Source organism: Rahnella sp. GSA61A, from assembly GCF_019969905.1.
In the GTDB taxonomy this organism is placed as follows: domain Bacteria; phylum Pseudomonadota; class Gammaproteobacteria; order Enterobacterales; family Enterobacteriaceae; genus Rahnella; species Rahnella aceris.
In genome coordinates this window covers 230,529-345,871 of the sequence record NZ_JAHXYO010000001.1, presented here as the reverse complement: position 1 = coordinate 345,871, position 115,343 = coordinate 230,529, and the positions used below count along the sequence as shown (strand labels likewise).

Genomic DNA, 115,343 nt, shown 5'->3' with positions numbered 1-115,343 from the left:
CGTCAGCGTAGGCTTCGATGTTCTGGGCGCGGCCGTGTCTCCGGTGGATGGCACGCTGCTGGGCGACTGTGTTTCCGTTGAGGCGGCCACAGTGTTCAGTCTGAAAAACGAAGGCAAGTTTGTGTCTAAACTGCCGGATCGCATGGAAGACAATATCGTTTATCAGTGCTGGCAGCGTTTCTGTCAGGAAATCGGCAAAGAAGTGCCGGTGGCGATGACGCTGGAAAAAAACATGCCGATCGGCTCAGGTCTGGGCTCCAGCGCCTGTTCGGTGGTCGCCGGTCTGATGGCGATGAATGAGTTTTGCGGTAAGCCGCTGAATGAAAACCAGATGCTGTTGCTGATGGGCGAGCTGGAAGGGCGGATTTCCGGTAGCGTACATTTCGATAATGTGGCGCCATGCTATTTAGGCGGCATTCAGCTGATGCTGGAAGAACTCGATATCATCAGCCAGGACGTGCCAGGCTTTGATGACTGGCTGTGGGTGATGGCGTATCCGGGGATTAAAGTCTCGACGGCCGAGGCGCGTGCCATTTTACCTGCGCAGTATCGCCGTCAGGATTGCATCAGCCACGGACGTTATCTGGCGGGCTTTATTCATGCCTGCCACACTCAGCAACCTGCGCTGGCCGCAAAACTGATGAAAGATGTGATTGCTGAACCTTACCGCACCCGTCTGCTGCCGGGCTTTGCCGAAGCCCGCAGCGCCGCAGAAGAAATTGGTGCGCTGGCTTGCGGGATTTCCGGTTCCGGCCCGACGTTGTTCGCGGTGTGCAACGACAGTGCGACAGCGAAACGTATGGCTGACTGGTTGCAGACGCATTATCTGCAAAATGACGAAGGCTTTGTTCATATTTGTCGTCTTGATACCGCGGGCGCGCGGGTATTGGGATAACTCGATAATTTATTGGGATAACTAATGAAACTGTACAACCTGAAGGATCACAACGAGCAGGTCAGCTTTGCTCAGGCCGTCAAACAAGGTCTTGGAAAACAGCAGGGATTATTCTTCCCGCTGGAATTGCCTGAGTTTGAACTGACCGAAATTGATCGCTTGCTGGAACTGGATTTCGTCACCCGCAGCAGCCGAATTCTTTCTGCTTTCATCGGCGATGAAATTCCGGAAGAAGAATTATATCAGCGTGTAAAAAATGCGTTTGCCTTCCCGGCACCCGTTGCCAAAGTAGAAGACGACATTGCCTGTCTGGAACTGTTCCACGGCCCGACCCTGGCCTTTAAAGATTTCGGTGGCCGTTTCATGGCGCAGATCCTGACTCAGGTATCTGGCGATCAGCCGGTGACTATTCTGACCGCGACCTCCGGTGATACCGGTGCGGCAGTGGCACATGCGTTCCACGGTCTGAAAAATGTTCGTGTGGTGATTCTGTATCCGCGCGGCAAAATCAGCCCGTTGCAGGAAAAACTGTTCTGTACGCTTGGCGGAAATATTCATACCGTCGCCATCGACGGCGACTTTGATGCCTGTCAGGCGCTGGTGAAACAGGCGTTTGATGATGAAGAACTGAAACACGCGCTGAAACTGAACTCAGCTAACTCCATCAATATCAGCCGACTGCTGGCGCAGATTTGCTACTACTTTGAAGCGGTTGCCCAACTGCCTCAGGAAGCGCGCAATCAGCTGGTGGTTTCCGTACCAAGCGGTAACTTCGGTGATCTGACCGCTGGTCTGCTGGCGAAATCCCTCGGCCTGCCGGTGAAACGCTTTATTGCGGCGACCAACGCCAATGATACGGTGCCGCGTTTCCTGTCTAACGGCGAGTGGGAACCGAAGAAAACCGTTGCCACTCTGTCGAACGCTATGGATGTCAGCCAGCCAAACAACTGGCCGCGTGTGGAAGAGTTGTATCGTCGTAAAACCTGGCAGCTGAAAGATCTGGGCTTCGGTGCGGTCAGCGATGACACCACCGAAGACGCGATGCGCGAGCTGGCCAATATCGGTTATATCTCTGAACCTCACGCGGCAATTGCTTACCGTGTGCTGCGTGACCAGCTGCAACCGGGCGAGTTCGGTCTGTTCATCGGGACGGCGCATCCGGCAAAATTCAAGGAAAGCGTGGAAGCGATTCTGGATCAGGACATCGGTTTACCGAAAGAACTGGCGGATCGCGCTGACCTGCCATTGTTGTCGCATAATCTTCCGGCTGATTTCAGCGAGATGCGTGCATTCCTGATGGCGCTGCCTGAATAAATATTGTGTTTCAGACAGGCAAAAGCCCTCTTCGTGAGGGCTTTTTTGTATCCGCAGATCAGGTCAATCAGCGCTCAGGACGGGTAAACACCAGTTCATTGCCCTGCGAACGTGATTCATCAAATTCATAACCTTCCAGATTGAAATCCTGAAGCTGTTTCGGCTTATCCAGACGCTCTTTAATAATAAAGCGGCTCATCAGGCCGCGCGCTTTTTTGGCGTAGAAGCTGATGACTTTGTATTTGCCGTTCTTCTCGTCGAGGAATACCGGCTTGATGATTTCGCCATCCAGCAGTTTGGGTTTCACCGCTTTGAAGTATTCATCAGACGCCAGATTCACCAGCACTTTGCTTTTTTGTTCACTGAGCAGTTGGTTGAGTTTTTCGGTCAGCAAATTTCCCCAGAAGGCATACAGATTCGCGCCCTGGGGATTTTCCAGACGGATACCCATTTCCAGACGGTAAGGCATCATCAGATCCAGCGGACGCAGCAGGCCGTATAAACCTGACAACATCCGCAGATGTTTCTGTGCAAAATCAAAATCCTTCTCACTGAAATCTTCTGCCTGCAGACCGGTATACACATCGCCTTTAAAGGCCAGCAAGGCCTGACGGGCGTTATCCGGCGTGAAATCCGGCTGCCAGTCATTAAAACGTTCGGCGTTCAGATGGGCCAGTTTGTCGCTGATCCCCATCAGTGAAGAAATCTGCGCAGGGGACATTTTGCGCGCCACAGTGATTAGCTGGCTGGATTTATCCAGCAGCTCCGGTTGGGTATAGCGCGTTGTCGCAAGCGGGCTTTCGTAATCGAGCGTTTTGGCAGGTGAAATAATGGTCAGCATAGTCTCGTCCGTTGGTCAGTGACGGTTCACATTCAGGATTTTTGTTGCCTTACTGTAGCAAAAAAGTCACTGCGATGGAGGCATGATATCGATAGGTAAAAGCGCAGGAAATCAGCGCGGAGGCATTTTTTTATCCCAGACGCCGGGCTGGAGCTGACCGCGTAATTCAGGGTAGTGATCAGGATTAAACACCGGCGTTTTCCCCATCCGTCGCTGGCGTTCATAATCTTTCACCACGCTGACCGCGATGCCCGAAAGCAACAACAGTGCGGTGAGATTGAGTATTGCCATCAGCGCCATGACGATATCGGCCAGTTTCCACAGGACTTGTAATTCCATCAGGCATCCGCAGAACACCATGCTGATGACCATCAACCGGAAAATCAGTAATTTAACGGGCGAAGAACCGTGAAAGAAATTCAGATTGTTTTCGGCATAGGCATAGTTTCCGGCAATCGACGTGAACGCAAAAGAGAAGACCAGAATGGCCAGAACCACATGGCTCCAGCCTGCGGTCACCGGCATAATCGATTGCTGTATCAGCCGGATGCCAACCGGGGCGTCAGGTTGATCAAGGGCTCCTGACGTCAGGATGATCAGCGCGGTTGCGGTACAAATCACCATGGTATCGATGAAGACGGCAAACATCTGACTGAACCCCACCATAGCCGGGTGGCTTACGCCCGCCATCGCCGCCGCATTGGGTGAAGAGCCGACACCGGCTTCGCTGGCAAAGGCGCCGCGTTGCATGCCCTGCGTAATGGCCTGTGTCACGCCATACGCCAGTGCGCCGGAAGCGGCCTGCTGTAAGCCGAAGGCGCTTTTGAATACCAGCACCAGCACCTGTGGCAACTTTTCAATGTGATGACCAATAACCCAGATGGCCAGCAACAAGTAGGCGCAGGCCATCAGCGGTACAAGCCATTTCGAAAGCCAGGTGATTGCGCGTATACCGCCAAAAATCAGTATCGCGACCAGCACGGATAAAATGCAGGCGGTGGACAGCGCCGGTACATGCAGAAGATGGAAAGAAGCCTGAGCAATGGAATTGGCCTGTAAGGCGCTGAAAATAAAGCCGCAGGAAATCACCATCAGCAAGGAAAACAAGATACCCATCCAGCGCATTCCAAGCCCTTTTTCCATGTAATCAGCCGGCCCGCCGCGAAATTTTTCATGGGCTACATTGCCTTTGTAAATCTGCGCCAGCGTGTTTTCTATCATTGCCGTCGCCATGTTGAAAACTGCAATAATCCACATCCAGAAAATAGCGCCAGGGCCGCCGAGCGTAATGGCGATGGCGACACCGGTGAGATTACCGGTACCAATACGCGATGCAAGGCTGAGACACAGCGTCCGCCACGGGGAAATACCTCGTGTGATGTGTTTTCGCTTATAAAGAGTGGGGGAGAAAAGGTGGCCAAAGTGACGAAACTGAATGAAACCAAGACGAAACGTAAGATAAATGCCGGTGCCGCATAGCAGGTAAATCAGGATTGAACTCCAGAGAATAGTATCGAAAAAATCCAGCAGGTCGTTCATAAATTGTCCTTGGTTGATTTGCCCTTCATCATTTTTATTTGTTTGCTTGCGGGCAATGACCACTTTGGGTGGCTAACATACCTGTTTTATCGAACGGGTAACATGTGCATTTTGGCTAATTTTGTGTGTTTTGGAAGGTGAGAAATCCATAGATGTTCGTAGCCGAGCATGCCGTGATATGCGCCTTGCGCCTGGCTTTTTGCATGTTATCATCAGCCAAAGGCAAGGCATGAAAATGCCTATACGAAAACGTCCAAACGATGAGATATGCCAAAATGACCGATAAACTGACTTCCCTACGCCAAATGACTCAGGTTGTTGCTGACACCGGAGATATCGCGGCAATGAAGTTGTACCAGCCGCAGGATGCGACCACGAACCCGTCACTGATCCTCAGCGCTGCGCAAATTCCTGAATACCGTAAACTGATCGACGAAGCAATCGCCTGGGCACGTGACCAGAGCAGCGATCACGATCAGCAGATTACTGATGCCGCTGACAAACTGGCAGTGAACATCGGTCTGGAAATTCTGAAACTGGTACCGGGCCGCATTTCAACAGAAGTTGATGCACGTCTGTCTTACGACACTGACGCGAGCGTGGCCAAAGCCAAACGCCTGATCAAACTGTATAACGATGCGGGTATCAGCAACGACCGTATTTTGATCAAACTGGCTTCTACCTGGCAGGGCATCCGCGCTGCAGAGAAACTGGAAAAAGAAGGCATCAACTGTAACCTGACCCTTCTGTTCTCCTTCGCACAGGCGCGTGCTTGTGCTGAAGCGGGCGTGTTCCTGATTTCTCCGTTCGTTGGTCGTATCCTTGACTGGTACAAAGCCAATGGTGACAAAAAAGAGTTCGCACCGCATGAAGATCCGGGCGTTGTGTCCGTAACCGAAATCTACGAATACTACAAACAACACGGCTACGAAACTGTCGTGATGGGCGCAAGCTTCCGTAACATCGGTGAAATCATCGAACTGGCTGGCTGTGACCGTCTGACCATCGCCCCTGCACTGCTGAAAGAACTGGCAGAAAGCGAAGGTCCGCTGGAACGTAAACTGTCCTTCTCCGGCGAAACCAAGCCACGTCCTGCGCCACTGACTGAATCTCAGTTCTACTGGGAGCACAACCAGGATCCCATGGCGATCGATAAACTGGCTGACGGCATCCGTAAGTTTGCAATCGACCAGGGTAAACTGGAAAAAATGATTTCTGACCTGCTGTAATCAGCATTCAGTTCCAGCATAAAGCGGCTAATCAGCCGCTTTTTTTGTGCCTGCGATAAAACCACCGGCCGGTTACCGATATACTGAGTGCTGTGACTACGAAGAAAAATGCTGTGGAGAAATAGCATGGATACATTACGGATTGGTCTGGTATCAGTGTCGGACCGCGCCTCAAGCGGTGTTTATCAGGACAAAGGTATTCCGGCACTGGAAGAATGGCTGGAAAAAGCGCTTATTACGCCTTTTAAGCTGGAGAAAAAGCTGATCCCGGACGAGCAGCCTTTGATTGAACAGGCTATCAGTGAACTGGTTGATGAAAGCGGCTGCCATCTGGTGTTAACCACCGGGGGAACCGGGCCTGCGCGCCGGGATGTCACACCGGATGCCACGCTGGCTGTTGCCGATCGTGAAATGCCCGGTTTCGGCGAACAGATGCGTCAGATCAGCCTGCACTTTGTACCGACGGCAATTTTGTCACGTCAGGTTGGGGTGATCCGCAAACAGGCTTTAATCCTGAATTTACCTGGCCAGCCGAAATCTATTCAGGAAACGCTGGAAGGACTGAAAGATGCCGACGGTAAAGTGATTGTTTCCGGCATTTTTGCCAGTGTGCCCTATTGCATCCAGTTGCTCGACGGACCTTACGTTGAAACGCATGATGAGGTGGTAGCAGCTTTCCGTCCGAAAAGTGCCCGCCGCGAGATAAAAAACTGAATACAGTTCCTTTTTGAAATTTAGCGACGTTAAGCGTCAGGCACCACTGGTGTGAAAAATATTTGCCGCTATAGTAAGGATTACTTTACATAAGGTGGCAAAACCTTTTTCCATTTTTTACTCTGGTGTCTGACGGTATCCTATGCAACACACACAATCGCGCCGGTTGAACCGGCAGGACTTCAAAACGCTTTCCCTGGCGGCACTGGGTGGCGCCCTCGAATTCTACGATTTCATCATTTTCGTCTTTTTCGCTGCGGTAATTGGCGATCTCTTCTTCCCGGCCAATATGCCCGACTGGCTGCGTCAGGTTCAGACTTTTGGTATTTTCGCTGCCGGTTATCTGGCGCGCCCGTTGGGCGGTATCATCATGGCGCACTTCGGTGATTTGGTTGGCCGTAAGCGCATGTTCAGCCTGAGTATTTTATTAATGGCTTTACCGACACTGGCAATGGGGCTGTTGCCAACCTACGCCTCGATTGGCATGGCAGCACCGCTGTTGCTGCTGCTGATGCGTCTGTTACAGGGCGCGGCGATCGGCGGCGAAGTGCCGGGCGCGTGGGTGTTTGTCGCTGAACATGTGCCACGTAACCGCATTGGTTTCGCCTGCGGCACCCTCACCGCCGGTTTAACGTTGGGGATTCTGCTGGGTTCTCTGGTGGCAACTTTACTGAACACCAGCTTGACGCCAGCGACCATCAGTCAGTACGGCTGGCGTATTCCGTTTTTCATCGGCGGCATTTTTGGTCTGATCGCGATGTATCTGCGCCGATGGTTACAGGAAACGCCTGTCTTTATGGAAATGAAAGCGCATAAGGCGCTGGCGGAAGAATTGCCGTTGAAATCTGTCGTGGCCAATCATAAAAAAGAAATCGTGGTATCGATGCTGATGACCTGGCTGTTATCCGCCGGTATCGTGGTGGTGATCCTGATGACGCCAACCTGGTTGCAGAAGCAATTCGGCATTCCGGCGGCAGCCGCATTACAGGCCAACTGTCTGGCTACAGTAGCGCTGATGTTTGGATGCATTATCTCGGGAAGCATTGTTGATCGCCTCGGTGCCAGCAAAACCTTTATTTTCGGCAGCCTCTTCCTCGGGATTTGCAGCTGGTCTTTCTATCATATGGTCGCGGCTGATGCCTCGGTGCTGATGGGCATGTATGCGCTGGCGGGGTTGAGCGTAGGTGTGGTCGGCGCAGTACCTTATGTGATGGTGCGGGCCTTCCCGGCGGAAGTGCGTTTTACCGGCATCTCTTTCTCATACAACATGGCCTACGCGATTTTCGGCGGCCTGACTCCGGTCTTCGTCACGCTGATTATGCGTCTGACGCCGATGGCTCCAGCTTATTATGTGCTGGCCTTGTCGGTGATTGGCTTGCTGACCGGTATTTACCTCAGCCGTGATTTGAACAGCGAAACGATCCGTACAGAGAAATTTGCCGAAGGCGCAACTTCCGGCCAGTGATTTCGTTTTATGCATAAAAAGGCCCTGCGATGCAGGGCTTTTTACGTCTGGCTGAGGGGGCTTATGCCACAACCGCGTCAACCTGGGGAGCGTGGTTTTTCGGCTCACCGACCGGCAAAACGGTACGGCCATATTGCTCGTTCAGCACTTCGGCCATCGCCAGATAAATCGCGCTGGCGCCACAGAAGATCCCTTCGAAACCGGCAAAATGCAGTACCGCCGTGTTTCCGGTCATATTACCGAAGCACAACAGCGCGAACAGAATAACCAGACTGCCGAAAACGATCTGTAAACCACGGTTTGCTTTCAGGGTGCCAAAGAACATGAATAAGGTGAACACGCCCCAGATGCCGAGGTAAGCGCCAAGGAAGCTTTCGCTGCTGGCTTCAGCCATGCCCATGCGCGGCAGCATCAGGATGCCAACCAGGCTTAACCAGAATGCGCCATAAGAAGTGAATGCGGTCGTGCCGAACGTATTCCCTTTTTTAAATTCCATCATCCCGGCAAGAATCTGAATCAAACCACCATAAAAAATCCCCATACTGACAATCACTGCTGTCAGGGGAAAAAAGCCTGCATTGTGTAAATTCAATAAGATAGTGGTCATACCAAATCCCATCAACCCGAGCGGGCCTGGATTTGCCAACGTTTTGCTGTGCATAGATCCTCTGTATCGGAATTATTATTAATTGATAATCGGGGGAAGAAACGCTTGGGAAATGAGTAAAAAACCCACATATCTTTAGAAGCGCGCGGCATCATAAGGAGGGTTGCGTCAGCAAACATTGATCTGGCGTAACAGCAATTGAAGATTTTTTTTCACTTTGCCCCTTGATGCTGAGCTGCATGGCCCCATCTTATTCCCAACCGCAGTTGTTACCGTCGGGAAATCCGTTAAATGGGGCTGTTGAAATCGAAAAGATCGGCCACATATACAGTAGCAACCTGAACGAATATGAATTTAAGTGGAGACGTTTTAGATGGGTAAAATTATTGGGATCGACCTGGGCACCACCAACTCTTGTGTAGCTATCATGGATGGCACGACTGCTCGTGTACTGGAGAATGCTGAAGGCGACCGCACCACTCCTTCCATCATCGCTTATGCGGCAGATGGCGAGACTCTGGTAGGTTCTCCGGCTAAACGTCAGGCTGTGACTAACCCGCAGAACACCCTGTTCGCGATCAAGCGCCTGATTGGCCGTCGCTTCCAGGATGAAGAAGTACAACGTGATAAAGGCATCATGCCTTACCAGATCGTAAGCGCTGACAATGGCGACGCCTGGATCGACGTTAAAGGTCAGAAAATCGCACCTCCGCAGATCTCTGCAGAAGTGTTGAAGAAAATGAAGAAAACCGCTGAAGATTATCTGGGTGAACCTGTAACTGAAGCTGTTATCACCGTACCTGCTTACTTCAACGATGCTCAGCGTCAGGCAACGAAAGACGCTGGCCGTATCGCAGGTCTGGAAGTCAAACGTATCATCAACGAACCGACTGCTGCGGCACTGGCTTATGGTCTGGATCGTGAAATCGGCAACCGTACTATCGCGGTATACGACCTCGGTGGTGGTACTTTCGATATCTCTATTATCGAAATTGATGAAGTTGACGGCGAAAAAACCTTTGAAGTACTGGCGACCAACGGTGACACTCACCTTGGTGGTGAAGACTTCGACAGCCGTATGATCAACTATCTGGTTGAAGAATTTAAGAAAGAGCAAGGCATGGATCTGCGTAACGATCCACTGGCGATGCAACGTCTGAAAGAAGCCGCTGAAAAAGCGAAGATCGAATTGTCTTCTGCTCAGCAAACTGACGTGAACCTGCCGTACATCACTGCTGATGCGTCAGGTCCAAAACACATGAACATCAAAGTGACCCGTGCAAAACTGGAATCTTTGGTTGAAGACCTGGTTAACCGTTCTATCGAACCACTGAAAGTGGCGCTGAAAGACGCAGGCCTGTCAGTTTCTGACATTCAGGACGTTATCCTGGTGGGTGGTCAGACCCGTATGCCAATGGTTCAGAAGAAAGTTGCTGATTTCTTCGGTAAAGAACCACGTAAAGACGTGAACCCGGATGAAGCTGTGGCAATCGGTGCAGCAGTTCAGGGTGGTGTCCTGGCAGGTGACGTGAAAGACGTTCTGCTGCTGGATGTGACTCCGTTGTCTCTGGGTATCGAAACCATGGGCAGCGTGATGACTCCGCTTATCACTAAAAACACCACCATCCCGACTAAACACAGTCAGGTGTTCTCTACTGCGGAAGACAACCAGTCTGCAGTCACCATCCATGTGTTGCAGGGTGAACGTAAGCGTTCAAGTGATAACAAATCTCTGGGTCAGTTCAACCTGGACGGTATTCAGGCAGCACCACGCGGTCAGGCTCAGATCGAAGTCACCTTCGACCTTGATGCCGATGGTATCCTGCACGTGTCTGCGAAAGACAAAAATACCGGCCGTGAGCAGAAGATCACCATCAAGGCATCTTCTGGTCTGAGCGAAGAAGAAATCCAGAAAATGGTTAACGATGCTGAAGCCAATGCTGAATCTGACCGTAAGTTTGAAGAACTGGTTCAGACCCGCAATCAGGCGGACCATCTGATCCACGGTACCCGTAAGCAACTGGAAGAAGCCGGCGACAAACTGCCAGCTGAAGACAAAACCGCAGTAGAAGAAGCCCTGAAAGCACTGGAAGTGTCTGCTAAAGGTGAAGATAAGGCTGATATCGAAGCGAAAATCCAGGCGCTGGTACAGGTTTCCGGCAAACTGATGGAAATGGCTCAGCAACAAGGTCAGGCTGAAGGCGGCGATACCAGCGCGCAGAAAGATGACGACGTTGTTGACGCTGAATTCGAAGAAGTTAAAGACAAAAAATAATCGCCCTTAAGCGGGCACAGTAAGAAGCTTTACTGATAACCAGCACGGGCGTCGAGGAAACTCTACGCCCGTGCACGCATGTTGAGGGTAGGTTAAAGCATGGCGAAGCAAGATTATTATGAGATTTTAGGCGTATCCAAAACAGCGGATGAGCGTGAAATCAAAAAGGCTTATAAGCGTCTGGCGATGAAACATCACCCTGACCGAAATCAGGGCGATAAAGAATCTGAAAGCAAATTCAAAGAAATTAAAGAAGCTTATGAAATTCTGACCGATGCGCAAAAGCGTGCGGCCTACGACCAGTATGGTCATGCAGCCTTTGAACAAGGTGGCATGGGCGGCGGTGGTGGCTACGGCGGCGGCGGTGCAGATTTCAGCGACATCTTTGGTGACGTCTTTGGCGACATCTTTGGCGGCGGGCGCCGTCAGCGTGCCAGCCGGGGCTCAGACCTGCGTTACAACATGGATCTGACTCTGGAAGAGGCCGTTCGTGGTGTCACCAAAGAAATCCGCATCCCGACACTGGATGAATGTGACGTTTGCCACGGCAGCGGCGCGAAAGCGGGTAGCTCTCCGACCACCTGTCCGACCTGTCATGGTGCAGGTCAGGTTCAGATGCGTCAGGGCTTCTTCACAGTCCAGCAGGCGTGTCCGACCTGTCAGGGTCGCGGTAAAGTGATTAAAGATCCGTGCACCAAATGTCATGGTCATGGTCGCGTAGAACGTTCAAAAACGCTGTCAGTGAAGATTCCTGCGGGTGTGGATACCGGAGACCGTATTCGTCTGGAGGGTGAAGGCGAAGCCGGTGAGCATGGTGCTCCGTCAGGTGATCTGTACGTTCAGGTTCAGGTTAAAGCGCATAAAATCTTTGAGCGCGAAGGTAATAACCTGTACTGCGAAGTGCCAATCAATTTTGCCATGGCAGCACTGGGTGGCGAAATTGAAGTGCCAACGCTTGATGGCCGCGTGAGCCTGAAAATTCCTGCTGAAACGCAAACGGGCAAAATGTTCCGTATGCGCGGGCGCGGTGTGAAATCTGTCCGTGGTGGCGTTCAGGGCGACCTGATGTGCCGGGTGGTAGTGGAAACTCCGGTCAGCCTGAACGAGAAGCAGAAGCAGTTGCTGCGTGATCTGGAAGAAAGCTTTGGTGGCGTTTCGGGTGAGAAAAACAGCCCGCGCTCTAAAAGCTTCCTGGACGGCGTGAAAAAGTTCTTTGATGATCTGACCCGCTAAGCTTTCGCGAATCGAGCGACGGAAAGCCAGATAACATCCCCGGCAGCGGTTGACGCGCCGGGGATTTTTTATGGATTTTTATTCAACAATGTGAAAACCAATGATTCGTAAAAAGCGAAGTATAATCCAGAAATAATCGACTTTTTACGAAGTGATAGTTTGCGTACAATTCAGACATACCCTTGTGGTGAGCTTTTTTTTTGCCACGTTTTTTCTACAGGAGAGTCAGAATGTCAAATATCATTCGTCAGTTTTTACGGATGGAAGCCGCCGGTGGTGTGATATTAATCATCGCAGCCATTGTGGCATTAATCATGGCGAATAGTCCGTTGCAGGGGATTTATCAGGCATTTCTGGATATTCCCGTCACCCTGCGTTTTTCCGAGCTGTTGATCGACAAGCCACTTTTGCTGTGGATTAACGATGGCCTGATGGCAGTGTTTTTCCTGATGATTGGTCTGGAAGTAAAGCGTGAGATGTGCGAAGGCGCGCTGGCCAACCGCGAGCAGGCGATGTTTCCTGCCATTGCCGCGCTCGGGGGTATGGTTGTTCCTGCATTAATCTATTTACTGTTTAACGGCAGCGATGAAATAGCCCGTCAGGGTTGGGCTATTCCGGCGGCAACGGACATTGCGTTTGCGCTGGGGGTGATGGCACTGCTGGGGTCACGAGTGCCGACCGGGTTAAAAGTGTTCCTGCTGGCACTGGCCATTATTGATGACTTGGGTGCCATCGTGATCATCGCACTGTTTTATAGTCACGATGTGTCGATGATGGCACTGGGGTTATCGGCGGTGTGCATCGCTGTACTGGCTCTACTGAACTGGCGGGGGGTAACGAAGCTGACGCCGTACCTGCTGATTGGTGCTGTGTTCTGGGTGTGTGTGCTGAAATCAGGTATCCACGCGACGCTGGCGGGTGTCATTCTTGGCTTCTTAATTCCGCTGAGAACCAAAGAGAATAAAAGGTCACCTGCTCGCCGCCTGGAGCATGGGATCCACCCCTATGTTTCCTGGTTTATTTTGCCGCTGTTTGCGTTCGCCAATGCGGGTATCTCTTTGCAGGGCGTGACAGTTGCGGGTTCATTCTCGACATTACCCATGGGTATTGCTGCCGGGCTTCTTCTCGGTAAGCCGCTGGGTATCATTCTGTTCGGCGGGATCGCCTTGAAATCAGGGATTACACGGCTGTCATCCGGCATAACTTTTAGCCAAATTTCGGCAGTCTCTGTGCTGTGCGGTATCGGTTTTACGATGTCGATTTTCATTGGTTCTCTGGCCTTTGCGACGCTGGAGCCTGCGTTGCTGACGTACGCAAAAATGGGCATCCTGATGGGATCAGTCGCATCAGCGGTTCTGGGATACCTGCTCCTGAGCCGGGCCTTGCCTAAGAAACGTGCAAACTAATAATGATGCTGACTTCATACTTCCGGAAAGGGTGAAACCATGCCTCATATCAATTACAACCACTTGTATTATTTTTGGCACGTGTGTAAATCAGGTTCTGTTGTGGGAGCTGCGGAAGTGTTGCACCTTACTCCGCAAACGATCACCGGGCAGATTAAATCCCTGGAAGAAAGATTGGATGGGAAACTCTTCAAACGGCAGGGGCGTGGGCTGGTGCCTTCTGAGTTAGGGCAACTGGTTTACCGCTATGCGGATAAAATGTTCACCCTTAGTCAGGAAATGCTGGATATCGTGAATTACCGCAAAGAGGCGAGCCTGCTGTTTGATGTGGGTGTGGCGGATGCGTTATCCAAACGACTGGTCAGTCGCGTATTGGAAGCTGCCGTGCCGGACAACGCGCAAATTCACCTGCGCTGTTTTGAATCGACTCACGAAATGCTGCTCGAACAACTGAGCCAGCATAAACTGGACATGATTTTGTCTGATTGCCCGGTGGATTCCACGCAGCAGGCAGGGCTGTTCTCGGTCAAACTGGGTGAAAGCCCGATCAGCTTCTTCTGTTGTAATCCACCGGCAGACATGAATTTCCCGGCTTGTCTGGAGCGTCGTTCATTACTCATCCCCGGCAGGCGTTCAATGCTGGGGCGCAAACTGCTGAACTGGTTTAATACGCAAGGGCTGAAGGTCAATATTCTCGGTGAGTTTGATGATGCCGCGCTGATGAAAGCGTTTGGAATGAACAACGACGCGATATTTGTCGCCCCGGCTATTTATTCATCAACTGAATTTCAGGATGAAAAAATAGAGGAAGTCGGACGGGTGGAAGGGATTATGGAAGAGTACTACGTAATATTTGCCGAAAGAATGATTCAGCATCCTTCGGTACAGCGGATTTGCCATACGGACTTTTCAGCGTTGTTTGAATAGCTTTTAGTGTTGAACTCAAATTTCAGATATAAAAAAACCGGCGTGAGCCGGTTTTTTTATCAAGCATTTCAGCGTAATGCGATTATTGCATTGCGTTGATTTGCGCAGTCAGGTTTGACTTATGACGCGCTGCTTTGTTTTTGTGGATCAGGCCTTTGCAAGACTGACGGTCCACGATTGGTTGCATTTCGTTAAATGCGTTTTGTGCAGCAGCTTTGTCGCCTGCTGCAATAGCCGCGTATACCTTCTTGATAAAGGTACGCATCATAGAACGACGGCTCGCGTTGTGCTTACGGCGTTTTTCTGACTGTACGGCGCGTTTCTTAGCTGATTTGATATTAGCCAAGGCCAACTCCCAAATATTTTTCTATTGATGAACAATTCAAAGGCCGAGGAATATGCCTTTTCGGTCTTCTTTTGTCAACGGATTTGTGCAAATAAGCGGCGTTTTAAAGAGTGAACTTTACTCGTCGCTTGTTACGTTGTGATGGCGCAGGATTTTAACAGCTTCCGGCATCGGAATACAGTCTTTCGCGAGAAAAATCGACAGGAGAGTGTACAAACTGCCCACTACGGCCATTAACGCTTTGTTTATGCGAAAAGTCACGCATTCCCTGTATGCAACGAAAGATTTTCATCGCCACGCCGCCATTTGAACCGCAATATCTGCCGTATGCAAGAGAGAATGGTGTGATCCTGCTAATCGCTGGTTAACCTTGGAGGCTGTACAAGGTATAATCCGCCGATTTCCATCGTTATGAGTCAGCATTGGATTTGAGCCAGCTATGGAGCTAATTCGCGGAATACACAATATTCGAGCACGTCATCATGGATGTGTGCTGACTATTGGCAATTTTGATGGTGTACACCGTGGTCATCAGGCCCTGATTGAACAGCTTAAGCTGGAAGGTCAACGTCTGGGGCTGCCGGTGATGGTAATGATTTTCGAGCCACAGCCTCTGGAATTGTTTGCCGGTGATAAAGCACCTGCACGCCTGACCAGTTTGCGTGACAAAGCCAAGTATCTGGCGGAGTGCGGGGTTGATTACCTTTTATGTGTGCGTTTCGAACCCCGGTTTGCAGCGCATATGGCGCAGGCCTTTATCTCACAACTGCTGGTAGAGAAGCTGGGTGTTAAATTCCTGACTGTCGGGGATGATTTCCGCTTTGGTGCCAGCCGTCTGGGGGATTTTGAGCTATTGCAGAAAGCCGGTGAAGAATACGGTTTTGAAGTGATCAGCACGCAAACGTTCCGTGAAGGCGAGAACCGCATCAGCAGCACGGCGATCCGTAATGCGTTGCGCGACGATGACTTGGCGCTGGCCGAGAATTTACTGGGCCATCCGTTCAGTATCTCGGGCCGGGTCGTACACGGCGATAAACTGGGACGCACCATTGGCTTCCCGACGGCAAACGTGCCGTTGAAGCGGGTCGTGTCTCCGGTGCGCGGCGTGTATGCGGTTGAAGTCTTAGGACTCGGGCCTGAACCTCTGCCGGGTGTGGCGAACATTGGAATACGTCCTACAGTCGGAGGCGTGCGCAAGCAGTTGGAAGTGCACCTTCTCGACACCACATTAGATTTATACGGGCGCCACATTGATGTGGTGCTCCGCGCGAAATTGCGCAACGAACAGCGTTTCTCCTCGCTTGATGCTTTAAAGCAACAAATTGCGAACGATGAAGTGACGGCCCGTGAATTCTTTGGGTTAAAGACACTGCGCTAAACATGTACTGACAGGCGTGTAACAAAGCCTGGAATCCAGCCGAAAACGGAACCGAGAATCTATGAGTGACTACAAGAACACCCTGAATTTGCCGGAAACAGGGTTCCCGATGCGTGGCGATCTGGCCAAGCGTGAACCTGACATGCTGAAAAATTGGTATGAACAGGATCTGTACGGGATTATTCGTGCTGCCAAGAAAGGCAAGAAAACCTTTATTTTGCATGACGGCCCTCCGTATGCGAACGGCAGCATTCATATTGGTCACTCAGTAAACAAAATTCTTAAAGACATGATCGTTAAGTCCAAAGGACTGGCGGGCTTTGATGCGCCGTATGTGCCGGGCTGGGACTGTCATGGTCTGCCAATCGAGCTTAAAGTCGAACAACTGATCGGCAAGCCCGGCGAGAAAGTCACGGCAGCAGAATTCCGTGAAGCTTGCCGTAAATACGCAGCAGAGCAGGTTGAAGGCCAGAAGAAAGACTTCATCCGTCTGGGTGTGTTGGGCGACTGGGATCATCCGTACCTGACCATGGACTTCAAAACTGAAGCTAACATCATTCGTGCACTGGGCAAAATCATCGGTAACGGCCATCTGCACAAAGGGGCTAAGCCGGTTCACTGGTGTACAGATTGCGGTTCATCACTGGCAGAAGCCGAAGTTGAGTATTACGACAAAGCGTCTCCTTCTATTGATGTGGCGTTCAACGCGACTGACGCTGCAGCAGTGGCTGCGAAGTTTGGCGTATCTTCCTTTAACGGCCCGATTTCTCTGGTGATCTGGACCACAACGCCGTGGACCATGCCAGCCAACCGCGCTATTTCACTGAACCCTGAGTTTTCTTATCAACTGATTCAGGCAGAAGGTCAGTGTCTGATCCTGGCAACCGATCTGGTTGAAAGCGTCATGAAACGCGCTGGTATCGCAGAATGGACTGTACTGGGCGAATGTAAAGGCGCGGACCTCGAACTGCTGCGCTTCAAACATCCATTCCTCGGTTTCGATGTTCCGGCGATCATGGGCGATCACGTGACGCTCGATGCCGGTACTGGTGCCGTGCATACCGCACCGGGTCATGGCCCGGACGACTTTGTTATCGGCCAGAAATACAGTCTGGAAGTGGCGAACCCGGTAGGGCCGAACGGCTGCTATCTGCCAGGCACTTACCCGACGCTGGACGGTAAATTCGTCTTTAAAGCCAACGATCTGATCGTTGAGTTGCTGCGTGAGAAAGGCGCATTGCTGCACGTTGAGAAAATAACGCACAGCTATCCGTGCTGCTGGCGTCATAAAACGCCAATCATCTTCCGCGCGACGCCACAATGGTTCATCAGCATGGATCAGAAAGGCCTGCGTCAGCAGTCTCTGGAAGAGATCAAAGGCGTGCAGTGGATCCCGGACTGGGGCCAGGCGCGCATCGAAAACATGGTCGCTAACCGGCCTGACTGGTGTATCTCCCGTCAGCGTACCTGGGGCGTACCGATGTCTCTGTTCGTTCACAAAGACACTGAGCAACTGCATCCGCGCAGCCTTGAGCTGATGGAAGAAGTGGCGAAACGTGTTGAAGTGGATGGCATTCAGGCGTGGTGGGATCTGAATCCGGAAGACATTCTGGGTGCGGACGCTGCCGATTACGTCAAAGTGCCGGATACGCTGGACGTGTGGTTTGACTCCGGTTCAACGCATTCTTCTGTGGTGGATGTGCGTCCTGAGTTTAATGGTCATTCTCCTGATTTGTATCTGGAAGGGTCTGACCAGCATCGCGGCTGGTTCATGTCTTCCCTGATGATTTCGACTGCTATGAAAGGCAAAGCGCCTTACAAGCAAGTGCTGACGCACGGTTTCACCGTGGATGGTCAGGGCCGCAAAATGTCTAAATCCATCGGCAACACTATCGCGCCGCAAGACGTGATGAACAAGCTGGGTGGCGACATCCTGCGTCTGTGGGTGGCATCTACGGATTACACCGGCGAAATCGCCGTGTCCGACGAAATCCTTAAACGTGCTGCGGATTCTTACCGCCGTATCCGTAACACCGCGCGCTTCCTGCTGGCGAACCTTAACGGTTTCGATCCGGCGCTGCACAGCGTGGCACCGGAAGACATGGTTGTTCTGGATCGCTGGGCTGTTGGCCGTGCGAAAGCCGCACAGGACGAAATCATTGCCGCGTACGAAGCCTATGATTTCCATGGCGTCGTTCAACGCCTGATGCAGTTCTGCTCGATCGAAATGGGATCCTTCTACCTGGATATTATCAAAGATCGCCAGTACACCGCGAAAAGCGACAGCGTTGCACGTCGCAGCTGTCAGACCGCGCTGTATCACATCAGCGAAGCACTGGTTCGCTGGATGGCACCGATCATGTCGTTCACTGCCGATGAAATTTGGGCAGAACTGCCGGGAAGTCGTGAGAAATTCGTCTTTACCGAAGAATGGTATGACGGTTTGTTCGGTCTGGCGGGCAACGAATCCATGAACGATGCGTTCTGGGATGAACTGCTGAAAGTCCGTGGCGAAGTGAACAAAGTGATCGAACAGGCGCGTGCTGATAAACGTCTGGGCGGTTCTCTGGAAGCGGCGGTCACGCTGTTTGCTGATGATGCGCTGGCAACGGACCTGCGTTCTCTGGGCAACGAACTGCGCTTTGTCCTGCTGACGTCAGGCGCGAAAGTCGCCGCTTTGTCTGAAGCTGACGATGCCGCTGTGCCGAGTGAATTGCTCAAAGGCCTGAAAATCGGTCTGGCGAAAGCGGAAGGTGACAAATGTCCGCGTTGCTGGCATTACACAACTGACGTTGGTCAGAACGCGGAACACAGCGACATCTGTGGCCGTTGTGTCACTAACATCGCCGGTGACGGCGAAGAGCGTAAGTTTGCATAATGAGTAAATCGATTTGTTCCACCGGACTCCGCTGGCTCTGGCTGGCGGTCGTGGTCATCATCGTGGATCTGGGCAGTAAGTTTCTCATTATGGGAAACTTCCAGCTCGGTGAATCCATGCCGTTGATCCCGTATTTAAATCTGTTCTACGCGCAAAATCATGGCGCTGCGTTCAGCTTCCTGGCTGATAAAGGCGGCTGGCAGCGCTGGTTCTTTGCGTTAATCGCGCTGGTGATTGTTGTGGCGCTGGTCGTGCTGATGTACCGCGGCACCGCGAAGCAAAAGCTGAACAATATCGCTTTTGCGATGATTATCGGCGGGGCGCTGGGCAACTTGTTTGATCGCCTCTATCACGGCTTTGTGGTCGATTTTATCGATTTTTACGTCGGTAACTGGCATTTTGCTACGTTCAATCTGGCTGACAGCTTTATCTGTGTCGGCGCAGCCATGGTGGTGCTGGAAGGTTTTCTGGCAAAGCCATCAGAAGCTACAAAGAGTAAAGGATAAGGTCTATGTCTCAACAGGTGAAACATGACAGCGCTGTACTGGTGCATTTTACGTTGAAGCTGGAAGATGGCTCTACGGCGGAATCAACCCGCGCCAATGGCAAACCTGCACTGTTTCGCCTTGGCGACAGCAGCTTGTCTGACGCGCTGGAAAATCAGCTGTTAGGGTTGAACGTAGGGGATAAACGGGCGTTCACGTTAGCCCCTGAATCGGCATTCGGTAGCAAAAGTCCGGATCTGGTTCAGTTCTTCTCCCGCCGTGACTTTCAGGAAACTGGGGTGCCGGATGTCGGCACCATCATGTTGTTCAGTGGTCGTGATGGCAGCGAAATGCCGGGCGTTGTCCGTGAAGTGACAGAAGATTCAATCACTGTAGATTTCAACCATCCGCTGGCAGGGCAACATATCGATTTCGATATTGAAGTGCTGGAAATTGACCCGGAGCTTGAGGGGAAACATGCAGATATTGCTGGCTAATCCGCGAGGATTTTGTGCGGGTGTTGACCGCGCAATCAGTATTGTAGAACGTGCGCTGGAAATTTATGGCGCACCTATCTATGTCCGCCATGAAGTGGTGCATAACCGCTACGTGGTCGACAGCCTGCGTCAGCGCGGTGCTGTTTTTATCGAGCAAATCAGCGAAGTACCTGATGGGTCTATTCTGATTTTCTCTGCCCACGGTGTTTCTCAGGCGGTACGTGCAGAAGCGAAAGCGCGTGATCTGACGATGCTGTTTGACGCGACTTGTCCGCTGGTGACCAAAGTTCATATGGAAGTTGCGCGCGCCAGCCGTAAAGGCACTGAAGCCATTTTGATTGGTCACGCCGGGCATCCGGAAGTGGAAGGCACCATGGGGCAGTACAGCAATCCGAACGGGGGAATGTATCTGGTCGAGGCGCCGGAAGATGTTTATAAATTGCAGGTGAAAGACGAAAACAACCTGTGCTTTATGACGCAAACCACGCTGTCGGTTGACGACACTTCTGCGGTGATTGATGCGCTTCGCGATCGCTTCCCGAAAATCATCGGGCCGCGTAAAGATGATATTTGCTATGCCACAACTAACCGTCAGGAAGCCGTGCGTACGCTGGCTGACGGAGCAGATGTTGTGCTGGTGGTGGGTTCAAAGAACTCGTCGAACTCCAACCGTCTGGCCGAACTGGCGCAACGTGTCGGTGTACCTTCTTATCTGATCGACTCTGCGGCAGATATTCAGGAAAACTGGCTGAAAGATGCGAAAAGCATTGGCGTTACGGCAGGCGCATCCGCACCGGATATTCTGGTGCAGGACGTGATCAGCAAGCTGAAAACCTTTGGCGGGCTTGATGTGATCAACATCGAAGGGCGCGAGGAAAATATCGTGTTCGAAGTGCCAAAAGAGCTGCGTGTTGATGTGCGTCAGATCGACTGATCTCAGACCCTAAATGAAAACCGGCTCAAAGTGGCCGGTTTTTTTATGTCTGCACTCCTGCGGCATCAATGAGGCGGGAGTTTAAACAAATTCTGCGGTGCACCCACGGTGGTGGTTTCAACGTGCAGCAACGCACCCTCCAGCGCATGTGGCGCATCGAGGTTTTTTCGCGCCGAGGTGATAAACAGCTCAGTCATATCCGGCCCGCCAAACGTGCAACAACTCGGTTGTGTGACCGGCACTGGCTGGGTATCCAGTGTCAGTAATTCGCCCTGATTGATCTGCTGGCGCAGCAGGCATTTTGAACCCCAGCAGGCAGTGATCAGCCAGCCATTCTGTGCCAGCGCAGAGCCATCGGGGATCTTATCGCCCGAAGAAAAACAGGATATTTTCAGTGGATTGATGCGGCGGGCGTTGGCGGAGAAAAAGCGTTTTTTCTTACTGTCTGCAAACCAGACTTTGCCTTCATACCAGACCAGTGTGTTGGTACAACCGACGCCATCGAGCATCATTTCCGGCTTTTCTGCGCCCGCTTCATAGCGGAACCATTCGCCGTTATCTTTTTCTTCCTTTATATCCAGCGTACCAAACCACAGAGAACCATCGGGCGCGATGGCTGCTTCATTCGGGCGGGTGCCTTCTGCGCCGGGATAATCACAAAGCTTCTGGCGGGTTTTCTGTTCGTACTCGTAAAGATGGATCCCGTCGACGGAAACCAGCAAAAATTGATTTCTTTTTTCGGTCAGCAACACGGCGCTGGTCAGCGAGGGGAGTTCATGAATTTCAGTTTGCCCGTCGTCGGGCCAGTAGCGCAAAACACACTGAGCCAGAATATCGACCCAAAGCAAAGATTGTGTACGCTGGCACCAGACGGGAGTTTCACCCAATTCGGCTCGGTAGTCGCCAATGGCAGTCACGTCGGACCGGAAAAATGCTGACATCGCAAAGCTCTCCTGCAGGTTACATAGTGGATATAGCGACAGCTGTCTCTATGAGTTTAGTCTGGCTTTGCGTACGTGGGATAGATGAAATGGTGTAAAAAGAAAGGGCCAGCCCGTCAATAAGACGTAAAGCTGGCCCCAAAAGTTCAGTCGTTAAGATTTAGAAATCGTAACGCAGACGGATCAGATTCATATCACCGAGATTATCGGTAGAGGACGTGAACACGTGCTCGTAATCAACACGGAAGCCGTAATCGAGCTGGAAGGACACACCCAACCCGTTATCAATACGCTGGTAATTACGGCCGGTTACATAGGTCAGACGGTCACCCATGAAGTACGGCTGAATGGTTTTGACCGCCAGCTGATTGATTGGGAAAGCATACCCCAGGAAGTATTCCAGACCATAAGCATCGCCCGCGAAGAAGCGATCTTCAGTTTTCACACCAGTCGTCAGGAAGTCATGGTAGTAACCGCCACCGAAGGACGCTGTCCAGTTGCCGGGTTTCCAGCTCAGCGCAGTACCAACAATGCTCTGGTTGTAATCTTTAGAGGTGTTGTCGCCCGGGTTTCTCATTTCTGCGTCGGTGTAGTTGTACGCCGTACCCCAGGTCAGATCTTTGGTGATGTGGTAATCCACACCGACAGAACCGCCGCCGTTACGTTTGTAACGCAGCCCGTTTTTGCCGGTGAGCAACTCATTGTCTTCGAACAGGTAAGAGGCATACACATCTGCATCGCCGAAGGTGTTTTTGTATTTCAGCATCTTACGGGAACGGTAAGAACCATCGTAATCGCCGTTCACACCATTACCCGGTGCCTGGGCGAGCATGTCGTAATCCCAGATATCGGTTTTCGCACCGACCACATCGTAATAAACGCTGTTTTGCTGACCGAAGGTCAACTGGCCGTAAGTTTTGCTTTTCAGACCGGTGTAGAGCATGCGACGGCTGGTGTTATGCGCGCCATCTGCGTGGTGATTATCCCAGCCAGTCAGGGCAGGAATATTCACACCCAGCTCGTAGTAGTTAATCCAGCTGATGTCATCAAACAGATAATAATCAGCAGAAAAACGGAAACGTGTACCGCCATCAAAACCATTGGTCTTGTAGTTTTTCACCCCGTTCTGGAACTGGAACTGCGGACGAATACTGCCGCCAACCTGGAAGTTCAGGCGGCTCAGCGGATCGTTCGGCTGTGGGTCTTGTTTAATCAGAGTGATTTCTGCGTGTGCAGCAAAAGAAGCTAAACCAAATAAAAGACCTGCAGTCGCCACTTGTGTGACTTTGTTCAGTTTGAATTTCATGTTAAGTCCCTGTGCCAATATACTGATCTGAAAAATCAGCAACAAAATTGGCAGTGTGTATTTTTTATATTCCCCTTACTGATGACTGTCTGGTAAGGGTGAAGACGCGCCTTATGAAGCCAGGCTACTTATTTTGACTGTCGTTTAAATCAAATTTCGGCAGTTAAAATTAGGTTGCTATTTATTATCATAATCATTGATTTTATCAATATTATTTCGCCATATATAATAAAAATTTAATGTTTCAGATCTAAGAAATGTTTTGTTTGCTGCTTATCTGTCTCACGCAAGGATGTGAATACGCGTTTTCAGAAATCACCGTCATATTCTTCTTTCTCCTTTAATACATATTGTCAGACGGTGCCCTGGGGGAGAGTGATAAAATCAGTGTCGCGAAAGATGCAGGGAGAAGGGCGGACGAAAGCTGAAACTTATGCACTACATTGCATGGTTATGCGAGCCGCATTAAGGCGGGCTTTTTGGTGTTTTTTTGTCCGTTAGTTCCAGTTTTGCCAGTCGTTTAACACAAAATCACAGATTGCGTAACCTGAAACCAGATGGCTTTTACTGATATTAACGGGGCTGTATCATAATTTTCTAATTATGAGGCAATTTTGCTGGCTCCCAGATCGCGGGGTCGATAACCTGATTCTGTTTCACGGCAGAACCACAAAAAGAAGAGAGTAATTATGAGTAACGCTGATATTCGCATGGCTGTTGTTGGCGCGGGTGGCCGTATGGGCCGGCAGCTGATTCAGGCCATCTCTGACGCCGAAGGCGTGGTGTTGGGCGCAGCGCTGGAACGTACCGGTTCTTCCTTAGTGGGCACCGATGCGGGTGAACTGGCTGGCGTGGGTACTGCTGGCATTAAAGTGCATGACAATCTGGATGCCGTGAAGAATGACTTCGATATTTTGATCGACTTCACCCGTCCGGAAGGCACCCTGGCTCATCTGGAATTTTGCCAGAAACACCATAAAGGTATGATTATCGGCACTACGGGCTTTGACGATGCCGGTAAGGCTGCAATTAAGCAGGCTTCTGAGGTCATTCCGGTGGTTTTTGCGGCCAACTTCAGCGTGGGCGTGAATGTTGTCCTCAAGCTGCTGGAAAAAGCGGCCAAAGTCATGGGCGATTACACGGATATTGAAATCGTAGAAGCGCACCACCGTCATAAAGTTGATGCACCATCAGGTACAGCACTGGCAATGGGTGAAGCGATTGCTGATGCGTTAGGGCGTGATCTGAAAGATTGTGCGGTGTATGCCCGTGAAGGTCATACCGGTGAACGTGATCCAAAAAGTATTGGTTTTGCCACCATTCGTGCCGGCGATATCGTCGGTGAACATACCGCGATGTTTGCCGATATCGGGGAGCGTGTTGAGATTACCCATAAGGCTTCCAGCCGTATGACCTTCGCAAATGGCGCAGTTCGTGCAGGAAAATGGCTTTTCTCGCATAAAAGTGGTTTTTATGACATGCGGGATGTCCTTGGTTTAGAAGATTTGTAGTCAACGTTTTAGATGTGATGTGGTTGTTTTGGTCATAATCTTTTGATAAAAGGGCAGTTCCTTGATTGCCCTTCTCTTTTTTGTTTAAAATGGCTATTTGGGTTTGTTTTAATTTTGAATCCTGTGTTTTACTGACTTTATCCCGATTTCTCTTGCTGTATTGTTTGTTTTTTGTACTCCCTTGTTTCCCTGAGCTGTAACAAAACTCCTTTCTTCGTCATTTTTCAGACATCCTCTTCCGCAAACGGTTACTATACTGACTTAGGCTGTGTTTTTATGGCAGTGAGAGTCTGTTTTCACTGAGTTGTGCGAAAAACAGAGAAATATTGGCGCTTTTGGTAGACAAACCGAACTGCCATCATTAGAATGCGCGCAATTTGCCAAAAATTGGCTTCGGGAGCGATTTTTGCATTGATTTAGATCGGGTTATCTGAATTAATATGCAGATATTGTGATTTATTATTCTTGGAGGATGCTTTGATAAAGTCAGCGCTATTGGTTCTGGAAGACGGAACCCAATTCCACGGTCGGGCCATCGGGGCAGAAGGGTCGGCAGTGGGGGAAGTGGTCTTCAATACGTCGATGACCGGTTATCAAGAAATCCTCACTGATCCTTCCTATTCCCGCCAGATTGTCACTCTCACTTATCCCCATATCGGTAATGTCGGCACCAATGCCGCTGATGAAGAATCCTCCGCAGTACATGCTCAAGGCCTGGTCATCCGCGATTTACCCCTGATAGCCAGCAACTACCGCAGTGAAGAAAATCTTTCTGATTACCTCAAGCGCAACAATATCGTTGCCATCGCCGATATTGATACCCGCAAACTGACCCGTCTGTTACGCGAAAAAGGCGCACAGAACGGCTGTATTATCGCGGGCGATTCACCGGATGCTGAACTGGCGCTGCAAAAAGCCAAAGCATTCCCGGGCCTGAAAGGCATGGATCTGGCGAAAGAAGTGACCACGACGGAATCTTACCGCTGGCAACAAGGTAGCTGGACTCTGGAAGGCGAACTGCCTGAAGCAAAAAAAGCCGAAGACTTGCCATTCCACGTGGTGGCTTATGACTACGGCGCGAAACGCAATATCCTGCGCATGCTGGTGGATCGCGGATGCCGCCTGACGGTCGTTCCTGCACAGACTCCGGCAGAAGACGTCCTGAAAATGAATCCGGACGGCATCTTCCTGTCCAATGGCCCGGGCGATCCGGAGCCTTGTGATTACGCCATCGCCGCCATCAAAACCTTCCTGGAAACCGACATACCGGTCTTCGGCATCTGCCTCGGCCATCAGTTACTGGCACTCGCCAGCGGCGCGAAGACCGTGAAAATGAAACTCGGCCACCACGGCGGTAACCATCCGGTAAAAGATCTCGATAAAAATATCGTGATGATCACCGCACAGAACCACGGCTTTGCGGTTGATGAATCCGGCCTGCCAGCCAATCTGCGCGTGACGCACAAATCATTGTTTGACCATACGGTGCAGGGTATCCACCGTACCGATAAAGCGGCGTTCAGCTTCCAGGGCCACCCTGAAGCGAGCCCAGGCCCGCACGATGCGGCACCGCTGTTTGACCACTTTATCGAACTGATTGAAGCTTTTCGCACAAACAACGCCAGATAACAGGAGCGAATAAAAAATGCCAAAACGTACAGACATAAAAAGCATCCTGATTCTGGGCGCCGGCCCGATTGTTATCGGCCAGGCTTGTGAATTTGACTACTCCGGCGCACAGGCGTGTAAAGCGCTGCGTGAAGAGGGTTACCGCGTCATTCTGGTGAACTCCAACCCGGCAACGATCATGACTGACCCTGAAATGGCGGATGCGACTTACATCGAGCCGATCCACTGGGAAGTTGTGCGCAAAATTATCGAAAAAGAACGTCCCGATGCCGTGCTGCCAACGATGGGCGGCCAGACCGCACTGAACTGTGCACTGGAACTGGAACGTCAGGGCGTGCTGGAAGAATTCGGTGTGACCATGATTGGCGCGACCGCAGACGCCATTGATAAAGCTGAAGATCGTCGCCGTTTCGACGTGGCGATGAAAAAAATCGGCCTCGACACCGCACGTTCCGGTATTGCACACACGATGGAAGAAGCGCTGGCGGTTGCCGCTGACGTTGGCTTTCCGTGCATCATCCGTCCGTCATTCACTATGGGCGGCACCGGTGGCGGTATTGCGTACAACCGTGAAGAGTTCGAAGAGATTTGCGAACGCGGGCTGGATCTTTCCCCGACCAAAGAGCTGCTGATTGATGAGTCGCTGATTGGCTGGAAAGAGTACGAGATGGAAGTGGTGCGTGATAAAAACGACAACTGCATCATCGTCTGCTCCATTGAAAACTTCGATGCGATGGGCATCCACACCGGTGACTCCATCACCGTGGCGCCAGCGCAGACCCTGACCGACAAAGAATACCAAATCATGCGTAACGCCTCGATGGCGGTGCTGCGTGAAATCGGCGTAGAAACCGGTGGCTCCAACGTTCAGTTCTCGGTGAACCCGAAAAATGGTCGTCTGATTGTTATCGAAATGAACCCGCGTGTCTCCCGTTCCTCAGCCCTGGCCTCCAAAGCGACCGGTTTCCCGATTGCTAAAGTGGCGGCGAAACTGGCGGTGGGTTACACCCTCGATGAGTTGATGAACGATATCACCGGCGGCAAAACGCCAGCGTCGTTTGAACCGTCTATCGACTACGTTGTGACTAAAATTCCTCGCTTCAACTTCGAGAAATTTGCCGGTGCCAACGACCGTCTGACCACGCAGATGAAATCTGTCGGCGAAGTGATGGCGATTGGTCGTACACAGCAGGAATCTCTGCAAAAAGCCTTGCGCGGCCTGGAAGTCGGCGCGAGCGGTTTCGACCCGAAAGTGAGTCTGGATGATCCGGAAGCGCTGACCAAAATTCGTCGTGAACTGAAAGAAGCCGGTGCCGAGCGTATCTGGTATATCGCTGATGCCTTCCGTGCCGGGATGTCTGTTGACGGCATCTTCAACCTGACCAACGTGGACCGCTGGTTCCTGGTGCAGATTGAAGAGCTGGTGAAACTGGAAAATGAAGTGGCCGAGGGCGGCTTCAACATTCTGACCCACGACTACCTGCGCATGCTCAAGCGTAAAGGCTTTGCGGATCTGCGTCTGGCTAAACTGGTCGGCGTGTCAGAAAGCGAAGTGCGCAAACTGCGTCACAAATACAACCTGCACCCGGTCTACAAACGTGTTGATACCTGTGCGGCGGAATTCTCTACCGATACCGCCTACATGTACTCCACGTATGAAGAAGAGTGTGAATCTAACCCGACCAATGATAAGCCAAAAATCATGGTGCTGGGCGGTGGTCCAAACCGTATCGGTCAGGGTATCGAGTTCGATTATTGCTGCGTACACGCCTCGCTGGCGCTGCGTGAGGACGGTTACGAAACCATCATGGTTAACTGTAACCCGGAAACTGTGTCTACCGATTATGATACCTCTGACCGCCTGTACTTCGAATCCGTCACTCTGGAAGACGTGCTGGAAATCGTGCGTATCGAACAGCCGAAAGGCGTGATTGTTCAGTACGGCGGCCAGACTCCGCTGAAACTGGCGCGTGAACTGGAAGCCGCTGGCGTGCCAATTATTGGCACCAGCCCGGATGCAATCGACCGCGCCGAAGACCGTGAACGTTTCCAGCAGGCGGTTAACCGTCTGGGCCTGAAACAACCGGCAAACGCCACAGTCGCGACTATCGAACAGGCTGTTGAGAAAGCTGCGGGTATCGGTTATCCGCTGGTGGTACGTCCGTCTTATGTTCTGGGTGGCCGCGCGATGGAAATCGTATACGACGAAATCGACCTGCGCCGTTACTTCCAGAACGCCGTCAGCGTGTCGAACGACGCACCGGTTCTGCTGGACCGCTTCCTTGACGACGCCGTAGAAGTTGACGTTGATGCTATCTGCGACGGTGAGCGCGTGCTGATTGGCGGTATCATGGAGCACATCGAACAGGCGGGCGTTCACTCCGGTGACTCTGCATGTTCGCTGCCGTGCTACACGCTGAGCAAAGAGATTCAGGATGTGATGCGTCAGCAGGTCGAGAAACTGGCCTTCGAGCTGAGCGTTCGCGGCCTGATGAACGTCCAGTTCGCCGTGAAGAACAACGAAGTCTACCTGATTGAAGTCAACCCGCGTGCTGCACGTACCGTTCCGTTCGTGTCCAAAGCGACCGGTGTGGCGCTGGCAAAAGTCGCCGCGCGCGTGATGGCAGGTCAGACTCTGGCAGAGCAGGGCATTACCGAAGAAGTCATCCCGCCTTACTACTCCGTGAAAGAAGTGGTGTTGCCGTTCAACAAATTCCCTGGCGTTGACCCGATTCTTGGGCCGGAAATGCGTTCTACCGGTGAAGTGATGGGCGTTGGCCGTACCTTCGCAGAAGCCTTTGCCAAAGCGCAGTTGGGCAGCAACTCCGGCATGAAGAAAGCCGGACGCGCACTGTTGTCGGTTCGTGAAGGCGACAAAGGCCGTGTGGTGGATCTGGCTGCGAAACTGCTGAAACGCGGTTTCGAGCTGGATGCGACTCACGGTACTGCGGTAGTGCTGGGCGAAGCCGGGATTAACCCGCGTCTGGTCAACAAGGTGCATGAAGGCCGTCCGCATATTCAGGACCGTATCAAGAACGGCGAATATGTGTATATCGTGAACACCACGGCGGGTCGTCAGGCGATTGAAGACTCCAAGCTTATCCGTCGCAGTGCGCTGCAATACAAAGTGCATTACGACACTACGCTGAACGGTGGTTTCGCGACGGCAATGGCATTATCTTCTGACCCGACTGAACAGGTAATTTCAGTGCAGGAAATGCACGCCAAAATCAGCAAATAAGTCTCCGCTGTTTCCATCCGGTCGTTAAGACGCCCGTTCCCGAAAGGGGCGGGCGTCTTTTTATATGTGTTTGGCTAGAATGTTAAATATAATCATTAAATATGTTTATCATTAAAATTATATTTTTTATGTATGAAAGTCTTCATATGAAAGTGAATTTATCATAAGTTATTATTTTAGATCGATATTTTGTGTTAATGTGATGGGTGTCATGATGTTTTAATGTTTAATTATTGTTATGTTTTTGTTCCTGATTTTATACTCGGAGCTTGGGTTAGTTCACATCGAGAATTAACCCTTCTTGCAGCGCTTTCAGTCAAAATGAGGAATTTCACATGTACAAAACACCTGTCACCCTTCTGGCTTTACTCATCGGCGCGGTTCTTGCGCCGGTCTCACAGGCGGCACTTCCCGGAAAGCCGACACTCGGTGCGGATGAAACCACCTTTGCCATCATTGATATCAATCAGTCCGCCTCGGCCTACAATCAACTGGTCACTGTAAAGAATGCGGCGGATGTCACCGTCACCTGGAATTTGTGGACCGGCGATGCAGGGCAGACGGCCAAAGTGTTACTGAACGGTGCGCAGGTCTGGAGCGGCCCTTCCGGCGCAACGGGCAGCGCCACGTTTGCTGTCAATAAAGGCGGGCGCTATCAGTTGCAGGTTGCGTTATGTAACAGCGAAGGCTGTACCACCAGTGACGCCAAACAAATTGTAGTGGCGGATACCGATGGCAGCCATTTGCTACCATTGACCAGCACGCTGAAGGAAAACAACCAGCCTTATAACAATAAATCCGGCAAGGTCGTAGGCGCTTATTTTGTCGAGTGGGGCGTGTACGGTCGCGGGTTCCCGGTGGATAAAATCCCTGCGCAGAACCTGACTCATATCCTGTACGGCTTTACGCCGATTTGCGGCGGGGATGGGATTAACGACAGCTTAAAAAGCATTGAGGGCAGTTTTCAGGCCTTGCAACGCGCCTGTGCAGGGCGTCAGGATTTTAAAGTCGCGATCCATGATCCCTGGGCTGCAGTGCAAATGCCTCAGCAAGGTGTCAGTGAATATTCTGCGCCTTACAAAGGCAATTTCGGCCAGCTGATGGCGCTGAAGAAAGCCTACCCGAATCTGAAAATTGTCCCTTCCATCGGTGGCTGGACGCTATCCGACCCGTTCTATTTCATGAAAGACAAAGCGAAGCGGGATGTTTTTGTGGCCTCGGTGAAGGAGTTTCTGCAAACCTGGAAATTCTTCGACGGTGTGGATATCGACTGGGAATTTCCGGGCGGTGGCGGTGAAAATCCTGCACTGGGCAGCACGGCGGATGGAGATACCTATGTGCAGCTGATGAAAGAGCTGCGGACTATGCTCAATGAATTATCCGCCCAAACCGGAAAAACCTATGAACTGAGTTCGGCGATCAGTGCAGGCCGGGACAAAATTGATAACGTGGATTACAGCGCCGCGCAGCAGTATATGGATCATATTTTCCTGATGAGCTATGACTTCTATGGCGCTTTCTCACTGACGACGCTGGGACACCAAACTGCGTTGTACGGCTCCGCCTCGAAACCCGATACCGATTACACCACCGATCATGGCGTGCAGGCGTTGCTTTCACAGGGCGTGACGCCGGGCAAAATTGTAGTGGGTGCGGCCATGTATGGGCGCGGCTGGACGGGGGTGAAGAATTTCCAGAATAACGATCCTTTCACCGGGACCGCGACCGGCCCGACCGCCGGTACCTGGGAAAATGGCATTCTTGATTACCGTCAGGTGGCGAAACTTAAAGCCAACAGTGACTGGCAGTACAAGTATGATGCCGCAGCTGAAGCACCGTATTTGTGGAAGCCTTCCACCGGCGATTTGATCACTTACGACGACAACCGTTCAGTGGTCGCGAAAGGTAAATATGTTTTGGCTAATCAGCTGGGTGGCCTGTTTGCATGGGAAATTGATGCGGATAATGGCGATATTTTAAATGCCATGCATGAAGGCTTAGGGAATGGCACCGGCGGCGGCACGACGAACCTTGCGCCGCTGGCCAGTGCCGGGACAAATCAGAACGTGACCGGTCCGTTGACAGTGACGCTCGATGGTTCTGCTTCCCGTGATCCGGAAAATGCAGCCCTGACGTATTTGTGGACCAAAGTCTCCGGGCCTGCGGTGACGCTGACCAATGCAGACAAAGCCAAAGCGCAGTTTAACGTCCTTACTACCGCGCAAGATCAGGTGTGGGTATTCCAGCTGAAAGTGACCGATCCACAAGGGCTGAGCGCCACGGCGCAGGTTCAGGTGACAAACTCGGCGGTTCAGGCGAACCAGCCGCCGGTAGTGACGTTGCCAGCGACCATGGCTGTAACGGCAGGTAATACCTTCGCGCTGGTGGCACAGGCGACGGATGCCAATAACGATCCGCTCACGTATCAGTGGACGTTGCCCGCCGGTCTGAGCGCCAGCTCGCTGACCACCAGCTCCATCAACGTTACCGCTCCGGCGGTCACCAGCAGCACAGTGTATCCGGTCAGTGTGATGGTCAGCGATGGAAAATCATCCACGTCTGCCAGCTTACAACTGACGGTTAACCCGGCGAGCACGGGCGGGTGTGGTGTGACAACGGATCCTGCGGCGGCGCAAGTGCCTGCCTGGGACAGCAGCAAAATCTACAATACCGGCGATGCCGTCAGCTACAACCAGCTGATATGGAAGGCGAAATACTGGACACAAAACAACCCGCCATCGCGCAGCAGCGATCAGTGGCAACTCGTCAGCAATATCACATTGCCTTACGACAATGCGGCCACCTATGTTCAGGGGGAAATGGCCACTTACGGCGGCCATAACTGGAAAGCGAAGGTCTGGACTCGGGGTGTCACGCCGGTTGCAGGTGACAACTGGCTGGATCTCGGGGCAGTCAGTTGTCCGTGAATCCTTTCATGTAAATCGACAGGGCCTGAGGGCCCTGTTTTTCATCGTATTTACGGCAGTTAATAAATGTTAAAAATACTTTATGATGAATGCATATTTTGTCGATATGAGTTCACAGATGATTTTAATAATTTACGCCCATCCCTATCCGCGCCATTCAAGAGCCAATCAGGGGCTGCTGTCGGCAGTCAGTGATTTGCCCAACGTCGAAGTGCGTTCGCTCTACGACCTCTATCCCGATTTCAATATCGACATTGCCGCTGAACAGAAAGCCGTTGAACGTGCAGATCTGGTGGTCTTCCAGCATCCGCTCCAATGGTACAGCTTGCCGCCACTGATGAAACTGTGGATCGACAAAGTGCTCGAGCACGGCTGGGCGTACGGCCATGAAGGCAATGCCTTAAATGGCAAACATTGCTTGTGGGCGGTAACGACCGGCGGTAACGAGCACCATTTCGAGCTGGGTGATCACCCCGATTTTGACGTGCTGGCGCAGCCGTTACAGGCGACAGCCATTTATTGCGGCATGCACTGGCTGCCGTATTTCGCCGTGCACAACACCTTCATTTGCGATGAAGTGGCGCTGAAAGCGGCGGGAGAAGAATATCGTCGCCGTTTAACCGCCTGCCTGAGTCTGAAAGAAGGCTGCCCGCCGGAGGTGAGCCTTGGATAACCATAACCTGATGATTGAAGGCCTGATTTATCTCGGCTCGGCGGCGCTGTTTGTGCCGATTGCGGTACGTCTGGGTCTGGGTTCTGTGCTCGGTTACCTGATTGCGGGCTGCATTATCGGCCCGTGGGGGCTGAAACTGGTCTCTGATGCCGAATCAATTCTGACCTTTGCGGAGATCGGCGTGGTGCTGATGCTGTTTGTCATCGGACTTGAGCTGGATCCCAAACGGTTGTGGACGATGCGTGCCTCGGTTTTCGGCGGCGGCAGCATTCAGATGGTGGGCTGCGGCGCAGTGCTCAGCGCATTCTGTTATTTCCTCGGACTGGACTGGAAAATCGCCCTGTTGATCGGCCTGACGCTGGCGCTTTCTTCAACGGCCATTGCCATGCAGGCGATGAGTGAGCGCAGCCTGACGGCTTCACCCATTGGCCGCAGCGCTTTTGCGGTGTTGCTGTTCCAGGATATCGCCGCCATCCCGCTGGTGGCGATGATCCCCTTACTGGCGAGCACCGGCGAAGCCACAACGCTGATGAGTTTTGGTTTGTCAGCGGCAAAAGTGGTCGGTGCGTTGGTGCTGGTGGTGTTGCTCGGGCGCTATGTTACGCGGCCCTTGCTGCACTTCGTGGCACGCTCCGGCATGCGTGAAGTGTTCAGTGCCGTTGCGCTGTTTCTGGTATTCGGCTTCGGTATTCTGCTGGAAATGGCCGGTATGTCGATGGCGATGGGCGCGTTTCTGGCGGGTGTCTTGCTGGCAAGTTCTGAATACCGTCACGCGCTGGAAAGTGATATTCAGCCGTTCAAGGGGCTGCTTCTCGGGCTGTTCTTTATCGGCGTCGGCATGTCTATCGACTTCGGCACGCTGGTCCATCAGCCGCTGCTTATTGCCACATTGCTGGTCGGTTTTATGGCGCTGAAAGCCGCCTTGTTGTGGCTGGTTGCGCCGTGGCTGGGTGTGCCGAAAAAGCAGCGCGGCCTGTTTGCCATCTTAATCGGGCAGGGCAGTGAGTTCGCGTTTGTGATTTTCAGCACCGCTCAAATGGCAGGTGTGTTGCCGGTAGAATGGTCGAAAGCCCTGACGCTGGCCGTGGCGCTTTCCATGGCGGTGACGCCATTGCTGCTGGTACTGTCCGCGCGCCTTGAGCGCAATGCGCCGAAGGATGACCGTCCGCATGACACCATTGATGATGAGAACGCGCAGGTAATTATTGCCGGTTTCGGGCGCTTTGGTCAGATTGCCGGTCGTTTACTGCTGGCAAATAACGTCCACACGGTGGTCCTGGATCACGATCCGGATCACATCGAAACGCTGCGTAAATTTGGCACCAAAGTGTTTTACGGCGACGCCACACGCGTTGATTTGCTGGAGTCCGCCGGTGCCGCGCAGGCGAAGGTTCTGATTAATGCCATCGACGATGTGGAAGCCAACCTTCAGCTGACGGCGCTGGCGAAAGAGCATTTCCCGAATCTGAAAGTGATTGCCCGCGCCCGTGATGTCGATCACTGGTATCAGTTGCGTCAGTTGGGTGTCGAAGCGCCGGAACGTGAACTGTTTGAAGGCTCCTTGCGCGTCGGCCGCGATGTGCTGGAGGCGCTGGGGCTGGATGCGTATGAAGCCCGCGAGAAGGCAGATCTGTTCCGCCGCTATAACCTGAAAATGCTGGAGGCTACTATCGAGAATTACGAAGATACTGAGTTCCGTATCGCCAGCATGCAGCGTGCGAAAGATATGCTGACAGCCGCTATCGAGCAGGATCAGGAGCGTCTGGCTTCTGGTCAGCAACAGGGCTGGCGTGGCAGTATTGACGGAAAAGCGCCTGAGAAAGAGGTGATTGAAGCGAAGGGCTAAGCCGCCGTTAAAACAGAAAACCGGTGCCTGATGCACCGGTTTTTTCTTTCTGAACTCAGCTCAGTGCGACTTTAATGCCCAAACCGATCAGTACACCGCCCAGCAGTTTATCGATAAGTTTCTGCGCTTTCGCCAGACCACGACGCACCGGCGGGCTCTGGATAAGTAACGCCAGCGAAGGCCACCAAATGGCCGACAAACCGACGATTATAGAGGCGTACCACAGCTTTTCACCGAAGGTGGAGTTAATCTGCAAGACCTGCGTAAACATCGCCAGGAAGAAAAGTGTCGCTTTTGGATTGAGCAGGTTACACAGATAACCCTGCACGAACGCGGTGCGTAGTTTTACCTGCTGTGGCTCCAGTCCGTCGAGGTTCATTTTGCTGTTGCTGCGCGAAAACAACGCCTGAATACCGACCCAGATCAGATAAGCCGCACCGACGTATTTCAGTAAATCAAATAACCACGGCGTGGTGGTGATCACCACTGCCAGACCGGCCACGCAGTAAGACATATGCGTAATCACACCACAAATAACACCCAGTGACGTCATGAGTGCCGCGATGCGCGGATAGCGGGCCGCATTTTTGATGACCAGAAAGAAATCGGGACCGGGAGAAAGCATGCCGAGGAAGGCGATACTGGCAACAAAAAGGGTGGTTTCAAGCATGAAAATAACCGTCGTCAATGTTCGGAACAAAAGAAGGCGGCATGATACGCCAATCCTCAGTAAGTTAAATCACTCTTATTGCTTTTTTTGCGGGCGGTGAATGGTATGCAGGATCCGGTCATAGAATACCCGGTGCGTGAAAGCCCCGAGGCGCATCATCAACGTGAAATTACCCGTTTGTGCATCGAATGTGCCCTGATGCTGTTGCAGCATGGTGCCGAAAGTATGCTGGTCGAACAGCTGTCGGCGAGGCTTGGCGTCGCGCTGGGAATGGACCGGGTGGAAAGCTCGATTTCCGCCAATGCCATTGTGCTCAGCACCTTAAGCGGCGGTTATTGTCTGACCTCGACGCGTAAAAATGTTGACCGCGGGATCAACATGCAGGTTGTGACACAAGTCCAACATACGGTGATCCTGGCCGAGCATAAACTGCTCGACAGTCAACTGGTGGCAAAACGCCTGCAAAAAATCAAACCGCTGCGGTATCCGCGCTGGCTGATGATCCTGATGGTGGCGCTCTCCTGCGGGTGTTTCAGCAAACTTAATGGTGGCGGCTGGGATGCATTCATTGTCACTTTTTTTGCCAGCGGCGTCGCCATGGCCGTACGCCAGAGCCTTACTGCACGGCATATGAATCCGCTCATCAACTTTTGCTGCACGGCATTCGTGGCGACTTCCATTTCAGGGTTGCTGTTGCGGCTGGGCATTTTTCAGCAGTCATCAAACGTCGCAATGGCTGCCAGCGTGTTATTGCTGGTGCCGGGTTTTCCGCTGATTAATGCCGTGGCGGACATGTTCAAAGGGCATGTGAACACCGGACTGGCGCGCTGGACTATGGCCAGCCTGCTGACACTGGCGACCTGCATTGGTGTGGTCATGGCAATGGCATTGTGGGGTTTACGGGGGTGGTCATGAGCCTTTTATGGGCACTGATTCAGGATATGCTTTTCGCTGCCGTGCCCGCACTGGGCTTTGCGATGGTGTTTAATGTGCCGCCGCGGGCATTACGTTATTGCGCACTGCTCGGCGCAGTTGGCCATGGCACGCGGATGTTGCTGATCCACGGCGGGATAAACATCGAATGGGCCTCCCTGCTGGCAGCTATACTGATTGGCATTATGGGCATTCGATGGTCACGCTGGTTACTGGCACATCCTAAAGTTTTCACCGTTGCCGCTGTTATACCGATGTTCCCCGGCATTTCTGCCTACACGGCGATGATCTCAGTCGTGGAGATTTCGCATCTGGGCTACAGCGAAGCATTGCTATCGACGGCACTCACCAATTTTCTGAAAGCCAGTTTTATCGTCGGGGCATTATCTATCGGATTATCGTTACCGGGATTGTGGCTGTACCGTAAACGCCCCGGTGTGTAAGCGTTGTTGTACAACGTGGAGCTACCATGCAAAAAAGCAGGTGAGCGCTTCAGCATTTTCGACTGGATTACGGCGGTACCTTCCTGCTTTTGAGCGTCCTTTACCGCCGGAACCGCTACTTTTGGCGGGGAATATCCCGGCAGGGTAAGAGCTCTCTTATATCTTTGTAAAGCGTGGGTCTCCCTATCGACGGCTGATGGGGCTTTCCGTATAGTGGCAGCTCTTTTTTGGGGTCACGCACAAATCCTTTTTCTACACAGGGCTTCACAATGATTATTAGCCTGATCGCCGCACTGGCGACCGATCGCGTTATTGGCATGGAAAACGCTATGCCTTGGCATTTACCTGGTGATCTGGCCTGGTTTAAGCGTAATACGCTCAACAAACCCGTCATCATGGGGCGAAAGACGTTTGAGTCAATCGGACGCCCGTTGCCTGGCCGGCTGAATATTGTCATCAGCTCTAAACCGGGCGAGCATGAAGGTGTGACCTGGGTAACGTCTGTTGACGCTGCGCTGGCGGCTGCCGGCGATGTGGAAGAAGTGATGGTGATGGGGGGCGGCCGCGTGTATGAGCAACTGCTGCCGAAGGCCAATCGTTTATATCTGACTCACATTGATGCCGAAGTCGAAGGGGATACACATTTCCCTGATTATGAGCCGGATGACTGGGAAAGCACATTCAGCGAATTCCACGATGCGGATGAGCAGAACTCTCATGGTTATTGCTTCGAAATCCTTGATCGCCGCGCCTGATCCTACGGCTGCGCGAGCCGTGTGACAATAAAAAGGCACCCTTTGCAGGTGCCTTTTTGCTGTCTGAATGTCCGCTGTTTGATCAAACGGCTTTCGGGATTTCAGAGTGCTGTTTTTCGCTCTGGCGGTTTGAAGGCTGGGCGAAGTAGGTTTTGTCTTCCCAACGCAGCATGGTCAGGTCACCGCCCCAGCAGCAGCCGGTATCCAGCGCATAAATGCCTTCCGGCGTGCCTTTCCCTTCCAGTGATGCCCAGTGTCCGAACGCAATACTGTAGCCTGCTTCCTGTAAAGGCCCCGGAATATCAAACCAGGGTTTCAGCGGCTTCGGCGCGTTTTCCGGGATATCTTTGCAGATCATATCCAGTTGTCCGTTCGGGAAGCAATAACGCATGCGGGTGAAAGCATTGGTGCTGAAACGCAAACGCGCCAGACCCGTCAGTTCAGGATGCCAGTTGTTCGGCATATCGCCATACATCGCATCCAGAAACAGCGGATAAGTATCGCTGCTCAGGACGGCTTCCACTTCACGGGCGCACATTTGAGCGGTGTCGAGATCCCATTGCGGCGTGATCCCTGCGTGGGCCATGACCAGCTTCAGATCTTCATCAACCTGCAGTACCGGCTGGCGGCGCAACCAGTTGATCAGTTCGTCAGCGTCTTCGGCTTCAAGCAAGGGCGTGATGCGGTCTTTCGGTTTGTTGAAACTGATCCCCGCGTAAACCGCCAGCAGATGCAGATCGTGGTTACCGAGCACCATCCGGACACAATCCCCCAAACCGCTGACAAAACGCAGCACTTCGAGCGAGGACGGACCGCGGGCGACTAAATCACCCGTCAGCCACAGGACATCGTTTTGCGGATTAAAATCCACCTGCGCCAATAGCGCCTTGAGTTCATCGATGCAGCCGTGAACATCACCAATAAGATATGTCGACATGAGGATTAATTTATCAGCGTAGGGATGGCGAGGCGGAAGACCGGAACAGGCACACGGAAGGTTTCACCGTCTTGTGCGACCATTTCATAATGGCCTTCCATCGTGCCCAGTGGCGTTTCTAAAATAGCGCCGCTGGTATAGTAAAATTCATTGCCTGGCAGGATCAGCGGTTGTTCACCGATGACCCCTTCACCCTGGACTTCAGTCTGGCGACCGTTACTGTTGGTTATCAGCCAGTAACGGCGAAGCAGTTGCACATTAAAACGCCCCAGATTGCGGATGGTGATGGTGTAAGCGAAGACAAAACGTTCTTCTTCGGGTATCGACTGTGACTCAACGTAGATACTTTGCACCTGAACACAAACGCGGGGCGAATTAAGCATAACGCTACTCCTGAAGTTCCGGGGTTTTAGGTCGTGTGGACAACCAGTTAGCCAGTTTACAGAATTGCTCTACAGAAATATTTTCAGCACGCATGCTGAGATCTAAACCCAGTTCGGTCATTTGTTCAGGAGTGAACAGGTGGCCGAGGCTGTTGCGCACTGTTTTACGACGCTGGTTGAAAGCATCCGTTGTCAGACGGCTCAGAATGCGAATATCAGGCACCGGATACGGGATCACTTCATGCGGCACTAAACGTACCACAGCGGATTCCACTTTAGGCGCCGGTGTGAAGGATTCTGGTGGAACTTCCAGAACCGGGATCACGTTGCAATAATATTGCGCCATCACCGTTAAACGACCATACGCTTTGCTGTTCGGGCCTGCAACCAGACGGTTTACCACTTCCTTCTGCAACATAAAATGCATGTCTTTGATGGCGTTGGTATAAGTGAACAAATGGAACATCAGCGGCGTAGAAATGTTGTACGGCAGGTTACCAAAGACACGCAGTGGCTGACCAAGTTCTTCAGACAGTTCGCCGAAATTGATTTTCATCGCATCAGACTGGATGACCCGGAGTTTGCCCTGAAACTTAGGGTTATTTTCCAGACGTGTTGCCAGATCGCGGTCGAGTTCGATGACCGTCATGCTGTCCAGGCGCGAAGCAACAGGCTCAGTTAACGCCGCCAGACCGGGACCGATTTCAACGACAGCCTCGCCCGGCATAGGGTGAATGGCCGACACGATGCTATCGATAACAAACTGATCGGTTAAGAAGTTTTGCCCAAAACGTTTACGGGCAAAGTGACCTTGGTGGACTCTACTATTCATTGTTGTTATTTATCGTTGCTGTTATTTGCCATGTGAATGGCGAGATTTATTGCTGTCTTGAAACTGCCCGCATCGGCGGTGCCGGTGGCGGCGAGTTCAAGGGCGGTACCGTGATCAACGGAAGTCCGGATAAAAGGCAGGCCGAGTGTGATATTCACTGCGCGACCAAATCCCTGATATTTTAGCACCGGAAGGCCCTGATCGTGATACATCGATAAAACAGCATCGGCATGTTGCAGATATTTAGGCTGGAATAACGTATCAGCGGGCAGCGGGCCGATGAGATTCATCCCTTGCTGGCGCAGTTCGTCCAGGGCAGGAATGATAATGTCGATCTCTTCGTGCCCCATGTGGCCACCTTCGCCGGCATGTGGATTCAGGCCACACACATAAATTTGCGGCTCGGTAATACCAAATTTGGTTTTCAGATCATGATGCAAAATGGTGATGACTTCATGCAGACACTGGCGGGTAATCGCGCCAGGCACTGCCAGCAAAGGCAAATGCGTGGTCGCCAGCGCAACGCGCAACTCTTCGGTTGCCAGCATCATCACAACACGGTCGCAATGGCTGCGGTCAGCAAAGAATTCGGTATGGCCGATGAAGGGAATTCCGGCATCGTTGATAATGCTTTTTTGAACCGGGCCGGTGATCAGTGCAGCGAATTCACCGCTGATAGCACCGTCGCAGGCACGTGCCAGCGTTTCCACCACGTAGGGCGCATTAGCCACATCAAGTTTACCTGCGGTCACCGGGACGGCGAGTTTAACAGGCAAAATGGTCAATGTGCCCGCAGCCTGAGGCTCTGGCGGACGCGCTCTCTGATAATCGCGTAAGCGGATATTCAGGCCGAGTTTCTCAGCACGTTCAAGCAGTAAGGCCGGATCGGCACAGACCACTAACTCAACAGGCCATGCCTGCTGAGCCAGCGCCAGTACCAGATCCGGCCCAACCCCGGCCGGTTCGCCGGGGGTAATGACCACAGATTTTGTCACGGAAGTATTATTTTCCATTCCCATCCATAATTTTCACATACGCTTCAGCACGTTGTTCCTGCATCCACGTCTGGGCTTCTTCCGCAAATTTGCGGTTGAACAGCATGCGGTAAGCACGTTCTTTCTGTGCCGCATCTGTTTTATCAACCTGACGGGTGTCGATAAGTTGGATCAAGTGCCAGCCAAACGAAGAGTGAACCGGTGCACTGATTTCACCTTTTTTCAGGTTCATCAACGCATCACGGAACGCAGGATCGTACATGTCTGGTGACGCCCAACCTAAATCGCCGCCCTGATTAGCAGAGCCAGGATCCTGAGAAAGCTGTTTGGCTTCATCAGCGAATGTGGCTTTACCGCTCTTAATATCAGCCGCAACCTGTTCCAGCTTCGCACGCGCCTGCGCATCCGTCATTACGACAGAAGGTTTCAGCAGGATATGACGGGCGTGAACCTCGGTGACAGAAACCGTTTTATTGTCGCCACGGATATCGTTCACTTTCAGAATGTGGAAACCAACACCAGAACGAATCGGGCCAATGACCTGGCCTTTCTGAGCGGTGCTTAACGCCTGAGCAAACAGGGAAGGCAGTTCCTGCAATTTGCCCCAGCCCATGTTGCCGCCTTTCAGTGCCTGGGAATCAGCCGAGTAGGTGATAGCCAGTTTGCCAAAGTCCGCACCATTGTTCAGATCAGCAACAATTTTCTTCGCCAGCTGTTCTGCAGAATCAACCTGATCCTGAGTTGGGTTTTCTGGCAGTGGCAACAGGATATGGCTGAGGTTGAATTCAGCACCGCTGCCGTTTTGCGCCGCAACCTGTTTGGCAAGCTGATCCACTTCCTGAGGCAGTATGGTGACACGGCGACGCACTTCACTGTTACGTACTTCGCTGATGATCATTTCCTTGCGAATCTGCGTACGGTAAGTGCTGTAGTTCATTCCGTCATAAGCCAGACGGCTGCGCAGTTGATCAACAGAAATGTTGTTTTGCTGTGCAATACCTGCAATGGCTTTATCCACGTCCTGATCGGTTGGCGTGATGCCCATTCGGGTCGCCATTTGTAACTGGATCTGATCCATGATCAAACGGTCGAGGATCTGGTGACGCAGAGTCGCATCATCCGGCAACTGCTGTTTAGCCTGCTGTGCCTGCTGTTTTACAGAATTAAACAAGCTATCAACGTCACTTTGCAATACCACGCCGTTGTTAACGACGGCGGCAACTTTATCAACTTCCTGAGGGGCAGCAAACGCAGTGCTGGCACAAAGCGTCACGCCGAGGAGAAGTGTTCTCCAGTTCTTCATACTTTTTCCATTTGTCTAATCCGCAAGCGCGGGTTTCAAGTTCACTGAATTCGTCGTGTCTTCACGAAATGAATCGTGTTTCGGGCTTAGAAAGCGCGTTGATAAGGCAGTATGCCGCTGGCCAACATTTCTTTCGTTCCGAGGGTTTGATTGTTACCCAGGCCTCTAAGTTCAATATTGAAACCAATCTTATTGTCATATTTACTTTCTGACTTAACCGTATCGTAGCTGGTGATCTTACGTTCATAACCCACATTGATAGCCCAGCAGCATGTGTTGTATTGCAAACCAATAAGCTGATCGGCTGGCTGCTGTGCTTTGGTGTCGTAATAATACGCCCCCACGATTGCCCAACGGTCAGCAATCGGCCAACTGGCGATGCCGCCAACCTGCGAAATACCGTCCTGATAACCCGGGTTGGTAACGTTAGGTAACGTTGCCTGAATATATTCCGGGCTGGCGTAACGGTAACTCAGCTGAATCATTCTTTCTGAGTCTGCGCGGTACTCAAGCACGGCATCGCCTAAAGCCAGCGCATCCAGACGGGTGTCATACTGCACGCCGCCACGGATACCCCAGAAATTGTTGATTTTGTAGTAGCTGTCACCGGCCCACACCAGGCTGCCCGTATCATCATTTTTATCCAGGACGCTATCAACGTCACCGGTACGTGGCGGCTGGAAGTAATAAATCTGACCGGCAGAGGCATTAAAGCGCTCTTCCAGATTTTCGTCATAGATACGGGTCGTTAAACCGCTCGCCACCTGGTTTGCAGAGGCAATACGGTCCAGACCACTGTAGCTTTTATCGCGGAACAGGCCGGTGTAGTCGGACTGTAACAGCGTCGAGTCATAGGTATTGATCGAGCTCTGATTGCGGTAAGGGATATACAGGTACTGCACGCGCGGTTCGAGGGTCTGGGTGTAGTCACTGTTCCAGTCCATCGTGCGGTCGAACACCATTTTGCCGTCGCTTTTAAACTCAGGCATCGTACGGTTCACGGATGAACGCAGTTTGGTATTCGGATTGCTATCGTAATACGCGTCCGGAATATCCTGCTGATAGTGGGTTGTCATCAGCTTCACTTCGTTATCCAGACTTCCCCAGCCATTACTGAGTGGCAGGCTGATAGTCGGTTCGAAGTGTGTACGCACTGCTTCCGGGTTGTCAGGGTTCACGCTGGTGAATTTCACCGCCTGACCGTACAGATGCAGGTCAAACGGGCCCACATCATTTTTGTAATAGTTAATATCCAGCTGTGGCTGTGCACGGTAAGCGTTGGCGTTCCCGAAATCTGAGAACACCTGGAACTGCTTACTGGCCAGTGTGACATCCCAGTTTTGGTTCGCGTAACCTACGCTGAATTTCTGCGTGGAATAGCCGTCAGTACTGGAACCGTATTTCGAATCGAAATCGGTGAAGTAATAAGGGTCACTGACCTTGGTATAGTCGACGTTGAAGCGCCAAACCTGATCGTATACACCGGCATGACGCCAGTAATACATCCAGCGCTTGGTTTTATCGCTGGTACGGTTTTCATCTTCGACATACTGCTGATCGATTTTCTTATCGTTACCCAGATAATCGAATTCCATCAGACCCGCACCGGCAACGGTCAGGTAGCGGAATTCATTTTGCAGTTGCAGACCACGGTTGCTCATGTAATTGGGCGTAATCGTGGCATCGTAGTTTGGCGCAATGTTCCAGTAGTAAGGAACGGTGACACCAACGCCATTATTGCTGCTGTAGTTAGCATTAGGGATAAGGAAACCGGAACGACGCTTATTGCCAATCGGCAACTGCATGTACGGGCTGTAGAACACCGGCACCGGACCGATATGGAAGCGGGCATTCCAGATTTCAGCCACTTCTTCCTGACGATCCTGAATCACTTCGGAACCGACGACGCTCCAGCTGTTATCGCCAGGCAGACAGGTGGTAAATGTACCGTTATCCATGATGGTGTAACGGTTGTTGTCACGCTGCTTCATTTTGTCAGCCTGACCACGTCCCTGACGGCCGACCATCTGGTAGTCGCCATCCTGAACATCAGTATCTTTGGTGGTCAGGTTCGCAAAGCCTTTCGGGCCATTCAGCTTGATTTGGTTATCGTTATAACGCACGTTGCCGGTCGCAGTAGCGGTTCGGGTCGGGGTCGGCTGATTGGGATTGGCAATTTGATTAAGCTGAACCTGATCAGCATCCAGTGTGCTGTTGCCCTGAACAACGTTAACGTTGCCGCTAAACAGCGCACTGTCAGGATAATTGCCGGTCGCCTTATCGGCGTTGATGGTCACAGGCAGTGAATTAGGATCACCCTGCACCAAAGGTTTGTCATAGGTCGGAACGCCGAGCATACATTGTGCTGCGAGATCGGCCATTGCGCCGTGACTGTACAATACTGACCAGATTGTGGCGGCCAGCATTGTCGGTAAGCGTGTTTTCAGACGTCTGTTTTTCATACGTAAAATGGTGTTCCGTCATCAGAGGCATCATGCCGGCAAACGGTCAGAGACTATCTCACTCATCATGGTTGCGCTAGTGTTAAATCCCACCTGTTACGTTGCTGCCGTTAGGCACAACGATAAATGCCGGTTATGATAAAGCAATTTTTAAGCGACGGCATGGCGAATTGAGGAGTATATGCAGTATTGGGGAAAACTGCTCGGACTTATCCTGGGCTTATGGTCCGGTTTAGGCTTCTGGGGAATTGTAGCAGGGCTGCTGATAGGGCATATGTTTGATACCGCGCGTTCAGCGAAACGCAGAGGGTATTTTGCCGATCAGCAGACACGTCAAACCATCTTTTTCCGCACCACGTTTGAGGTGATGGGAAATCTGACTAAATCAAAAGGCAGAGTTACCGAGGCGGATATTCAGATCGCCAGTCTTTACATGGAACGTATGCAGTTGCACGGCGAGCAGCGCGAAGCCGCACAACGCGCTTTTCGCGACGGGAAAGAAGCTGACTATCCCTTGCGTGAGAAAATGCGCGAACTGCGCACTGCGTGTTTTGGTCGTTTTGACCTGATACGGACTTTTCTGGAAATCCAGATCCAGGCCGCGTACGCCGACGGTTCATTGCATCCCAATGAACGCGAAGTGTTGTACGTGATTGCTGAAGAGCTTGGGATTTCACGGATGCAGTTCGATCAGTTCCTGCGCATGATGGAAGGCGGCCAGCAGTTTGGCGGTCACCAGCAGGGGGGGCGCTCGTATGGCGGCGGTTATCACCAGACGCAGCAAGGCCCGACGCTGGCAGATGCCTGCAAAGTGCTGGGCGTGAATGCCACCGACGACGCAACGACCATTAAACGTGCCTACCGCAAACTGATGGGCGAGCATCATCCTGACAAACTGGTGGCGAAAGGTTTACCGCCTGAAATGATGGAAATGGCGAAGGAAAAAGCACAGGCGATTCAGGCGGCGTATGACCTGATCAAACGTGAAAAAGGCTTTAAATAACGTCATCATTAAAAAGGCGCTCTTTCAGAGCGCCTTTTGCTTTGTGGGACACAGCCTTGTGTCAGGTGTCAGAACTTAAACGTCACCCCTGCCACAGCCTGCCAATAATCTACCCCTTCATCTTCCAGCCTGTGCTGATACTGTACACCGGTATTCAGTGACACATTCGGCATCGGATTGCTGATAATCCCCAGGTCTAGCATCCCGGAACTGCCTGCAGCACCGCTGTGGAAGCTGTTGCTGACGTCGCTGTAGGTGACTCCGATGTCCACTGACGCATCGTCTCTGAGATCTGTAATGAACAATGTATTCGCCGTAATCGCCCATTTACCAGCATTTGCGGTATCCCAGTCGTAGCGGTAACGCATCCCTAAGCGGGCAGTCTGACGGGTGATATCGTCATAATGAACCTTCGTATTATCAATATCCGTAAAATCATCGACTTGCAGGCGCTGAATACCAAATCCAACTAATGGTGTCAGCACATGATTGCCCGCCTGGATTTTATATCCCACATCCACAGAGCCACCGAAGGAGGTCGCACTGATATCCGCCACGTCACTGCCGCGTAGGTCAGTCGATACATTGCCGTCATAGATGGCGACGTCCGAAGCTACATCCACCGTTAAACCGCTGACATACTGATACGACAGCAGTGAAGAGAGTCCCCAGGTGGTGTATTGCGTTTTGCTGTTGCCGTCGGCGGCATCCGGCGTGACATCCAGATTAGCGCTGGAAAGGCCAAGGCTGAGTGCCAGCGAGTGGGTGTCGTTACCCAGTTGCATCACTTTGGCACCCAATAGCCAGCCTTCTTCTTTCTGCGTGTAGTCGTAGCCATAATCCATAAAGCCGAGTGCTGAATGATAGTTGTCTTCTCCGTTGAGATACTGGAAGAAGAGATTCTGTTTCTTATCATCCTGTGCCAGAACCTGATTGCGGAAGGTTTCACTCACGCGACTGTTGTAGCTCAGCAGGGCGGAAGGTAAAGACAGATAAGAAGGCACCTGCGGCGTAACGGCCGGACGCGTATTTTTTCCGCTATCATCGTCATCTGGCGTCGGTGCCGGCGGGACCGGCGTGTCATCACCTTCATCCGGCGTTGGTTCAGGAACCGGTGTATCGTCGTCCTCGCCATCGTCTTCATCATCCGGCGTCGGTACTGGCGGAACCGGCGTGTTATCGACCGGTACCGTATTGTCGCCTTCGGTCAGCATGTTGTTTTGCAGACGGTAATCCCAGAACTGATCGCCGCTGCCTGCCACTTCACGCTGTTCTTCAGAGCTGCGGCCCGGTGCGAAGGCATACAGGTTATAGGCGTAAGCGCCGCGCGCCACGTATTCCCCCGCCAGTCTGAAGCTGTCTTTGGTTGCCTTACCGGCCACCTGGATCAGCGACACGCCTTCCTGATTATCCGCCGCGCCATCATTATCCGTATCGGTGAAGAAACCCGCCCCTGACGGTGTGACTTGAACACTCACCGGTGCAGAGGAAACCATGTCGCCGTTGATCAGCAGCTTGTCGGTTTGTGTGAAAGCCGGATCGAAATGCGTGCGCAGGCTGAGCAGATTATTGCTGCCCGCCGCCATTGTGCCGTTAACGGTTTGCGTGGCCGCGACAAATGTATCGCTCTCGCTTTCGTTTTCGGCTGGCCAGTGTGGCAGAAGCTGCACATCATCTTTCAGGATCAGATCGGCGACGGTGTTGTTACCGGCCAGCACCGTGTTTTTCTCCATCGTGACGGTGGACGCAAGGGAGCCGTTGAGGATCAGCGCGCCGCTGTAAATATTGGTGGCACCGGTGAACGTATTCTCGCTGTTGATGTACAGCGCGCCCGGCGCCATTTTCTTCAGGGTTCCGTTACCGGAAATAGTGGCGTCAATCACCACGTCATTATTGCCGTCGGTGCTGGTGGTTTTACTGTCTGTCTGATCAACAGAAATCATACTGCCGGAAGCCAGTTCCACCTTGCCGCTCAGATGCGATTTACTGTTCAGCATCATGTTTGCCAGCTCGTTGAGCTTCACGTTGGCATCCAGTGTGGCGTGCTCGTTAACGCGCAGGGTGGCACGGCTGGCCACATCCACATTGTTTATCGTATAGGTTTCATCAATCCAGTCGTCACTGAACACTACATTACCGGCGTGCGGAGTCGGGCGACCCGCCAGTCTCAGAATGCCATTTTGCACGGAGAGCTGATTCAGGTCAGCACCGCCCGCCAGTTCCCAGAAGCCTGCGGAAGAGTCCGCTGCATAATCGACGTTTAAATTCGACGCCGTTTCCTGACTGCCGAGATGGCCGACGAAGGTCTGGTTACTGCTGTTGTTCAGCGTCAGGGTGCTGAGCTGGTCTGCATTGCCGTTAATAATGGCCGCACCGGAATCACTGTGATTGATGCTGCTGAAAGCCATGTCATAGCCATTGAGATCAAGATTGCCGCCGCGATAACCAAAGTAAATGTCGCTGCCGGTAATCTGGTTTTCGCCGCCGATCTGCACGGTCGGTCGACCGCTGACAATGGTGACTTTGGAGAAGGCTTTTTGCTCCCCGGCTTCATTGGCCTGCTGGGCTAACACCACCAGCCCGTCGCCGACATTCAGCGCGCCGCCATTATTCCCCACGGCATTGACGTACAGCGTACCTTCGCCGATTTTATGTAAAGTATCTCCGGCTAAACCGTTCACTTCCCAGTCAACGGTTTTATCCGCATCGACTTCGATCCCGCCGCCCACCCAGGTGCTGTTCGCACCTTCAGCCGACACCACCCGGTAATCGTTCGAGAATTGCAGTTTTGCGGCACCATGATTGACGGCGCTATCAAGTACGATCAGGCCGCCATCACCGGCAAAGCGCAGATCTTTTGAGGCATCGAGTTCTTCATTGCTGGCCTGCGAAGGGAGTTGCTTATCAACACCGTGCCACTGCCAGCTGTTTTCGCCTTGCGTAATATTGGCCGCAGTCCAATGAATATCGCCATCTGCTGCCACGTCGGTCACATCAGGATCGGTATTAGCAGCAATCACTTTGTTCATAAAATTGAGCTGCATATCCAGCGTATAACTGGTGTATTCATATCCTGTTTTTCCTGTGCCTCCCCATGGGGAAACACCGAAGATTTTCCATTCTTTATCTACGTTATCATAAACATACAACGGACTTCCGCTGTCGCCTGCTTGTATCGCTGAACTGAATGGCTGAGCACGTGCATCAGGCGGCCCGTAGTTAACCCAGCGTAATCTTGACGGTTCAAAGATTGGGTTGACCACGGTGCCGCCGCTTTTCCATTCGTAAGCGCCGGTAATATAAACGGGTTTTTTAGTGACGGGGTCGACCTGATATTGTGTTCCGGCACCGGCTCGCGCGAAATAAACATAGCGTTCTCGGTTCTTACGCACATCCTGAGTATCCACGGTGGGTACCGGCGCGGCATCGGTCACGACTTTATTTAAACGTGGAACATGGAAATCTTTATTCCAGGTGAGATATTGAGGGTCAATATTTCGGTTAATTAATTTATAGGAAGTTTTATATTTTGCTTTATTACCGAAATCGACAGCGGTATAACCGCCATTGTGAGCAACGCTGACGACATAAGAGGGGGCGATGACTGTCGCAAAACCTAAGCTGTTAATTGCGCCGAAATCGGGCATAGGGAAATTCAGGATGCCTGCGGACGTACCATCCATCTTAAAGACTTCGATGTTTTCTTCACCGACGGTGTATTTGCCCAGATTCTCTGCGAAGTCGCGGTAGTCCTGAACCGCAACATCTTCACGCATGATACCGGCATCGGCATCAAAAAGCGCCAATGCAATCAGGCTGCTGAGCAGCTTTGGTTTCCATTTCATGTCGTCTTCCCTGAAGGGTGAATAATTAAATTTGAATAAATAGGGCGGGATGTTATCAGGCGTGCGGGGCGAATTAACAGGGAAGGGAATAGGTGAGGAAGCCGATATTATATTTTTTGGCAAGGTAAATTCTGATAAAACAACACGATGGTAATGTAATACATATTACTTAATAGTGATTGAAGAAAAATGTATTATTTGAATGGTTAAAAATCCGGCTCGCAGTTAAATACCAGCGGCGCATCGGTTATCGGATGATAAAACGATAATTCCTGTGCGTGCAGTTGCAAACGACCGGCCGCTGCCAGCGCCTGCGGATGGGCATAGAATTTATCGCCCAGAATCGGATGCCCGAGCGCCAGAAGGTGCACGCGCAACTGGTGCGAACGTCCGGTAATCGGCCGCAGTTTCACCCGCGTTGTGCCGTCATCATCCCATGACATCACTTCATACTGCGTCAGCGCTTTCTTGCCGGTCTCGTGACAGACCTTCTGTTTCGGCCGGTTAGGATAATCGCAAATCAGCGGCAAATCGATAATGCCGTAATCTTCTTCAACCCGTCCCCAGACCCGCGCGATATACACTTTCTTGGTTTCGCGTTCGCGGAACTGGCGTTTAAGTTCACGCTCAGCGTCTTTAGTCAGCGCCACCACGATCACGCCGCTGGTGGACATATCCAGACGATGGACGGACTCAGCCTCAGGAAATTCCTGCTGAATACGCGTCATCAGGCTGTCCTGATGCTCGGCAAGCTTGCCCGGCACGGAAAGCAGCCCGCTCGGCTTATTGACCACCATGATGTGTTCATCCTGAAAAATCACCTGTAACCAGGGATCGGTCGGCGGATTGTAATTCTCCAGCGGCCGGGTTTTCGACGGTTCAGGGATAGTCGGTTGATGTTCGCTCATAGCGGTTTCAGTCTGCATTCAGGTTGAAATAAATAAGGGATGCAGACCGGCTGCATCCCGTCGGGCTTACTGATGGCTGACCACCACCAGGCGGATCGCATCCAGACGCCAGCTGGCATCGTTCAGATTCGCCAGCACCTGCTTACGGTTAGAGTCTACCGATTCCAGTTCGTCATCGCGAATGTTCGGGTTCACTTCTTTCAGCGCTTTCAGACGATCCAGTTCTTTGGTCAGTTGCTCGTCAGCTTCCACTTTCGCTGCTTCAATCAGGGCGCGCGCCTGATCGGCAATTTCCGCTTCTGCCTGTTGCAGCATGGCGTGAACATCCTGCTGCACGGCATTCACCAGTTTACTGGAGTTGTGACGGTTGATGGCATTCAACTGACGGTTAAAACTCTCAAATTCAACCTGAGCCGCCAGATTGGTGCCTTTACGATCCATCAGCATACGCACCGGTGTCGGTGGCAGGAAACGGGTCAGTTGCAGATGCTTCGGCGCCTGACATTCCACCACGTAAACCAGTTCCGCCAGCAAGGTACCGACCGGCAGCGCTTTGTTTTTCAGGATCGATACCGCACAACTGCCGGTATCACCGGAAAGGATCAGATCCAGACCGTTACGCACGATCGGATGTTCCCAGCTGATAAACTGTGCATCTTCACGCGAGAGCGCCTGTTCACGATCGAAGGTCACGGTGCAACCGTCTTCCGGCAGACCCGGGAAATCCGGCACCAGCATGTGATCAGACGGCGTCAGGACGATCAGGTTATCGCTGCGATCTTCCTGATTGATGCCGACGATATCGAACAGGTTCAGCGCAAAGTTGACCAGGTTAACGTCGTTATCCTGCTCGCCGATTTCCTTCGCCAGTTGTTGAGCACGTTCGCCACCGTTGGAATGCATCTCCAGCAGGCGGTCACGGCCATTTTCCAGCTTCTCTTTCAGCGCGTCATGTTCGGCGCGACATGTAAGAATGAACTCGTCCAGACCTTCCTGCGCGGCAGGTGCCGCCAGGAACGCAATCAGTTGCTCATAAGCGCTGTCGTAAATGGTGCGGCCAGTCGGACAGGTATGTTCGAATGCGTCCAGACCTTCATGGAACCAGCGAACCAGTACCGACTGCGCGGTCTGCTCGAGGTATGGCACCATGATGTCGATATTGTTTTGCTGGCCGATACGATCCAGACGCCCGATACGCTGTTCCAGCAGATCCGGGTTGAACGGCAGGTCGAACATCACCATCTTGCTGGCAAACTGGAAGTTACGGCCTTCGGAGCCGATTTCAGAACACAGCAGAACCTGCGCGCCTTCTTCCTGGGAAGCAAAGTAAGCGGCGGCGCGGTCACGTTCGATGATCGACAAACCTTCGTGGAACACAGCAGCACGGATCGCTTCACGCTCCCGCAGAACCTGTTCCAGTTGCAATGCAGTGGCGGCTTTAGCGCAGATCACCAGTACTTTTTCGTCGCGGTTGGCGGTCAGATAACCGAGCAGCCATTCGACGCGCGGATCAAAGTTCCACCAGGTGGCGTTCTCGCCTTCAAATTCCTGATAAATCTGTTCCGGATACAGCATGTCGTGCGCACGGGCTTCGGCGGTTTTCTTCGCGCCCATAATGCCCGAGACTTTTATCGCGGTCTGATACTGCGTCGGCAGCGGCAGTTTCACTGCATGCAGATGACGTTCAGGGAAACCTTTCACGCCATTACGGGTGTTACGGAAGAGTACGCGGCTGGTACCGTGACGGTCCATCAGCATGGAAACCAGCTGTTTCGCTGCGGCTTCGTCGCCTTTATTGGCGGCGGTCAGCAGGGCATCGGTATCGGCATTGCCGACACTTTCACCCAGCAACGCCAGCGCTTCCGGCGTCAGCGGTTCTTTGTTGAGTAACAGGGTCACGGCATCAGCCACCGGCTGATATTGCTGTTGTTCTTCGATGAATTCTTCGTAATCGTGGAAACGGTCCGGATCCAGCAGGCGCAGGCGCGCAAAGTGGCTTTCCTGTCCCAGTTGCTCCGGCGTAGCGGTCAGCAGCAGAACACTCGGGATTTGCAGGGAAAGCTGTTCGATAACCTGATATTCGCGGCTCGGCGCGTCTTCGCTCCACACCAGATGGTGGGCCTCGTCGACCACCAGCATATCCCAGGCCGCATCGGATAACTGCTCGAGACGGGATTTATTGCGGCGCACGAAATCAAGGGAACAGATCACCAGTTGTTCAGTTTCAAACGGGTTCGTTGCTTCGTGGATGGATTCAGCGTAGCGATCGTCGTCAAACAAAGAGAAGCGCAGATTGAAGCGGCGCAGCATTTCTACCAGCCACTGGTGTTGCAGGGTTTCTGGCACCACGATCAGTATGCGTTCGGCACGGCCGGACAACAGTTGCTGATGAATAATCATGCCCGCTTCGATAGTTTTGCCCAGACCCACTTCATCGGCGAGTAAAACGCGCGGCGCATGGCGCTGACCGACTTCATAAGCGATGTGCAACTGATGTGGGATCAGGCTGGCACGCATACCGCGCAGACCGCCGAATTCCAGACGGAACTGTTCACGCTGATATTTACGGGCGCGGAAACGCAGGGCAAAACGGTCCATACGGTCAATCTGACCGGCGAACAGACGATCCTGCGGTTTGCTGAAGGTCAGTTTGCTGTCGAGCAGCACTTCGCGCATGGCAACGCCGGTTTCTTCTGTGTCCAGACGGGTGCCGATATAGGTCAACAGACCTTTGTCTTCAACAACTTCTTCGACCTGCAACTGCCAGCCTTCGTGACAGCTGATGGTATCACCGGGGTTGAACATCACGCGGGTGATCGGGGAATCATTTCGGGCATACAAACGGTTTTCACCGGTGGCGGGGAAAAGCAGGGTGACCATGCGCACATCCAGCGCGACTACGGTTCCTAATCCTAATTCGCTTTCCGTATCGCTTATCCAGCGTTGACCTAATGTAAACGGCATAATTTCTCTCTGTGTTGTGTGCTCTGTATACGGCGACTGCGCAATGCTTGTTCAGCCCGAGAGGTTTCACGGGCAATAGTTTTCTTTCCCCGCCCGGAGGCGCGGAGTAATTCACTGTGTGAGGATGATTCAGAAATGGGAAAGGGCGCTATGGTAATGGAAGGTAAGCGTTTCGTCACCTGTGAATCACAAGAGCTGCGCCTTCTTTTGTTTAAAATAAGCCCATCTGACCTGTAATCAGTGTAGCAAAGTCATCGTGAAGGAAAGGTAAAATGCCATCGGCGACCGGCTCGAGCTGACGCTCGATGTAGTGATCGTAATCGACAGGTGACTGACGGTTTTCCAGCGGCTCCGGGCCGGAAGTGGTCATCACGTAGCTTATCCAGCCACCATTCTGATACTGTTTTGCCCGGCCATGCAGCGCGTTATAGTCATCGGCCAGCCGCGCGGCGCGAACATGCGGCGGCACGTTTTTTTCATAATCACTCAGTTTGCGCCGCAGGCGTTTGCGGTACACCAGTTTGTCATCAAACTCGCCACTGAGCGTGCGTGCGACATATTCGCGCACGTAATCCTGATATGGCTGGCGGTGGAATATGCGTTGATACAGCTCCTGCTGAAATTCCTGCGCCAGCTTCGTCCAGTCGGTGCGTACAGTTTCCAGCCCTTTATAAACGATGTGCTCACCGTCGGCGTCATTCACCAGCCCGGCATAGCGCTTTTTGCTGCCGGTTTCCGAGCCACGAATGGTCGGCATCAGGAAACGCTGATAATGGGTTTCGAATTCCAGCTCGAGTGCGCTTTCCAGCCCGTATTCCTGTTGCAGATGGGCTTTCCACCAGGCATTAACCCGCTCCACAAGATGGCGGCCGATAACGTCGGCGTCTTCCTGCGAATGGGCTTTATTCAGCCAGACAAAGGTGGAATCAGTGTCACCGTAAATCACCTGATAACCTTCGGCTTCAATCAGTTCGCGGGTCTGACGCATAATGTCGTGCCCGCGCAGGGTAATAGAAGAAGCCAGACGCGGATCAAAGAAGCGGCAGCCGCTCGAACCGAGCACACCGTAAAACGCGTTCATGATGATTTTCAGTGCCTGCGAGAGCGGTTTGTTTTTCTGCTTCTTGGCTTCTTCGCGCCCCATCCAGATCTGGCGGACAATTTCCGGCAGGCAATGTGTTTCCCGCGAGAAGCGGGCGTTGCGATAACCCGGCACCGAATGTTCATCGTCCGGTTGTTGCAGCCCGGCGACCAGTCCGACCGGGTCGATCAGGAAGGTGCGGATAATCGACGGGTACAGACTTTTATAATCGAGCACCAGCACCGAATCGTACAAACCGGGACGCGAATCCATCACAAAACCGCCGGGACTCATTTCGCCCTGCAATTCGCCCATATTGGGCGCGACGTAACCGGCTCGGTGCATGCGCGGTAAATAAAGATGGGTAAAGGCCGCCACTGAACCGCCGCTGCGATCCACGGCCAGACCGGTGACCGAGGCGCGTTCCAGCAAAAACGGCATCAGTTCAGTTTTGGCAAAAATACGCGTCACCAGTTCGCAGTCTTTCAGGTTATAGCGTGCCAGCGCCGGTTTATCTTCCCGAAAACGTTGTTCGATTTCGGCCAGCCGCTGATAAGGATTATCGCTGGCTTTGCCTTCGCCTAATAAACTTTGCGAGACGAATTCCAGGCTGAACGAGTTGAAGTTCCAGAACGCCGATTTCAGTGCTTCAATGCCGTCGATGATCAGACGACCCGCAGCGGCAGCAAAAAAGTGCCCCTGTTTGAAACCGTGTTCACGCCATTCCAGTTCACCGCCGCCGCGCCCGAATTTCAGCGGGATTTTGTAGCGGTCAGCGTGTTTTTGTAAAACCCGCAGGTCAAACTGCACTACGCTCCAGCCGATAATGGCGTCGGGATCATAGATTTCCAGCCACTCATTGAGTTTTTCCAGCAACTGCGGGCGGCTGTCGACGTAAACCATGTTGAAATCAAATTGAGCATTAGGATCGCCGTTCGGCGGGCCGAGCATATACACGTGGCGCTGCCCGCAGCCTTCCAGCCCGATGCAGTACAACTCGCCGTTGCCGCTGGTTTCGATATCCAGAGAACACAGTTTCAGCGGCGGGCGGTAGTCCTCCGCCGGTTTCATTTTGGTGTCCATCAGCAGCTTGTCCGGCCCCGGTTTACCGCTGAACCACACCGGTGCGGTGATATAGCGTTCCATCAGGAAGCGTTCCGGCGGGCGGATATCCGCTTCGAAAACACTGACGCCATTTTCTTTCAGCAATTTTTCAATCCGCATTAACTGCCGGTGTTGCGGGCAGTAAAGCCCAAGAACGGCGCGGGAATGGAAATCCTGCAACGGCAACGGACGCAGACTGATATTTTTTTCATCAATGAGAATGCGCTCCGCCGCCGCGCGTTGTTCGGCCGGAATAAACGCCACCGATTCCTGTAAAGGCAGGCGCACTTTCTGCGGACCTTCGTCGGTCGCCAGCCACAATTCCACCTCGGTACCGCGCGGCGCGTCGCGCCAGTGGCGGGTCAGCACAAATCCCTGACGCGGCGGGGTGTCAGTGGCAGCAGAAGCGGGACGGACAAAGGTGGAAGTGATAAGCGCCTCGGAACGGTAAAGATGAACAGATAAGGAATCAGAACAGAGTATGGTTATTTATACAGTCTTTGTCTATGGCTCAGGTTTCTGCCAAATACGCATACAATTACCCGGTTGACTGTGATAGTTCATGCGCTGACAATTCAGCCGATTGATGTATTTACTACAATGAGAATGCAGAAAACTCACACTTGTCTCATTTATCTGCGCAATTGGCGCAACTGAATTCTGGGAAGATATGGAAGCCTATCTACAACATCTGGTCGCTCAGTCGGTGGGCTTGGCATTAATTATCGTCGCGGTGGTGGCTTTCTTCGAGTCGCTGGCGCTGGTGGGCCTGATCCTGCCGGGTACCGTCATGATGGCGACGCTCGGGACGTTGATCGGCAGCGGTCAGGTGGGGTTGTACGAAGCCTGGCTGGCGGCGGGGCTGGGATGTTTCTTCGGCGACTGGGCCTCGTATTTCATTGGCCGCGGTTTCAAGGAGCCGCTGCATCGCTGGCGCTTCCTCAAACGTTACCAGTTATTACTGGATAAAACCGGTTATGCGCTGGATCGCCATAGTTTTGCGACGGTGATTATCGGGCGTTTCATCGGACCAACACGCCCGCTGGTGCCGATGGTTGCCGGTATGCTGAACCTTCCGCCTTACAAATTTGCACCGCCGAATATTATTGGCTGCATCACCTGGCCACCGGTGTATTTCCTGCCGGGCATTCTGGCGGGCGTGGCCATTGATATTCCGGCCAGTCACAACAGCTCGGTCTTCAAATGGATGCTGTTTGCCGCCGTGGTGCTGATCTGGCTGAGTGCCTGGTTGCTGTGGCGCTGGTTCCGTTCGGGCAAAGCTTCACCTGATGCGATGACAAAATGGTTGCCCTTAGCGCGTCTGCGCATCGTCTGTGTGCTAAGTCTGGTCGCAACCGCAGTGAGTCTGGTGATGTTAAGCGAACAGCCGATGATGCCGGTTTATGGTCATTTGCTGTGGCAAGTGATCACCCGCTGATCCCCGGCATTATCCCCAACACGCTGGCCTGCGGCGCACTGCCGTCGGTCAGTGCCTGCGTCGGCCCGTCGTAAAAAATCCGGCCATCGACGATCAGCAACGTGCGCGGCGCGATCCGTGCCGCATCATCCAGATTGTGCGACACCATCAGCAGCGTGAGATGGCGTTGCTCACATACCTTATCCAGCAACGTCAGCATCTCACTGCGCAGTGCCGGATCGAGTGCTGAAAAGGGCTCATCGAGCAATAAAACCGGCTGACTGCGCAGCAGGCAACGGGCGAGCGCGACACGCTGACGCTGGCCACCGGAAAGTTGCGATGGCAGCCGGTCCAGACATTCAGTCAGCCCGACCTGTCGGGCAATTTCTTCCAGTTCCTGCTTCTGCTGCGCGGTAAGTTTCAGCCCCGGATGCAATCCCAGCCCCATGTTCTGACGCACCGTCAGATGCGAGAACAGATTATTTTCCTGAAACAACATCGACACCGGACGTTTTGCCGGTGGCGTCACGCTGTGATCTGCGCCGTTGAGCAGGATCTGCCCGCTGACCGGTGCCAGAAAACCGGCGACCAGACTCAGCAGGGTACTTTTCCCGGCGCCGCTCGGGCCGAGGATTGCCACACGTTCACCGGCGTCGATCTGTAAATCGAAGCGCATCGGCAGATGTTCGTACAAATACGTCAGTTTATTCAGCGTCAGCATGGCGGCCCGGCAGTTTCTCAATCAGGGTGAATAACAGGAAGCATAGCAGCAGTAATAACAGCGCCGTCACCGCGCCGTCCTGGCTGCGGTAGGAACCAATCTGCTGATACAGATAAAACGGCAGGGTGCGGAAATTCTCGTTGCCGAACAAGGCAATCACACCGAAATCCCCCAGAGAAAGTACACAGGCGAAAGCCAGTGCCTGTGCAATCGGGCGTTTCAGTGCGCTGAGTTCAACCCGGCGCAGCCGCTGCCAGCCATGCATATCCAGCGAAAGACACAGCAGCGTGTAGCGTTCTGCCACGTCGCGCATCGGGTTATCCAGCACTTTTAATGCATAAGGTACGGCCATCAGCGCATTCGTGAGGATCACCAGCGGCCACGGCGATTGTGGTAAACCGGTGGTATCGCCGAGCAACAGGAAGAAACCGGTCGCCAGCACAATACCCGGCATCGCGAGGATCAGCATGCCGCTCAGATCCATCGCCTGCGCCCAGCTATTTCTCTTGCGTAACCGCAGTTCGCGGCTGCTCCACAGCAGCATCATGGTCAGCAGCACACACAATAATCCGCTGCCGAGCGCGATACACACGGATGTCCATAATGCCTGCCAGAGCGCGGGTTGTTGCAAAACACCGACCGCTGCCCGGTTTATGCCATCGGTAATGACGGCGAGTAACGGCGGCAGGATCAGCAACAACGCCAGGCCAATCAGTACGGCATCGGCGATGCGCCGCAGCCAGGAATCATCAGGATTACGCCAGCGCTGAGAATGCGTTTGGCCCACAGGCAACGCCTGACTGAGTTTCTGACTGAGCAACACCAGCGCCAGGCAACAAAACAGCTGGATCAGGGCCAGCGTGGCGGCGCGGCTTAAATCGTAGTCGTAACTTAGCGCCTGATAAATGGCGAGTTCAATGGTCGTTGCCTGCGGACCGCCACCCAGTGAAAGCACCGTGGCGAAGCTGGCGAAACACAGCATAAAGATTAAGGCGGCGGCGGGGAATATCTGCCGGCGAATGGCAGGCCATTCCACAAAGCGGAATTGCTGCCAGATATTCATGCCGAGTTGTGCGGCGAGCTGGCGCTGCTCAACGGCGATATTTTCCAGTGCCTGCACTAAGAGCCGCGCTGCCAGCGGCAGATTGAAAAAGACGTGCGCCAGCAAAATGCCCTGTAAACCATACGGCGAGAAACGGTAATCCATGCCCAGCCAGCCGCAAATTTGCGCCAGCCAGCCCTGTCTTCCGTAGACACTGAGAATGCCAAACACCGCCACCAAAACCGGCAAGACCAGCGTCATCGCACATAAACGTAATAACAGCTGACGGCCGGGGAAACGGCGGCGGAACAGCGCACGTGCCAGCAAAATTGCGGGCAGCACCGAGCAAAGCGCTGAAAGCAGCGCCTGCCAGAAAGTAAAGCGGATCACATGCCAGAGATAAGGATCGTGCCAGAGCGATGCGCCGCTTATCTGTGGCGCATGACGCCACAGAGAGCCTAAAGCCAGTACTGCCACCAGCAACATAGCCAGTGACGCGATGACGCCCGGCAACAGCCAGCGAGGGATCAATGGCTGACGGCGTTCTGCCATGCCTGGATCCATTGTGAACGATGAGTAGCGACATCCTGTGCGCTGTATTGCAGAGATTTGGCCGGAATCGTCAGTTGTTTAAAAGCGTCAGGCAGCGGGGTATTCACCACCGGATACATCCAGTTGCCGGTCGGGATCACTTTCTGGAAATCTTCCGTGGTGACGAACTTCATGAACTGTTCAGCAAGTTTCGGTTGCTTGCTGTTTGCCAGCTGGCCCGCCACTTCGACCTGCATGTAATGCCCTTCGGTAAAATCGGCTGCGGCGTAGTTATCTTTCTTCTCTTCGACAATATGGTATGCCGGAGAGGTGGTGTAGCTCAGCACCAGGTCGCTTTCACCTTTGAGGAATAAACCGTAAGCCTCGCTCCAGCCTTTAGTGACGGTGACAGTTTTCTTCGCCAGTTTTTCCCACGCTTGCGGCGCTTTATCGCCGTAGACTTTTTGCATCCACAGCATCAGGCCCAGACCCGGTGTACTGGTGCGTGGATCCTCATAAATCACTTTCCATTTCTGGTCGCTGTTGATCAGCTCATCGAGGCTTTTTGGCGGATTCTTCAGTTTATTTTTGTCGTAGACGAAGGCGAAATACCCGTAATCGTAAGGCACGAAAGTGCGGTCATTCCAGCCGCCCGGCACCGTCAGTCTGGCGTTGGTTTTCGGTGCTTTGGCGAATAAACCGGTTTGTTCAGCGGCCTGCAACAGGTTGTTATCCAGCCCCAGCACGATGTCGGCTTTGCTGTTTTTACCTTCCATCCGCAGACGGTTGAGCAAAGACACGCCATCTTCCAGCGCCACGTATTTCAGTTCGCAGCCGCATTGGGCTTCAAAGGCTTTTTTAATGGCGGGACCGGGGCCCCAGTCAGCAGAGAAAGAATCGTAGGTATAAACCGTCAAAACAGGTTTTGACGCAAATGCAGGTGCAGAAAGTAACAGCAGGCAGGACAGTAATTTTTTCAACTTTGCGCTCCAAAAAAATGAAAGGGCAAAGGATTTTGAGTAAGCATCGCGCAGTCTCAAATCCCTCCGCCGGGATTAACCGGATCAGGTTCGACGGGTTTCAAATCTCAGCCAAACTTGCTCACGGCGTTTACATCGCAGCTTTAACAAGTCGGGCACCCCGTTGAGAACGGATGTCATTCTAGTGATTAACGGCGCGATGCGATAGTCCGATTAACTGTCCGGTGGGGCAAACCAGGCGGATTTAAAGTCGAACCAGCCGAGGGTGTTCATACGCACACCGCGCATACTGCGTTGCCCCTGTAGCACCAGCCAGTGATGGAACAGGGGATGGATCTGATGGCTGACCGTCTGTTTCTGGCTCCATTTCGCCATCGATAAATTCCCGGCGTGCCACAGGGCGGCATCGTCGTTCATCTCTTCGCTAAAGCAATGCTTTGCCAGCGGCAATTCGTAGAAATGCGCGAACAGTGAAAACTCCAGCGGCAGGGTGAAGTTGGCACTGCCGAGCCACAGATCACTTTTGGCATCGCCGCGGTGCCAGACTGCGTAATCCACTATCTGAATAATCAGTTCGATACCTTCTTCCGCCAGCAACGGGCGCAGGGCGTTGCAGATCGCCTGATGTTCGGAATGCTCGCCGTAAAATGTCAGCGTTACCTGCGTCAGGTTTTGCGGTTTGGGCGGACGTGGCCGGGGCGCTTTGTGATGCCAGCGTGGCAGCAGGCCATACGCAGGAGACCAGTAGCGCTGGTAAATCGGTTCGGCATTATTCAGTAAGGCGATGGGATTGAGTAAATCGCACAACCACTGGCGTGTTTCTTCTGATTGTCCGACCGGCGAACGCTGGTCAAATAACAGGAAATAGCAGCCTTCTTCAAGGCGACTTTCCAGCTCGCTTTTGCCTGATTCATCGGCCTGAAGCTGTACGCCGGAATGCACCAGCTCTTCACTCAGTTCCGGTAATACCCAGATATTCACCTCGTCGATCAGTGCCCGGAAGCCAAAATAATCGTCAAAGGCGCGGATGCGCAGCTGTGTTTTCAGATTACGCACCACGGCGTAAGGGCCGGTGCCGACCGGATGGCGGGCAAAATCAGGCAGTGACTGCCATTCCTGCGGCAGGATCATCGCGTGGATATTGCCAAATAACCACGGCAGCCAGCGGTCGGGTTCATTCAGGTGGATATCTATGACATTTGCCGTGGGCGTCGTGACTGATTTCAGGTTGCTGAACAGCGGATGCGATTTCAGGCGAATAAACGTGGCGATAATATCTGCCATCTCGAGTTCGCGACCATGATGAAAATGAATGGCGGGGCGCAGATAAAACCGCCAGTGCAGCGGCGAAACTTCCTGCCAGTGATGGGCTAAATCGCCTTCTGCTTCCCCATTTTCCTCATTTATGCGTGTCAGGCCGCTAAAGATTTGTCTGGCAATGTGGGTTTCTGAACGGCGCAACATGGTGCCGGGCAGCAGATTCATCAGCGGGCGATAATACAGTACGCGCAGAATATGTTTGCCCTGACGGAAACTGCGACCGAGCTGGGACAGCAGCATCTGGCGCACCAGGGTTTTGTCGCCGACCAGTTGTACCAGCTGATCAATGCTGTCCTGTTCCAGCAGCTCTTCAGCGCGCTGTTGCTGGAGTGCCAGCCCGGTATACAAAAATTTCAGCGTGGATCGTTTGCCGCGTCCGGCCTCTGCATCCCACGTCAGCCAGCCCTGTCCCTGCATGGTGCTGAGCAACGAGCGCATGTGTCTGCGTGAACAGTTCAGGACTTCTGACAGTGCCTGTAATGTCGTTTCAGTTTCTTCACCGTGACAGCTTTGCCATAAGCGGATGAACTGTTGTTGCAAACGGGATGAGGACATAAAAGAGGAACTCCGTGGCCGATCTTCATCAATTTATCTTTCCTCATATTACGCCGATACTGTTTCTCAACGAAAGCCTGTTGTGAACAACCGGAGATCATCATGAAACGCAGTCTGAACGCCCGTTTCTATCAGCGTTATTTTGAAGCCATCAAAAAGAACGCCTCTAAAAATCATGCAGACTGGCTGTCATGGGTACCGGTGCAGTACCGTCTGGATATTCTGTCCCGTCTCACGCAGTGGGATATGGAAACGATGGACGACGAGCAATACCGCCGGCGACTGTGACTTCAGGTCTGACTAAATTCGATTTTCTGAGTAATGGTGTATTGTCACCAGCCAGTGAGGAAACTCACTGGTTTTTTTATGCTCATTTTCCAGAACCGACTGAAACTTCGCTACACTGTCTGTCTTGCTTTATCTGCATTCATTTCTCAGGGACGACGTCATGTCAAAACCTCGTTTTAATCGTATTTATGTCACCTTTCTGGTGGTCTCCTTGCTGTGCGGCGTGGCGGGTGCATTACAGGCGCCGACGCTGAGTCTGTTTCTGACCAATGAAGTGAAAGTCCGGCCATTGTGGGTCGGCTTCTTTTATACCGTTAACGCCATCGCGGGGATCGCGATCAGCTTTCTGCTGGCTAACCGTTCCGATAACAAAGGCGACCGGCGGAAATTGCTGATGTTCTGCTGCCTGATGGCGATCGGCAACAGTCTGGTCTTTGCCTTCAGCCGCGATTATCTGGTGCTGATCACTGTCGGTGTGTTGCTGGCAGCGATAGGTAACGCGTCGATGCCCCAGCTCTTTGCACTGGCGCGGGAACATGCGGATCGCTCCGCCAGTGAAGTGGTGATGTTCAGCTCGATGATGCGTGCGATGCTCTCGCTGGCCTGGGTGCTTGGCCCGCCGCTGTCGTTCATGGTGGCGTTGAACTACGGCTTTACGCCAATGTACCTGAGTGCGGCAGCGGTGTTTGTCGGCAGCATACTGATGATCCTGTTTTTCCTGCCCTCAGTACCACGCCTTGAACTGCCAGTGGACGAAAAAGTAGTGCATGCCAGTGCCTGGCGTAACAAAGATGTTCGTCTGCTGTTCTTTTCTTCTTTGCTGATGTGGACCTGCAATATCATGTATGTCATTGATATGCCGCTGTACATCACCAGCGATTTGGGCCTGCCGGAAGGGCTGGCAGGCTTGCTGATGGGGACGGCGGCCGGGCTGGAAATTCCTGCCATGTTGCTGGCCGGATATCTGGTGAAACGTACCGGCAAACGCAAGCTGATGCTGTATGCCGTGGCGAGTGGTGTGATTTTCTATGCCGGACTGGTGGCGTTTCAGTTCAAGGCGGCGCTGATGATCCTGCAACTGTTCAATGCGATTTTCATCGGCATCGTGGCGGGGATCGGCATGCTGTATTTTCAGGATCTGATGCCGGGAAGGGCAGGTTCAGCGACTACGCTATTCACCAACAGCATTTCCACCGGTGTGATTTGCGCGGGGTTGCTGCAGGGCTTTATCGTGGAAAACTTCGGCCATTATCCGGTCTACTGGGCGGCAACTGTGCTGGCGGTGGTGGCGCTCGGGCTGATGTATAAAGTCAAAGATGTTTAAATGACGTAAGGTTAATGAGCGATTTATTCGCTCTTTAACCTATTCAACTGAATAATATATTCCGTTTTTTGCTTGTTCCGGCAACGTCTTAATAATTTTGAAATATCTGTTTTTATCCTGCAAAGATTAATGTTTTAAGTGCTTCGCATCCTCTTTACCTGTATGGCTAATGAAAAGTATTTTCTATAATATCGTCTTTCTTAAAATTCTAATGCAGGGTATTAAATATGATTCCAGTTGTACTTATCAGGAAAACATATAATTCATTTATTGATGAGAAAAAATCTGAGGGCTGCTGTATTGGGTTATGCCTGACGTGGCTGGGCGATATATTAAAAGAAAGGCCGGTACAACAAAGGGGGGGCTGGTTTTCCGGCTGGCTTTCCGGTTGGTTCTCCACGCCACTGACACCTGACAAGAAAGCCTTAATCCCCTCTGACACTGCGAAGCTGAGGCTATTGCTTGAACGTTCATACCGGCGGCACGAGAGCTATCTGAGGAGCTGCAAGGAGAGCCAGCAGGATCCGAAACGTCAGACAGGACGCCATCAGGTCTTTGTTAATTATAAAAATTTCCGTCAGGCAGAAAAGGAAAGAATAACTGGCGTTCCCGGTTTACAGTATCGTCTGATAACACGTAATGATTTCATGTTATTTAACGGGGTAAACAGTTTTGGTCAGGCTTACCCTCTCACCGGAGCGATCATTGCTTTCCGGTTTTCTGAGGTACCGGGTGAGGTTGGCTATCATGCCGTTGCGGCGTTTCGCTACAGTGCTTCGGAATGTTTTTTTCTCGATCCCAATTTAGGATTATTTAAAACATCCTCTTCTTATCCTATGTTAGATATTACTAAATATATTAAAAAAGTATATAGAGAGGCTGTTCCATTAATGGAGTTTATAGTTTCTAAGAAAAGCTAATTAAATGGTGGCCGATATTTGTGCATTCGCCGTTGTTGAGTAAAAATATTAGAAGTGTTTTGAATATGATTACTGTTATTCCATCGAAAAAAAATTATGGTTCAGTCGATTTTTTATCAGGCAAGTACCAGGATCCCATCGCTGTAAGTGAAATAATCGTGACAAAGAAACTGAAGACAGGATGACTATGCAGGGGTAACTTTGCAGAGGCTTTCGGGGATGCCTGAAGGCTGATGAAGAAAGCGGGGCTGGGCCCGCCTTCTTCATCGTTTACAGATAATGATCACTGCATAAACGCAGGCTGATTCTTCTCGTAGCCGGAGATATTTTCTTCGTGCTGCAAGGTCAGACCGATGCTGTCCAGACCGTTGATCATGCAGTGACGACGGAAGCTGTCGATGACAAACGGATAGCTTTTATCGCCCGCTTTAACAGTCTGCGCTTCCAGATCCACTTCGAACTGAATGCCTTCGTTAGCTTTCACCAGCTCAAACAGTTCATCCACTTCGGCGTCGCTCAGCGTGATTGGCAGCAACTGGTTGTTGAATGAGTTACCGTAAAAGATATCGGCAAAGCTTGGCGCGATCACAGCATGGAAACCGTAATCGGTCAGTGCCCATGGCGCATGTTCGCGGGAAGAACCGCAGCCAAAGTTTTCGCGTGCCAGCAAAATGCTCGCGCCTTTGTAGCGCGGTTTGTTCAGCACGAAATCAGGATTTGGCACCTGACCGGCATCGTCCAGAAAACGCCAGTCATTAAACAGATGCTGGCCAAAACCGGTACGGGTGACTTTCTGTAAAAACTGTTTTGGAATGATGGCATCGGTATCGACGTTAGCTGCATCCAGCGGAACCACCAGACCGATGTGTTGGGTAAATTTAGCCATGGTGTTTTCCTCAGTTCAGTTCACGGATATCAGCGAAACGGCCGGTGACCGCCGCCGCTGCCGCCATTGCCGGGCTGACCAGATGCGTGCGACCGCCACGACCCTGACGGCCTTCGAAGTTACGGTTGCTGGTAGACGCGCAACGTTCGCCCGGTTCCAGACGGTCATTGTTCATCGCCAGACACATAGAACAGCCTGGCAGACGCCATTCAAAGCCCGCTTCGATGAAGATCTTATCCAGCCCTTCTTCTTCCGCCTGCGCTTTTACCGGGCCGGATCCCGGTACCACAATGGCCTGTACGCCGTTCGCCACTTTACGGCCTTTGGCCACCGCTGCCGCAGCGCGTAAATCTTCGATACGGGAATTGGTGCAGGAGCCGATGAACACTTTATCAATCGCCACGTCGGTCAGTTTAATGCCCGGCTGCAAATCCATATACGCCAGCGCTTTTTCCGCTGAGGCACGTTCTACCGGATCGGCAAAGGATGCCGGGTCCGGGATGGTCTGATTCACGGCCATCACCTGACCCGGGTTGGTACCCCAGGTGACCTGTGGTGCGATTTCAGACGCATCCAGCGTAACAACGCTGTCGAACTTCGCCCCATCTTCGGTTTTCAGGGTTTTCCAGTATTCGACCGCCGCGTCCCAGTTCTGATCTTTCGGCGCAAACTGACGGCCCTTCAGATAAGCAAACGTAGTTTCATCCGGTGCAACCAGACCGGCTTTCGCCCCCATTTCGATCGCCATGTTGCACAGGGTCATACGACCTTCCATGCTTAACGCTTCAATCGCTTTACCGCAGAATTCCACCACGTGACCGGTGCCGCCTGCGCTGCCGGTTTTCCCGATAATCGCCAGAACGATATCTTTCGCTGTGATACCGACAGGAGCTTCGCCGGTCACTTCAATTTTCATGGTTTTGGCGCGACCCTGTTTCAGGGTTTGTGTCGCCAGAACGTGTTCAACTTCCGAAGTCCCGATACCGAAAGCCAGTGAGCCAAATGCGCCGTGCGTGGCGGTATGGGAATCACCGCAGACAATCGTCATGCCCGGCAACGTCATGCCCTGTTCAGGGCCGATAACGTGAACGATGCCCTGATACGGGTGATTCAGGTCATACAACTGCACGCCGAATTCAGCACAGTTCTTGATTAATTCCTGCATCTGGATGCGCGCCATTTCGCCGCTCGCATTGATGTCTTTAGTTTGCGTGGACACGTTGTGATCCATGGTCGCAAAGGTTTTACCTGGCTGGCGAACCTGGCGGCCCATCGCACGCAAGCCGTCAAACGCTTGCGGAGAGGTCACTTCGTGAACCAGATGGCGGTCAATGTATAACAATGGCGTTTCGTTTTGCGCTTCGTAAACCACATGCGCATCAAACAATTTCTGATACAGAGTTTTGGCCATGTTATGCCCCTTCTTTCACAAAGCGGGCAATGATATCGCCCATTTCATTGGTACCCAGCGCCTGCTGACCGTTAGCTAAATCGCCGGTGCGGTGGCCTGCTTCCAGTGCTTTATTAACCGCCTGCTCGATAGCATTGGCTGCATCATCAGCACCCAGACTGTAACGCAGTAACAGTGCGGCGGACAAAATTTGTGCAATCGGGTTGGCAATGTTTTTACCGGCGATATCCGGGGCTGACCCCCCCGCAGGCTCGAACAGACCAAACGCCTGCTCGTTCATGCTGGCAGAAGGCAACATCCCCATCGAACCGGTGATCATCGCGCATTCGTCCGACAGGATGTCGCCGAATAAGTTTGAACACAGCAACACGTCAAACTGCGACGGATCTTTAATCAGCTGCATGGTCGCGTTATCGATGTACATGTGGCTCAGGCTGACATCCGGGTAATCTTTAGCGATTTCGTTAACCACTTCACGCCACATAATTGAAGTCTGCAACACGTTCGCTTTATCGATGGAGGTCACTTTGCTGCGGCGTTTGCGCGCTGATTCAAAGGCGATGCGGGCGATGCGTTCAATCTCAAAACGGTAATACACTTCGGTATCAAATGCTTTCTCGTGCATGCCCTGACCTTCGCGACCTTTAGGCTGACCGAAGTAAATACCGCCCGTCAGTTCACGAACACACAGAATGTCGAAGCCTTTTGCGGCGATATCGGCACGCAGCGGACAAAACTCTTCCAACCCCTGATACAGGCGGGCAGGGCGCAGATTACTAAACAACTTGAAATGTTTTCGCAGTGGCAACAATGCGCCACGCTCAGGCTGATCGTTTGGGGGCAGATGTTCCCATTTCGGGCCACCCACGGACCCGAACAGAATCGCATCAGCTTGTTCGCAACCGGCAACGGTCGCTGGCGGCAACGGGCTGCCATGTTTGTCGATGGCTGCGCCACCCACATCGTATTCGCTGGTGGTGATCTTCAGGCCAAAACGCTGACGTACTGCGTCCAGAACTTTATATGCCTGGGCCATGACTTCCGGGCCAATTCCGTCTCCGGGTAAGACGGCAATATGATGGGTCTTGCTCATGTTCACACCGTTTCCTGATTATTTTGAATGTTGTTGTGTTGCTGACCTGTCTGCTGCAAACGTTGTTTTTCGATCTCAACTTGTTTGCTGCGCCAGATGTTATTCAGTACGTGTACCATCGCTTTTGCGGAGGATTCGACAATGTCTGTCGCCAGCCCGACACCGTGGAAGCGGCGGCCATTGAAGGAGACGACCACGTCAACCTGACCCAGAGCATCGCGGCCCTGACCTTTGGCGCTCAGCTGGTATTTCACCAGTTCAATCTGATAACCGGTGATGCGGTTGATAGCCTGATACACGGCATCTACCGGACCGTTGCCGGTAGCGGCTTCGGTAATGATTTCTTCGCCACAGGCCAGATTGACTGACGCAGTGGCGGTAATTTTTGAGCCGGACTGCACGCTGAAGTTATCCAGACGATAGAATTCAGGTTCTTCCTGCTGCTTGTTAATGAAGACCAGTGCTTCTAAATCGTAGTCGAAAACCTGACCTTTTTTGTCGGCCAGCTTCAGGAACGCGGCATACAGATGATCCAGATTGTAATCAGCTTCTTTGTAGCCCATTTCTTCCATGCGATGCTTAACGGCAGCACGACCGGAACGGGAAGTCAGGTTCAACTGAACCTGATTCAGACCGATGGATTCCGGGGTCATGATTTCGTAGTTTTCACGGTTTTTCAGCACGCCGTCCTGATGGATCCCGGAGGAGTGTGCGAAGGCGTTAGAGCCGACAATGGCTTTGTTGCCCGGGATCGGCATGTTGGTTATCTGGCTGACAATCTGGCTGGTGCGGTAGATTTCTTTGTGATTAATGTTGGTGTGAACGTTCATGTAGTCGCTGCGGGTGCGGATCGCCATGATCACTTCTTCCAGCGCAGTGTTACCGGCGCGTTCACCGATACCGTTCAATGTGCCTTCAACCTGGCGCGCACCGGCCTGTATCGCGGCGATGGAGTTACCGACAGCCATGCCCAGATCATCGTGGCAGTGAACGGAAATAATCGCTTTATCAATGTTTGGAACACGCTCATACAAATTGGTGATGATGCCACCGAACTGAACCGGCGTCGTGTAACCCACGGTGTCAGGAATGTTGATGGTGGTCGCCCCGGCTTTGATTGCAGCTTCGACCACGCGGCACAGATTATCCAGCGGGGTACGGCCGGCATCTTCGCAGGAGAATTCGACGTCGTCAGTGTAATTACGGGCGCGTTTCACGGAATGCGTGGCCATTTCCAGCACCTGATCAAACGAGCGCTTCAGTTTGGATTCAATGTGCAGGGTAGAAGTGGCCAGGAAGACGTGGATACGGAAAGCTTCTGCGACGCGTAATGCTTCGGCAGCGGCGTCGATGTCACCGTCCACACAGCGGGCCAGACCGCAAACTCGGCTGTTTTTAATCTGGCGTGCGATAGTTTGTACGGACTCGAAATCGCCGGGAGAGGAGACCGGGAAGCCGACTTCCATCACGTCAACGCCCATTCTTTCCAGCGCCATTGCAATTTGAATCTTCTCTTTAACACTCAGGCTGGCTTGTAACGCCTGTTCACCGTCACGCAGCGTGGTATCGAAAATAATGACTTGCTCGCTCATGGGTTATTCCTTGTCTGCTTTTACTTTCGCGCCCTGCGGGAGATAAAAAAAAACCCGCGCATCGGCGCGGGTTTATTGTCTGTGGAAGTTGAATCAGTTCTGATTTTCGCCCACTGGCTTACCGCGCAAATATTCTGCGTTGAGTAGTAGGCCTAGGAGACGGGTCATCATGAACATGTGTTTCAGCTTCTCATCATCGGGTGGTCAGAACGGATATCGTTCAAACAGTGACTAAAGTGATACGGGAATGTGTGCGGTATGTCAACCTTCACTGTGTGGAAATTCCAGAAAATCACCAAAATGATATTGAATCTCATTTAGCATAAAACACTGGCGTCGCGGAGGTACTCGGGATGAAGGTTTTAAAGGGGGGCGGAAAAATAAGAACAAAAAAAATGCACCCGCCCGGGGGCACCTGGATAAATACTCTATTTAATACAGTGAATTAAAAATGATTTAGTATGGCTTAACTTATTATTCATTTTTAGAATGTTGTTTACGGAAATATTTTGCTGTTTGATATCATCAGTTTCTTTGTGGGAAATAAAATTTGTATTTCTGTTTCTGATTATTGGAAACAAAAATTCATATTTTTCTGAAAATAAATTGATGAGAATTTGCTGCGTTTTCTCTGCCAATATTTATGTTCCCCAATACCATCTCAATGCTGCGCTTTACGAAATAGATTATTGAAGATAATCATTTTATTTGGATTCGAATGTCTATTATGAGGGATATCATGTCTGACGCCGATACAGAAATACAACCTAAAACCGCTGAGGCAGAAACGCACCTTCGCAATGTTGATTTAAATTTATTAACGGTTTTTGATGCCGTCATGCAATTACAAAATATTACACGTGCAGCCAATATGTTGGGGATGTCCCAGCCAGCGGTCAGTAATGCCGTTGCCCGTTTGAAAGTGATGTTTAATGATGACTTGTTTGTGCGTTTCGGGCGCGGGATCCAACCGACGATGCGCGCACGTCAACTGTTTGGCCCGATCAGACAGGCTTTGCAACTGGTGATGAACGAACTGCCGGGGGCAGGTTTTGACCCTTATCTCAGCACACGCCAGTTTAATGTCGCTATTTGCAGCCCGCTCGATAAACGCTTCACCAGCCTGGTGCTGAAGGCCGCCGAAGAATTATCGCCGGGTGTCAGTGTTAAACTGCAAACGATTGTTAACGATGATATTGAACATCAGCTGCGTTACCAGAATATAGAATTTGTGATCAGTTATCGTAAATTTTAGCGTGCTGATTTTTGCAATCATGCCTTATTTAATGATGAGCTGGTTCTGGTCGCAGCACAAAATCATCCCCGCATCAGTCCGCATATGTCTGATGAAAAGTATCTGAAAGAAAAACATGCTGTCATGATGATGGACCGCTTCTATTCTTTCAGTTCACCTTATTACGACGACTCTGAGTTAGTTTCGCTGATTTCCTATCAAGGAACCGATCTGTTCAGCGTTATGGAAATTGTCTCCAAATCCGAGATGGTTGCACTGGTGCCGCGCTGGCTGGCACAGGCAAATGCAGGAATACTTAATTTATCCGTCATTCCATTGCCGTGGATGAAAAATACGCTGACTTGTTATCTTTCCTGGCACGAATCATCCAGCAAAGACAAAGGTAATATGTGGATGAAAACATTATTGAGCCAGTGTGTTGTTTCTCTGTAATCAGTCAGTCATTACGACTTTTTTGGCAGAGGTGATCGCAGCGAAAGCGGCTGCCTGTTCTTTATAAGATAGTTTTTTATCCTGCAGGTTTTTTTCTCCTCGTTAGAGTCCTGCAGGTTTTTTTTGTCTTAGAAATTCCGCGTGATATTTCCAAAACCCTGCTGCAGCTCCTACAATTTCATTTCGCCTTGCAATCTTTGTCGGTAGACTGTGTTAAATCTTTGTAACAGAGCAATGCAGTCAGCTCCCTCCTTTTACTGACTACGCTGGACGCCGGTATAAACGCTCAATGAATCCAACCTTAAATGATTACCATCTGATTTCCCGTTTTCGTCAGCAAGTCGTTGCCCGCGCTGAACAGACTGCATTTCGCGAGTGGTCGCCAGCGGCAGAATCTGCCCTGACCTGGCGTGAGCTGGGCGAGAAAGTGGATGCATTATCCGACGTGTTATTGCAGGAGCAAGTGGGCGTTCAGGAACGCATCGCCATTTGCGGGAATAATTCGATGGCCTGGGCGACAGCAGATCTTGCGATCCTGCAATTGCGTGCTGTCACCGTGCCGGTTTATGCCACCAATACACCCGCGCAGTCTGCATATGTACTCAATGATGCGGATGTCCGTATTTTGTTTGTCGTCGGTCAGAAACAATATGACGCGGCGGTGGCTGTGCGTGATCTCTGCCCGCAGCTGAAACACATACTGGTGCTGGACAATGATGTCGATTTACGTGGCGTACCCATTGCCCGGCATGTTTCAGGCATTGTTCCCCGGGATGCTGCTTTAGCTGCTGAGCGTGAAGTGCGGGTGAATGCCCGTGACCTGAGTGATCTGTTCACGCTCATCTATACCTCGGGCACCACCGGAGAAGCAAAAGGCGTGATGCTGGATTACCGCAGCATGGCGACGCAACTGATGCAGCATGAAAGGCGTCTGAGCATTTCGGAGCATGATGTTTCCCTTTGTTTTCTGCCGCTGGCGCACGTTTTTGAACGCGCATGGAGTTTCTTCGTGATGCATTGCGGTGCGCAAAACGTCTTCCTGCGCGAAACTGATCTGGTGCGTGATGCTTTGCAGTCCATTAAACCGACAGTAATGTGTGCGGTACCGCGCTTCTATGAAAAAGTGTTCAGCGCGATCCACGACAAAGTCTCTCGCGCAGGAACCCTCAAAAAGCGGCTTTTCCACTGGGCCGTCGGGCAGGGCAAAGAAAAGTTTTTGATCGAGCGCCGTGGCGAACGTTATCCGTTCTGGCTGGCGCCTGCGCATTTTCTCGCCGATAAACTGGTGCTAAAAAAGCTGCGTGATTTGCTGGGTGGCAATCTGCGTTTTCTGCCTGCCGCCGGTGCAAGTCTGGACGACAATGTCATTCTGTTTTTCGAATCACTCGGTCTGAAAATCAAATACGGCTACGGCCTGACGGAAACGTGCGCGACGGTGACCTGCTGGGAAGAAAATGATTTCCGCTTTGGTTCTGTCGGAACGGCGTTACCAGAGATTGAAGTGCGGATCGGCGAGGAGAATGAGATTCAGGTTCGCGGCCCAACACTCCTGCGGGGTTACTTCAATAAACCGGAAGAGACGGCGGCCAGTTTCACTGCCGACGGCTGGTTTAAAACCGGTGATGCCGGGAAAATGGATGCACAAGGGAATGTGTTTATTACCGAACGACTCAAAGATCTGATGAAAACGTCGGGCGGAAAATACATTGCTCCGCAGCGTATCGAAGGCACGCTGGTGCAGGATCGTTATATCGAGCAGGCGGCAGTCATCGCCGATGAAAGGCACTTTGTTTCTGCGCTGATCGTGCCTGATTTTGATGTGCTGAACGTCTATGCCCAGGCGCACCGTATTGATTATTTCAATCGCGCCGGACTGGTGAAAAACGAGCAGATCCTCTCGCTGTTTGCCCACCAGCTACGCGAGATTCAGCATGATCTTGCCGGTTTTGAGCAGGTGAAAAAGTTTGTGTTGCTGACCAAACCTTTCACGATGGAAGCGGGTGAACTGACCCCGACCCTTAAACTGCGCCGCAAAAATATTTTCAGCCGTTATCAGAAGGAAATCGATCAGCTTTATCAGGAGTAATGCTTCATCTGCCCGTTTCATCACTTTCCTTTCTGAATCACCGGCGTATGTCACTTCGCCGGTTTTCTTCCCTCGTTTTAGTTTCAGGTCCGCTATGGACATAATTTAATACTGTAATTTTTCCAGCCTTCCTGATATTTCTGACTGGTTAGTGCTCACAGGCAGTGTTTTGTCCCGAGCGGGAGAATGAAGGCAGTGCGAGGCGATAAAATCATGCCTGTGCAGAATTTTTGGCGTTTGCCTGACTCCGGTTCTGACGCTAAGGTACTGAGTTAGATTCTTGAACGCCAATAAGAACAGCAGGGTTTTGTGAGCCCGATAGAAAGTCCTAAAATTCAGCAATTTATCTTTAAATTGCTGCTGATAGAACAGCTAGCTGAAACACAAGTCATCCTATAAAAGAAGCAAAAAGCCTGGAGGCAAAACCATGGAGATGTTGTCAGGAGCCGAGATGGTCGTCCGGTCGTTAATCGACCAGGGCGTTAAGCACGTATTCGGTTATCCCGGCGGTGCGGTGTTGGATATCTATGATGCCCTGCATACGGTCGGTGGGATAGATCATGTGCTGGTGAGACATGAACAGGGTGCTGTTCATATGGCTGACGGTTATGCGCGTGCCACGGGTGACGTGGGCGTCGTGCTGGTGACTTCCGGTCCCGGCGCAACCAATGCGATCACCGGCATTGCCACGGCTTATATGGATTCCATTCCGCTAGTGGTGCTATCCGGCCAGGTACACAGTTCACTCATCGGTTATGACGCATTCCAGGAATGCGACATGGTGGGGATTTCCCGCCCGGTGGTGAAACACAGTTTTCTGGTAAAACGTGCGGAAGATATTCCGACTGTGCTGAAAAAAGCGTTTTATCTTGCCTCTACCGGCCGTCCTGGCCCGGTGGTTGTCGACCTGCCAAAAGATGTGGTGAACCCGCAGATTAAACTGCCTTACGCCTATCCTGATCAGGTTGCGATGCGCTCCTATAACCCGACGGTGCAAGGCCATCGCGGGCAAATCAAGCGCGCAGTCCAGACTTTACTGGCGGCGAAGAAACCGGTGCTGTACGTCGGTGGCGGTGCGATTAATTCTGAGTGTGATGCTGAACTGCTGCAACTGGCGGAGAAACTGAATCTGCCCGTCACCAGTTCCCTGATGGGGTTGGGCGCATTTCCCGGTACCCATCGCCAGAGCCTTGGTATGCTCGGCATGCACGGTACTTACGAAGCCAATATGGCGATGCACAACGCGGATTTAATCTTCGGTGTAGGCGTGCGTTTCGACGACCGTACCACCAATAATCTGGCGAAGTACTGCCCGAATGCGACGGTTATGCACATTGATATCGACCCGACGTCCATTTCCAAAACCGTGAATGCGGATATTCCGATTGTGGGTGATGCGAAGCAGACGCTGATTCAGATGCTGGAATTGCTGGCACAAAGCGACGAAAAGCAGGAATTCGATGCGCTGCGCGACTGGTGGCAAAATATTGAGAACTGGCGCGGGCGTGAGTGCCTGAGCTACGACAAAAATACCGGTACCATCAAGCCACAGGCGGTTATCGAAACGCTGCACCGTCTGACCAAAGGCGATGCCTATGTCACGTCGGACGTCGGGCAGCATCAGATGTTTGCCGCATTGTATTATAAGTTCGATAAACCGCGTCGCTGGATCAACTCCGGTGGCCTCGGCACGATGGGCTTTGGCCTGCCTGCTGCGCTGGGTGTGAAACTCGGCCTGCCGGATGAGACGGTAATTTGTGTGACCGGTGACGGCAGTATCCAGATGAACATTCAGGAGCTGTCGACCGCGCTGCAATACGATTTGCCAGTGATCGTCGTGAACCTGAACAATGGCTATCTGGGCATGGTGAAGCAGTGGCAGGACATGATTTACTCCGGCCGTCATTCTCAGTCTTACATGCAATCGCTGCCTGATTTCGTGAAACTGGCGGAAGCTTACGGGCATGTGGGTATTGCTATCCGCACGCCGGATGAGCTGGAAAGCAAGCTGGCGCTGGCGCTGGAACAGAAAAATCGTCTGGTATTTGTTGATATCAGCGTGGATGAAACAGAACACGTTTACCCTATGCACATCCGTGGCGGTGCGATGGACGAAATGTGGTTAAGCAAAACGGAGAGGACCTGATCATGCGCCGGATTTTATCAGTATTACTGGAAAACGAATCGGGCGCGTTGTCCCGCGTGGTTGGCCTGTTCTCTCAGCGTGGCTATAACATTGAAAGCCTGACCGTTGCACCGACGGATGATCCTACCTTGTCGCGCATGACGATTCAGACCGTGGGTGATGCCAAGGTGCTCGAGCAAATCGAAAAACAGCTGCATAAGCTGGTAGACGTATTACGAGTCACTGAGCTGGTGCAGGGTGCTCACGTTGAGCGTGAAATCATGCTGGTGAAGGTGCAGGCTTCCGGTTATGGCCGGGAAGAAGTTAAACGCTCTACCGAGATTTTCCGCGGTCAGATTGTGGATGTCACAGCAACGCTTTACACCGTTCAGCTGGCGGGTACCAGTGACAAACTGGACGCGTTTTTAGCCAGTATCCGTGATGTGGCTGAAATCGTCGAAGTTGCGCGCTCCGGCGTAGTGGGTGTCTCCCGTGGCGACAAAATCATGCGCTAAAGCGTAAATAATCAGCAAGATGTGAAACTTATCTGATATTTAAAAGCCCGGCTCTTGAGTTGGGCTTTATTTTTTGCGAGACAGGTGAAGCGATTCGGTAAAACACCTTGCCCGCCGGAGGCTTCTGCGGTTAGATAAAGCATTATCTTTATTAAGGGGTTTCTCAGTGAAGCTGGATGAGATCGCGAGGTTAGCGGGCGTTTCGCGTACAACGGCCAGTTATGTGATTAATGGCAAAGCGAAACAGTATCGTGTCAGCGATAAGACAGTCGAAAAAGTTATGGCTGTCGTGAAGGAACATAACTATCACCCGAATGCGGTGGCAGCGGGTTTACGCGCCGGTCGCACCCGTTCTATTGGCCTGGTGATCCCCGATCTGGAAAATACCAGTTACACCAAAATCGCCAACTTCCTCGAGCGTCAGGCCCGTCAGCGGGGTTATCAACTGCTAATCGCCTGTTCAGAAGATCAGCCTGACAACGAAATGCGCTGCATCGAACATCTGCTGCAACGTCAGGTAGATGCGATCATTATCTCCACGTCATTGCCGCCGGAACATCCTTTCTATCAGCGCTGGGCCAACGATGATTTCCCGATCATTGCGCTTGATCGCGCTTTGGATCCCGAACACTTCATCAGTGTTGTGGGTGCCGATCAGGATGACGCACTGATGCTGGCGCAGGAGTTGCGCACCTTTCCTGCTGAATCGGTATTGTATCTCGGCGCATTGCCTGAGCTTTCCGTGAGTTTTCTGCGCGAGCAGGGATTCCGCCAGGCATGGGCTGAAGATCCACGCCAGCCGGAATACCTTTATGCCAATGCTTATGATCGTGAATCAGCGGCCATAGTGTTTGCCGAATGGCTAAAAACGCACCCGATGCCGCAGGCGTTATTTACGACGTCATTCCAGCTGTTACAGGGTGTGATGGACGTTACGCTGAAAATGGAAGGGCGTTTACCGGTCAATCTCGCTATTGCCACATTCGGCGATAACGAGCTGCTCGATTTCCTCGAATGCCCGGTTCTGGCCGTGGCGCAGCGTCACCGCGATGTGGCTGAACGTGTACTGGAGCTGGTTCTGGCCTGTCTGGATGAGCCGAAGAAGCCGAAAGCAGGGCTGACCCGTATCCGCCGTAATTTGTTCCGCCGTGGTCGCCTGAGCCGCAAATAAACCCCGGACGGGTATTCACCTGACTGCCCGTCTTTTTCACCGTTGCTGAATCGCGTTAAAACATTCCGGTAATTTGCGTTGCCGTTTCTGATAATCAAAATACGAGAATTCCCATATGACTTTAATGGGCAATTTAGGAGCATTCCCAGACTGCTGAATTATTAACAAATGTTTTTGCTTTCCTTCCGCTGATATAAACCTTCCAATCAATTTCTAAAATACGTTAATGCTCGCCGCAAAAGTGCTGTAGAATTCCCCGCTTAAATTCCAGCGGTGTGAGTTTGCTGCGGTACTGATGGCTTTTAAATCTGCCCGAAGGCTTATGCCATGCGGGTTGGCATGTAAAATGATGTTGATTTAGACGTGACAGCCAGAAAAAAATTGAAAATGATTTTTGTTAAGGCAAAACGGTCAGGAAATGAGAGTTGGATAGCAGAAGAATATAAATAGTTAAATAATGTTCAGTTTGGCTTTTTTTTAAACGAAATTATTAACCCTCCGAAATTTCTTCAACTAATCATGACGTTATTTTCTATACCCCCTCTAAAAAACCTCATCACATTGCGCTAAGCATTTGTGTGGCTGCGTAAATATTGCCAAACCGTCTCCGCTCTGGCTTGACAAGGTTTTAAAACCATCCGTAAACTCTTTTCTGTGGGAATTTGTGGGGGAAAGTGGTGAAAAGGGTCACAGAGGGGTAGAGCGGTCATGTTTCGTGGCGCGACGATGGTTAACCTCGACAGTAAAGGGCGACTTGCCGTACCCACCCGTTATCGGGATTTACTGAGCGAAGAATCGCAAGGTCAAATGGTGTGCACCATAGACCTCCATCACCCATGTCTCCTCCTTTACCCCCTCCCTGAGTGGGAAGTTATCGAACAAAAATTGTCCCGTCTGTCGAGTATGAACCCCATTGAGCGCCGTATTCAGCGCCTTTTACTGGGGCATGCCAGTGAATGTCAGATGGATAACGCCGGGCGTCTGCTGATTGCAACAACATTGCGTCAGCATGCCGGGCTCGCAAAAGAAGTGATGCTGGTTGGGCAGTTCAATAAGTTTGAATTGTGGGATGAACAGACCTGGTATCAACAAGTTAAGGAAGACATCGACGCTGAACAATCGTCTCAGGAGCCACTTTCTGACCGATTACAGGACTTGTCATTATAAGCATGGTTGAAAACTACAAACACACTTCCGTTTTGCTGGATGAAGCCGTTAACGGCCTCAACATTCGACAGGACGGCATTTACATAGACGGAACTTTTGGCCGTGGTGGCCATTCACGTCTGATTCTGTCCCAGCTTGGGCCGGACGGACGCTTGCTGGCGATTGACCGTGATCCACAGGCGATCAAAGCCGCAGAATCTATTGATGATCCGCGTTTCTCTATCGTTCACGGACCTTTTTCTGATCTGGCCGACTATGTGCGGGATCGGGGTCTCGAAGGCAAGATCGACGGCGTACTGCTGGATTTAGGCGTTTCTTCTCCTCAGCTTGATGATCCTGAACGTGGATTCTCATTTATGCGTGACGGGCCTCTGGATATGCGTATGGATCCTACCCGTGGTTATTCAGCAGCTGAATGGCTGATGAAAGCCGAAGCCGAAGATATTGCCTGGGTGTTGAAAACTTTTGGTGAAGAGCGTTTTGCCAAACGCATTGCACGCGCGATCGTTGAGCGTAACCGCGAATTGCCGATGACCCGGACTAAAGAGCTGGCGGATCTGATCGCTAATGCCTCGCCAGTTCGTGAGAAGCACAAGCATCCGGCCACGCGCAGCTTCCAGGCGATCCGTATCTACATCAACAGTGAGCTGGAAGAGATTGAACGTGCGCTGGATGGCGCACTGGAAATTTTGGCACCTGAAGGGCGTTTATCCGTGATCAGCTTCCACTCTCTGGAAGACCGGATTGTGAAACGCTTCATCCGTCAGCATAGCCGTGGCGCGCAGGTGCCAGCCGGTATCCCGATGACGGAAGCGCAAATCGCGGAACTTGGCGGACGTTCACTGAAATCAGTCGGGAAAATGATGCCCTCTGAAGCCGAAGTGGCAGAGAACCCGCGGGCACGCAGTTCTGTTCTGCGTTTTGCTGAGAGAACAACAGCGTGATAGGCAACGAACGCCACGGATTAGTGGGGGTGATCGCCAGCGATATCCTTCGCAACGGCAAGATCCCGTTAATTCTGATGATCGCCGTTTTGGTCAGTGCAATTTTAGTGGTCACTACCGCTCACCGTACGCGTTTGCTGACGGCTCAGCGTGAACAATTAGTCCTGGAAAGGGATGCGCTGGACATTGAATGGCGCAACCTGATCCTTGAAGAGAACGCCCTCGGTGATCACAGCCGGGTAGAACGCATCGCAACGGAGAAATTGCAAATGCAACACGTTGATCCATCTCAAGAAATTATTGTGGTTCAGCCTTAAAATGCGCACGGAGAATACAGGCAGCGAATGAAAGCAACACGCACCGCGAAGTTAAAGCGTCCCGAAAATCAAGCCAGCTTTATCAGCTGGCGTTTTGCGTTGTTGTGCGCTTGTATCCTGCTGGCATTGGTTGGCCTGATGTTGCGTGTGGCGTATCTGCAGGTGATTAATCCGGATAAGCTGGTGAAGGAAGGTGACCTGCGTTCCCTTCGCGTACAAACCATTCCAACCTCCCGTGGCATGATTACCGATCGCTCTGGTCGCCCGCTGGCGGTCAGTGTACCGGTTAATGCCATCTGGGCTGACCCAAAAGAAATTAGCGATCGCGGCGGTATCACCTCCGATACCAAATGGAAAGCGCTGGCCGATGCACTGAATATGCCTCTTGCCCAACTTTCGTCCCGCATTACTGCCAATCCAAATGGGCGCTTCGTGTATCTGGCGCGTCAGGTCAATCCTGCGGTCGGCGAATATATCCGTAAACTCAAACTGCCGGGGATTTCCCTGCGTCAGGAATCCCGCCGCTATTACCCGGCCGGGCAGGTGACGTCGCATGTTATTGGCGTCACCAATATCGACGGCGAAGGTATTGAAGGCGTCGAGAAGAGTTTTGACCGCTGGCTGACCGGTAAACCGGGTGAACGTACCATTCGTAAAGACCGCTTCGGGCGCGTCATCGAGGATATTTCTACTGTAGACAGCCAGGCGGCACACAATCTGGCGCTCAGCATCGATGAGCGTTTGCAGGCGCTGGTTTACCGCGAGCTTAACAACGCCGTGGCATTCAACAAAGCGGAGTCGGGCACTGCGGTGCTGGTCGATGTGCAAACCGGTGAAGTGCTGGCGATGGCTAACAGCCCGTCCTACAACCCGAACAACATGCCGGATACGCCAAAAGACGTGATGCGTAACCGTGCCATCACCGACATCTTCGAACCGGGTTCCACAGTGAAACCGATGGTGGTGATGACGGCATTGAAAAACGGTGTGGTGCGCGAGAACAGCGTACTGAATACTTTGCCGTACCGGATTAACGGTCATGAGATTAAAGATGTGGCCCGTTACGCGGAGCTTTCCGTTACGGGTATCTTGCAGAAGTCGAGTAACGTCGGTGTTTCACGACTGGCGTTATCGATGCCATCCGCTGAGCTGGTAGATACTTACTCGCGATTCGGATTGGGAAAACCGACCAATTTGGGGCTGGTCGGAGAAAGCAGTGGCTTATACCCTAAAAAACAACGGTGGTCTGACATAGAGAGGGCCACCTTCTCTTTCGGCTACGGGCTAATGGTGACACCTCTCCAGCTAGCGCGAGTCTACGCAACAATCGGCAGCATGGGCGTTTATCGCCCATTGTCGATCACACGAGTTGATCCGCCGGTTTCCGGCGAGCGCGTCTTCCCTGAACCGCTGGTACGTACCGTTGTGCATATGATGGAAAGCGTGGCACTGCCTGGCGGCGGTGGCGTGAAAGCGGCAATCAAGGGCTATCGCATTGCGATTAAAACCGGTACCGCAAAAAAAGTCGGCCCGGATGGGAAGTACGTTAACAAATACATTGCCTATACCGCCGGCGTTGCGCCAGCAAGCAATCCAAGATTTGCCCTTGTGGTGGTTATCAACGATCCACAGGCAGGGAAATATTACGGTGGGGCCGTTTCCGCACCGGTGTTTGGCGCCATCATGGGCGGCGTATTGCGCACCATGAACGTTGAACCGGATGCGCTGACTGCCGATGAAAACGCAGACATAGTGAATAATCAAAAAGAGGCTTCAGGTGGCAGATCGTAATTTGCGCGACATCTTAGCGCCCTGGGTGAGTGATGCCCCGGCGGTAGCGCTAAAAGACATGATTCTGGACAGCCGCGTTGCGGCTGCCGGCGATCTGTTTGTCGCGGTTTCAGGCCATACCAGTGACGGGCGTCGTTTTATTCCCCAGGCAATTGCCCAGGGCGTCGCCGCCGTTGTGGCCGAGGCAAAGGGTGAGCAACAGCACGGAACGGTCTGCCAGATGCATGGCGTACCGGTGGTTTATCTTGAGGATCTCAATATTCTGCTGTCAGAGCTGGCGGGACGTTTTTACCAGCAACCGGGCAAAGAATTACGTCTGGTTGGCGTAACTGGCACCAACGGCAAAACCACGACCACGCAACTGCTGGCGCAATGGAGCCAGTTGCTGGGCGAAACCAGTGCCGTGATGGGCACTGTGGGCAATGGCCTGCTGGATAACGTGATACCAGCGGAAAACACCACCGGTTCTGCCGTACAGGTTCAGCACATTCTGGCTGACCTGGTGAAACTGGGTGCAACCTTTGCCGCAATGGAAGTTTCTTCACACGGGCTGGTTCAGCACCGTGTTGCCGCACTGCCGTTTGCCGCTGCCGCATTTACCAACCTGAGCCGTGATCACCTTGATTACCACGGTGATATGCAAAGCTATGAAGATGCCAAATGGCAGCTTTTCGCCTCACATCAGGTCGGTCAAAAAATTATCAATGCTGACGATGAAGTCGGTGCACGCTGGCTGGCGAAAACGCCAAATGCGATTGCGGTCAGCATGGAAGACAAAATTCCGGCAGGCTGGAGTGGCCGCTGGCTGGTGGCACGTAGCGTGAATTATCACGATAACGGTGCCACCGTAAACATCGATTCAAGCTGGGGTGAAGGCAAGCTGGAGAGCCGCCTGATGGGGGCCTTCAACGTCAGCAATCTGCTGGTTGCGCTGGCCACGCTGCTTTCTCTGGATTATCCGCTGGCGCAATTACTGGTGACCGCCTCTCAGCTGCAACCGGTTTGTGGCCGTATGGAAGTTTTCAATGCGCCGGGTAAACCTACGGCGGTGGTTGATTATGCGCACACTCCTGACGCACTGGAAAAAGCGCTGGCGGCAGCGCGGCTACATTGTCGTGGCACGTTGTGGTGCGTTTTTGGTTGCGGTGGAGATCGCGATAAAGGCAAGCGTCCGCTGATGGGCGCTATTGCTGAGCAATACGCTGACCGCGTGATTGTTACCGATGATAATCCTCGCAGCGAAGAGCCTCGCGCTATCGTTGCAGATATCCTTGCCGGTCTGCTTGATGCAGGACGTGTGCAGGAAATCCATGGCCGCGCAGAAGCAGTCACCAGCGCGATCATGCAGGCGAAAGAAGACGACGTTGTGTTGATTGCCGGTAAAGGGCATGAGGATTACCAGCTCGTCGGAAACCAGCGTCTCGACTATTCCGACCGTGTGACGGTTGCACGTTTGCTGGGGGTGATCGCATGATCCGTGTTTCCCTGCAAACGCTGGCTGATGCGCTCAACGCTGAGCTCATCGGCACTGATACTCAAATTGACAGCGTGACGACGGACACCCGTCAGATCACTGAAGGCTGTTTGTTTGTCGCCCTGAAAGGCGAAAAATTCGATGCCCACGACTTTGCCGCTGATGCCGTAAAAGCCGGTTCAGGGGCTTTACTGGTAAGTAAGCGCTTACCGGTAGATGTTCCTCAGTTAGTGGTTGCTGACACCCGTATTGCGCTCGGGCAACTGGGCGGCTGGGTGCGTCAGCAGGTTCCGGCGCGTGTCGTCGGCCTGACCGGTTCTTCCGGCAAGACGTCTGTGAAAGAGATGACCGCGGCGATTTTGCGCGAGTGCGGCAATGTGCTGTATACCGCAGGCAACTTCAATAACGACATTGGCGTTCCTCTGACGTTGCTGCGCTTAACGGCAGAACATGATTTTGCTGTCATCGAAATGGGTGCGAATCATGCGGGTGAAATCGCCTACACCACTGCCCTGGCACGACCTGAAACGGCGCTGGTGAATAACTTGTCCGCCGCACATCTGGAGGGTTTCGGTTCCCTCGCAGGCGTGGCTCGTGCGAAAGGCGAGATTTTCGATGGGCTGCCGGAAAACGGCATTGCCGTGATCAATGCGGATAACAACGATTGGGCGAACTGGCAGCATAAGCTGAACGGTAAAACCGTCTGGCGTTTCTCTCCCACTTTCGGTGAAGGCATCGATTTCAGTGCCACTGATGTCAACATCAGCCCGCTGAATACCACGTTCACTCTGCATTCTCCTCAGGGCAGCATTGATGTCTCGCTGCCGGTTCCGGGTCGTCACAATATCGCTAACGCACTCGCTGCGGCTGCGCTGGCAATGTCTGTCGGTGCATCGCCGGAGAACGTGCGCGCCGGGCTGGCGACGCTGCAATCCGTGAAAGGGCGCTTATTCCCGATCGTTATCAGCGAGGGCAAAACCTTGCTTGATGACAGCTACAACGCGAATGTGGGTTCAATGACCGCTGCCGCACAGGTGCTGGCGGAAATGCCGGGCTACCGCGTGATGGCAGTGGGCGATATGGCTGAACTGGGCGCTGAAAGCGAACATTGCCATCGTCAGGTCGGTGAAGCTATCCGCGACGCCGGTATCGACAAAGTATTCAGCATTGGTCATGACAGCCGCATCATCAGTGATGTCAGCGGGTGTGGTGAACATCTGGAAGATAAGGCAGCCCTGACGGCCCGTTTAACGAGCTTACTGTCTGAACATGCGGTAATTACCGTTTTGATTAAAGGTTCACGTAGTGCCGCAATGGAGCAGGTAGTACGCGCGTTACAGGAGAATGCAACATGTTAGTTTGGCTGGCCGAACATTTGGTCAAATATTATTCCGGCTTCAACGTCTTTTCTTATCTGACGTTTCGCGCCATTGTCAGCCTGCTGACCGCTTTGTTCCTGTCGCTGTGGATTGGGCCTCGCATGATTGCCCGTCTGCAGAAAATGTCTTTCGGCCAGATTGTCCGTAACGACGGCCCGGAATCACATTTCAGTAAACGTGGTACACCAACGATGGGCGGCCTGATGATTCTGGCGTCTATCACGATTTCGGTATTGATGTGGGCCTATCCGTCCAATCCGTACGTGTGGTGTGTGCTGTTCGTATTGCTGGGTTACGGTGTGGTGGGCTTTATCGATGACTATCGCAAAGTCGTGCGTAAAGACACCAAGGGGCTGATCGCCCGCTGGAAATACTTCTGGCAGTCAGTCATTGCGCTGGCAGCCGCTTTCACGATGTATGCCATTGGTAAAGATACGCCAGCGACCGAGCTGGTGGTGCCGTTCTTTAAAGACATCATGCCGCAGCTGGGTTTGATGTACATCCTGCTGAGCTACTTTGTGATTGTCGGTACCAGTAACGCCGTCAATCTGACGGATGGTCTGGACGGGCTGGCGATTATGCCAACGGTTTTCGTCGCGGCGGGCTTTGCGCTGGTGGCGTGGGCGACCGGTAACATGAATTTCGCCAGCTACCTGCACATCCCTTATCTGCGTCATGCAGGTGAACTGGTGATCGTGTGTACCGCAATTGTCGGTGCCGGGCTTGGGTTCCTGTGGTTCAACACCTATCCGGCACAAGTTTTCATGGGCGATGTCGGTTCTCTGGCGCTGGGTGGCGCGCTGGGCACTATCGCTGTGCTGCTGCGTCAGGAGTTTTTGCTGGTGATTATGGGCGGTGTGTTTGTTGTCGAAACCCTGTCGGTAATCTTACAAGTTGGGTCCTTTAAGTTACGTGGGCAGCGCATTTTCCGTATGGCGCCTATCCATCATCACTACGAACTTAAAGGCTGGCCGGAACCGCGCGTTATTGTGCGCTTCTGGATTATTTCGCTGATGCTGGTGCTGATTGGCCTGGCGACGCTGAAGGTACGGTAATTATGGCTGACTATCAGGGTAAAAAAGTGGTCATCATCGGGCTGGGTCTTACCGGCCTGTCTTGTGTTGATTTCTTTGTTGCACGTGGCGTCACGCCGCGTGTCATTGATACCCGCGTCAGCCCGCCAGGACTCGATAAACTGGCGGATAACATTGAGTGTCATCTCGGTTCACTCAATGAAGACTGGCTGCTGGACGCTGATTTGATCATTTCAAGTCCGGGTGTTGCGCTGGCAACGCCAGCACTGAGTGCAGCTGCAGAGGCTGGCGTGGAAATCATTGGCGATATCGAATTGTTCTGCCGCGAAACGCAAACCCCAATTGTGGCTATCACCGGTTCGAACGGTAAAAGCACCGTCACCACGCTGGTCGGCGAGATGGCGAAAGCGGCCGGATGGCGCGTGGGCGTGGGCGGCAATATCGGTTTGCCTGTGCTGACCATGCTGGATCACGAATACGATCTGTTTGTGCTTGAGCTTTCCAGCTTCCAGCTTGAAACCACACACAGTCTTCATGCGGCGGCGGCGACTATTCTCAACGTAACTGAAGACCACATGGACCGCTATCCGTTTGGTTTGCAGCAATACCGTGCAGCCAAACTGAAAGTTTATGAGAACGCAGCATTATGCGTCGTCAATGCCGACGATGCGCTGACCATGCCGGTACGTGGCGCGGATAAACGCTGCGTGAGTTTTGGTGTTGATGTGGGTGATTACCATCTGACCCGTCAGCAGGATGATATCTGGTTACGTGTGCGTGGCGAGAAAGTCCTGAATACCCGTGAGATGCCACTGACAGGACGCCATAACTACACCAATGCCCTGGCGGCGCTGGCGCTGGCGGATGCAGTCGGTATTCCTCATGCGTCCAGCCTGAAAGCCCTGACGACCTTTACCGGTCTGGCTCATCGTTTTCAGGTGGCATGGCAACATAACGGCGTTCGCTGGATTAACGACTCTAAAGCGACCAATGTCGGCAGTACCGAAGCCGCATTGAACGGTCTGCACGTTGAAGGCACGCTGCATCTGTTATTAGGCGGGGACGGTAAATCTGCTGATTTCTCGCCACTGACGCGTTATTTGCAGGGCGACAATCTGCGTATTTACTGCTTTGGCCGTGATGGCGCAGAGCTGGCGGATTTGCGCCCTGACGTTTCTTCCTTGTTTGAAACGATGGAACAGGCGATGCGTGATATCAGCACGCGTGTGGTTTCCGGCGATATGGTTTTACTGTCGCCAGCCTGCGCCAGCCTGGATCAGTTCCGCAGTTTTGAACAACGCGGCGATGTCTTTACCGCGCTGGCGAAGGAGTTGGGTTGATGCGGATACCCGGGCTGAGCCTCGTCGGCAAATTTAATGATTGGGTGATGGGCGCCAAAGAAAGCGAGTCCGTCACCCTGGTGTTGTATGACCGGACTTTGCTATGGCTGACCTTCGGGCTGGCTATCGTCGGCTTCGTGATGGTGACATCAGCGTCGATGCCGATTGGTCAGCGTCTGGCAGACGATCCGTTTTTGTTTGCTAAACGTGATGCTATTTATCTCGGTCTGGCCTTTGGTTTATCACTGGTGACATTGCGTGTGCCGATGGCGGTCTGGCAGAAGTACAGCAATGTCCTGCTGCTGCTGTCGGTCATCATGTTGCTGGTGGTGCTGGTGGTGGGCAGCTCGGTTAACGGGGCATCACGCTGGATTTCTCTCGGGCCGCTGCGTATTCAGCCGGCAGAGTTCTCCAAGTTGTCACTGTTCTGCTACCTCGCCAGCTATCTGGTGCGCAAAGTGGATGAAGTGCGCAGTAACTTTTGGGGCTTCTGCAAACCGATGGGTGTGATGGTCGTGCTGGCAGTATTGCTGTTGGCTCAGCCGGACCTTGGTACGGTGGTTGTACTGTTCATCACCACGCTGGCGATGTTATTCCTGGCAGGGGCCAAAATGTGGCAGTTCCTGGCCATTATCGGTTCGGGCGTATTCGCAGTGGTACTGCTGGTTCTTGCCGAGCCATACCGCATGCGTCGTGTGACATCGTTCTGGAATCCGTGGGCGGATCCGTTTGGTAGCGGCTACCAGTTAACTCAGTCACTGATGGCATTTGGTCGTGGCGAATTCTGGGGACAAGGTTTAGGTAATTCAGTCCAGAAACTGGAGTATTTACCTGAAGCACACACCGACTTTATCTTCTCCATTTTAGGCGAGGAATTGGGGTATTTCGGTGTGGTTCTCGCCCTGTTAATGGTATTCTTCGTCGCTTTTCGCGCCATGTCCATCGGGCGTCGCGCGTTAGAGACCGACCAGCGTTTTTCTGGGTTTTTAGCCTGTTCAATTGGCGTGTGGTTTAGCTTCCAGGCGTTGGTTAACGTCGGGGCTGCGGCGGGCATGTTGCCCACTAAAGGCCTGACATTGCCGCTCATCAGTTACGGTGGGTCGAGCCTGTTAATTATGTCGACGGCAATCGTGTTATTGCTGCGAGTGGATTTTGAAACGCGGCTGGCAAAAGCCCAGGCGTTTGTAAGGAGTGCCCGATGAGTGGCAATACCCGGCGTTTAATGGTGATGGCAGGTGGTACCGGGGGACATGTTTTCCCGGGACTGGCAGTAGCCCATCATCTTATCGCGCAAGGTTGGGAAGTTCGCTGGCTGGGTACAGCAGACCGAATGGAAGCGGATTTGGTTCCAAAACATGGTATCGAGATTGATTTCATTAAAATTGCCGGATTGCGTGGGAAAGGTCTTAAAGCGCAACTAACGGCACCGGTTCGCATATATCATGCGTGGCGTCAGGCGAAGGCCATCATGAAGCGCTTCCAGCCTGATGTGGTATTGGGCATGGGCGGATATGTGTCCGGTCCCGGAGGCCTGGCTGCCTGGTCACTGGGTATTCCGGTGGTGTTACACGAACAAAATGGCATTGCCGGCATGACCAATAAAGGGTTGTCACACATTGCCAAAAAAGTATTGCAGGCGTTTCCGGGGGCATTTCCAAATGCTGACGTTGTTGGCAATCCGGTGCGTACTGACGTGCTGGCGCTGGAATTACCGGCAACCCGACTGGCCGGCCGCGAAGGTCCAATCCGCGTATTAGTGATTGGTGGCAGTCAGGGCGCGCGAGTCCTTAATCAGAGCATGCCGGAAGTGGCAGCGCTGATGGGCGATAAGATTACGTTGTGGCACCAGGTCGGTAAAGGTGCTCTGGCGTCAGTGCATCAGGCTTATGAAAAAGCCGGTCAGACGCAGCATAAAGTGACCGAATTCATTGATGACATGGCAGAGGCTTATGCCTGGGCCGATGTGGTGGTTTGCCGCTCCGGTGCGTTAACGGTCAGTGAAATTGCCGCCGCAGGTTTACCCGCGATTTTTGTGCCTTTCCAGCATAAAGACCGTCAACAGTACTGGAATGCGCTACCGCTGGAAAAAGCCGGTGCCGCGAAGATTATCGAACAGAAAGATTTTAGTGCCGCCGCCGTCGCTGATCTGATGGCCGGATGGGACAGAACCCATCTGATGGAAATGGCGATGGCAGCACGTGCCGCCGCCATCCCTGATGCGACAGAGCGTGTAGCCGCTGAAGTGGTTGCCGCAAGCAAAAAATGAAAATGAACGGGCCACGCAGTGTGGGGTCCCAGCCGTAAGAAACGGATTAATCAGTAACCTGAAATAGTGAATAAAAACGTGAATACACAACAATTGGCGAAACTGCGTACCTTCGTGCCCGAGATGCATCGTGTCCGGCACATTCACTTTGTTGGCATCGGTGGTGCCGGCATGGGTGGTATCGCCGAAGTGTTGGCCAATGAAGGCTATCAGATCAGCGGTTCTGATTTAGCACCTAACGCGGTGACTCAGCAACTGACCGCGCTGGGCGCGACGATTTATTTCAATCACCGCCCGGAGAACGTGCTGGATGCCAGTGTGGTGGTAGTTTCCACCGCTATTTCATCCGATAACCCGGAAATTGTTGCGGCGCGTGAAGCCCGTATTCCGGTGATCCGCCGCGCGGAAATGCTCGCTGAACTGATGCGTTTTCGTCACGGTATTGCCGTGGCAGGTACGCACGGTAAAACAACGACCACGGCGATGGTGACCAGTATTTATGCCGAGGCCGGACTAGACCCGACCTTTGTAAACGGTGGACTGGTGAAAGCGGCAGGTACGCATGCGCGTCTGGGGTCAAGCCGTTTTCTGATCGCTGAAGCAGACGAAAGCGACGCGTCTTTCCTGCATCTGCAACCGATGGTGGCCATCGTGACCAACATTGAAGCGGATCACATGGACACGTATCAGGGTGACTTTGAAATCCTGAAGCAGACGTTCATCAATTTCCTGCACAACCTGCCGTTCTACGGGCGCGCAGTGATGTGTATTGATGATCCGGTTATCCGTGAGCTGATCCCACGCGTAGGACGTCATATGACGACGTACGGTTTCAGCGAAGACGCCGATGTGATTATCGAAAATTACCGTCAGGTGGGCGCGCAAGGTCACTTTACGCTGCGCCGTCAGGACTTGCCGCTGATAAGCGTTACGCTCAATGCGCCGGGTCGTCACAATGCGCTGAACGCCGCGGCCGCAGTTGCCGTCGCGACGGACGAAAATATCAGCGACGATGCTATTTTGCGCGCGCTGGCAGGTTTTCAGGGTACCGGCCGTCGTTTCGATTTTCTGGGCGAATACGCGCTGGAAAATGTGAACGGTAAAACAGGTAGCGCGATGCTGGTCGATGACTACGGCCACCATCCGACAGAAGTGGATGCGACGATCAAAGCCGCGCGTGCGGGCTGGGCAAACAAGCGCCTGGTGATGATCTTCCAGCCGCACCGTTATACCCGTACTCGCGATCTGTACGACGATTTCGCAAATGTGCTTTCGCAGGTTGATGTGCTGATCATGCTGGATGTGTATCCGGCCGGTGAAGCGCCGATCCCTGGCGCAGACAGCCGCTCGTTGTGCCGCACTATTCGCGCACGCGGCAAGCTTGATCCGATTTTGGTTTCTGATATTGAGGCGGTGCCGGAAAGTCTGGCGCAAATCCTCGAAGGCGACGATTTAGTTCTGGTTCAGGGCGCCGGTAATGTCGGCAGAGTGGCCCGTAAATTGGCAGATCAAAAGCTGCAACCAGTAAAGAAAGGTGAAGAACATCATGTCTGAGAAAGTAGCGGTATTGTTGGGTGGTACTTCCGCAGAACGCGATGTGTCATTACAGTCAGGCGCCGCAGTGCTGGCTGGTTTACGCGAATCCGGTGTTGATGCCCACGGCATCGATACCAAAACGTTTAATGTGGCGCTTCTCAAAGAAGAAGGGTACAGCAAAGTCTTTATCGCACTTCACGGTCGCGGTGGCGAAGACGGAACGTTGCAGGGTTTGCTGGAGCAAATCGGTTTGCCTTATACCGGCAGCGGCGTGATGGCGTCGGCGCTCACTATGGACAAGTTCCGCACCAAACTGGTGTGGCAGGCTTTAGGGTTACCGGTCACGCCGTTTGTCGCACTGCATCGTTCACAAATTGAGGAAGCAGGGCAGGGCGCTCTGGCGGCAAAAATCGCTGAATTAGGCCTGCCGGTGATCGTCAAACCAAGCCGTGAAGGTTCCAGCGTCGGGATGAGCAAAGTGACAACGGAAAAAGAGTTGTTACCCGCCCTGCAGGAAGGCTTCAGGCATGACGATAACGTACTGATCGAAAAATGGCTGAGTGGCCCGGAATATACCGTGGCTATCGTGGGCAACCAGGTGATGCCCTCGATTCGCATCCAGCCAGCCGGTACGTTTTATGACTATCAGGCAAAATATCTGTCTGATGAAACACAATATTTTTGCCCGAGCGGTTTAAGCGAAGCGCAGGAGCAGCAGTTGACTTCACTGGCTTTGCAGGCTTATCAGGCGCTCGATTGCAGTGGCTGGGGACGTGTCGACGTCATGCAGGACGGTGACGGCAACTTCAACTTACTGGAAGTGAATACGTCGCCGGGAATGACCAGCCACAGTCTGGTGCCGATGGCGGCTAAACACGCCGGGCTGAGTTTCCCGCAACTCGTTTTCCGTATTCTGGAACTGGCAGACTGATATGTCTCAAGCCGCCCTGAATACCCGAGAGCGTGAGACGGCCGAGAGCAACGGCCGTCGCAGTAACGGTGGCCAGCTGGCAGGGATCGTGTTTCTGCTGTTGGTGGTAGGAACGATTTTATGGAGTGCGTGGGCCGTTGTGGGCTGGATGCAGGATGCAAACCGATTGCCGTTGTCCCAGTTAGTTGTCACCGGGGAGCGGCATTACACGACCAACGATGATATTCGTCAGGCGATTCTGTCCTTAGGGGCACCGGGAACGTTCATGACGCAGGATGTAAACGTCATTCAGCAGCAGATTGAGCGTTTACCCTGGATAAAACAGGTCAGCGTACGTAAGCAATGGCCGAATGAACTGAAGATACATCTCGTGGAGTATGTGCCGGTCGCACACTGGAATGATTTGCATATGGTTGATGCCGATGGCAAATCTTTCAGCATACCCGCCGAGCGTGTGGTCAAACAAAAAATGCCGTTGCTTTACGGTCCGGAAGGCAGCGAACAGGATGTTTTGCAGGGCTTTCAAACGATGAGTCAGGCGCTGGCCGCCGGCAAGTTCACGTTGAAAGCAGTGGCAATGAGTGCACGTCACTCGTGGCAGTTAACTCTGGATAATGACGTCCGGCTGGAATTGGGGAGAGATGACCGGATGGGGCGTTTACAACGTTTTATCGAGCTTTACCCGCGATTCCAGCAACAGGCTGAAGCCGATAAAAAACGCATCACTTATGTCGATTTACGTTATGACAGCGGTGCGTCAGTAGGTTGGGCACCAGAGTTTATTGACCAGCAAAACAGTAATCAGCAACAGAATCAGGCACAGGCTAAACAACAATGATCAAGTCGACGGACAGAAAACTGGTAGTTGGGCTGGAGATCGGTACGGCAAAGGTCGCCGCATTGGTGGGGGAAGTTCTGCCCGATGGCATGGTCAATATTATTGGCGTGGGCAGTTGCCCATCCCGTGGCATGGACAAGGGTGGCGTGAATGACCTGGAATCGGTGGTGAAATGCGTACAGCGCGCCATCGATCAGGCTGAATTGATGGCGGATTGCCAAATTTCCTCTGTTTACCTTGCTTTGTCTGGTAAACATATCAGTTGTCAGAATGAAATAGGGATGGTTCCTATTTCAGAAGAGGAAGTCACGCAGGAAGATGTAGAGAACGTGGTGCATACCGCTAAGTCGGTACGCGTACGTGATGAGCATCGGGTTCTGCATGTGATCCCTCAGGAATATGCCATTGATTATCAGGAAGGGATTAAAAACCCGGTCGGACTTTCCGGCGTGCGTATGCAGGCTAAAGTTCACCTGATTACCTGCCATAACGATATGGCGAAGAACATTGTGAAAGCGGTAGAACGCTGTGGCTTAAAAGTCGACCAGCTTATTTTTGCCGGTCTGGCAGCCAGTTATGCCGTTCTGACGGAAGATGAACGTGAATTAGGTGTTTGTGTCGTTGATATTGGTGGTGGAACCATGGATATCGCGGTTTATACCGGCGGCGCACTACGTCATACTAAGGTAATCCCTTATGCAGGGAATGTGGTCACCAGCGACATCGCTTATGCGTTTGGAACGCCACCGACCGATGCCGAAGCGATCAAGGTTCGCCACGGTTGTGCATTAGGTTCAATTGTCGGCAAAGACGAAAACGTCGAAGTGCCGAGCGTCGGTGGGCGTCCACCACGCAGTCTGCAGCGTCAGACACTGGCTGAAGTTATCGAGCCTCGTTACACAGAATTGCTGAATTTAGTGAACGATGAAATTTTGCAATTGCAGGAGCAGTTACGTCAGCAAGGCGTAAAACATCATCTGGCCGCCGGCATTGTTCTGACAGGCGGTGCAGCACAAATTGATGGTCTGGCAGCTTGTGCGCAGCGGGTATTCCATACCCAGGTGCGTATCGGGCAACCCCTGAACATCACCGGGCTGACGGATTATGCGCAGGAACCTTACTACTCAACGGCTGTAGGGCTGCTGCACTACGGGAAGGAGTCTCACCTGAGCGGTGAGGCCGAAGTAGAAAAACGTGCCTCAGTGGGCAACTGGTTCAAACGAATCAACAGCTGGCTGAGAAAAGAGTTCTAATGTTTTAACAACGGGATCATGCTGTTAAGGTTTTTGATCCCGACGCGACAGGCACAAAACGGAGAGAAACTATGTTTGAACCTATGGAACTGACCAATGACGCGGTGATTAAAGTCATCGGCGTCGGTGGTGGCGGCGGTAATGCTGTCGAACACATGGTGCGTGAGCGCATCGAAGGTGTTGAATTCTTTGCCGTTAACACAGACGCTCAGGCGTTACGTAAAACGGCAGTAGGCCAGACGATTCAGATCGGTAGCGGTATTACCAAAGGTCTGGGAGCTGGTGCGAACCCGGAAGTGGGTCGCAATTCTGCAGAAGAAGACCGTGAAGCCCTGCGCGCTGCGCTTGAAGGTGCTGACATGGTCTTTATCGCAGCGGGCATGGGTGGCGGTACCGGGACCGGTGCAGCGCCAGTGGTTGCTGAAGTAGCAAAAGATTTAGGTATTCTGACCGTTGCTGTTGTGACTAAGCCTTTCAACTTCGAAGGCAAAAAGCGCATGGCATTCGCGGAGCAGGGTATTGCTGAATTGTCCAAACATGTGGACTCCCTGATCACTATCCCGAACGACAAGCTTTTAAAAGTTCTGGGCCGTGGTATCTCTCTGCTGGACGCCTTCGGTGCGGCCAACGACGTGCTGAAAGGTGCGGTGCAGGGTATCGCTGAACTGATCACCCGTCCAGGTCTGATGAACGTCGACTTCGCTGACGTGCGCACAGTTATGTCCGAAATGGGTTATGCCATGATGGGCTCCGGTGTGGCATGTGGCGAAGACCGTGCTGAAGAAGCCGCTGAAATGGCGATTTCCAGCCCGCTGCTGGAAGACATCGATTTGTCCGGCGCGCGCGGCGTTCTGGTCAACATTACTGCGGGCTTCGACCTGCGTCTGGATGAATTCGAAACCGTGGGTAACACCATTCGTGCTTTCGCATCAGACAACGCAACCGTCGTTATCGGTACGTCTCTTGATCCGGAAATGAACGACGAATTGCGTGTGACCGTTGTTGCAACCGGTATCGGCATGGACAAACGTCCTGAGATCACTCTGGTGACCAACAAACCGGCCAGCCAGCCAGTCATGGATCATCGTTACCAGCAGCACGGGATGTCTCCGTTGCCGCAGGAAACGAAACCCGCGGCGAAAGTGGTCAATGATCAAAGCGCGCAATCTAATAAAGAGCCCGACTATCTGGACATCCCGGCCTTCCTGCGTAAGCAGGCAGACTAGTCCGAATTGTAGGATCTCCGCTCTTTGTGCTAAACTGTCCCGCCGACCTTAAGGTATGCTTAGGTCGGTTGGATGGATAAACATTGCGAGATAAAAACGATGATCAAACAACGTACATTAAAACGTATCGTTCAGGCGACGGGCGTCGGTTTGCATACCGGCAAGAAAGTCACCCTGACTCTGCGTCCTGCACCGGCAAATACCGGGGTCATCTATCGTCGCACTGACTTGAATCCACCGGTTGATTTCCCGGCAGATGCAAAATCCGTGCGTGATACCATGCTCTGTACTTGCCTGGTTAATGAGCATGACGTACGTATTTCTACGGTAGAGCACCTTAATGCGGCATTAGCTGGCCTGGGCATCGATAATATCGTTATCGAAGTCGATGCGCCTGAAGTGCCGATTATGGACGGCAGTGCTGCACCTTTCGTCTATCTGTTGATGGATGCAGGGATTGAAGAGCTGAACAGCGCGAAGAAATTCTTGCGCATCAAAGATACCGTGCGTGTTGAAGACGGCGATAAGTGGGCTGAGTTCAAACCATTTAATGGTTTCTCTCTGGACTTCACTATCGACTTCAATCACCCGGCGATTGATTCCAGCTCACAGCGCTACAAAATGAACTTCTCCGCAGAAGCATTTGTTCGCCAAATCAGCCGCGCACGTACTTTTGGTTTTATGCGTGATATCGAGTACCTGCAGTCACGCGGTTTGTGCCTGGGTGGCAGCTTTGATTGCGCAATTGTTGTGGATGATTATCGCGTGCTTAACGAAGATGGCTTGCGTTTTGAAGATGAATTCGTTCGTCACAAAATGCTGGATGCTATCGGTGACTTGTTCATGTGTGGCCATAACATCATTGGTGCGTTTACCGCATACAAATCGGGTCACGCGTTGAACAACAAGTTATTGCAAGCGGTACTGGCTAAGCAGGAAGCCTGGGAATTAGTCACATTCCAGGATGAAGCTGAAATGCCACTGGCTTTTAAAGCACCGTCTACAGTATTGGCGTAATCGGTACTTTTGGTATTACTTATTACGACTGGTTGATTTGGCACTCTCTCCGGCCAGGCCAGCCAGTCGTTCTAAAGCCTTTCTGAGTTTCTCCGGGCTACGGCTCGCAAGTCCCCTTAATTCTTCTGCACTCTGCGCGCTTAAATGCCTGACGGGCATAGATTCTGCAGCGATCGCTTTATTTTTAATCGCGATCTGCGAAGCATTTTCCATTTTCGCCATGAGCGAAGGATTAATCCTGATGTCGATTGATGACAATGATGGTAGAATTTGCGCTCGAAGTGCAGAGAGTAATGCGGGTTGTTCATAGCGTAATCGCATCATCCAGCTGGCATTAGCTATTTCAAGTACTAAAACTCCCTGTCGATAATTACCGACACGACACCATGGTTGCATGGGCGTCGGTAACAGACCTTTCACTGCGCGGTTGAGTTTCAATAACGCCGCAGCACGCTGTTGAACAATACGCAGCGGGCTTTGTTCAGTCGAAGAGGCATCATCGAACAGGATATCTAATAATTGTGGGCGACTATCGCGCATGATGGGCTCCGGCGGATTGTAAACTTGTGATTGGCATTCTAAATCGTTGGCGACAATTTGGCAGAAGGTATTTTTGGCCGCATCTCCTGTTGGGGATGGTCGCGGCAAGCCTTGGCGTGTCCACGAGCCTGTCGCAAACGGAACTGCCAGCGGTTCCTAATACTTCCTCAAGTCTAAATCGTCTTAACATCGCCAGTACAGGGCTGAGTAATCTTGCGTTACTCCAGGCGAATCGCCGCCCGGCTTTTGGTGTTGATTACTGGCAACAGCATGCATTACGCACGGTCATCCGTCATCTTTCTTTTGCTTTGGCCCCGCAGGTGGTTTACACCGTAGCGCAGCCGGAAGCAGAAATGCAGGCCGCTGAGCCGTTGCATGTTCAGCAACTCGCGTTGCTGGTTACCCTTAATGCTTTACTGACCCATGAGCCAAAACCTCCGGTTATCATCCGTCAGACGCAACAGCCATTCCTCCCTCTTGCTTCATCGCATCAAACCGGCCTGTGGTTAGCACAGGTGCAAGGCATTCGTGCCGGCCCGTTCTCTCTGATTTAACAGACTGTAATTCTAAACTCTATTTATAAATCAACAAATTATTGGCTGCATTTGGTGGCCTCCAAGAGATATTAAGCACTATGTTAATCAAATTATTGACCAAAGTTTTTGGTAGCCGTAACGACCGCACATTGCGCCGCATGCGTAAAGTGGTTGACCTGATCAACCGCATGGAACCTGAAATCCAAAAACTGACTGATGAGCAACTGCAGGCGAAAACCAATGAGTTCCGTGAGCGTCTGGCGAAAGGTGAAGTGCTGGAAAACCTGATCCCGGAAGCTTTTGCTGTGGTGCGTGAATCCAGTAAACGTGTCTTCGGGATGCGTCACTTTGACGTGCAGTTACTCGGCGGTATGGTACTGAACGAGCGCTGCATCGCGGAAATGCGTACCGGTGAAGGTAAAACGTTAACCGCAACCCTGCCCGCTTACCTGAACGCATTGAGCGGAAAGGGCGTTCACGTCGTCACTGTCAACGATTACCTGGCACAGCGTGACGCCGAAAATAACCGTCCGCTGTTTGAATTCCTTGGCTTGAGCATCGGAATCAACTTGCCAGGCATGCCTTCTCCGGCTAAGCGTGCTGCTTACGCTGCTGATATCACTTACGGCACAAACAACGAATACGGTTTTGACTATCTGCGTGACAACATGGCATTCAGCCCTGAAGAACGCGTGCAACGTAAACTTCACTACGCGCTGGTGGATGAGGTTGACTCCATCCTGATCGATGAAGCACGTACACCGCTGATTATCTCCGGTCCGGCCGAAGACAGCTCAGAAATGTATACGCGTGTGGATAAACTGATCCCTAAACTGATCCGCCAGGAAAAAGAAGATTCCGATTCCTTCCAGGGGGAAGGCCACTTCTCTGTTGATGAGAAATCACGTCAGGTTCACCTGACTGAACGTGGTCTGGTCCTGATCGAGGAATTGTTGGTTGAAGCCGGTATTATGGAAGAAGGTGAATCTCTGTATTCCCCGACTAACATCATGCTGATGCATCACGTGACCGCAGCACTGCGCGCGCACGTCCTGTTCACCCGCGATGTCGATTACATCGTCAAAGACGGCGAAGTTATCATCGTTGACGAACACACCGGTCGTACCATGCAAGGTCGTCGCTGGTCAGACGGTCTGCATCAGGCGGTTGAAGCCAAAGAAGGCGTGGATATTCAGAACGAAAACCAGACACTGGCTTCCATTACTTTCCAGAACTACTTCCGTTTGTACGAAAAACTGGCTGGCATGACCGGTACTGCGGACACCGAAGCGTTCGAATTCAGCTCTATCTACAAGCTGGATACCATTGTTGTGCCAACTAACCGCCCTATGGTGCGTAAAGATATGGCCGACCTGGTGTACATGACTGAAATGGAAAAGATTGGCGCGATTATCGAAGATATCCGTCAGTGTACTGCCAAAGGCCAGCCGGTTCTGGTCGGTACTATTTCCATCGAAAAATCAGAAGTTGTTTCTAACGAACTGACCAAAGCAGGCATTGCGCACAGCGTTCTGAACGCCAAATTCCACGCTAAAGAAGCGGATATCGTCGCGCAGGCAGGCCAGCCAAGCGCAGTGACCATCGCTACTAACATGGCGGGTCGTGGTACCGATATCGTGCTGGGCGGCAGCTGGCAGGTTGAAGTTGAAAACCTGGGTGAAGAAGCCACCGATGAGAAAATTGCAGAAATCAAAGCTGCCTGGCAGATTCGCCACGACGCGGTTCTGGCTTCCGGCGGTTTGCATATTATTGGTACCGAGCGTCATGAATCCCGTCGTATTGATAACCAGCTGCGCGGCCGTGCGGGTCGTCAGGGTGATGCCGGTTCATCCCGCTTCTACCTGTCTATGGAAGATGCACTGATGCGTATTTTCGCCTCTGACCGTGTATCAAGCATGATGCGTAAACTGGGTATGAAACCGGGCGAAGCGATTGAGCATCCATGGGTGACCAAAGCGATTGCCAATGCGCAGCGTAAAGTCGAAAGCCGTAACTTCGATATCCGTAAGCAACTGCTGGAATACGATGATGTGGCAAGCGATCAGCGTCGTGCGATCTACAGCCAGCGTAACGAATTGCTGGACGTGTCTGATGTGAGCGAAACCATCGCCAGCATCCGTGAAGACGTGTTCAAGGCGACCATCGACAGCTACATTCCGCCACAGTCTCTGGAAGAAATGTGGGATGTACAGGGTTTGGAAGAACGTCTGAAAAAAGACTTCGAGCTGGAAATGCCGATTGCAGAATGGCTGGACAAAGAGCCGGAATTGCATGAAGAAACCCTGCGCGAACGTATCATGGAAATCGCGAAAGAATCTTACGCCCGTAAAGAAGAAGTGGTTGGCGCTGAAATGATGCGCAATTTTGAGAAAGGCGTGATGTTACAAACGCTGGATTCTCTGTGGAAAGAACATCTGGCGGCAATGGATTACCTGCGTCAGGGCATCCATTTACGTGGTTACGCTCAAAAGGATCCTAAGCAGGAATACAAACGCGAATCCTTCGCGATGTTTGCTGCCATGCTGGAATCTCTGAAATATGAAGTGGTCAGCGTACTAAGCAAAGTTCAGGTTCGTATGCCTGAAGAAGTTGAAGCGATGGAAATTCAGCGTCGTGAAGAAGCTGAACGTCTGGCTCGTCAGCAGCAGCTTAGCCATCAGGATCAGCAAGAAATCGAAGTAGCCGAAGCTGCACGTCTTGCTTCTTCTGGTGATCGCAAAGTGGGTCGTAATGATCTCTGCCCGTGCGGTTCTGGTAAAAAATACAAACAATGCCATGGCCGTCTGCAAAAGTAAGATCTCCGGCTAAGTCATCGTGTTAATCTTGAAGGCGGCGTAATTGCCGCCTTTATTTTTGTCTAAAAGTCCCCATAAAGACAGTCATTGCAGTCAGCGGATAGGTGGAAACTGTGGCGCTTAAACAACTTAATATCGCAGCGGGCATTATCCGGAATGCCAGCAAAGAAATCTTTATCACTCAACGCGATGCATCATCACATATGGCGGGGTTCTGGGAGTTTCCGGGCGGTAAGATTGAAGCGGGTGAAACACCTGAACAGGCTGTTATTCGCGAATTACAGGAAGAGGTCGGCATTAATGCTAAATCTCCTGTGCTGCTGAAAACATTGGAGCACCAATTCCCGGATCGCATCATTACACTCTATTTTTTCCTGGTGGAAGACTGGCAGGGCGAGCCGTATGGCAAAGAAGGGCAGCCGAAGCGCTGGGTTGCGCAGGCCGATTTGAAAGAGGAGGAATTCCCTCCCGCCAACGAAGTAGTTGTTACAGCCCTCAAAAACAATCAGTACTGATTACGTGTAGAATTTGATGGCATATAGAAAAAGGGACCGAAGCCCCTTTTTCTATACCCGTTGTCTGGATTAAATCTCTTCTTCACTCCAGTCGTCCAGATCATTCACGTCACCCTTACTTGGGATGCGTTTCTCTTCATCGGCCCATTCGCCGAGATCAATAAGCTGGCAACGCTTGGAACAAAAAGGGCGGTAAGGTCTTTGTTCACCCCAAACCACGATTTTCTGACAGGTCGGGCAATTTACTTCAATGATTTCAGGGTCCATTTGCAACTCCTAGCAGCAGGCAAGTTCAAAATTCAGTCGCGCGGGAACCACGCCATGTTCGCTGTCGAGGGGTAAAAAGCGAATGGCATAACGGGTTTTATGCCCGGATACTTGCGGGTAAAGCTGATTTTCCATCGAGAGTCGCAATCGTAACAGATCTGCGCCTTCAGCGTTGTCCTGGAAAAAACCATTCAGACTGATTTGATTGCGAAACGCGCCTGACTGGCGGATCAGATCCAGTACCATCATGAGCGAATTATTCAGCGGAGCCAGTGTTTCGAGCCAGTTTTGCACTTCACGATCACGTTGTGATTGTGCCAGATGCAGCCAGATATGCAGTGTCGGCAAATCAAAGCTGCAACACCCTCCGGGGATACTCAGACGCTGGCGAACCAGGGCCATCAGGCGATCTTCCTTCAGCGCTTGCCCTATGCGTGGTGCTTTCATTAACACAGATGCACATTGCTTAAGCTCAGCGCGCAGCCCCTCGATCCTTGCTAAATCAACGCCCGGGACATCTTTCCATTGAGACAATTTTTGCTGCTGGCGTTCAAGCTCTTTCAGTAAATCGGTACGGACTTCACCACGTTCCAGTACATCCAGTAAATCTGAAGCGGTGCGAAAAAATAGCAGAGCAGAAGCAATATCAGTGAGTTGTGCGTTGGAATGCATCTGTTGCAACAAAAATTCGATGCGAAGCCAGGTGCGCATTTTCTCATTCAGTGGATGTTCAAAGAGAACGGTTGCAGCTACATCAGTCATGCTTGGCAATATCCTGTCTGTTTACTCACACCGCAAGTTGCAAATAGCGGTGATGTAGTTGGGCAACACGCGGTTCAATTAATTTCGGATCACCGCTGTTATCAATAATGTCATCCGCACAGGCCAGACGTTTTTCACGACTGACCTGTGCAGCAATAATACTTTCAGCCTGCTGGCGGCTGATGCCATCGCGCGACATCGTCCGGGAAAGTTGAATATGTGGCTCAACATCCACCACCAGAACGCGATTTGCTTGCGTCTGTAATCCATTTTCAATCAGCAGCGGTACGACCCAGAGCACGTACGGCGTCTGCGCCTCAGCAATCAAACATTGTGTTCTGGCATGAATAATGGGGTGTAATAATTTATTAACCCATTCTTTTTCATCAGGATTGCTAAAAATCCGCGCCCGAAGGGCCGGGCGGTTCAGTGAGCCATCAGCGGAAATAATGCTTTCACCAAATCGCTGTCTTAATTCTTCCAGCGCTGGCTCACCTGGAGCAACGACCTGGCGGGCAATCACATCTGCATCGACAATGCTTACGCCATGACGGGCGAAGCTTTCGGAAACGGTACTTTTGCCACTACCGATACCCCCGGTCAATGCAACGATATAGCTCATGCTGGTGCTCTGATAAAATTAGTTAGGTAAATGATAAAGAGATTATGAGTAAGTGCAAGCCGTGGTGTTCTCGGTTTTGATGCGAAAAATTATTAATCTGCACAATCAAAAGTCTGTGATGAAGGTTGTAAAAGCCATCTTGCCGTTGTCATTTTCCTGTGTATGATAAAACCACTGGAAAGGGTGTGTAAAAATTTTTCGTGCACCCTAGCGACCCGTCGCCAAACCAGGACTAACCCGCCATGCGCATTGAAGAAGATTTAAAGTTAGGTTTTAAAGACGTACTCATCCGCCCTAAGCGTTCCACTCTCAAAAGTCGTTCCGAAGTTGAACTGGAGCGCACATTCACATTCAAACACTCAGGTTTTAACTGGTCCGGCACCCCGATTATTGCTGCGAACATGGATACCGTCGGCACATTCCGTATGGCGACCGTACTGGCGTCTTTTGGTTTGCTTACGGCCGTGCACAAACATTACACCGTAGAACAGTGGCAGGCATTCGTGACTTCCTCCGATGAATCCGTGCTGCGTAATATCATGGTATCGACCGGGACGTCAGAAGCTGATTTCGTTAAAACCCTGCAAATTCTTGCTTTGTCGCCTCTGCTGAAGTTTGTTTGCCTGGATGTCGCTAATGGTTATTCCGAGCACTTTGTGGGTTTCCTGCAACGTGTACGCGAAGCTTGCCCCGATAAAGTCATTTGTGCAGGCAACGTGGTGACCGGTGAAATGGTGGAAGAACTTATTCTTTCTGGCGCGGATATTGTAAAAGTCGGCATCGGCCCGGGATCGGTATGTACGACTCGCGTAAAAACCGGCGTGGGATATCCGCAGCTTTCTGCTGTTATCGAATGTGCTGATGCTGCTCACGGTCTGGGCGGACAGATTGTCAGCGATGGCGGCTGTGCTGTTCCGGGTGACGTGGCAAAAGCGTTCGGCGGCGGTGCTGATTTCGTTATGCTTGGCGGGATGCTGGCTGCGCATGACGAGTGTGAAGGCACGGTCGTTGAAGAGAATGGCGAAAAATTCATGCTTTTCTACGGTATGAGTTCAGAATCTGCGATGAAACGCCACGTCGGCGGTGTTGCTGAATACCGCGCAGCGGAAGGTAAAACAGTCAAATTGCCTCTGCGCGGTCCGGTTGAAAACACCGTGCGTGACATTCTCGGTGGGCTGCGTTCTGCCTGTACTTACGTCGGTGCAGAGCGCCTGAAAGAACTGACCAAACGTACAACCTTCATCCGCGTTGCGGAACAGGAAAACCGTCTGTTCGGCAGTAAGTAAGGATATGACCATAATGGCGGCGAAACATTTTTCGCCGCTTTTTCCTCTTTGATTTATCCCATAACCGAACCTAGCTGGAAAATTGGCAGATACATCGCAATCACCAGCCCACCGACAATCACCCCCATTACGGCCATGAGTACCGGCTCAATCGTTTGTGACAACGTTTCTGCCAGCGAGTTAGCTTTGTCATGATGCAGATATGCGAGTTTCAGCAGTAACTCGTCCAGAGACCCTGATTCTTCACCGATTTTTATCAGCTGATGACATAAGGTCGGGAACAGTGGCGACTGTACAAAAGCTTTGTGTAACGGTGTTCCTTGCATGATTTGCTCACGTATCTGGTTCAGTGCGGCCTGAAAATGCAGATTGGACATTGATGCAGACGCTGCTGCCAGCCCGGCAATTAACGTCATGCCCGCCTGTTGTGTCATTGCCAGCGTTTGAAATATCTGGCTGAGGCAACTGTCTGTCACCAGTCGTGACGTCAGAGGTAACCTGAGCAGTAACATCTGCTCACGCAGTTGCCAGTGCTTAAGCGGGTGCAACTTCTGCAGATAGCCGAAACAACAAAACGAAAAAGTACCGACCAGCCAGGGGCCGATGCTGATGAGGGCATCAGAAGCAATGACCAGCATGCGTGTAAACCAGGGGAGTTCGGCATCAAAGGAAGCATAGATTTTGGCAAACTCAGGCAATACTAAAGTCAGCATCAGCAGAGTGACCACGATAGCGATAACGCTAACAATCAGCGGATACCGCAACGCCTTTTTTACTTTGCTTCTTAATTCAGCCTGTTGTTCCTGCTGAGTCGCCAGTTGCAGGCAGCATTTGTCCAGTTGTCCCGTTAGCTCACCAATAGAAATTATCTGTCTGTAAATATCAGGAAATACATCGGGATAATGATTCAGTGTTACCGACAGCGGTTTTCCTTCGCGAACGCCTTTCGCAACATTTGACAGTACACAATGCCACGCGGGTTTCGGGTGCTCGTTGGCCAGCAACGTCAGGCTATTGACCAGCGGTAGCCCGGCTTGTAGCAGCGTTGCAAGTTGCCTGACGAATGCAACACGTTCCTGATTTTTCCAGAAACGTCGTCCCAATCGCTGCTTCATTCTGATTTTCAGCGGTTGCAATCCAGCAGCAAAAAGCTGCTGGTAAATGCCGTCCTTACCCACCTCAATGCAGTGATCTTGCTGAAGGCTTCCCAGAGTGTCGATAGCCTGCCAGTGATATAACCGCCAGGACTGAGGTGCGCCGCCGTCAGTTTTCATGTATCCGCGCCTTCACCGGTAACACGATAAAGTTCTTCAAGTGAGGTGATCCCTTGTTCGACCAGCGCCATACCGGCTTCCTGCAACGTTTTTTGCCCTTGTTCGCGGGCAATCTTACTCAACTCATTGACACTTGCCTCTGCCACCAGCGCCTGTTGTAAACCGGGTGTTATGTTCAGCGTTTCATAAATACCGGTGCGTCCGTAATAGCCCGAAAAGCATTGGTGGCATCCTGCAGGTAGCCACAACTGCATGTGTCCGCTGCTGCCATCAGCACCTTTTTCGACCAGTGATACATGCGGTTTACGGCAATGCGGGCAGAGTTTTCGTACCAGCCGCTGGGCAATAACCAGACGCAAGCTGGCAGCAATATGAAAACCTTCAATCCCCATCTGTTGCAGGCGGGTCAGTGTTTCGCAAGTGGAATTGGTATGCAGTGTTGAGAGCACCAGATGTCCGGTCTGAGCGGCTTTTACCGCGATTTCGGCCGTTTCTTTATCGCGGATCTCTCCGACCATAATCACATCAGGATCCTGACGTAATAACGCACGCAGGACACTGGCAAAACTGAGGTCTGTTTTGCTGTTAATCTGGGTCTGATTGATGCCACTGACCGGGATCTCAATCGGGTCTTCCACGCTGCAAATATTGCGGGAGATGGCATTAAGATGACGAAGACCACTGTAAAGCGTGACCGTTTTTCCGCTGCCTGTCGGGCCGGTGACCAGAATTAGCCCTTGTGGATGTTTAAGCGCAGCTTTGAAATAGTCCAGATCCCGTGGTGTGAAGCCCAGTTGAGGCATAGAGAGATCCTGCTGAGTCATATGCAGAATGCGCAGCACGATCTTTTCGCCGTGTAAGGTCGGCAGAGAAGATACTCTCATGGAATATCTCTGATTTTGCAGCATGACTGAGAGCTGGCCATCTTGGGGTAACCGTCGCTCAGCGACATTCAACTGCCCCATAATCTTTAGTCGTGCGCACACGCCCGCTGCCATCGAAAATTCAGGTCCGGGGACTTCCTGCAATACTCCGTCAATTCGCATACGAACCCGGAAACTGTGCTCGTACGGCTCAAAGTGGATATCTGAAGCCCTGCGGGTGATGGCCTGCCTGAGTATCTGATTGAGAGCATTAATGACCGGCGCATCACTCTGATTATTCAGTTCATTGTTTTCATCGGTTTGTGCGGATGCCCACGATTCGTCTGCGGCCGTTTTTTTCTTTATTTCTGAATTTCCTTGCTCCATGACTTGTTCAAGCCGCGTTTGTGGCCAGCGTTCAAGCTGCACTTTTAAGCCGGTGGTAAAGCGCAATACATTACTCAAGGCATCCGTGTCTGCTTCTGTTTCATGGCATGCAACATGAAGAGTCTGGTTGTCGCGATGCAATACAACGGCTTTGTAGCGCTGACACAGTGCTTCAAGTGACGCTTCGCTTTGCAGGCGATCATTATCGGGCGGAGACTCGGGGCGCCGTGGCATATCACTCATTATGGCGCTCCTGTGGTGTCAAACCGAAAAACGCTTTCGCAAGCTTCAACCATCGAAGTATTACTGGCATTGGTGCAGATTCTGCTCCATGTGATACCGCCCGCCTGATTATCCCGGACCGGTGTCATCACAACGCTGAGACCGTCCAGTGCCTGCTGACCTGTCAGTGAAATTACGCCCGCATTAACCTGAATCTGGCTGACATAACGACTGGTAGCTGCCGCCGGAATTCCCTGACTGCCGGCGCTGCAATTCGTCAGCGCCCCCGTATCGATGACGCACAGTTCGACGCCGGTTTTGTAGGGCACCATAATTTGCAGCATGTCAGTCATGGCTGCTTTCTGGATATAACTCTGGTAAGCGGGTATGCCGATGGCACTCAGGATCGCAATAATCGCGATCACTACCATCAGTTCAATGAGGGTAAATCCTTGTTGCCGTTTCATGGCGTTCTCCGTTTCGTAAGACTGCGTGGTTGTTTCTCAGGCAGCAAACTAAACGGAGAAAAAGCCTGACTCCAGCGCTATTGCTGATTTTTCCACGACATCTGCCAGGATAAATATGTATGCCAGCAAGGCAGGAAAAACATATGTGCGATGTCTCGCAACAATAAAGATGAAATGAAAAAGGGGGTGGTGTTCAAAAGGGGTGAATGCGAGGGTAGTACGGCAAGATGAAATAGATCGCAAGAATTCGTGTTGCCCCTCGAAAGGAATTCAGGGGCAACAGCGCAGCGATTAGCTGAAGCGCATGGAAAGATCCATGGCCCTGACATGCTTGGTCAGCGCGCCGACAGAAATGTAATCCACGCCGGTTTCCGCGAATTCGCGGAGCGTTTTTTCCGTCACGTTACCGGAGACTTCAAGTAGCGCACGACCTGCGGTGAGGGCAACCCCTTCGCGCATCATCGGCACAGTGAAGTTATCCAGCATGATAATGTCAGCACCCGCATCCAGCGCCTGCTGAAGTTCATCCATGGATTCGACTTCTACCTCGACGGGCACGTCGGCGTGGATCCATAAGGCGCGTTCTACGGCGGCTTTTATCGAGCCACAGGCAATGATGTGGTTTTCTTTAATCAGAAATGCATCGGCAAGACCAAGGCGGTGATTGCTTCCGCCACCGCATAACACGGCATATTTCAGTGCCGTACGCAGGCCAGGCAAGGTTTTCCGGGTATCGAGCAACTGAGTTTTTGTGCCCTCAAGGATTTTCACATAGTGATTCACTTCGGTTGCCACACCGGACAGGGTTTGCACGAAGTTAAGAGCGGTACGCTCACCGGTCAGCAGCATGCGTGCGGAGCCTGAGAGTTCACATAAGGTCTGGTTTTCAGAAACGTGGTCGCCGTCTTTGACATGCCATTTGACGGTGATTTTATCGCCTGCCAGTTGGAGAAAGACTTCGTCCAGCCAGCGCTGGCCGCAGAAAATACCGGCTTCGCGGGTAATGATGGTGGCGTTAGCATTTTTGTCTTGCGGCAACAGTTGAGCAGTTAAGTCATTGTTGGCATTGGCTTCGCCCCCAAGATCCTCACCGAGAGCCTGAGTAACAAGAGAAGGAATATCATTCTGGATACGTTCGAGTAACTGTGCGCGGCGACTTTCACGGCTGTAGCTGCGGGTAGACATACAAATACTCCGAAATGGCGGATAAGAAGGACAAAAAAACATGCTACCCTGTTGCTGTGATAAGTACCACCTGAGCACATCATTGAGGTCTTTGATGCACTTAAAACAAGGCTGGATAACAGAAGCCCGGCAGGTCGTTTCCCCTCATTTTGATCTCCGTCCTGAAGATGAAATTCCCTCATTGCTGGTGATCCATAACATCAGTTTGCCGCCTGGAAAATTCGGCGGTCCTTATATTGATCAATTGTTTACCGGTACGCTGAATCCGCAGGATGATCCTTATTTTGAAGGAATCAGCCACTTACGCGTTGCTGCGCATTGTTTAATTCGTCGTGATGGCGAGATTGTGCAATATGTGCCCTTTGATAAACGCGCCTGGCATGCGGGTGTATCCAGCTGGCGGGGGCGTGAGCGCTGTAATGATTTTTCGATTGGTATTGAGCTGGAAGGGACGGATTTTGAGCCTTTTACTGATGCGCAATATCGCAACCTGGTTGCCGTTACTGAGTTGTTAATGAAGCATTATCCCATTAGTCTTGAAGCGATTACCGGACACAGTGATATTGCTCCCGGGCGTAAGACCGATCCCGGCCCTGAATTCGACTGGGCATTTTATCGCAAGCTGTTAGCGCTGCCGGTAGGGCAGAATGACCTTTCTGACCTGTAATTAACCGGTTTTCGGTTTCGTTTTTACGGGTGTGATGTGTTTAGAGAGAGTGACAATCGATGACGTTATTTACTTTGCTCCTGGTGCTGGCTTGGGAACGCTTGTTCAAACTGGGTGAACACTGGCAGTTGGATCATCGGTTTGAGGTGATTTTCCGCCGTGGCCGGCAGGCTTCTCTGGCTAAAACGCTGGTCATTACGATTGTCTGGATGGTGATCATCTGGGCAGTATTGCGCGCAGTGCAGGGGATCTTCTTCGGGGTGCCAACCCTGATTTTCTGGGTGATTTTATGTCTGCTGTGTATTGGCGCTGGCATCAAACGCAAGCATTACCGTGCCTACCTTAAGTCCGCCCGTCAGGGCGATGCTGATGCCTGTAAGGAAATGGCAGAAGAGCTGGCCTTGATCCACGGGTTGCCGACAGATTGCAGCGAAGAAGCCCGGCTGAGAGAGCTGCAAAATGCGCTGCTTTGGATTAACTACCGTTACTATCTCGGGCCGTTGTTCTGGTTCGTGGTTTGTGGGCCTTACGGACCGATAGCGCTGGGCGGTTATGCCGTATTGCGCGGTTACCAGACCTGGCTGGCGCGCCATATGCCGCCGTTGAAACGTTCGCAGTCCGGCGTGGATGCCCTGTTACATATTCTCGACTGGATCCCTGTTCGTCTGGCCGGCGTGGCTTATGCATTGCTTGGTCATGGCGAGAAAGCCTTACCGGCCTGGTTTGCTTCGCTGGGCGATATTCACTCTTCGCAATATCATGTATTAACGCGGCTGGCGCAGTTCTCTCTGGCGCGCGATCCGCATACCGATCCGGTACAGACACCTCGCGCTGCTGTGAGCCTCGCGCGTAAAGTGACGATGATAATCCTGGTGGTTGTAGCGCTGCTGACGATTTACGGCACCTTGATTTAATTCTCTTTTATCATCCGATATTGCATAAAAAAGCCCGGTACATTTTTAGTGTCCGGGCTTTTTGCTTTTTGTCAGTGCTGTTTTTGTAACGTCAGCGGACGGTTATCGGCGGCGGGTTCTCCGAAATCGGGCATGCCATTCTCGTCCCAGCGGAAGGTTTTAATGCGCGTATGCCGGTTCGGGTCGTACAGCGGATCACCCTCAATTTCAGTGTAGTTTCGGGCATGATATACCAGCACGTCTGCGCCCTGTTCGTTGCGAGTGAAGCTGTTATGTCCCGGCCCGAACTGCCGGTTCTGGGCCTGCGTGGTGAATACCGGACGCTGGGATTTATGCCAGCTCACCGGATCCATCAGATTGCTGTTGATGTCTGCAGTGAGGAGGCCGATACAGTAATTTTCGTCGGTGGCGCTGGCGGAATAGGTGATGAAAATTTTATCACCGTGTTTGATCACCGCCGGTCCCTCATTAACCCAAAAACCGATGATTTCCCAGTCCAGCTCCGGCTTGCTGAGCATGACGGGCGGTGATTTCAGCGTCCACGGGTTTTCCATTTCGGCCAGATACAAATTGGAGTTTCCGCGAATTTCCGGGTCTTTCTGCGCCCACAGATAATAGCTTTTGCCCTGATGCTCAAAGTGCGTGGCATCGAGCGAGAAGCTGTCGATCGGCGTCTGGATCCGGCCTTTCTCCTGCCATTTCCCTGTGAGCGGATCCGCCTCTTCACACACCAGCGCATACATTCTGTGCTGGAATAAGCCGTCAACAATCTCCTGTGAGGGGGCGGCCGCGTAATAGATCACCCATTGTCCGTCGATAAAATGCAACTCCGGTGCCCAGATAAGTGCGCTCATCGGGCCGGTATCAGGTTTATGCCAGACAATGGTGGCTGGCGCGTCGGCAAGCCCTGTCAGCGTTGGCGAGCGGCGGATCTCCAGCCGGTCATATTCAGGCACTGATGCGATAAAGTAATAGTTTCCGTCGCTGTGCAGCCAGATATGCGGATCTGCACGTTGCTCAATCAGCGGGTTGGGATAATTACTCATGTTTCAGCTCCTTGCTGGTCAGTGGGACGCTGAGTGCTTCTGCGTCCTGTGCATTTTTCTCGTCGTGATATTCATTCAGCTCGCGGTAATTACGGCGGCGAATCTCCAGATCTGCCTGAATGGTACGCATGGTTTCGCGATCAACTTTCAGTAAGCGTACAACACCGGCAGTGATGAGGTAGCCCACGCCAGGAATGACAGTGAACAACAACATGATGCCGTTGATGGCATGGTCGCTTTGCTGCGTTGCGCTGGCATTGTAGCCATACGCGGAGAGCAGGAAGCCGACCATCGCGCCCGCTACCGCCAGTCCGCATTTCAGGAAGAACAGGTTACCGGAGAAGCTGATGCCGGTAACACGTTTGCCGGTTTTCCATTCGCCGTAATCGTCAACGTCGGCCATCAGCGACCAGTGCAGCGGGGAAGGGAGCTGGTGCATGATGTTGAGGATGAAGTACGCTACCAGAATAAGCGTGGTGGCGTGCGGGTCGAGGAAATAGAATCCGCAGGAGAAAATGGTCAGGATGATATTGGCCCAGAAGAACACTTTCAGTTTGCAGTATTTATCGGTCAGCGGTTTTGCCAGTGCACTGCCGATCATCATGCCCACCACGCCGAGGCTGATAAACATGCTGGCAAAGGATGTGGATTTTTCCATTACCCAGGTGACGTAATACATAGTGGCTGCCATACGGATAAAGCCCGGGCACACGTTGCAGAACGTCAGCAGCAGGATGCGTACCCACTGGTCGTTTTTCCACACATCTTTCAGGTCAGATTTTAAGGCATGTTTTGACGGTACCGCAGGCTGAATACGTTCTTTTACCGAGCTGAAGCAGAACAGGAACATGAACAGCGCGATGATTGCCATCACCCCCATCGACATCTGATAGCCCTTGGCTTTGTCTGCGCCACCGAAAAAGTCGGCCATCGGCAGTAAGGTGGAAGACAGGATCAGCGTCGCGATCCCTACCATAAAGAAGCGGTAAGACTGGCAGGCAACACGCTCATGCGGATCGGCAGTAATGACGCCGCCCAGCGAGCAGTAGGGAATGTTGATGGCGGTGTAAGTCAGGGACATCAGGAAGTAGGTTACAAACGCATAGATAACTTTGCTGTTGTAACTCCATTCTGGTGTGGTGAACATCAGCACACTGAACAGTACGTATGGCACCGAAACCCATAACAAATACGGGCGGAAACGGCCCCAGCGGGTGGTGGTACGGTCAGCAATCGCGCCCATGATCGGGTCGGTGACGGCATCGATAACACGCACTGATAGCAGCAATACGCCAACCAGTGCCGGGGCTAAACCGAAGATATCTGTGTAAAAATAATTAAGAAACAGCATGATGGCGCCGCCAATCATATTGCAGCCCGCATCCCCCATTCCGTACGCCACTTTCTCTTTGAACGACAGTGCGCCTTCCTTCATGGATGTTCTCTCCGGATTGTGGATAAAAGGATTTTGTTAAAAAACTGTTTGTTAGCCCTGAGTATTGGCCGGGGAAGGGAAGAGGGGTCAGGAGGTAAGAGTCATGAAGATGGACATTTTGGTCATACGGGAGGAAATGTGACGTACCTAACAAAGCGCCCCGGTAAGTCTGCACTTAACCGGGGCGCTTTTTCGTTTCAATTTTAAAACGAATACTTAAGCGTTAACGGATTTCCCGCTTTGCTGATTTTTGACCCAGTAACCGATGGCCAGAACTACCAGCCACACCGGGATCAGCCATACGGAGATCGCCATGCCCGGGGTGATAGCCATGATCACCAGAATTGCCGCCATAAACAGCAGGCAGATATAGTTACCCAGCGGATACAGCAGCGCTTTGAACTTAGGTTCCACGCCTTCACGACGTTTCGCCTGACGGAATTTGATGTGCGCCAGGCTGATCATCGCCCAGTTGATCACCAGTGCAGACACCACCAGAGCCATCAGCAGACCAAACGCTTCACCCGGCATCAGGTAGTTAATCAGAACACACAGCGCTGTGGTGGCAGCAGAAACGAGGATAGAAGCCACCGGCACGCCGCGCTTGTCGACGTTGAGCAATGCTTTAGGCGCGTTGCCTTGCTGAGCCAGACCAAACAACATGCGGCTGTTGCAGTAAACACAGCTGTTATAAACCGACAGCGCTGCCGTCAGGATCACCACGTTCAGAGCATTCGCTACCAGTGCATCACCCAGGTCATGGAAGATCAGCACAAACGGGCTGGTATCCGGCCCGACACGGGTCCATGGCATCAGGGAAAGCAGGACGGCAAGTGAGCCCACATAGAAAATCAGAATACGATAGATAACCTGATTGGTTGCTTTAGGAATGCTGGTTTCCGGATTATCCGCTTCAGCAGCAGTAATCCCGACCAGTTCCAGGCCACCGAAAGAGAACATGATGATCGCCATCATCATCACCAGCCCGGTCATGCCATGGGGCAGGAAACCGCCTTGCTCCCACAGGTTGCGAACTGTTGCCTGAGGGCCTGCCGTGTCGCTGAACAGCAGCCAGCCACCGAACAGAATCATCGCCACCACGGCAACCACTTTGATGATCGCAAACCAGAACTCCATCTCGCCAAACACTTTAACGTTAGTCAGGTTGATAGCGTTGATCAGCACGAAGAAAACCGCAGCAGAAGCCCATGTCGGGATTTCCGGCCACCAGAATTGAATATATTTACCGACGGCAGTCAGTTCGGCCATCGCGACCAGAACGTACAGCACCCAGTAATTCCAGCCGGAAGCAAAACCCGCAAATCCGCCCCAGTATTTATAGGCAAAATGACTGAATGAACCGGCAACCGGTTCTTCAACCACCATTTCACCCAACTGACGCATAATTAAGAATGCGATAAAACCCGCAATGGCATAACCGAGAATAATCCCCGGCCCTGCGGACTGAATGACGGAAGCACTGCCCAGAAACAGCCCTGTACCGACGGCCCCACCTAATGCAATCAACTGGATATGCCGGTTTTTGAGACCGCGCTTCAGCTCATCGCCTTGTTGTTGATCAACCATTTACCTGTCCTCTGTCATTGGGGCAAAACCCATAACATTCTGTGTGTTAGAGAGAATGTAAGGCGATAATTACACTTTTTGTATCTAATTATTTACGGCTGGATTGTGCCTAAAAATCAGGATCATCTACCGTTCGGGCAAGAATAATGTTATGCGGAAAAGTTTGCACGGGGTTTATGCATCATCTGCATAACAAATAGCCAAATTGACTGTAAATTTGTTCAGGATCCATAAAATGTGATCTGAGGCCGGGTAAAAAAGATAAATGATAAAAATTTGTTAAAATGTGCGGGGTCGACGCATTTACTGGGTAGCCATATGGACACAAGGTGAATACTTTGTTACTTTACGGCCACGTTTTTTAAATTGGTATTACCAATTGACTCCGGCAACTTAACAGAGTCGCTACTCGCAGAGAACCGCACATATATGGCTTACAGCAAAATCCGACAGCCTAAGTTATCCGATGTGATCGAGCAGCAACTTGAGTTTCTGATCCTCGAAGGCACCTTGAGACCCGGGGAAAAGCTTCCGCCAGAGCGCGAACTTGCCAAACAGTTTGATGTATCGCGACCTTCTCTCAGAGAGGCAATCCAAAGCCTGGAAGGGAAGGGGCTACTCCTGCGCCGTCAGGGTGGTGGTACTTTCGTACAAAGTAACCTGTGGCAAAGCGTGAGTGATCCGCTGGCTGAGTTACTGGCCGACCATCCTGAATCACAATTCGATCTCCTTGAAACACGACACGCCCTTGAAGGTATCGCTGCGTATTACGCGGCGCTTCGTGGCACAGAGGAAGATCTGCAGCGCATTCGCGATTGTCACGTGGTCATTCAGACCGCACAGGACAGCGGAGATCTGGACGCAGAAGCCGACGCGGTTATGCAGTATCAGGTCGCTGTAACAGAAGCAGCCCATAATGTGGTGCTGCTGCATCTGGTTCGCTGTATGGGGCCGATGCTCGAGAAGAACGTTCGACAGAACTTTGAATTGCTTTACTCACGTCGGGAAATGCTGGCGACGGTAAGCAACCACCGCGCCAGTATTTTCGAGGCGATTGTTGCACGGGAACCAGAAATAGCGCGTGCCGCATCTCACCGTCACCTGGCGTTCATTGAAGAAGTTTTGCTGGATCTCAGCAGGGAACACACCCGGCGGGATCGGTCTTTACGACGGCTCCAGCAACGAAAAGATGAAAGTTAACCATCAGGGTTAATTTTTAGAGCCTTCATTTGAGGGCTCACGGCAACTACATGACGGGCCTGTCTTCGTGCGTTCTCTTAGCGGCGAAGCGCGTTTTAGAAAGAGCGCAGGAAGACAGGCTCCAGATAAACCAACGTATTAGAGACAGATAAGGAAAAGCACCATGTCAGAACGTGTAAATAATGACGTGGATCCGATCGAAACTCGCGACTGGCTACAAGCGATCGAATCGGTCATCCGTGAAGAAGGTGTTGAGCGTGCACAGTTCCTGATCGATCAGGTTCTCAGTGAAGCGCGCAAGGGCGGCGTAAGCGTCGCTGCTGGCGCAGCCAGCCGTAACTACGTCAATACCATCGCTGTTGAAGACGAACCTGAATACCCGGGTAACCTGGAGCTGGAACGTAACATTCGTACTGCTATCCGCTGGAACGCCATCATGACCGTTCTGCGTGCGTCCAAGAAAGACCTGGAACTCGGCGGCCACATGGCTTCCTTCCAGTCTTCTGCGACCGTGTACGAAGTGTGCTTCAACCACTTCTTCCGTGCGCGCAACGAAAAAGACGGCGGCGATCTGGTGTACTTCCAGGGCCACATCTCTCCGGGCGTGTACGCACGTGCTTTCCTTGAAGGCCGTCTGACCGAAGACCAGATGAACAATTTCCGTCAGGAAGTTCACGGTAAAGGTCTGTCGTCTTATCCGCACCCTAAACTGATGCCTGAGTTCTGGCAGTTCCCGACCGTATCCATGGGTCTGGGCCCGATCGGTGCCATCTATCAGGCTAAATTCCTGAAATATCTGGAACACCGTGGTCTGAAAGACACCTCCGCACAGCGCGTTTACGCATTCCTGGGCGACGGTGAAATGGACGAACCAGAATCCAAAGGGGCGATCACCATCGCGACCCGTGAGAAACTGGATA

Annotated in this window: 92 protein-coding genes, 1 pseudogene and 1 riboswitch (2 of these 94 cut by a window edge); of the genes and pseudogenes, 57 read left to right on the top strand and 36 right to left on the bottom strand. The window is 52.2% G+C overall.

Annotated elements, in window-relative coordinates; genetic code table 11:
- Positions 1 to 895: the 3' portion of a homoserine kinase gene (thrB, locus tag LC431_RS01495; RefSeq protein ID WP_037033471.1), read on the top strand. 35 nt of this gene lie to the left of the window's left edge; the window shows 895 of its 930 coding nt (coding positions 36–930); its start codon lies beyond the left edge, outside the window; its stop codon occupies positions 893 to 895.
- 24 nt (positions 896 to 919) lie between these two features.
- On the top strand, positions 920 to 2,209 hold the full coding sequence (gene thrC, locus LC431_RS01490) for a threonine synthase (RefSeq protein WP_013577075.1): 1,290 nt from the start codon (positions 920 to 922) through the stop codon (positions 2,207 to 2,209).
- Positions 2,210 to 2,276: 67 nt separating this feature from the next.
- Here the strand turns inward: thrC and yaaA are convergent, their stop codons facing one another.
- Both yaaA and LC431_RS01480 read right to left on the bottom strand, forming a co-directional pair.
- Positions 2,277 to 3,050, bottom strand: a complete 774-nt coding sequence (yaaA, locus tag LC431_RS01485) for a peroxide stress protein YaaA (protein ID WP_037033470.1) — start codon at positions 3,048 to 3,050, stop codon at positions 2,277 to 2,279.
- 111 nt (positions 3,051 to 3,161) lie between these two features.
- Positions 3,162 to 4,589: a sodium:alanine symporter family protein gene (locus LC431_RS01480; RefSeq protein WP_126125179.1), complete on the bottom strand. Its 1,428-nt coding sequence runs from the start codon at positions 4,587 to 4,589 to the stop codon at positions 3,162 to 3,164.
- Between the two features lie 275 nt (positions 4,590 to 4,864).
- Here LC431_RS01480 and tal point away from each other — a divergent pair, with 275 nt between their 5' ends.
- From tal to LC431_RS01465, 3 genes are all read left to right on the top strand, one after another.
- A complete protein-coding gene (tal, locus tag LC431_RS01475) occupies positions 4,865 to 5,818 on the top strand; it encodes a transaldolase (protein WP_037033577.1) in 954 nt (317 codons plus the stop codon).
- Positions 5,819 to 5,944: 126 nt separating this feature from the next.
- Positions 5,945 to 6,532: a molybdopterin adenylyltransferase gene (gene mog, locus LC431_RS01470; protein ID WP_013577071.1), complete on the top strand. Its 588-nt coding sequence runs from the start codon at positions 5,945 to 5,947 to the stop codon at positions 6,530 to 6,532.
- Positions 6,533 to 6,674: 142 nt separating this feature from the next.
- Positions 6,675 to 7,997: an MFS transporter gene (locus LC431_RS01465; RefSeq protein ID WP_037033465.1), complete on the top strand. Its 1,323-nt coding sequence runs from the start codon at positions 6,675 to 6,677 to the stop codon at positions 7,995 to 7,997.
- A gap of 61 nt (positions 7,998 to 8,058) precedes the next feature.
- Here the strand turns inward: LC431_RS01465 and satP are convergent, their stop codons facing one another.
- Positions 8,059 to 8,658 carry an acetate uptake transporter gene (satP, locus tag LC431_RS01460; RefSeq protein WP_013577069.1) on the bottom strand — a complete coding sequence of 200 codons (600 nt, stop codon included), beginning with the start codon at positions 8,656 to 8,658 and terminating at the stop codon, positions 8,059 to 8,061.
- A gap of 319 nt (positions 8,659 to 8,977) precedes the next feature.
- Between satP and dnaK the strand changes: the two genes are divergently transcribed.
- From dnaK to nhaR, 4 genes are all read left to right on the top strand, one after another.
- The gene (dnaK, locus tag LC431_RS01455) at positions 8,978 to 10,879 is read left to right on the top strand and encodes a molecular chaperone DnaK (protein ID WP_013577068.1); all 1,902 of its coding nucleotides are present in this window, start codon (positions 8,978 to 8,980) and stop codon (positions 10,877 to 10,879) included.
- Positions 10,880 to 10,978: 99 nt separating this feature from the next.
- Positions 10,979 to 12,112, top strand: coding sequence for a molecular chaperone DnaJ (gene dnaJ, locus LC431_RS01450; RefSeq protein ID WP_013577067.1), 1,134 nt, complete (start codon positions 10,979 to 10,981; stop codon positions 12,110 to 12,112).
- 230 nt (positions 12,113 to 12,342) lie between these two features.
- Positions 12,343 to 13,518, top strand: a complete 1,176-nt coding sequence (gene nhaA, locus LC431_RS01445) for a Na+/H+ antiporter NhaA (protein WP_013577066.1) — start codon at positions 12,343 to 12,345, stop codon at positions 13,516 to 13,518.
- Positions 13,519 to 13,557: 39 nt separating this feature from the next.
- Positions 13,558 to 14,445, top strand: a complete 888-nt coding sequence (gene nhaR, locus LC431_RS01440; RefSeq protein WP_013577065.1) for a transcriptional activator NhaR — start codon at positions 13,558 to 13,560, stop codon at positions 14,443 to 14,445.
- Between the two features lie 82 nt (positions 14,446 to 14,527).
- Here nhaR and rpsT read toward each other — a convergent pair whose 3' ends face one another.
- Positions 14,528 to 14,791, bottom strand: a complete 264-nt coding sequence (rpsT, locus tag LC431_RS01435; RefSeq protein ID WP_013577064.1) for a 30S ribosomal protein S20 — start codon at positions 14,789 to 14,791, stop codon at positions 14,528 to 14,530.
- A gap of 439 nt (positions 14,792 to 15,230) precedes the next feature.
- On the opposite strand from rpsT, the gene ribF reads away from it, so the two are divergent.
- From ribF to ispH, 5 genes are all read left to right on the top strand, one after another.
- Positions 15,231 to 16,169, top strand: a complete 939-nt coding sequence (ribF, locus tag LC431_RS01430) for a bifunctional riboflavin kinase/FAD synthetase (protein ID WP_013577063.1) — start codon at positions 15,231 to 15,233, stop codon at positions 16,167 to 16,169.
- A gap of 61 nt (positions 16,170 to 16,230) precedes the next feature.
- A complete protein-coding gene (gene ileS, locus LC431_RS01425) occupies positions 16,231 to 19,047 on the top strand; it encodes an isoleucine--tRNA ligase (protein ID WP_223509182.1) in 2,817 nt (938 codons plus the stop codon).
- The gene (gene lspA / locus LC431_RS01420) at positions 19,047 to 19,553 is read left to right on the top strand and encodes a signal peptidase II (protein ID WP_013577061.1); all 507 of its coding nucleotides are present in this window, start codon (positions 19,047 to 19,049) and stop codon (positions 19,551 to 19,553) included. The genes ileS and lspA overlap by 1 nt, the downstream gene beginning before the upstream one ends.
- A 5-nt stretch (positions 19,554 to 19,558) precedes the next feature.
- Positions 19,559 to 20,029 (top strand): FKBP-type peptidyl-prolyl cis-trans isomerase, encoded by a 471-nt coding sequence (fkpB, locus tag LC431_RS01415; RefSeq protein ID WP_013577060.1) that lies wholly within the window; start codon positions 19,559 to 19,561, stop codon positions 20,027 to 20,029.
- Positions 20,010 to 20,963 carry a 4-hydroxy-3-methylbut-2-enyl diphosphate reductase gene (ispH, locus tag LC431_RS01410; protein ID WP_013577059.1) on the top strand — a complete coding sequence of 318 codons (954 nt, stop codon included), beginning with the start codon at positions 20,010 to 20,012 and terminating at the stop codon, positions 20,961 to 20,963. Before fkpB ends, ispH begins: the two co-directional genes overlap by 20 nt.
- 65 nt (positions 20,964 to 21,028) lie before the next feature.
- Here ispH and LC431_RS01405 read toward each other — a convergent pair whose 3' ends face one another.
- Positions 21,029 to 21,904 carry an SMP-30/gluconolactonase/LRE family protein gene (locus LC431_RS01405; RefSeq protein ID WP_223509180.1) on the bottom strand — a complete coding sequence of 292 codons (876 nt, stop codon included), beginning with the start codon at positions 21,902 to 21,904 and terminating at the stop codon, positions 21,029 to 21,031.
- A gap of 160 nt (positions 21,905 to 22,064) precedes the next feature.
- The gene (locus LC431_RS01400) at positions 22,065 to 23,210 is read right to left on the bottom strand and encodes a porin (protein ID WP_112151004.1); all 1,146 of its coding nucleotides are present in this window, start codon (positions 23,208 to 23,210) and stop codon (positions 22,065 to 22,067) included.
- 689 nt (positions 23,211 to 23,899) lie between these two features.
- Here LC431_RS01400 and dapB point away from each other — a divergent pair.
- The 6 genes from dapB (at position 23,900) to kefC (ending at position 35,037) form a co-directional block, all read left to right on the top strand.
- A complete protein-coding gene (gene dapB / locus LC431_RS01395; RefSeq protein WP_112151003.1) occupies positions 23,900 to 24,721 on the top strand; it encodes a 4-hydroxy-tetrahydrodipicolinate reductase in 822 nt (273 codons plus the stop codon).
- Between the two features lie 477 nt (positions 24,722 to 25,198).
- Complete coding sequence (gene carA / locus LC431_RS01390; protein WP_013577055.1) at positions 25,199 to 26,350, top strand: glutamine-hydrolyzing carbamoyl-phosphate synthase small subunit; 1,152 nt, start codon at positions 25,199 to 25,201, stop codon at positions 26,348 to 26,350.
- A 16-nt stretch (positions 26,351 to 26,366) separates the two neighbouring features.
- Entirely contained in the window at positions 26,367 to 29,591 is a 3,225-nt protein-coding gene (gene carB / locus LC431_RS01385; RefSeq protein WP_013577054.1) for a carbamoyl-phosphate synthase large subunit, read from the top strand.
- A 335-nt stretch (positions 29,592 to 29,926) separates the two neighbouring features.
- Positions 29,927 to 32,518 (top strand): glycosyl hydrolase family 18 protein, encoded by a 2,592-nt coding sequence (locus LC431_RS01380; RefSeq protein ID WP_013577053.1) that lies wholly within the window; start codon positions 29,927 to 29,929, stop codon positions 32,516 to 32,518.
- 118 nt (positions 32,519 to 32,636) lie between these two features.
- Positions 32,637 to 33,191: a glutathione-regulated potassium-efflux system oxidoreductase KefF gene (kefF, locus tag LC431_RS01375; protein ID WP_013577052.1), complete on the top strand. Its 555-nt coding sequence runs from the start codon at positions 32,637 to 32,639 to the stop codon at positions 33,189 to 33,191.
- Entirely contained in the window at positions 33,184 to 35,037 is a 1,854-nt protein-coding gene (gene kefC, locus LC431_RS01370) for a glutathione-regulated potassium-efflux system protein KefC (RefSeq protein ID WP_112151002.1), read from the top strand. The genes kefF and kefC overlap by 8 nt, the downstream gene beginning before the upstream one ends.
- 55 nt (positions 35,038 to 35,092) lie before the next feature.
- Here kefC and LC431_RS01365 read toward each other — a convergent pair whose 3' ends face one another.
- Positions 35,093 to 35,707: a LysE family translocator gene (locus LC431_RS01365; RefSeq protein ID WP_013577050.1), complete on the bottom strand. Its 615-nt coding sequence runs from the start codon at positions 35,705 to 35,707 to the stop codon at positions 35,093 to 35,095.
- 105 nt (positions 35,708 to 35,812) lie between these two features.
- Between LC431_RS01365 and LC431_RS01360 the strand changes: the two genes are divergently transcribed.
- The 3 genes from LC431_RS01360 to folA all read left to right on the top strand — a co-directional run bounded on the left by LC431_RS01360 (position 35,813) and on the right by folA (position 37,838).
- Complete coding sequence (locus LC431_RS01360; protein ID WP_037033454.1) at positions 35,813 to 36,622, top strand: threonine/serine exporter ThrE family protein; 810 nt, start codon at positions 35,813 to 35,815, stop codon at positions 36,620 to 36,622.
- Positions 36,619 to 37,083: a threonine/serine exporter gene (locus tag LC431_RS01355; RefSeq protein WP_037033453.1), complete on the top strand. Its 465-nt coding sequence runs from the start codon at positions 36,619 to 36,621 to the stop codon at positions 37,081 to 37,083. The genes LC431_RS01360 and LC431_RS01355 overlap by 4 nt, the downstream gene beginning before the upstream one ends.
- 269 nt (positions 37,084 to 37,352) lie before the next feature.
- Complete coding sequence (gene folA, locus LC431_RS01350) at positions 37,353 to 37,838, top strand: type 3 dihydrofolate reductase (protein ID WP_013577047.1); 486 nt, start codon at positions 37,353 to 37,355, stop codon at positions 37,836 to 37,838.
- Between the two features lie 82 nt (positions 37,839 to 37,920).
- Here folA and apaH read toward each other — a convergent pair whose 3' ends face one another.
- The 6 genes from apaH to lptD all read right to left on the bottom strand — a co-directional run bounded on the left by apaH (position 37,921) and on the right by lptD (position 44,750).
- On the bottom strand, positions 37,921 to 38,775 hold the full coding sequence (apaH, locus tag LC431_RS01345) for a bis(5'-nucleosyl)-tetraphosphatase (symmetrical) ApaH (protein WP_013577046.1): 855 nt from the start codon (positions 38,773 to 38,775) through the stop codon (positions 37,921 to 37,923).
- Positions 38,776 to 38,780: 5 nt separating this feature from the next.
- Positions 38,781 to 39,158 (bottom strand): Co2+/Mg2+ efflux protein ApaG, encoded by a 378-nt coding sequence (gene apaG, locus LC431_RS01340; protein WP_013577045.1) that lies wholly within the window; start codon positions 39,156 to 39,158, stop codon positions 38,781 to 38,783.
- A gap of 4 nt (positions 39,159 to 39,162) precedes the next feature.
- Positions 39,163 to 39,990: a 16S rRNA (adenine(1518)-N(6)/adenine(1519)-N(6))-dimethyltransferase RsmA gene (gene rsmA / locus LC431_RS01335; RefSeq protein WP_013577044.1), complete on the bottom strand. Its 828-nt coding sequence runs from the start codon at positions 39,988 to 39,990 to the stop codon at positions 39,163 to 39,165.
- Between the two features lie 5 nt (positions 39,991 to 39,995).
- The gene (gene pdxA / locus LC431_RS01330; RefSeq protein WP_217244631.1) at positions 39,996 to 41,003 is read right to left on the bottom strand and encodes a 4-hydroxythreonine-4-phosphate dehydrogenase PdxA; all 1,008 of its coding nucleotides are present in this window, start codon (positions 41,001 to 41,003) and stop codon (positions 39,996 to 39,998) included.
- Positions 40,993 to 42,288: a peptidylprolyl isomerase SurA gene (gene surA, locus LC431_RS01325; RefSeq protein WP_013577042.1), complete on the bottom strand. Its 1,296-nt coding sequence runs from the start codon at positions 42,286 to 42,288 to the stop codon at positions 40,993 to 40,995. Before surA ends, pdxA begins: the two co-directional genes overlap by 11 nt.
- Positions 42,289 to 42,374: 86 nt before the next feature.
- On the bottom strand, positions 42,375 to 44,750 hold the full coding sequence (lptD, locus tag LC431_RS01320) for an LPS assembly protein LptD (RefSeq protein WP_013577041.1): 2,376 nt from the start codon (positions 44,748 to 44,750) through the stop codon (positions 42,375 to 42,377).
- A gap of 181 nt (positions 44,751 to 44,931) precedes the next feature.
- On the opposite strand from lptD, the gene djlA reads away from it, so the two are divergent.
- The gene (gene djlA, locus LC431_RS01315; protein WP_013577040.1) at positions 44,932 to 45,753 is read left to right on the top strand and encodes a co-chaperone DjlA; all 822 of its coding nucleotides are present in this window, start codon (positions 44,932 to 44,934) and stop codon (positions 45,751 to 45,753) included.
- Positions 45,754 to 45,821: 68 nt separating this feature from the next.
- Here the strand turns inward: djlA and LC431_RS01310 are convergent, their stop codons facing one another.
- The 4 genes from LC431_RS01310 to LC431_RS01295 form a co-directional block, all read right to left on the bottom strand.
- Positions 45,822 to 49,598, bottom strand: a complete 3,777-nt coding sequence (locus LC431_RS01310) for a S6 family peptidase (protein ID WP_112150999.1) — start codon at positions 49,596 to 49,598, stop codon at positions 45,822 to 45,824.
- A 206-nt stretch (positions 49,599 to 49,804) separates the two neighbouring features.
- Positions 49,805 to 50,506, bottom strand: a complete 702-nt coding sequence (gene rluA, locus LC431_RS01305) for a bifunctional tRNA pseudouridine(32) synthase/23S rRNA pseudouridine(746) synthase RluA (RefSeq protein ID WP_015690474.1) — start codon at positions 50,504 to 50,506, stop codon at positions 49,805 to 49,807.
- A 66-nt stretch (positions 50,507 to 50,572) separates the two neighbouring features.
- On the bottom strand, positions 50,573 to 53,470 hold the full coding sequence (gene rapA, locus LC431_RS01300; protein ID WP_112150998.1) for an RNA polymerase-associated protein RapA: 2,898 nt from the start codon (positions 53,468 to 53,470) through the stop codon (positions 50,573 to 50,575).
- Between the two features lie 211 nt (positions 53,471 to 53,681).
- Entirely contained in the window at positions 53,682 to 56,087 is a 2,406-nt protein-coding gene (locus LC431_RS01295; protein WP_276524758.1) for a DNA polymerase II, read from the bottom strand.
- A 238-nt stretch (positions 56,088 to 56,325) separates the two neighbouring features.
- Here LC431_RS01295 and LC431_RS01290 point away from each other — a divergent pair, with 238 nt between their 5' ends.
- On the top strand, positions 56,326 to 57,093 hold the full coding sequence (locus LC431_RS01290) for a DedA family protein (RefSeq protein ID WP_112150996.1): 768 nt from the start codon (positions 56,326 to 56,328) through the stop codon (positions 57,091 to 57,093).
- Here LC431_RS01290 and thiQ read toward each other — a convergent pair.
- From thiQ to sgrR, 4 genes are all read right to left on the bottom strand, one after another.
- Positions 57,083 to 57,793 carry a thiamine ABC transporter ATP-binding protein ThiQ gene (thiQ, locus tag LC431_RS01285; protein ID WP_013577034.1) on the bottom strand — a complete coding sequence of 237 codons (711 nt, stop codon included), beginning with the start codon at positions 57,791 to 57,793 and terminating at the stop codon, positions 57,083 to 57,085. The genes LC431_RS01290 and thiQ overlap by 11 nt on opposite strands.
- Positions 57,777 to 59,387, bottom strand: a complete 1,611-nt coding sequence (thiP, locus tag LC431_RS01280) for a thiamine/thiamine pyrophosphate ABC transporter permease ThiP (RefSeq protein ID WP_223509178.1) — start codon at positions 59,385 to 59,387, stop codon at positions 57,777 to 57,779. Before thiP ends, thiQ begins: the two co-directional genes overlap by 17 nt.
- Entirely contained in the window at positions 59,363 to 60,346 is a 984-nt protein-coding gene (thiB, locus tag LC431_RS01275) for a thiamine ABC transporter substrate binding subunit (protein WP_223509177.1), read from the bottom strand. Before thiB ends, thiP begins: the two co-directional genes overlap by 25 nt.
- A gap of 43 nt (positions 60,347 to 60,389) precedes the next feature.
- Positions 60,390 to 60,519: riboswitch (TPP riboswitch) on the bottom strand.
- A 40-nt stretch (positions 60,520 to 60,559) separates the two neighbouring features.
- Complete coding sequence (gene sgrR / locus LC431_RS01270; RefSeq protein WP_013577031.1) at positions 60,560 to 62,221, bottom strand: HTH-type transcriptional regulator SgrR; 1,662 nt, start codon at positions 62,219 to 62,221, stop codon at positions 60,560 to 60,562.
- A 102-nt stretch (positions 62,222 to 62,323) separates the two neighbouring features.
- Between sgrR and sgrT the strand changes: the two genes are divergently transcribed.
- The 3 genes from sgrT (at position 62,324) to LC431_RS01255 (ending at position 64,753) form a co-directional block, all read left to right on the top strand.
- Complete coding sequence (gene sgrT / locus LC431_RS01265; RefSeq protein ID WP_037033442.1) at positions 62,324 to 62,509, top strand: glucose uptake inhibitor SgrT; 186 nt, start codon at positions 62,324 to 62,326, stop codon at positions 62,507 to 62,509.
- A 160-nt stretch (positions 62,510 to 62,669) separates the two neighbouring features.
- Complete coding sequence (locus LC431_RS01260; protein ID WP_037033441.1) at positions 62,670 to 63,833, top strand: MFS transporter; 1,164 nt, start codon at positions 62,670 to 62,672, stop codon at positions 63,831 to 63,833.
- A gap of 227 nt (positions 63,834 to 64,060) precedes the next feature.
- Positions 64,061 to 64,753 (top strand): hypothetical protein, encoded by a 693-nt coding sequence (locus LC431_RS01255; RefSeq protein WP_223509175.1) that lies wholly within the window; start codon positions 64,061 to 64,063, stop codon positions 64,751 to 64,753.
- Positions 64,754 to 65,036: 283 nt separating this feature from the next.
- On the opposite strand, the gene leuD is transcribed toward LC431_RS01255, so the two are convergent.
- From leuD to leuA, 4 genes are read right to left on the bottom strand one after another with little or no spacing between them, the layout of a single operon-like run.
- The gene (gene leuD, locus LC431_RS01250) at positions 65,037 to 65,639 is read right to left on the bottom strand and encodes a 3-isopropylmalate dehydratase small subunit (RefSeq protein ID WP_013577027.1); all 603 of its coding nucleotides are present in this window, start codon (positions 65,637 to 65,639) and stop codon (positions 65,037 to 65,039) included.
- A gap of 10 nt (positions 65,640 to 65,649) precedes the next feature.
- The gene (gene leuC / locus LC431_RS01245; RefSeq protein WP_013577026.1) at positions 65,650 to 67,050 is read right to left on the bottom strand and encodes a 3-isopropylmalate dehydratase large subunit; all 1,401 of its coding nucleotides are present in this window, start codon (positions 67,048 to 67,050) and stop codon (positions 65,650 to 65,652) included.
- A 1-nt stretch (position 67,051) separates the two neighbouring features.
- Complete coding sequence (gene leuB / locus LC431_RS01240; protein ID WP_013577025.1) at positions 67,052 to 68,143, bottom strand: 3-isopropylmalate dehydrogenase; 1,092 nt, start codon at positions 68,141 to 68,143, stop codon at positions 67,052 to 67,054.
- Positions 68,144 to 68,145: 2 nt separating this feature from the next.
- Positions 68,146 to 69,735 carry a 2-isopropylmalate synthase gene (gene leuA, locus LC431_RS01235; RefSeq protein ID WP_013577024.1) on the bottom strand — a complete coding sequence of 530 codons (1,590 nt, stop codon included), beginning with the start codon at positions 69,733 to 69,735 and terminating at the stop codon, positions 68,146 to 68,148.
- A 739-nt stretch (positions 69,736 to 70,474) separates the two neighbouring features.
- On the opposite strand from leuA, the pseudogene leuO reads away from it, so the two are divergent.
- The 21 genes and pseudogenes from leuO to lpxC all read left to right on the top strand — a co-directional run bounded on the left by leuO (position 70,475) and on the right by lpxC (position 95,832).
- Positions 70,475 to 71,422 (top strand): annotated as a pseudogene (leuO, locus tag LC431_RS01230) (transcriptional regulator LeuO).
- 289 nt (positions 71,423 to 71,711) lie between these two features.
- Entirely contained in the window at positions 71,712 to 73,508 is a 1,797-nt protein-coding gene (locus LC431_RS01225) for a long-chain fatty acid--CoA ligase (protein ID WP_223509174.1), read from the top strand.
- Between the two features lie 427 nt (positions 73,509 to 73,935).
- Positions 73,936 to 75,654 carry an acetolactate synthase 3 large subunit gene (ilvI, locus tag LC431_RS01220; RefSeq protein WP_013577021.1) on the top strand — a complete coding sequence of 573 codons (1,719 nt, stop codon included), beginning with the start codon at positions 73,936 to 73,938 and terminating at the stop codon, positions 75,652 to 75,654.
- 2 nt (positions 75,655 to 75,656) lie between these two features.
- Positions 75,657 to 76,148 (top strand): acetolactate synthase small subunit, encoded by a 492-nt coding sequence (ilvN, locus tag LC431_RS01215; protein ID WP_013577020.1) that lies wholly within the window; start codon positions 75,657 to 75,659, stop codon positions 76,146 to 76,148.
- Positions 76,149 to 76,314: 166 nt separating this feature from the next.
- On the top strand, positions 76,315 to 77,319 hold the full coding sequence (gene cra, locus LC431_RS01210) for a catabolite repressor/activator (RefSeq protein ID WP_013577019.1): 1,005 nt from the start codon (positions 76,315 to 76,317) through the stop codon (positions 77,317 to 77,319).
- Between the two features lie 708 nt (positions 77,320 to 78,027).
- On the top strand, positions 78,028 to 78,486 hold the full coding sequence (gene mraZ, locus LC431_RS01205) for a division/cell wall cluster transcriptional repressor MraZ (RefSeq protein ID WP_013577018.1): 459 nt from the start codon (positions 78,028 to 78,030) through the stop codon (positions 78,484 to 78,486).
- Positions 78,487 to 78,488: 2 nt separating this feature from the next.
- Entirely contained in the window at positions 78,489 to 79,430 is a 942-nt protein-coding gene (gene rsmH, locus LC431_RS01200; RefSeq protein ID WP_037033435.1) for a 16S rRNA (cytosine(1402)-N(4))-methyltransferase RsmH, read from the top strand.
- Entirely contained in the window at positions 79,427 to 79,747 is a 321-nt protein-coding gene (ftsL, locus tag LC431_RS01195) for a cell division protein FtsL (protein WP_013577016.1), read from the top strand. The genes rsmH and ftsL overlap by 4 nt, the downstream gene beginning before the upstream one ends.
- A gap of 27 nt (positions 79,748 to 79,774) precedes the next feature.
- Positions 79,775 to 81,538: a peptidoglycan glycosyltransferase FtsI gene (locus LC431_RS01190; protein ID WP_013577015.1), complete on the top strand. Its 1,764-nt coding sequence runs from the start codon at positions 79,775 to 79,777 to the stop codon at positions 81,536 to 81,538.
- Complete coding sequence (gene murE, locus LC431_RS01185; protein WP_119262107.1) at positions 81,525 to 83,012, top strand: UDP-N-acetylmuramoyl-L-alanyl-D-glutamate--2,6-diaminopimelate ligase; 1,488 nt, start codon at positions 81,525 to 81,527, stop codon at positions 83,010 to 83,012. The genes LC431_RS01190 and murE overlap by 14 nt, the downstream gene beginning before the upstream one ends.
- Complete coding sequence (gene murF / locus LC431_RS01180) at positions 83,009 to 84,370, top strand: UDP-N-acetylmuramoyl-tripeptide--D-alanyl-D-alanine ligase (protein ID WP_119262106.1); 1,362 nt, start codon at positions 83,009 to 83,011, stop codon at positions 84,368 to 84,370. Before murE ends, murF begins: the two co-directional genes overlap by 4 nt.
- Positions 84,364 to 85,446 (top strand): phospho-N-acetylmuramoyl-pentapeptide-transferase, encoded by a 1,083-nt coding sequence (mraY, locus tag LC431_RS01175; protein ID WP_013577012.1) that lies wholly within the window; start codon positions 84,364 to 84,366, stop codon positions 85,444 to 85,446. The genes murF and mraY overlap by 7 nt, the downstream gene beginning before the upstream one ends.
- Before the next feature lie 2 nt (positions 85,447 to 85,448).
- Complete coding sequence (gene murD / locus LC431_RS01170) at positions 85,449 to 86,765, top strand: UDP-N-acetylmuramoyl-L-alanine--D-glutamate ligase (RefSeq protein WP_015690469.1); 1,317 nt, start codon at positions 85,449 to 85,451, stop codon at positions 86,763 to 86,765.
- A complete protein-coding gene (ftsW, locus tag LC431_RS01165) occupies positions 86,765 to 87,967 on the top strand; it encodes a cell division protein FtsW (RefSeq protein WP_013577010.1) in 1,203 nt (400 codons plus the stop codon). Before murD ends, ftsW begins: the two co-directional genes overlap by 1 nt.
- A complete protein-coding gene (gene murG / locus LC431_RS01160; RefSeq protein ID WP_223509172.1) occupies positions 87,964 to 89,031 on the top strand; it encodes an undecaprenyldiphospho-muramoylpentapeptide beta-N-acetylglucosaminyltransferase in 1,068 nt (355 codons plus the stop codon). Before ftsW ends, murG begins: the two co-directional genes overlap by 4 nt.
- Positions 89,032 to 89,109: 78 nt before the next feature.
- Positions 89,110 to 90,585: a UDP-N-acetylmuramate--L-alanine ligase gene (gene murC, locus LC431_RS01155; RefSeq protein WP_015690468.1), complete on the top strand. Its 1,476-nt coding sequence runs from the start codon at positions 89,110 to 89,112 to the stop codon at positions 90,583 to 90,585.
- Positions 90,578 to 91,498, top strand: a complete 921-nt coding sequence (locus LC431_RS01150; RefSeq protein ID WP_112150990.1) for a D-alanine--D-alanine ligase — start codon at positions 90,578 to 90,580, stop codon at positions 91,496 to 91,498. The genes murC and LC431_RS01150 overlap by 8 nt, the downstream gene beginning before the upstream one ends.
- 1 nt (position 91,499) lies before the next feature.
- Positions 91,500 to 92,336, top strand: coding sequence for a cell division protein FtsQ (gene ftsQ / locus LC431_RS01145; RefSeq protein WP_013577006.1), 837 nt, complete (start codon positions 91,500 to 91,502; stop codon positions 92,334 to 92,336).
- Positions 92,333 to 93,589, top strand: coding sequence for a cell division protein FtsA (ftsA, locus tag LC431_RS01140; RefSeq protein ID WP_009634688.1), 1,257 nt, complete (start codon positions 92,333 to 92,335; stop codon positions 93,587 to 93,589). The genes ftsQ and ftsA overlap by 4 nt, the downstream gene beginning before the upstream one ends.
- Before the next feature lie 71 nt (positions 93,590 to 93,660).
- Complete coding sequence (gene ftsZ / locus LC431_RS01135; protein WP_013577005.1) at positions 93,661 to 94,815, top strand: cell division protein FtsZ; 1,155 nt, start codon at positions 93,661 to 93,663, stop codon at positions 94,813 to 94,815.
- Positions 94,816 to 94,914: 99 nt separating this feature from the next.
- Positions 94,915 to 95,832 (top strand): UDP-3-O-acyl-N-acetylglucosamine deacetylase, encoded by a 918-nt coding sequence (lpxC, locus tag LC431_RS01130; protein ID WP_015690467.1) that lies wholly within the window; start codon positions 94,915 to 94,917, stop codon positions 95,830 to 95,832.
- A gap of 15 nt (positions 95,833 to 95,847) precedes the next feature.
- On the opposite strand, the gene LC431_RS01125 is transcribed toward lpxC, so the two are convergent.
- Positions 95,848 to 96,372, bottom strand: coding sequence for a DUF721 domain-containing protein (locus tag LC431_RS01125; RefSeq protein WP_119262103.1), 525 nt, complete (start codon positions 96,370 to 96,372; stop codon positions 95,848 to 95,850).
- Between the two features lie 26 nt (positions 96,373 to 96,398).
- On the opposite strand from LC431_RS01125, the gene secM reads away from it, so the two are divergent.
- The 3 genes from secM (at position 96,399) to mutT (ending at position 100,239) form a co-directional block, all read left to right on the top strand.
- Positions 96,399 to 96,926, top strand: a complete 528-nt coding sequence (gene secM / locus LC431_RS01120) for a secA translation cis-regulator SecM (protein ID WP_037033422.1) — start codon at positions 96,399 to 96,401, stop codon at positions 96,924 to 96,926.
- Between the two features lie 80 nt (positions 96,927 to 97,006).
- On the top strand, positions 97,007 to 99,724 hold the full coding sequence (secA, locus tag LC431_RS01115; RefSeq protein ID WP_013577001.1) for a preprotein translocase subunit SecA: 2,718 nt from the start codon (positions 97,007 to 97,009) through the stop codon (positions 99,722 to 99,724).
- Between the two features lie 113 nt (positions 99,725 to 99,837).
- Positions 99,838 to 100,239, top strand: a complete 402-nt coding sequence (mutT, locus tag LC431_RS01110; protein WP_223509170.1) for an 8-oxo-dGTP diphosphatase MutT — start codon at positions 99,838 to 99,840, stop codon at positions 100,237 to 100,239.
- A gap of 69 nt (positions 100,240 to 100,308) precedes the next feature.
- Here the strand turns inward: mutT and yacG are convergent, their stop codons facing one another.
- The 3 genes from yacG to coaE are packed head-to-tail and all read right to left on the bottom strand — an operon-like array spanning position 100,309 to position 101,890.
- A complete protein-coding gene (gene yacG / locus LC431_RS01105; protein ID WP_223509168.1) occupies positions 100,309 to 100,506 on the bottom strand; it encodes a DNA gyrase inhibitor YacG in 198 nt (65 codons plus the stop codon).
- 9 nt (positions 100,507 to 100,515) lie between these two features.
- Positions 100,516 to 101,268: a cell division protein ZapD gene (gene zapD / locus LC431_RS01100; RefSeq protein ID WP_013576998.1), complete on the bottom strand. Its 753-nt coding sequence runs from the start codon at positions 101,266 to 101,268 to the stop codon at positions 100,516 to 100,518.
- A 25-nt stretch (positions 101,269 to 101,293) separates the two neighbouring features.
- Positions 101,294 to 101,890: a dephospho-CoA kinase gene (coaE, locus tag LC431_RS01095; RefSeq protein ID WP_112197238.1), complete on the bottom strand. Its 597-nt coding sequence runs from the start codon at positions 101,888 to 101,890 to the stop codon at positions 101,294 to 101,296.
- Positions 101,891 to 102,132: 242 nt separating this feature from the next.
- Here coaE and LC431_RS01090 point away from each other — a divergent pair, with 242 nt between their 5' ends.
- Complete coding sequence (locus tag LC431_RS01090) at positions 102,133 to 103,176, top strand: GMP reductase (RefSeq protein WP_126125175.1); 1,044 nt, start codon at positions 102,133 to 102,135, stop codon at positions 103,174 to 103,176.
- A 53-nt stretch (positions 103,177 to 103,229) separates the two neighbouring features.
- Here LC431_RS01090 and hofC read toward each other — a convergent pair whose 3' ends face one another.
- From hofC to nadC, 4 genes are all read right to left on the bottom strand, one after another.
- On the bottom strand, positions 103,230 to 104,450 hold the full coding sequence (hofC, locus tag LC431_RS01085; RefSeq protein WP_131638361.1) for a protein transport protein HofC: 1,221 nt from the start codon (positions 104,448 to 104,450) through the stop codon (positions 103,230 to 103,232).
- Positions 104,447 to 105,943, bottom strand: coding sequence for a type II secretion system protein GspE (gene gspE / locus LC431_RS01080; RefSeq protein WP_223509166.1), 1,497 nt, complete (start codon positions 105,941 to 105,943; stop codon positions 104,447 to 104,449). The genes hofC and gspE overlap by 4 nt, the downstream gene beginning before the upstream one ends.
- A complete protein-coding gene (ppdD, locus tag LC431_RS01075; RefSeq protein WP_112150986.1) occupies positions 105,943 to 106,389 on the bottom strand; it encodes a prepilin peptidase-dependent pilin in 447 nt (148 codons plus the stop codon). Before ppdD ends, gspE begins: the two co-directional genes overlap by 1 nt.
- A gap of 291 nt (positions 106,390 to 106,680) precedes the next feature.
- Complete coding sequence (nadC, locus tag LC431_RS01070) at positions 106,681 to 107,574, bottom strand: carboxylating nicotinate-nucleotide diphosphorylase (RefSeq protein ID WP_013576992.1); 894 nt, start codon at positions 107,572 to 107,574, stop codon at positions 106,681 to 106,683.
- Between the two features lie 94 nt (positions 107,575 to 107,668).
- On the opposite strand from nadC, the gene ampD reads away from it, so the two are divergent.
- A complete protein-coding gene (ampD, locus tag LC431_RS01065; RefSeq protein WP_013576991.1) occupies positions 107,669 to 108,241 on the top strand; it encodes a 1,6-anhydro-N-acetylmuramyl-L-alanine amidase AmpD in 573 nt (190 codons plus the stop codon).
- Positions 108,242 to 108,300: 59 nt separating this feature from the next.
- Positions 108,301 to 109,155 (top strand): beta-lactamase regulator AmpE, encoded by an 855-nt coding sequence (gene ampE / locus LC431_RS01060; RefSeq protein WP_013576990.1) that lies wholly within the window; start codon positions 108,301 to 108,303, stop codon positions 109,153 to 109,155.
- Between the two features lie 71 nt (positions 109,156 to 109,226).
- Here the strand turns inward: ampE and LC431_RS01055 are convergent, their stop codons facing one another.
- From LC431_RS01055 to aroP, 3 genes are all read right to left on the bottom strand, one after another.
- Entirely contained in the window at positions 109,227 to 110,201 is a 975-nt protein-coding gene (locus tag LC431_RS01055) for a family 43 glycosylhydrolase (protein WP_013576989.1), read from the bottom strand.
- Positions 110,194 to 111,636 carry a glycoside-pentoside-hexuronide (GPH):cation symporter gene (locus LC431_RS01050; RefSeq protein WP_013576988.1) on the bottom strand — a complete coding sequence of 481 codons (1,443 nt, stop codon included), beginning with the start codon at positions 111,634 to 111,636 and terminating at the stop codon, positions 110,194 to 110,196. Before LC431_RS01050 ends, LC431_RS01055 begins: the two co-directional genes overlap by 8 nt.
- Positions 111,637 to 111,852: 216 nt before the next feature.
- Positions 111,853 to 113,223, bottom strand: a complete 1,371-nt coding sequence (gene aroP, locus LC431_RS01045) for an aromatic amino acid transporter AroP (RefSeq protein ID WP_015690460.1) — start codon at positions 113,221 to 113,223, stop codon at positions 111,853 to 111,855.
- Between the two features lie 429 nt (positions 113,224 to 113,652).
- On the opposite strand from aroP, the gene pdhR reads away from it, so the two are divergent.
- Positions 113,653 to 114,423: a pyruvate dehydrogenase complex transcriptional repressor PdhR gene (pdhR, locus tag LC431_RS01040; RefSeq protein ID WP_013576986.1), complete on the top strand. Its 771-nt coding sequence runs from the start codon at positions 113,653 to 113,655 to the stop codon at positions 114,421 to 114,423.
- Between the two features lie 163 nt (positions 114,424 to 114,586).
- Positions 114,587 to 115,343, top strand: partial view of a pyruvate dehydrogenase (acetyl-transferring), homodimeric type gene (gene aceE / locus LC431_RS01035; protein WP_013576985.1) — the start only. Its footprint extends 1,907 nt past the window's final position; the window shows 757 of its 2,664 coding nt (coding positions 1–757); the start codon lies at positions 114,587 to 114,589; its stop codon lies beyond the right edge, outside the window.

Coding starts and splice junctions, on each gene's coding strand:
- thrC (WP_013577075.1), top strand. CDS start 920: ATGAAACTGTACAACCTGAAGGATCACAACGAGCAGGTCAGCTTTGCT.
- yaaA (WP_037033470.1), bottom strand. CDS start 3,050: ATGCTGACCATTATTTCACCTGCCAAAACGCTCGATTACGAAAGCCCG.
- LC431_RS01480 (WP_126125179.1), bottom strand. CDS start 4,589: ATGAACGACCTGCTGGATTTTTTCGATACTATTCTCTGGAGTTCAATC.
- tal (WP_037033577.1), top strand. CDS start 4,865: ATGACCGATAAACTGACTTCCCTACGCCAAATGACTCAGGTTGTTGCT.
- mog (WP_013577071.1), top strand. CDS start 5,945: ATGGATACATTACGGATTGGTCTGGTATCAGTGTCGGACCGCGCCTCA.
- LC431_RS01465 (WP_037033465.1), top strand. CDS start 6,675: ATGCAACACACACAATCGCGCCGGTTGAACCGGCAGGACTTCAAAACG.
- satP (WP_013577069.1), bottom strand. CDS start 8,658: ATGCACAGCAAAACGTTGGCAAATCCAGGCCCGCTCGGGTTGATGGGA.
- dnaK (WP_013577068.1), top strand. CDS start 8,978: ATGGGTAAAATTATTGGGATCGACCTGGGCACCACCAACTCTTGTGTA.
- dnaJ (WP_013577067.1), top strand. CDS start 10,979: ATGGCGAAGCAAGATTATTATGAGATTTTAGGCGTATCCAAAACAGCG.
- nhaA (WP_013577066.1), top strand. CDS start 12,343: ATGTCAAATATCATTCGTCAGTTTTTACGGATGGAAGCCGCCGGTGGT.
- nhaR (WP_013577065.1), top strand. CDS start 13,558: ATGCCTCATATCAATTACAACCACTTGTATTATTTTTGGCACGTGTGT.
- ribF (WP_013577063.1), top strand. CDS start 15,231: ATGGAGCTAATTCGCGGAATACACAATATTCGAGCACGTCATCATGGA.
- ileS (WP_223509182.1), top strand. CDS start 16,231: ATGAGTGACTACAAGAACACCCTGAATTTGCCGGAAACAGGGTTCCCG.
- lspA (WP_013577061.1), top strand. CDS start 19,047: ATGAGTAAATCGATTTGTTCCACCGGACTCCGCTGGCTCTGGCTGGCG.
- fkpB (WP_013577060.1), top strand. CDS start 19,559: ATGTCTCAACAGGTGAAACATGACAGCGCTGTACTGGTGCATTTTACG.
- ispH (WP_013577059.1), top strand. CDS start 20,010: ATGCAGATATTGCTGGCTAATCCGCGAGGATTTTGTGCGGGTGTTGAC.
- LC431_RS01405 (WP_223509180.1), bottom strand. CDS start 21,904: ATGTCAGCATTTTTCCGGTCCGACGTGACTGCCATTGGCGACTACCGA.
- LC431_RS01400 (WP_112151004.1), bottom strand. CDS start 23,210: ATGAAATTCAAACTGAACAAAGTCACACAAGTGGCGACTGCAGGTCTT.
- dapB (WP_112151003.1), top strand. CDS start 23,900: ATGAGTAACGCTGATATTCGCATGGCTGTTGTTGGCGCGGGTGGCCGT.
- carB (WP_013577054.1), top strand. CDS start 26,367: ATGCCAAAACGTACAGACATAAAAAGCATCCTGATTCTGGGCGCCGGC.
- LC431_RS01380 (WP_013577053.1), top strand. CDS start 29,927: ATGTACAAAACACCTGTCACCCTTCTGGCTTTACTCATCGGCGCGGTT.
- kefF (WP_013577052.1), top strand. CDS start 32,637: ATGATTTTAATAATTTACGCCCATCCCTATCCGCGCCATTCAAGAGCC.
- LC431_RS01365 (WP_013577050.1), bottom strand. CDS start 35,707: ATGCTTGAAACCACCCTTTTTGTTGCCAGTATCGCCTTCCTCGGCATG.
- LC431_RS01360 (WP_037033454.1), top strand. CDS start 35,813: ATGCAGGATCCGGTCATAGAATACCCGGTGCGTGAAAGCCCCGAGGCG.
- LC431_RS01355 (WP_037033453.1), top strand. CDS start 36,619: ATGAGCCTTTTATGGGCACTGATTCAGGATATGCTTTTCGCTGCCGTG.
- folA (WP_013577047.1), top strand. CDS start 37,353: ATGATTATTAGCCTGATCGCCGCACTGGCGACCGATCGCGTTATTGGC.
- apaH (WP_013577046.1), bottom strand. CDS start 38,775: ATGTCGACATATCTTATTGGTGATGTTCACGGCTGCATCGATGAACTC.
- apaG (WP_013577045.1), bottom strand. CDS start 39,158: ATGCTTAATTCGCCCCGCGTTTGTGTTCAGGTGCAAAGTATCTACGTT.
- rsmA (WP_013577044.1), bottom strand. CDS start 39,990: ATGAATAGTAGAGTCCACCAAGGTCACTTTGCCCGTAAACGTTTTGGG.
- pdxA (WP_217244631.1), bottom strand. CDS start 41,003: ATGGAAAATAATACTTCCGTGACAAAATCTGTGGTCATTACCCCCGGC.
- surA (WP_013577042.1), bottom strand. CDS start 42,288: ATGAAGAACTGGAGAACACTTCTCCTCGGCGTGACGCTTTGTGCCAGC.
- lptD (WP_013577041.1), bottom strand. CDS start 44,750: ATGAAAAACAGACGTCTGAAAACACGCTTACCGACAATGCTGGCCGCC.
- djlA (WP_013577040.1), top strand. CDS start 44,932: ATGCAGTATTGGGGAAAACTGCTCGGACTTATCCTGGGCTTATGGTCC.
- LC431_RS01310 (WP_112150999.1), bottom strand. CDS start 49,598: ATGAAATGGAAACCAAAGCTGCTCAGCAGCCTGATTGCATTGGCGCTT.
- rluA (WP_015690474.1), bottom strand. CDS start 50,506: ATGAGCGAACATCAACCGACTATCCCTGAACCGTCGAAAACCCGGCCG.
- rapA (WP_112150998.1), bottom strand. CDS start 53,470: ATGCCGTTTACATTAGGTCAACGCTGGATAAGCGATACGGAAAGCGAA.
- LC431_RS01290 (WP_112150996.1), top strand. CDS start 56,326: ATGGAAGCCTATCTACAACATCTGGTCGCTCAGTCGGTGGGCTTGGCA.
- thiQ (WP_013577034.1), bottom strand. CDS start 57,793: ATGCTGACGCTGAATAAACTGACGTATTTGTACGAACATCTGCCGATG.
- thiP (WP_223509178.1), bottom strand. CDS start 59,387: ATGGCAGAACGCCGTCAGCCATTGATCCCTCGCTGGCTGTTGCCGGGC.
- sgrR (WP_013577031.1), bottom strand. CDS start 62,221: ATGTCCTCATCCCGTTTGCAACAACAGTTCATCCGCTTATGGCAAAGC.
- sgrT (WP_037033442.1), top strand. CDS start 62,324: ATGAAACGCAGTCTGAACGCCCGTTTCTATCAGCGTTATTTTGAAGCC.
- LC431_RS01260 (WP_037033441.1), top strand. CDS start 62,670: ATGTCAAAACCTCGTTTTAATCGTATTTATGTCACCTTTCTGGTGGTC.
- LC431_RS01255 (WP_223509175.1), top strand. CDS start 64,061: ATGATTCCAGTTGTACTTATCAGGAAAACATATAATTCATTTATTGAT.
- leuD (WP_013577027.1), bottom strand. CDS start 65,639: ATGGCTAAATTTACCCAACACATCGGTCTGGTGGTTCCGCTGGATGCA.
- leuC (WP_013577026.1), bottom strand. CDS start 67,050: ATGGCCAAAACTCTGTATCAGAAATTGTTTGATGCGCATGTGGTTTAC.
- leuB (WP_013577025.1), bottom strand. CDS start 68,143: ATGAGCAAGACCCATCATATTGCCGTCTTACCCGGAGACGGAATTGGC.
- leuA (WP_013577024.1), bottom strand. CDS start 69,735: ATGAGCGAGCAAGTCATTATTTTCGATACCACGCTGCGTGACGGTGAA.
- LC431_RS01225 (WP_223509174.1), top strand. CDS start 71,712: ATGAATCCAACCTTAAATGATTACCATCTGATTTCCCGTTTTCGTCAG.
- ilvI (WP_013577021.1), top strand. CDS start 73,936: ATGGAGATGTTGTCAGGAGCCGAGATGGTCGTCCGGTCGTTAATCGAC.
- ilvN (WP_013577020.1), top strand. CDS start 75,657: ATGCGCCGGATTTTATCAGTATTACTGGAAAACGAATCGGGCGCGTTG.
- mraZ (WP_013577018.1), top strand. CDS start 78,028: ATGTTTCGTGGCGCGACGATGGTTAACCTCGACAGTAAAGGGCGACTT.
- rsmH (WP_037033435.1), top strand. CDS start 78,489: ATGGTTGAAAACTACAAACACACTTCCGTTTTGCTGGATGAAGCCGTT.
- LC431_RS01190 (WP_013577015.1), top strand. CDS start 79,775: ATGAAAGCAACACGCACCGCGAAGTTAAAGCGTCCCGAAAATCAAGCC.
- murF (WP_119262106.1), top strand. CDS start 83,009: ATGATCCGTGTTTCCCTGCAAACGCTGGCTGATGCGCTCAACGCTGAG.
- mraY (WP_013577012.1), top strand. CDS start 84,364: ATGTTAGTTTGGCTGGCCGAACATTTGGTCAAATATTATTCCGGCTTC.
- murD (WP_015690469.1), top strand. CDS start 85,449: ATGGCTGACTATCAGGGTAAAAAAGTGGTCATCATCGGGCTGGGTCTT.
- ftsW (WP_013577010.1), top strand. CDS start 86,765: ATGCGGATACCCGGGCTGAGCCTCGTCGGCAAATTTAATGATTGGGTG.
- murG (WP_223509172.1), top strand. CDS start 87,964: ATGAGTGGCAATACCCGGCGTTTAATGGTGATGGCAGGTGGTACCGGG.
- LC431_RS01150 (WP_112150990.1), top strand. CDS start 90,578: ATGTCTGAGAAAGTAGCGGTATTGTTGGGTGGTACTTCCGCAGAACGC.
- ftsQ (WP_013577006.1), top strand. CDS start 91,500: ATGTCTCAAGCCGCCCTGAATACCCGAGAGCGTGAGACGGCCGAGAGC.
- ftsA (WP_009634688.1), top strand. CDS start 92,333: ATGATCAAGTCGACGGACAGAAAACTGGTAGTTGGGCTGGAGATCGGT.
- ftsZ (WP_013577005.1), top strand. CDS start 93,661: ATGTTTGAACCTATGGAACTGACCAATGACGCGGTGATTAAAGTCATC.
- lpxC (WP_015690467.1), top strand. CDS start 94,915: ATGATCAAACAACGTACATTAAAACGTATCGTTCAGGCGACGGGCGTC.
- LC431_RS01125 (WP_119262103.1), bottom strand. CDS start 96,372: ATGCGCGATAGTCGCCCACAATTATTAGATATCCTGTTCGATGATGCC.
- secA (WP_013577001.1), top strand. CDS start 97,007: ATGTTAATCAAATTATTGACCAAAGTTTTTGGTAGCCGTAACGACCGC.
- yacG (WP_223509168.1), bottom strand. CDS start 100,506: ATGGACCCTGAAATCATTGAAGTAAATTGCCCGACCTGTCAGAAAATC.
- zapD (WP_013576998.1), bottom strand. CDS start 101,268: ATGACTGATGTAGCTGCAACCGTTCTCTTTGAACATCCACTGAATGAG.
- coaE (WP_112197238.1), bottom strand. CDS start 101,890: ATGAGCTATATCGTTGCATTGACCGGGGGTATCGGTAGTGGCAAAAGT.
- LC431_RS01090 (WP_126125175.1), top strand. CDS start 102,133: ATGCGCATTGAAGAAGATTTAAAGTTAGGTTTTAAAGACGTACTCATC.
- hofC (WP_131638361.1), bottom strand. CDS start 104,450: ATGAAAACTGACGGCGGCGCACCTCAGTCCTGGCGGTTATATCACTGG.
- gspE (WP_223509166.1), bottom strand. CDS start 105,943: ATGAGTGATATGCCACGGCGCCCCGAGTCTCCGCCCGATAATGATCGC.
- ppdD (WP_112150986.1), bottom strand. CDS start 106,389: ATGAAACGGCAACAAGGATTTACCCTCATTGAACTGATGGTAGTGATC.
- nadC (WP_013576992.1), bottom strand. CDS start 107,574: ATGTCTACCCGCAGCTACAGCCGTGAAAGTCGCCGCGCACAGTTACTC.
- ampD (WP_013576991.1), top strand. CDS start 107,669: ATGCACTTAAAACAAGGCTGGATAACAGAAGCCCGGCAGGTCGTTTCC.
- ampE (WP_013576990.1), top strand. CDS start 108,301: ATGACGTTATTTACTTTGCTCCTGGTGCTGGCTTGGGAACGCTTGTTC.
- LC431_RS01055 (WP_013576989.1), bottom strand. CDS start 110,201: ATGAGTAATTATCCCAACCCGCTGATTGAGCAACGTGCAGATCCGCAT.
- LC431_RS01050 (WP_013576988.1), bottom strand. CDS start 111,636: ATGAAGGAAGGCGCACTGTCGTTCAAAGAGAAAGTGGCGTACGGAATG.
- aroP (WP_015690460.1), bottom strand. CDS start 113,223: ATGGTTGATCAACAACAAGGCGATGAGCTGAAGCGCGGTCTCAAAAAC.
- pdhR (WP_013576986.1), top strand. CDS start 113,653: ATGGCTTACAGCAAAATCCGACAGCCTAAGTTATCCGATGTGATCGAG.